At 58.0% G+C, this 113,381-nt stretch carries 118 protein-coding genes (1 of these 118 running past the window's edge); 31 read left to right on the top strand and 87 right to left on the bottom strand.

Translation table 11 applies throughout. The annotated features are described in order from the left end of the window. Positions 1-24 carry the final stretch of an inorganic diphosphatase gene (locus VGM18_17565; protein ID HEY3974818.1) on the top strand. The gene continues 528 nt to the left of window position 1, outside the view, so 24 of the gene's 552 nt are visible here — the last part of the coding sequence; the start codon falls outside the window, past its left edge; it ends in the stop codon at positions 22-24. A gap of 6 nt (positions 25-30) precedes the next feature. On the opposite strand, the gene VGM18_17560 is transcribed toward VGM18_17565, so the two are convergent. Together VGM18_17560 and VGM18_17555 are read right to left on the bottom strand one after the other, a co-directional pair. Next, positions 31-768, bottom strand: a complete 738-nt coding sequence (locus VGM18_17560; protein HEY3974817.1) for a carboxypeptidase regulatory-like domain-containing protein — start codon at positions 766-768, stop codon at positions 31-33. 17 nt (positions 769-785) lie between these two features. Then, on the bottom strand, positions 786-1,064 hold the full coding sequence (locus VGM18_17555; protein HEY3974816.1) for a hypothetical protein: 279 nt from the start codon (positions 1,062-1,064) through the stop codon (positions 786-788). Positions 1,065-1,419: 355 nt separating this feature from the next. Between VGM18_17555 and VGM18_17550 the strand changes: the two genes are divergently transcribed. Genes VGM18_17550 through VGM18_17540 form a run of 3 tightly spaced genes read left to right on the top strand, consistent with a single transcriptional unit; the run spans position 1,420 to position 3,187 of the window. Beyond that, positions 1,420-1,827 (top strand): GntR family transcriptional regulator, encoded by a 408-nt coding sequence (locus VGM18_17550; protein HEY3974815.1) that lies wholly within the window; start codon positions 1,420-1,422, stop codon positions 1,825-1,827. 4 nt (positions 1,828-1,831) lie between these two features. Further along, positions 1,832-2,701, top strand: coding sequence for a slipin family protein (locus VGM18_17545; protein ID HEY3974814.1), 870 nt, complete (start codon positions 1,832-1,834; stop codon positions 2,699-2,701). A gap of 36 nt (positions 2,702-2,737) precedes the next feature. Beyond that, positions 2,738-3,187 (top strand): biopolymer transporter ExbD, encoded by a 450-nt coding sequence (locus VGM18_17540; GenBank protein HEY3974813.1) that lies wholly within the window; start codon positions 2,738-2,740, stop codon positions 3,185-3,187. A 64-nt stretch (positions 3,188-3,251) separates the two neighbouring features. Here the strand turns inward: VGM18_17540 and VGM18_17535 are convergent, their stop codons facing one another. Beyond that, positions 3,252-5,291 (bottom strand): M13 family metallopeptidase, encoded by a 2,040-nt coding sequence (locus VGM18_17535; GenBank protein HEY3974812.1) that lies wholly within the window; start codon positions 5,289-5,291, stop codon positions 3,252-3,254. A 227-nt stretch (positions 5,292-5,518) separates the two neighbouring features. On the opposite strand from VGM18_17535, the gene VGM18_17530 reads away from it, so the two are divergent. Together VGM18_17530 and VGM18_17525 are read left to right on the top strand one after the other, a co-directional pair. Beyond that, positions 5,519-7,177 (top strand): peptidase S10, encoded by a 1,659-nt coding sequence (locus tag VGM18_17530; GenBank protein HEY3974811.1) that lies wholly within the window; start codon positions 5,519-5,521, stop codon positions 7,175-7,177. A 96-nt stretch (positions 7,178-7,273) separates the two neighbouring features. Beyond that, a complete protein-coding gene (locus VGM18_17525) occupies positions 7,274-8,884 on the top strand; it encodes a tannase/feruloyl esterase family alpha/beta hydrolase (GenBank protein HEY3974810.1) in 1,611 nt (536 codons plus the stop codon). A gap of 81 nt (positions 8,885-8,965) precedes the next feature. Here VGM18_17525 and VGM18_17520 read toward each other — a convergent pair whose 3' ends face one another. The 9 genes from VGM18_17520 to VGM18_17480 form a co-directional block, all read right to left on the bottom strand. Then, positions 8,966-10,150, bottom strand: coding sequence for a D-alanine--D-alanine ligase family protein (locus tag VGM18_17520; protein HEY3974809.1), 1,185 nt, complete (start codon positions 10,148-10,150; stop codon positions 8,966-8,968). A gap of 4 nt (positions 10,151-10,154) precedes the next feature. After that, positions 10,155-10,751: a hypothetical protein gene (locus VGM18_17515; GenBank protein ID HEY3974808.1), complete on the bottom strand. Its 597-nt coding sequence runs from the start codon at positions 10,749-10,751 to the stop codon at positions 10,155-10,157. 9 nt (positions 10,752-10,760) lie between these two features. Continuing rightward, positions 10,761-11,699: an arginase gene (rocF, locus tag VGM18_17510; GenBank protein HEY3974807.1), complete on the bottom strand. Its 939-nt coding sequence runs from the start codon at positions 11,697-11,699 to the stop codon at positions 10,761-10,763. Positions 11,700-11,825: 126 nt separating this feature from the next. After that, positions 11,826-13,154 (bottom strand): asparagine--tRNA ligase, encoded by a 1,329-nt coding sequence (gene asnS / locus VGM18_17505; GenBank protein ID HEY3974806.1) that lies wholly within the window; start codon positions 13,152-13,154, stop codon positions 11,826-11,828. Positions 13,155-13,263: 109 nt separating this feature from the next. Beyond that, the gene (locus VGM18_17500; GenBank protein HEY3974805.1) at positions 13,264-14,088 is read right to left on the bottom strand and encodes a sugar phosphate isomerase/epimerase family protein; all 825 of its coding nucleotides are present in this window, start codon (positions 14,086-14,088) and stop codon (positions 13,264-13,266) included. A 107-nt stretch (positions 14,089-14,195) separates the two neighbouring features. Then, the gene (ggt, locus tag VGM18_17495; GenBank protein ID HEY3974804.1) at positions 14,196-15,947 is read right to left on the bottom strand and encodes a gamma-glutamyltransferase; all 1,752 of its coding nucleotides are present in this window, start codon (positions 15,945-15,947) and stop codon (positions 14,196-14,198) included. Positions 15,948-16,130: 183 nt separating this feature from the next. Further along, complete coding sequence (locus tag VGM18_17490) at positions 16,131-17,282, bottom strand: trypsin-like peptidase domain-containing protein (protein HEY3974803.1); 1,152 nt, start codon at positions 17,280-17,282, stop codon at positions 16,131-16,133. A gap of 176 nt (positions 17,283-17,458) precedes the next feature. Continuing rightward, positions 17,459-18,112 carry a dephospho-CoA kinase gene (gene coaE / locus VGM18_17485; GenBank protein HEY3974802.1) on the bottom strand — a complete coding sequence of 218 codons (654 nt, stop codon included), beginning with the start codon at positions 18,110-18,112 and terminating at the stop codon, positions 17,459-17,461. 153 nt (positions 18,113-18,265) lie between these two features. Beyond that, on the bottom strand, positions 18,266-19,207 hold the full coding sequence (locus VGM18_17480; GenBank protein ID HEY3974801.1) for a bifunctional 5,10-methylenetetrahydrofolate dehydrogenase/5,10-methenyltetrahydrofolate cyclohydrolase: 942 nt from the start codon (positions 19,205-19,207) through the stop codon (positions 18,266-18,268). Between the two features lie 191 nt (positions 19,208-19,398). Between VGM18_17480 and VGM18_17475 the strand changes: the two genes are divergently transcribed. The 3 genes from VGM18_17475 to VGM18_17465 all read left to right on the top strand — a co-directional run bounded on the left by VGM18_17475 (position 19,399) and on the right by VGM18_17465 (position 20,709). After that, complete coding sequence (locus VGM18_17475) at positions 19,399-19,587, top strand: Trm112 family protein (GenBank protein ID HEY3974800.1); 189 nt, start codon at positions 19,399-19,401, stop codon at positions 19,585-19,587. Between the two features lie 138 nt (positions 19,588-19,725). Continuing rightward, positions 19,726-20,079 (top strand): STAS domain-containing protein, encoded by a 354-nt coding sequence (locus VGM18_17470; protein ID HEY3974799.1) that lies wholly within the window; start codon positions 19,726-19,728, stop codon positions 20,077-20,079. A gap of 393 nt (positions 20,080-20,472) precedes the next feature. Then, on the top strand, positions 20,473-20,709 hold the full coding sequence (locus VGM18_17465; GenBank protein HEY3974798.1) for a hypothetical protein: 237 nt from the start codon (positions 20,473-20,475) through the stop codon (positions 20,707-20,709). Between the two features lie 316 nt (positions 20,710-21,025). Here VGM18_17465 and VGM18_17460 read toward each other — a convergent pair whose 3' ends face one another. Then, entirely contained in the window at positions 21,026-22,696 is a 1,671-nt protein-coding gene (locus VGM18_17460; protein HEY3974797.1) for a choice-of-anchor tandem repeat GloVer-containing protein, read from the bottom strand. Between the two features lie 189 nt (positions 22,697-22,885). On the opposite strand from VGM18_17460, the gene VGM18_17455 reads away from it, so the two are divergent. After that, complete coding sequence (locus VGM18_17455; GenBank protein HEY3974796.1) at positions 22,886-24,322, top strand: tetratricopeptide repeat protein; 1,437 nt, start codon at positions 22,886-22,888, stop codon at positions 24,320-24,322. Positions 24,323-24,379: 57 nt separating this feature from the next. Here the strand turns inward: VGM18_17455 and VGM18_17450 are convergent, their stop codons facing one another. The 7 genes from VGM18_17450 to VGM18_17420 form a co-directional block, all read right to left on the bottom strand. After that, entirely contained in the window at positions 24,380-24,502 is a 123-nt protein-coding gene (locus tag VGM18_17450) for a hypothetical protein (GenBank protein ID HEY3974795.1), read from the bottom strand. A 116-nt stretch (positions 24,503-24,618) separates the two neighbouring features. Next, positions 24,619-25,869 carry an ABC transporter permease gene (locus VGM18_17445; protein HEY3974794.1) on the bottom strand — a complete coding sequence of 417 codons (1,251 nt, stop codon included), beginning with the start codon at positions 25,867-25,869 and terminating at the stop codon, positions 24,619-24,621. A gap of 242 nt (positions 25,870-26,111) precedes the next feature. Continuing rightward, complete coding sequence (locus tag VGM18_17440; protein ID HEY3974793.1) at positions 26,112-27,362, bottom strand: glycosyltransferase family 39 protein; 1,251 nt, start codon at positions 27,360-27,362, stop codon at positions 26,112-26,114. Between the two features lie 43 nt (positions 27,363-27,405). Continuing rightward, the gene (locus VGM18_17435; protein HEY3974792.1) at positions 27,406-28,926 is read right to left on the bottom strand and encodes a hypothetical protein; all 1,521 of its coding nucleotides are present in this window, start codon (positions 28,924-28,926) and stop codon (positions 27,406-27,408) included. 6 nt (positions 28,927-28,932) lie between these two features. After that, complete coding sequence (locus VGM18_17430) at positions 28,933-29,739, bottom strand: glycosyltransferase family 2 protein (GenBank protein HEY3974791.1); 807 nt, start codon at positions 29,737-29,739, stop codon at positions 28,933-28,935. 263 nt (positions 29,740-30,002) lie between these two features. Continuing rightward, positions 30,003-31,424: a hypothetical protein gene (locus VGM18_17425; protein ID HEY3974790.1), complete on the bottom strand. Its 1,422-nt coding sequence runs from the start codon at positions 31,422-31,424 to the stop codon at positions 30,003-30,005. Between the two features lie 185 nt (positions 31,425-31,609). Then, entirely contained in the window at positions 31,610-32,368 is a 759-nt protein-coding gene (locus VGM18_17420; protein HEY3974789.1) for a TIGR00266 family protein, read from the bottom strand. Positions 32,369-32,501: 133 nt separating this feature from the next. Between VGM18_17420 and VGM18_17415 the strand changes: the two genes are divergently transcribed. After that, positions 32,502-32,852, top strand: coding sequence for a hypothetical protein (locus VGM18_17415; protein HEY3974788.1), 351 nt, complete (start codon positions 32,502-32,504; stop codon positions 32,850-32,852). A gap of 87 nt (positions 32,853-32,939) precedes the next feature. Further along, positions 32,940-33,788 carry an SAM-dependent chlorinase/fluorinase gene (locus VGM18_17410; protein HEY3974787.1) on the top strand — a complete coding sequence of 283 codons (849 nt, stop codon included), beginning with the start codon at positions 32,940-32,942 and terminating at the stop codon, positions 33,786-33,788. 92 nt (positions 33,789-33,880) lie between these two features. On the opposite strand, the gene VGM18_17405 is transcribed toward VGM18_17410, so the two are convergent. After that, positions 33,881-34,111, bottom strand: a complete 231-nt coding sequence (locus VGM18_17405; GenBank protein ID HEY3974786.1) for a hypothetical protein — start codon at positions 34,109-34,111, stop codon at positions 33,881-33,883. A gap of 118 nt (positions 34,112-34,229) precedes the next feature. Here VGM18_17405 and VGM18_17400 point away from each other — a divergent pair, with 118 nt between their 5' ends. Next, complete coding sequence (locus VGM18_17400) at positions 34,230-34,610, top strand: tetratricopeptide repeat protein (protein ID HEY3974785.1); 381 nt, start codon at positions 34,230-34,232, stop codon at positions 34,608-34,610. A gap of 73 nt (positions 34,611-34,683) precedes the next feature. Here the strand turns inward: VGM18_17400 and VGM18_17395 are convergent, their stop codons facing one another. From VGM18_17395 to pilB, 5 genes are all read right to left on the bottom strand, one after another. Next, complete coding sequence (locus VGM18_17395; protein ID HEY3974784.1) at positions 34,684-36,078, bottom strand: sigma-54 dependent transcriptional regulator; 1,395 nt, start codon at positions 36,076-36,078, stop codon at positions 34,684-34,686. Further along, complete coding sequence (locus VGM18_17390; GenBank protein HEY3974783.1) at positions 36,071-37,798, bottom strand: ATP-binding protein; 1,728 nt, start codon at positions 37,796-37,798, stop codon at positions 36,071-36,073. The genes VGM18_17395 and VGM18_17390 overlap by 8 nt, the downstream gene beginning before the upstream one ends. 124 nt (positions 37,799-37,922) lie before the next feature. Continuing rightward, positions 37,923-39,131 carry a type II secretion system F family protein gene (locus VGM18_17385; GenBank protein HEY3974782.1) on the bottom strand — a complete coding sequence of 403 codons (1,209 nt, stop codon included), beginning with the start codon at positions 39,129-39,131 and terminating at the stop codon, positions 37,923-37,925. Between the two features lie 72 nt (positions 39,132-39,203). After that, the gene (locus VGM18_17380; GenBank protein ID HEY3974781.1) at positions 39,204-40,334 is read right to left on the bottom strand and encodes a type IV pilus twitching motility protein PilT; all 1,131 of its coding nucleotides are present in this window, start codon (positions 40,332-40,334) and stop codon (positions 39,204-39,206) included. A 207-nt stretch (positions 40,335-40,541) separates the two neighbouring features. Further along, positions 40,542-42,257 carry a type IV-A pilus assembly ATPase PilB gene (gene pilB / locus VGM18_17375; protein HEY3974780.1) on the bottom strand — a complete coding sequence of 572 codons (1,716 nt, stop codon included), beginning with the start codon at positions 42,255-42,257 and terminating at the stop codon, positions 40,542-40,544. Positions 42,258-42,493: 236 nt separating this feature from the next. Between pilB and VGM18_17370 the strand changes: the two genes are divergently transcribed. From VGM18_17370 to VGM18_17350, 5 genes are all read left to right on the top strand, one after another. Beyond that, on the top strand, positions 42,494-43,396 hold the full coding sequence (locus VGM18_17370) for a base excision DNA repair protein (GenBank protein HEY3974779.1): 903 nt from the start codon (positions 42,494-42,496) through the stop codon (positions 43,394-43,396). Positions 43,397-43,433: 37 nt separating this feature from the next. Next, positions 43,434-44,489 carry an endo-1,4-beta-xylanase gene (locus VGM18_17365; GenBank protein ID HEY3974778.1) on the top strand — a complete coding sequence of 352 codons (1,056 nt, stop codon included), beginning with the start codon at positions 43,434-43,436 and terminating at the stop codon, positions 44,487-44,489. 145 nt (positions 44,490-44,634) lie between these two features. Beyond that, positions 44,635-46,884 carry an ATP-binding protein gene (locus tag VGM18_17360; GenBank protein ID HEY3974777.1) on the top strand — a complete coding sequence of 750 codons (2,250 nt, stop codon included), beginning with the start codon at positions 44,635-44,637 and terminating at the stop codon, positions 46,882-46,884. Positions 46,885-46,928: 44 nt separating this feature from the next. Continuing rightward, the gene (locus tag VGM18_17355; protein ID HEY3974776.1) at positions 46,929-48,284 is read left to right on the top strand and encodes a sigma-54 dependent transcriptional regulator; all 1,356 of its coding nucleotides are present in this window, start codon (positions 46,929-46,931) and stop codon (positions 48,282-48,284) included. 405 nt (positions 48,285-48,689) lie between these two features. Further along, positions 48,690-49,562, top strand: a complete 873-nt coding sequence (locus tag VGM18_17350) for a hypothetical protein (GenBank protein HEY3974775.1) — start codon at positions 48,690-48,692, stop codon at positions 49,560-49,562. Positions 49,563-49,599: 37 nt separating this feature from the next. Here VGM18_17350 and VGM18_17345 read toward each other — a convergent pair whose 3' ends face one another. From VGM18_17345 to VGM18_17320, 6 genes are all read right to left on the bottom strand, one after another. Next, entirely contained in the window at positions 49,600-50,244 is a 645-nt protein-coding gene (locus VGM18_17345) for a DUF4230 domain-containing protein (protein HEY3974774.1), read from the bottom strand. An 89-nt stretch (positions 50,245-50,333) separates the two neighbouring features. Next, on the bottom strand, positions 50,334-50,795 hold the full coding sequence (locus VGM18_17340; GenBank protein HEY3974773.1) for an ATP-binding protein: 462 nt from the start codon (positions 50,793-50,795) through the stop codon (positions 50,334-50,336). A gap of 128 nt (positions 50,796-50,923) precedes the next feature. Beyond that, positions 50,924-51,961, bottom strand: coding sequence for a GTPase Era (gene era / locus VGM18_17335; GenBank protein ID HEY3974772.1), 1,038 nt, complete (start codon positions 51,959-51,961; stop codon positions 50,924-50,926). A gap of 150 nt (positions 51,962-52,111) precedes the next feature. Then, complete coding sequence (locus VGM18_17330; protein HEY3974771.1) at positions 52,112-53,377, bottom strand: hemolysin family protein; 1,266 nt, start codon at positions 53,375-53,377, stop codon at positions 52,112-52,114. Further along, the gene (gene ybeY, locus VGM18_17325) at positions 53,374-53,913 is read right to left on the bottom strand and encodes an rRNA maturation RNase YbeY (protein ID HEY3974770.1); all 540 of its coding nucleotides are present in this window, start codon (positions 53,911-53,913) and stop codon (positions 53,374-53,376) included. Before ybeY ends, VGM18_17330 begins: the two co-directional genes overlap by 4 nt. Positions 53,914-54,008: 95 nt before the next feature. Next, positions 54,009-55,091 carry a PhoH family protein gene (locus tag VGM18_17320; protein ID HEY3974769.1) on the bottom strand — a complete coding sequence of 361 codons (1,083 nt, stop codon included), beginning with the start codon at positions 55,089-55,091 and terminating at the stop codon, positions 54,009-54,011. A 476-nt stretch (positions 55,092-55,567) separates the two neighbouring features. On the opposite strand from VGM18_17320, the gene VGM18_17315 reads away from it, so the two are divergent. Next, positions 55,568-56,404 carry a hypothetical protein gene (locus VGM18_17315; protein HEY3974768.1) on the top strand — a complete coding sequence of 279 codons (837 nt, stop codon included), beginning with the start codon at positions 55,568-55,570 and terminating at the stop codon, positions 56,402-56,404. A 102-nt stretch (positions 56,405-56,506) separates the two neighbouring features. Continuing rightward, complete coding sequence (locus tag VGM18_17310) at positions 56,507-56,719, top strand: hypothetical protein (protein ID HEY3974767.1); 213 nt, start codon at positions 56,507-56,509, stop codon at positions 56,717-56,719. Positions 56,720-56,785: 66 nt separating this feature from the next. On the opposite strand, the gene VGM18_17305 is transcribed toward VGM18_17310, so the two are convergent. Further along, a complete protein-coding gene (locus VGM18_17305) occupies positions 56,786-57,205 on the bottom strand; it encodes a nuclear transport factor 2 family protein (protein ID HEY3974766.1) in 420 nt (139 codons plus the stop codon). Between the two features lie 110 nt (positions 57,206-57,315). After that, complete coding sequence (locus VGM18_17300) at positions 57,316-59,028, bottom strand: AAA family ATPase (protein ID HEY3974765.1); 1,713 nt, start codon at positions 59,026-59,028, stop codon at positions 57,316-57,318. A 263-nt stretch (positions 59,029-59,291) separates the two neighbouring features. Between VGM18_17300 and rpsT the strand changes: the two genes are divergently transcribed. Further along, positions 59,292-59,555, top strand: coding sequence for a 30S ribosomal protein S20 (gene rpsT, locus VGM18_17295; protein HEY3974764.1), 264 nt, complete (start codon positions 59,292-59,294; stop codon positions 59,553-59,555). Between the two features lie 79 nt (positions 59,556-59,634). Here rpsT and VGM18_17290 read toward each other — a convergent pair whose 3' ends face one another. From VGM18_17290 to meaB, 12 genes are all read right to left on the bottom strand, one after another. After that, on the bottom strand, positions 59,635-59,862 hold the full coding sequence (locus tag VGM18_17290; GenBank protein HEY3974763.1) for a type II toxin-antitoxin system HicA family toxin: 228 nt from the start codon (positions 59,860-59,862) through the stop codon (positions 59,635-59,637). Continuing rightward, positions 59,855-60,064, bottom strand: a complete 210-nt coding sequence (locus VGM18_17285) for a type II toxin-antitoxin system HicB family antitoxin (GenBank protein HEY3974762.1) — start codon at positions 60,062-60,064, stop codon at positions 59,855-59,857. Before VGM18_17285 ends, VGM18_17290 begins: the two co-directional genes overlap by 8 nt. 130 nt (positions 60,065-60,194) lie before the next feature. Then, on the bottom strand, positions 60,195-61,319 hold the full coding sequence (holA, locus tag VGM18_17280; protein HEY3974761.1) for a DNA polymerase III subunit delta: 1,125 nt from the start codon (positions 61,317-61,319) through the stop codon (positions 60,195-60,197). Between the two features lie 134 nt (positions 61,320-61,453). Further along, positions 61,454-61,984: an LptE family protein gene (locus tag VGM18_17275; protein HEY3974760.1), complete on the bottom strand. Its 531-nt coding sequence runs from the start codon at positions 61,982-61,984 to the stop codon at positions 61,454-61,456. Beyond that, a complete protein-coding gene (locus VGM18_17270) occupies positions 61,981-63,057 on the bottom strand; it encodes an Asd/ArgC dimerization domain-containing protein (protein HEY3974759.1) in 1,077 nt (358 codons plus the stop codon). Before VGM18_17270 ends, VGM18_17275 begins: the two co-directional genes overlap by 4 nt. Continuing rightward, positions 63,054-63,914: a CDP-diacylglycerol--serine O-phosphatidyltransferase gene (pssA, locus tag VGM18_17265; protein ID HEY3974758.1), complete on the bottom strand. Its 861-nt coding sequence runs from the start codon at positions 63,912-63,914 to the stop codon at positions 63,054-63,056. The genes VGM18_17270 and pssA overlap by 4 nt, the downstream gene beginning before the upstream one ends. Before the next feature lie 14 nt (positions 63,915-63,928). Continuing rightward, a complete protein-coding gene (locus VGM18_17260) occupies positions 63,929-64,594 on the bottom strand; it encodes a phosphatidylserine decarboxylase family protein (GenBank protein ID HEY3974757.1) in 666 nt (221 codons plus the stop codon). Between the two features lie 242 nt (positions 64,595-64,836). Then, on the bottom strand, positions 64,837-65,067 hold the full coding sequence (locus VGM18_17255) for a DUF465 domain-containing protein (protein ID HEY3974756.1): 231 nt from the start codon (positions 65,065-65,067) through the stop codon (positions 64,837-64,839). A gap of 136 nt (positions 65,068-65,203) precedes the next feature. After that, the gene (gene rimI, locus VGM18_17250; protein ID HEY3974755.1) at positions 65,204-65,710 is read right to left on the bottom strand and encodes a ribosomal protein S18-alanine N-acetyltransferase; all 507 of its coding nucleotides are present in this window, start codon (positions 65,708-65,710) and stop codon (positions 65,204-65,206) included. A gap of 53 nt (positions 65,711-65,763) precedes the next feature. Then, positions 65,764-66,432 (bottom strand): tRNA (adenosine(37)-N6)-threonylcarbamoyltransferase complex dimerization subunit type 1 TsaB, encoded by a 669-nt coding sequence (tsaB, locus tag VGM18_17245; GenBank protein ID HEY3974754.1) that lies wholly within the window; start codon positions 66,430-66,432, stop codon positions 65,764-65,766. 62 nt (positions 66,433-66,494) lie between these two features. Beyond that, positions 66,495-66,890 (bottom strand): methylmalonyl-CoA epimerase, encoded by a 396-nt coding sequence (mce, locus tag VGM18_17240; GenBank protein HEY3974753.1) that lies wholly within the window; start codon positions 66,888-66,890, stop codon positions 66,495-66,497. A 129-nt stretch (positions 66,891-67,019) separates the two neighbouring features. Continuing rightward, positions 67,020-67,985 (bottom strand): methylmalonyl Co-A mutase-associated GTPase MeaB, encoded by a 966-nt coding sequence (meaB, locus tag VGM18_17235; protein HEY3974752.1) that lies wholly within the window; start codon positions 67,983-67,985, stop codon positions 67,020-67,022. A gap of 225 nt (positions 67,986-68,210) precedes the next feature. Between meaB and VGM18_17230 the strand changes: the two genes are divergently transcribed. After that, on the top strand, positions 68,211-68,507 hold the full coding sequence (locus VGM18_17230; protein ID HEY3974751.1) for a hypothetical protein: 297 nt from the start codon (positions 68,211-68,213) through the stop codon (positions 68,505-68,507). Positions 68,508-68,702: 195 nt separating this feature from the next. On the opposite strand, the gene VGM18_17225 is transcribed toward VGM18_17230, so the two are convergent. Together VGM18_17225 and hemW are read right to left on the bottom strand one after the other, a co-directional pair. Continuing rightward, positions 68,703-69,845, bottom strand: a complete 1,143-nt coding sequence (locus VGM18_17225) for an acyl-CoA dehydrogenase family protein (GenBank protein ID HEY3974750.1) — start codon at positions 69,843-69,845, stop codon at positions 68,703-68,705. 178 nt (positions 69,846-70,023) lie between these two features. After that, a complete protein-coding gene (gene hemW / locus VGM18_17220) occupies positions 70,024-71,214 on the bottom strand; it encodes a radical SAM family heme chaperone HemW (GenBank protein HEY3974749.1) in 1,191 nt (396 codons plus the stop codon). A 152-nt stretch (positions 71,215-71,366) separates the two neighbouring features. On the opposite strand from hemW, the gene VGM18_17215 reads away from it, so the two are divergent. The 4 genes from VGM18_17215 to VGM18_17200 all read left to right on the top strand — a co-directional run bounded on the left by VGM18_17215 (position 71,367) and on the right by VGM18_17200 (position 78,308). Next, positions 71,367-73,421: an ABC transporter ATP-binding protein gene (locus VGM18_17215; protein HEY3974748.1), complete on the top strand. Its 2,055-nt coding sequence runs from the start codon at positions 71,367-71,369 to the stop codon at positions 73,419-73,421. A gap of 179 nt (positions 73,422-73,600) precedes the next feature. Next, complete coding sequence (locus VGM18_17210) at positions 73,601-74,716, top strand: choice-of-anchor tandem repeat GloVer-containing protein (GenBank protein HEY3974747.1); 1,116 nt, start codon at positions 73,601-73,603, stop codon at positions 74,714-74,716. Between the two features lie 25 nt (positions 74,717-74,741). Then, positions 74,742-76,019: a lipid-A-disaccharide synthase gene (gene lpxB / locus VGM18_17205; GenBank protein HEY3974746.1), complete on the top strand. Its 1,278-nt coding sequence runs from the start codon at positions 74,742-74,744 to the stop codon at positions 76,017-76,019. Positions 76,020-76,253: 234 nt separating this feature from the next. Next, complete coding sequence (locus tag VGM18_17200) at positions 76,254-78,308, top strand: M1 family aminopeptidase (GenBank protein HEY3974745.1); 2,055 nt, start codon at positions 76,254-76,256, stop codon at positions 78,306-78,308. Positions 78,309-78,569: 261 nt separating this feature from the next. Here VGM18_17200 and VGM18_17195 read toward each other — a convergent pair whose 3' ends face one another. Continuing rightward, positions 78,570-79,937, bottom strand: a complete 1,368-nt coding sequence (locus tag VGM18_17195; GenBank protein HEY3974744.1) for a choice-of-anchor tandem repeat GloVer-containing protein — start codon at positions 79,935-79,937, stop codon at positions 78,570-78,572. A gap of 829 nt (positions 79,938-80,766) precedes the next feature. Between VGM18_17195 and VGM18_17190 the strand changes: the two genes are divergently transcribed. The 3 genes from VGM18_17190 (at position 80,767) to VGM18_17180 (ending at position 83,851) form a co-directional block, all read left to right on the top strand. Continuing rightward, complete coding sequence (locus VGM18_17190) at positions 80,767-82,014, top strand: ABC transporter permease (protein ID HEY3974743.1); 1,248 nt, start codon at positions 80,767-80,769, stop codon at positions 82,012-82,014. A 138-nt stretch (positions 82,015-82,152) separates the two neighbouring features. Beyond that, entirely contained in the window at positions 82,153-83,391 is a 1,239-nt protein-coding gene (locus tag VGM18_17185; protein ID HEY3974742.1) for an ABC transporter permease, read from the top strand. Positions 83,392-83,548: 157 nt separating this feature from the next. Beyond that, complete coding sequence (locus VGM18_17180; GenBank protein HEY3974741.1) at positions 83,549-83,851, top strand: hypothetical protein; 303 nt, start codon at positions 83,549-83,551, stop codon at positions 83,849-83,851. 62 nt (positions 83,852-83,913) lie between these two features. Here VGM18_17180 and VGM18_17175 read toward each other — a convergent pair whose 3' ends face one another. The 4 genes from VGM18_17175 to rimP form a co-directional block, all read right to left on the bottom strand. Next, on the bottom strand, positions 83,914-84,204 hold the full coding sequence (locus tag VGM18_17175; protein HEY3974740.1) for a DUF503 domain-containing protein: 291 nt from the start codon (positions 84,202-84,204) through the stop codon (positions 83,914-83,916). 85 nt (positions 84,205-84,289) lie between these two features. Further along, positions 84,290-87,220: a translation initiation factor IF-2 gene (gene infB / locus VGM18_17170; GenBank protein ID HEY3974739.1), complete on the bottom strand. Its 2,931-nt coding sequence runs from the start codon at positions 87,218-87,220 to the stop codon at positions 84,290-84,292. A gap of 105 nt (positions 87,221-87,325) precedes the next feature. Beyond that, entirely contained in the window at positions 87,326-88,834 is a 1,509-nt protein-coding gene (gene nusA, locus VGM18_17165; GenBank protein ID HEY3974738.1) for a transcription termination factor NusA, read from the bottom strand. Between the two features lie 121 nt (positions 88,835-88,955). Beyond that, the gene (gene rimP / locus VGM18_17160; GenBank protein ID HEY3974737.1) at positions 88,956-89,474 is read right to left on the bottom strand and encodes a ribosome maturation factor RimP; all 519 of its coding nucleotides are present in this window, start codon (positions 89,472-89,474) and stop codon (positions 88,956-88,958) included. A gap of 703 nt (positions 89,475-90,177) precedes the next feature. Here rimP and guaB point away from each other — a divergent pair. Both guaB and VGM18_17150 read left to right on the top strand, forming a co-directional pair. Beyond that, positions 90,178-91,683 (top strand): IMP dehydrogenase, encoded by a 1,506-nt coding sequence (gene guaB / locus VGM18_17155; protein ID HEY3974736.1) that lies wholly within the window; start codon positions 90,178-90,180, stop codon positions 91,681-91,683. 111 nt (positions 91,684-91,794) lie between these two features. After that, positions 91,795-92,247 (top strand): VanZ family protein, encoded by a 453-nt coding sequence (locus tag VGM18_17150; protein ID HEY3974735.1) that lies wholly within the window; start codon positions 91,795-91,797, stop codon positions 92,245-92,247. Positions 92,248-92,252: 5 nt separating this feature from the next. Here the strand turns inward: VGM18_17150 and VGM18_17145 are convergent, their stop codons facing one another. The 34 genes from VGM18_17145 to VGM18_16980 all read right to left on the bottom strand — a co-directional run. Beyond that, positions 92,253-93,479: an MFS transporter gene (locus VGM18_17145; GenBank protein HEY3974734.1), complete on the bottom strand. Its 1,227-nt coding sequence runs from the start codon at positions 93,477-93,479 to the stop codon at positions 92,253-92,255. 100 nt (positions 93,480-93,579) lie between these two features. Further along, complete coding sequence (locus tag VGM18_17140) at positions 93,580-94,077, bottom strand: hypothetical protein (GenBank protein ID HEY3974733.1); 498 nt, start codon at positions 94,075-94,077, stop codon at positions 93,580-93,582. A gap of 181 nt (positions 94,078-94,258) precedes the next feature. Beyond that, entirely contained in the window at positions 94,259-94,762 is a 504-nt protein-coding gene (gene rplQ, locus VGM18_17135) for a 50S ribosomal protein L17 (protein ID HEY3974732.1), read from the bottom strand. Positions 94,763-94,943: 181 nt separating this feature from the next. Beyond that, entirely contained in the window at positions 94,944-95,981 is a 1,038-nt protein-coding gene (locus VGM18_17130; GenBank protein HEY3974731.1) for a DNA-directed RNA polymerase subunit alpha, read from the bottom strand. A gap of 186 nt (positions 95,982-96,167) precedes the next feature. Continuing rightward, positions 96,168-96,797, bottom strand: a complete 630-nt coding sequence (gene rpsD, locus VGM18_17125) for a 30S ribosomal protein S4 (protein HEY3974730.1) — start codon at positions 96,795-96,797, stop codon at positions 96,168-96,170. A gap of 156 nt (positions 96,798-96,953) precedes the next feature. Next, positions 96,954-97,388, bottom strand: a complete 435-nt coding sequence (rpsK, locus tag VGM18_17120) for a 30S ribosomal protein S11 (protein ID HEY3974729.1) — start codon at positions 97,386-97,388, stop codon at positions 96,954-96,956. Between the two features lie 60 nt (positions 97,389-97,448). Continuing rightward, entirely contained in the window at positions 97,449-97,835 is a 387-nt protein-coding gene (rpsM, locus tag VGM18_17115) for a 30S ribosomal protein S13 (GenBank protein ID HEY3974728.1), read from the bottom strand. A gap of 76 nt (positions 97,836-97,911) precedes the next feature. Continuing rightward, complete coding sequence (rpmJ, locus tag VGM18_17110; protein ID HEY3974727.1) at positions 97,912-98,025, bottom strand: 50S ribosomal protein L36; 114 nt, start codon at positions 98,023-98,025, stop codon at positions 97,912-97,914. A gap of 48 nt (positions 98,026-98,073) precedes the next feature. Further along, complete coding sequence (gene infA / locus VGM18_17105) at positions 98,074-98,292, bottom strand: translation initiation factor IF-1 (protein ID HEY3974726.1); 219 nt, start codon at positions 98,290-98,292, stop codon at positions 98,074-98,076. A gap of 73 nt (positions 98,293-98,365) precedes the next feature. Further along, positions 98,366-99,118 carry a type I methionyl aminopeptidase gene (gene map / locus VGM18_17100; GenBank protein ID HEY3974725.1) on the bottom strand — a complete coding sequence of 251 codons (753 nt, stop codon included), beginning with the start codon at positions 99,116-99,118 and terminating at the stop codon, positions 98,366-98,368. Between the two features lie 36 nt (positions 99,119-99,154). Beyond that, positions 99,155-99,856 carry an adenylate kinase gene (locus VGM18_17095; protein HEY3974724.1) on the bottom strand — a complete coding sequence of 234 codons (702 nt, stop codon included), beginning with the start codon at positions 99,854-99,856 and terminating at the stop codon, positions 99,155-99,157. Positions 99,857-99,967: 111 nt separating this feature from the next. Further along, on the bottom strand, positions 99,968-101,356 hold the full coding sequence (secY, locus tag VGM18_17090; GenBank protein HEY3974723.1) for a preprotein translocase subunit SecY: 1,389 nt from the start codon (positions 101,354-101,356) through the stop codon (positions 99,968-99,970). Then, positions 101,356-101,820, bottom strand: a complete 465-nt coding sequence (gene rplO / locus VGM18_17085) for a 50S ribosomal protein L15 (GenBank protein HEY3974722.1) — start codon at positions 101,818-101,820, stop codon at positions 101,356-101,358. Before rplO ends, secY begins: the two co-directional genes overlap by 1 nt. Positions 101,821-101,892: 72 nt before the next feature. Beyond that, positions 101,893-102,096 carry a 50S ribosomal protein L30 gene (gene rpmD / locus VGM18_17080; protein HEY3974721.1) on the bottom strand — a complete coding sequence of 68 codons (204 nt, stop codon included), beginning with the start codon at positions 102,094-102,096 and terminating at the stop codon, positions 101,893-101,895. A gap of 84 nt (positions 102,097-102,180) precedes the next feature. Beyond that, the gene (gene rpsE / locus VGM18_17075) at positions 102,181-102,678 is read right to left on the bottom strand and encodes a 30S ribosomal protein S5 (GenBank protein HEY3974720.1); all 498 of its coding nucleotides are present in this window, start codon (positions 102,676-102,678) and stop codon (positions 102,181-102,183) included. Positions 102,679-102,784: 106 nt separating this feature from the next. Further along, the gene (gene rplR, locus VGM18_17070; GenBank protein HEY3974719.1) at positions 102,785-103,150 is read right to left on the bottom strand and encodes a 50S ribosomal protein L18; all 366 of its coding nucleotides are present in this window, start codon (positions 103,148-103,150) and stop codon (positions 102,785-102,787) included. Positions 103,151-103,282: 132 nt separating this feature from the next. Then, on the bottom strand, positions 103,283-103,822 hold the full coding sequence (gene rplF, locus VGM18_17065) for a 50S ribosomal protein L6 (protein HEY3974718.1): 540 nt from the start codon (positions 103,820-103,822) through the stop codon (positions 103,283-103,285). A gap of 125 nt (positions 103,823-103,947) precedes the next feature. Then, positions 103,948-104,346, bottom strand: coding sequence for a 30S ribosomal protein S8 (rpsH, locus tag VGM18_17060; GenBank protein HEY3974717.1), 399 nt, complete (start codon positions 104,344-104,346; stop codon positions 103,948-103,950). A gap of 173 nt (positions 104,347-104,519) precedes the next feature. Then, the gene (locus VGM18_17055; GenBank protein ID HEY3974716.1) at positions 104,520-104,702 is read right to left on the bottom strand and encodes a type Z 30S ribosomal protein S14; all 183 of its coding nucleotides are present in this window, start codon (positions 104,700-104,702) and stop codon (positions 104,520-104,522) included. Between the two features lie 124 nt (positions 104,703-104,826). Beyond that, complete coding sequence (rplE, locus tag VGM18_17050) at positions 104,827-105,462, bottom strand: 50S ribosomal protein L5 (GenBank protein HEY3974715.1); 636 nt, start codon at positions 105,460-105,462, stop codon at positions 104,827-104,829. Positions 105,463-105,625: 163 nt separating this feature from the next. Beyond that, on the bottom strand, positions 105,626-105,967 hold the full coding sequence (rplX, locus tag VGM18_17045; protein HEY3974714.1) for a 50S ribosomal protein L24: 342 nt from the start codon (positions 105,965-105,967) through the stop codon (positions 105,626-105,628). A gap of 43 nt (positions 105,968-106,010) precedes the next feature. Then, positions 106,011-106,382: a 50S ribosomal protein L14 gene (gene rplN, locus VGM18_17040; GenBank protein HEY3974713.1), complete on the bottom strand. Its 372-nt coding sequence runs from the start codon at positions 106,380-106,382 to the stop codon at positions 106,011-106,013. Between the two features lie 33 nt (positions 106,383-106,415). Then, positions 106,416-106,754 carry a 30S ribosomal protein S17 gene (gene rpsQ, locus VGM18_17035; GenBank protein ID HEY3974712.1) on the bottom strand — a complete coding sequence of 113 codons (339 nt, stop codon included), beginning with the start codon at positions 106,752-106,754 and terminating at the stop codon, positions 106,416-106,418. After that, on the bottom strand, positions 106,754-106,963 hold the full coding sequence (gene rpmC, locus VGM18_17030) for a 50S ribosomal protein L29 (protein ID HEY3974711.1): 210 nt from the start codon (positions 106,961-106,963) through the stop codon (positions 106,754-106,756). Before rpmC ends, rpsQ begins: the two co-directional genes overlap by 1 nt. A 77-nt stretch (positions 106,964-107,040) precedes the next feature. Next, positions 107,041-107,460 (bottom strand): 50S ribosomal protein L16, encoded by a 420-nt coding sequence (gene rplP, locus VGM18_17025; protein ID HEY3974710.1) that lies wholly within the window; start codon positions 107,458-107,460, stop codon positions 107,041-107,043. Between the two features lie 47 nt (positions 107,461-107,507). Continuing rightward, positions 107,508-108,176, bottom strand: coding sequence for a 30S ribosomal protein S3 (rpsC, locus tag VGM18_17020; protein HEY3974709.1), 669 nt, complete (start codon positions 108,174-108,176; stop codon positions 107,508-107,510). Between the two features lie 92 nt (positions 108,177-108,268). Further along, positions 108,269-108,730, bottom strand: coding sequence for a 50S ribosomal protein L22 (gene rplV, locus VGM18_17015; GenBank protein HEY3974708.1), 462 nt, complete (start codon positions 108,728-108,730; stop codon positions 108,269-108,271). A gap of 121 nt (positions 108,731-108,851) precedes the next feature. Beyond that, on the bottom strand, positions 108,852-109,199 hold the full coding sequence (rpsS, locus tag VGM18_17010; GenBank protein ID HEY3974707.1) for a 30S ribosomal protein S19: 348 nt from the start codon (positions 109,197-109,199) through the stop codon (positions 108,852-108,854). 133 nt (positions 109,200-109,332) lie between these two features. After that, complete coding sequence (rplB, locus tag VGM18_17005) at positions 109,333-110,157, bottom strand: 50S ribosomal protein L2 (protein HEY3974706.1); 825 nt, start codon at positions 110,155-110,157, stop codon at positions 109,333-109,335. Between the two features lie 90 nt (positions 110,158-110,247). Beyond that, positions 110,248-110,541, bottom strand: coding sequence for a 50S ribosomal protein L23 (locus VGM18_17000; GenBank protein ID HEY3974705.1), 294 nt, complete (start codon positions 110,539-110,541; stop codon positions 110,248-110,250). A 17-nt stretch (positions 110,542-110,558) separates the two neighbouring features. Further along, a complete protein-coding gene (gene rplD, locus VGM18_16995; GenBank protein ID HEY3974704.1) occupies positions 110,559-111,293 on the bottom strand; it encodes a 50S ribosomal protein L4 in 735 nt (244 codons plus the stop codon). A gap of 43 nt (positions 111,294-111,336) precedes the next feature. Continuing rightward, positions 111,337-112,071: a 50S ribosomal protein L3 gene (gene rplC, locus VGM18_16990; protein ID HEY3974703.1), complete on the bottom strand. Its 735-nt coding sequence runs from the start codon at positions 112,069-112,071 to the stop codon at positions 111,337-111,339. Between the two features lie 93 nt (positions 112,072-112,164). Further along, positions 112,165-112,491, bottom strand: coding sequence for a 30S ribosomal protein S10 (gene rpsJ / locus VGM18_16985; protein ID HEY3974702.1), 327 nt, complete (start codon positions 112,489-112,491; stop codon positions 112,165-112,167). A 232-nt stretch (positions 112,492-112,723) separates the two neighbouring features. Next, on the bottom strand, positions 112,724-113,381 hold a 658-nt coding region (locus tag VGM18_16980), incomplete at its 5' end, for an EF-Tu/IF-2/RF-3 family GTPase (protein ID HEY3974701.1).

The raw sequence follows: 113,381 nt of genomic DNA, 5'->3' as shown, positions 1-113,381 counted from the left end.
AAAGGCTTCAAGGTCGCGAAGTAACCGCCTTCACATTCCCTTGAAGACAAAATTTATTTCCCTCGTCTCGTTCGCACCGATCGTCACCGTCTGCGTCGACGTGCCGAGCTTCTCGTGCCATGCTTTAATCGTGTACGTGCCCGGCGGCAGATTGCTCAGGTCGAAGCCTCCGTCCTTGCCTGTCACCGCGAAGAACGGATGCTTGAACACTGCAATGTAGCCGCGCATCCAGGGATGCACATTGCACTTCACCGGAATCGCAATCTCCTCCCGCGCGAAGGCCTCTTCCAGTTTCGATCCGGGCGGCTCGGCCTTGTTCCACTCGCGATTGTTCGCCGGCTGCGGATGAATGTTGTGCGACGTGGCATCGTCATTCACCAGCTCCAGCGGCTGATTCGCCCGCACTGCCAGGACGTGCGGCTGATACAAACATCCTTTCTGCTCGACCACCACCGGCTGGCTGGGCGCGTCAAACGTGCGGTCGCCTAACCCTTCGGAGACGAAGACGATCACATTCTGTAAATCGCCCTTCGCATCCGTGATTACTTCCTGCGCCATGACGGGGGAGGGATGTTGTTTGGCGCAGACCGGATCCGCCGACATGCTAATAGCTTTGGCCACGGGAACTTTGCCTTCGAAGCGTATAACGCCTCGAACCGAAGTTCCCGTGGCCGACGGGGGAGGGCCGCCCGCTCTCGCCGCATGGGGCGCCGAAATGCAAGCCACGGCAATGAGAACAAAGATTGACGCCAACTTCTTCGAATCCATTAGTTTCGAACCCATCATCATTTCACCTCGTTATAGCCACGCTGATATCCGGCGATGAAGGAGGCGCGATCTCCTTCACTCGACCAGCGTGCAACCGTGGGACGGAGCTGCCGTCCAGCGGCGAGATCGAGTTTGCCCACGTAAAGGCCGTCGCGGAATGCTCCGTCCGTTGCCAAACGCGGATCGCTGTTTTTTATTTGTCTTGCGGCGCCACTATTTGTGGCATTCGTTGCCAGGAGTGCCGTTGTCCCCAGGCAGACTGCGGCTGCTAATGCGATACTGAAAATTTTGTCCATGTCATGCTCCTTGTTTATCGTTAACCTTCCCGAGCGCACTTCTGCCCCGGCTCGACCGCAAGTTCTTGCGGCCGGTAATCCGTTCAGTTGCAGGGATCTCGGCTCGATTCTTCCGTGCTCGATTGAGTAGAGACTAGGACAGGCGCATGCAAGGATTGTCACTGCTCGGTCATTCATCGGTCATTTCATGGTCATCTTCTTGTCAGGCCGATGTCTGTGACGTCTTGCCAATGTCAGTTACAGGTAGCCGCGAAATAATCTGCAATTTTTCTTTGAGAATATTGCCCACCGAAATCTCGCCGAGCGCCCAAAAACGCTTGACATATTGAACTATTTCTATAGTACACTAATACACATGGGGAAAAACACCCAGAGCGCCGTTAGCTTCCAGTTCGCTCTCGACCTGCACAGCGGTGTCCCGGTCTACCGGCAGCTCATCGATCGGGTTCGCGGCGGCATCGCCTCTGGTTCGCTCGCTGCCGGGGACCAGTTGCCGACAGTCCGGCAGCTCGCGGTCGATCTGGCGATCAATCCCAACACAGTCATGCGGGCTTATCGGGAACTGGAACTGGGCGGGCTGCTCGAAACTCATCAGGGCACGGGAACATTCATCGCGAATAAGAAAGTGGAAAAGAACTCGGCTGAACGCGAGCGCCAATTAAGCCAGATGGCTGGAGAATTCGCGGCCCGCGCCGGCGCCGCCGGATTTGACCTGGAAGATTTGATCGAGCGTTTGCGCGACTTGCTACCTAAAAGGAGATAACGTCATGGCGAGAATCCAACTCAACGAGACCAACGGTGTAGCCCGCATGCTGTTTGCCGTCAGCCTGGTTACGGGCCTCCTGGTGGCCAGGGCGGTAAACCATCCCGCTCCGGCGATTGTCGGAGCGGTAGTGGGACTTTATTTTTTGTTCGCGATTAAAGTCGTGCGCCAGTGGGAAAAAGTCGCCGTGCTGCGCCTGGGACGCTACGTCGGGCTGCGCGGTCCCGGCTGGTTCCACATTATTCCGGTCATCGAGACGCTCAGCCCCTATGTCGACCAACGCGTGCGCGTGGCCAGCGTGTCGGCTGAATCCACACTGACCCGCGACACCGTCCCGGTGAACGTTGATGCCATTGTTTTCTGGATGGTGTGGAATGCCGAGAAATCCATTCTCGAAGTCGAGAATTTTATTGACGCCATTAACATGAGCGCGCAAACTGCGCTCCGCGAATCCATTGGCCGCCATGAACTGGCGCAGATGATTACCGAACGCGAAACCATGGGACGCGAATTGCAACGCATCCTCGACGAGAAGACGAACCCGTGGGGCATCACCGTGCAGTCGGTGGAAATCCGGGATGTGAAAATTCCGCAAGGCCTCGAAGACGCCATGTCGCGCCAGGCGCAAGCCGAGCGCGAGCGCCAGGCACGAATCATTCTGGGCCAGGCCGAAAAAGAAATTTCCAACAGCTTCGTCGATGCCGCGTCCTCGTACGCGGAAAACCCGGTCGCTCTTCATTTGCGCGCCATGAACATGCTGTATGAAGCCATTAAAGAAAAAGGCTCGATGGTCATCGTGCCATCGTCGGCCGTCGAGACCATGGGCCTCGGCGGAACGCTGGCAACCGCATCGCTCGGCGGAGCCAAACCATAACAATTCCACTTGAATAGGTCGAAAGGAGCAAAACGTATGAAGCAGTTACTATCAGTGTCTTTGGTTGTCTTAACCTTAGCAGCCTACGCTGTACCGAATGCTGCAGCGCAATCTCCGGGCCTGCAAAAAGGGGTCAGCGTGCGGTTGGCGGCCTCTACCAATGCAGCACCCATGCCTGAGGCAGACAATGAAAACGCCTTCATCGTCACCGTTACCGATGAAGGAACCGTCTATCTTGGAGTCAATCGAATCATGCTGCCCGATCTGAAAGAAAAGGTCCGAAGCACTCCGCTACAACGCGGACAGAAGCTCTACATCAAAGCCGACGCTCGGGCGCCTTATGCCAAAGTACTGGAGGTTCTGGACGCTACGCGAACGGGAGGAGTGGCACCGCAAGTCCTGCTCACCGCGCACACCGGCCCATCCGCGCCGGGAACGATCGTACGGCCAGAAGGGGTGGAAGTACGGCTGGGACCTCCACTCTAGATTTTTCGATAACGCGAGGGGAAGGGCCGGGAGAGCCTCTAGATTCCCGGCCCTTTTTTCAACTTCACCAAACGTGGCAGGCGTTCTCGGCGACCATCGGCTGACCCGCTTTGCAGTTCCACGCTTTCTGGAACTCCGGCATATTCTGCACCACCCCGTCCACGCGATACTTGCCCGGCGAATGCGGGTTGGTGCTGACTTGCATCCGCAGGAACTCGGGTCGCTGCTTTTCGCACCACACGCGCCCGAATCCCAGGAAGAAGCGCTGCTCGGGGGTGTAGCCATTGATGCTCTGCCCTTCCTTGCCCGTCTTGTCTTCGGCAATCATGCGTTCGAGCGCCGCTAGAGCAATGCGCGCACCGCCATTATCGGCAGTGTTCTCGCCGAGCGTGAGACGTCCGTTCAGCTTCAGGTTATCGACTGCGACGAAGTTTGAATATTCATCGGCCACGCAACTCACACGCTTTTCGAATTCTTTGCCATCCTGCTCGGTCCACCAGTCGCGGAGATTGCCCTGCGGATCGAACTTACGGCCCTGATCGTCGAAGCCGTGCGTCAGTTCGTGGCCAATCACCAGGCCGATGCCGCCGAAATTAACGGCGTCATCCATGGTCTTATCGAAAAACGGAGGTTGCAGAATGCCCGCTGGAAACACAATCTCGTTCTCCGAGCCGCTGTAATAGGCATTAACCTCGGGCGGAGTCATGCCCCACTCCTTGCGATCGAGCGGCTTGTCGATCTTGGCAATCTGGCGCTTGGATTCGAATTCATTGGCGCGCTGCACATTTCCCAGCAGGTCGTTGGCCTTGATCGTCACTGAACTGTAATCGCGATATTGGTCGGGATATCCAATCTTGTTGCGGATCGCCTGCAACTTCACTTTGGCCTGCTTCTTGGTGTCGTCGCTCATCCACGAAAGGCTTTGAATGTCCTCGTCGAGCGACTCCTCGAGCGCGGCCACCATCTTCAGCATGCGCTGCTTGCCCTCGGCGCCGAAGGTAGCCTCGACGTAGCGTTGTCCTAAAGCCTCGCCTAACGAATTGTCCACCAGGCCAACGCAGCGCTTCCAGCGATCCTGATTCTGCTTCTGCCCGGTCAGGGCCTGGCGCATCTTGAAATTCGCTTCGACGAACGGCTGCGAGAGCCACGGAGCAGATCCGCGCAGCACGTGCCACGTCACATAAGTCTTCAGCGATTCAAGAGGCAGCGCGGCGATCACTCCATTCACTTGCCGGAAGAAATCGGGATTGGTGACGTTCATTGCGGTGAAGTTGGGCGCGCCCACGGACATGAAATAACGATTCAGGTAAAAATCCGGGGCCATCGCAACCGCTTCGTCTCGAGTCATCTTGTGGTCGCGATTCTTGGGATCGCGGCGCTTGGTGCGGTCCATGGAGTTCGCCGCCAGCAAGGTCTCTACCATCACAACCGTTTGCGCTGAACTAGCCGCCTGTTGCGGCGTCTGGCCCGCCAGCGTGAACAATTGTGTAATGTACCCGGCCAGGTGCTTCCGCATCTCGACCTTGTCGGCATCGTCTTTGATGTAATAATCGCGGTCCGGCAGCGAGAGTCCCCCTTGGTCGATGTAGGCGATTACCTGGTCGGCGTTGTGCAAGTCGGAATTCGAATAAAAATTGAACAGCGGGTTCGGTCCGATCAAGTGAATATGGGCAATCTCTTCGATCAGCGCGCTCTTGTCCTTAACCGCCGCAATGCGATCCAGTTCCGGCTTGAGCGGAGCGACACCCTTCGCGTCGACAGCTTTTTCATCCATGCACGAGCCGTAGAGGTCGCCGATCTTTTGATCGATGGCATTGCGCGCCGGGCCGCCGCTCGCGGCTTTCTCAAGAATGGTTCGCTCGACCACGAGATTGCTTTCGTCCAGTTCAGAAAAACTCTGCCACGCCGGACGATCCGAAGGGATCTCAGAATTTTTGATCCAGTTGCCGCACGCGTATTGGTAGAAATCCACGCAGGGATCGACGCTCTTGTCGATGTTGTCGACGCTGAATCCAGCGGCAGGCTTCGTGGACGCCGAAGATTGCGAAAAAACAGCAGCGGTCACCAATAATAAGAAAGCCGGCAAGAAACGGAACAGGCGCATGAGAAACATCTCCTTCAGTGCAAATCTTTAGGCGGTGCGATTCTAAGCCCGCGAGGCGAGGATGATCAAACGAAGAAACACAAATATAACCGGAATCGCACTTCCAAATCACCTTCGACAAGTTCCGGGCTGGCTTACGTAGCCGCCCCTGTGTCGGTGTACAATTCCTCGCACTCGCAAAATTGATGACGTTTGATGGCGACAACTTCTACGTTGGAACTTCAATTATGAAACGATCCTTCTCGATGCAGGCCGCGGTCTCGATTATCTTTGCCACTGCATTCTGTGGCCTATCTTTTGCCCAGCAGACTGAATCTCCCAAGCCTGCGGCTACGAAAAAGCCAGCGGCCGCTGCGCCGGCCGAGAAGCCCGCCGAAAGTGCGAGGAAGCCAGAGATCGCTCCCGAGCCGAAGCCCGCGATCCATGAAATTTCGGCAGACAACAAGGACAAAGACAAAGAAGAACACTACGACATGACGGAGATGCCCGCGGTGGTAACGCACCACCAGATCACTATCGAAGGAAAGCTTCTGAAGTACACGGCAACGACAGGGCATTTGCCGATCAAGCGCGGGGATGGTCGCATCGAAGCGGAGATGTTCTACGTCGCATACACGCTCGACGGGCAGGATGCAGGCAGACGGCCGCTAACGTTCGCCTTTAACGGCGGCCCAGGCTCGGCGTCGATTTGGCTGCACATGGGCGCCTTGGGCCCGCGCCGAGTTGTCCTGCAACCGGACGGCTTCATGCCTCCCGCGCCCTACCGCATGGAAGACAATCCTTATACGCTGCTCGACAAGAGCGACCTGGTGCTGATTGACGCAATCGGCACGGGGTTCAGCCGCGCCGCCGACGCCGAGCTGTTCAAGAAATTCTGGGGAGTCAAGGGAGACATCGAAGCCTTCAGCGAATTCATTCGGCTCTACATCACGCGCAATGAGCGCTGGACGTCGCCGTTGTTTCTGTTCGGCGAAAGCTACGGCACCACGCGCTCGGCAGGCATCGCCGGATATCTCGCCGACCGAGGCATCTCATTCAACGGCATCACGCTGCTCTCGACTGTGCTGAACTTCGAGACGCTGGAAGACAATTTTACAAATGACCAACCATACATTTTTCTGATTCCGTCGTTCACCATGATTGCGGGTTATCACCACAAGCTCGCGCCCGATCTGGCACAGGACATGAACCGCGCCCGGCGGGAATCTGAACAGTGGGCCTCGACCGAGTACGGGCGCGCGCTTGACAAGGGAGACTCCCTCACCCCGCAGGAGCGCCAGAAAGTCATCGACCAAATGGCCCGCTACACCGGCCTGACCAAAGAAGTGATCGATGAAGCCAACCTGCGCGTCAACGTACAGAAGTTCACCCACTACTTGCTCATCGATCAGAAACTTCGCGTGGGCCGCCTGGACGCACGCTACACTGGGCCCGATCCGAATGGGTTACTCGACACGCCGTTTTACGATCCAACCGGCGCAGCCACCGGGCCTCCGTTCACCTCGGTGTTCAACAACTACCTGCGCACGGAATTGGGATACAAAGTCGACATGCCTTACAACGTTCGCGCCCCGCGTGGCCCCAACGATACCTGGGATTGGGGATCGGCGAGCCAGGGATTTCCGGATACGGCGTCGGCCCTGCGCCAGGCGATCGTGAAGAATCCTTACTTGAAAATATTGGTAATGGAAGGCTATTACGATCTGGCGACGCCGTATTATGCCGCCAATTACACCGTCGACCATCTCAACCTGCCGCAGAAGTATCGCGAGAACGTTTCCTTTGCGACGTATGACGCCGGACACATGGTGTATCTGCCGATGGATGGCTTGAAGAAGATGAAAGCGGATGAGGCGGGGTTCATCGTGAAAGCCGGAGCCCCTTAACCACAGGGGACACAGAGCTTCGGGTGCCTCAGTGTAACTCTGCGACCTCTGTGGTTGAGAATTGTTCGTTGGGCTATAAGAACTGTGATGGGACAGATGAATTTCACATCCTCGCTGTTCCTCGCTAGTTTCCTGCTGGCTTCGATGGCCATTGCAGCCGCGCAGGATTCCTGCGAAAAATTGTCTGAGACGAATATTCCGGGCGCGAAGATCATCTTCGCCAAGACAATCTCTGCCGGAACCTTCGCCGGACCGCCCACGCCTTCCAGTGGACGCGATCTGACCGCGCCTTACAGAAATGTTCCCGCATTCTGCCGAGTTGTGGCGGTGGCGAAACCGACAGCGGATTCCGAAATTCGAATCGAAGTCTGGATGCCATCTTCCGGTTGGAATGGCAAGTTGCAAGGCCTTGGCAATGGCGGTTTCGCCGGACTCATTGACTTCGAGCAACTCGGCGCCGTCGTCAGCAAGGGATACGCGGCAACCGGCACCGACACCGGCCACACGGGATCTCCCATCGACGCGTCGTGGGCGCTGGGCCATCCCGAAAAAGTCATTGACTTTGGCCATCGCGGAATTCACGAGATGACGCGCGTCGCCAAAGAAGCGATCCATGCGTTTTACGGAAAGGCGGCGCAGCGCTCGTACTTTGCAGGATGCTCCGATGGCGGGCGTGAAGCCCTGATGGAAGCACAGCGCTATCCCACAGACTATGACGGCATTTTGGCCGGTGCTCCGGCAAACTACTGGACCGCCCTGTTCTCGAACGGCGTATATGATACCCAAGCGCTCACCCTCGATTCCGCGAGTTTCATTCCGCCGGCGAAAATCCCAGCGATCTCGGCGGCGGTGCTCGCCGCCTGCGACGAGCTCGACGGAGTGCGCGACGGAATCCTGAACGATCCCCGGCAGTGCCACTTCGATCCGGCAACGATCCTGTGCAAGGCCGGTGAAGACACGGAGAAATGCCTGACCGCGCCGCAAGCCGCCGCGCTCAAGAAAATCTATGCGGGTTCGATCGATTCGCATGGCCACGTAGTTTATCCCGGTTTTCTTCCGGGCGGGGAAGAGGGACAAGGCGGATGGGGGCTTTGGATCACCGGTTCATCTCCGAATCAGAGTCTGATCGCTTTCTTCGGATCAGGTTATTTTTCCAACATGGTCTATGAGAAAACCGAGTGGGACTACAAAACGTTCACGCTCGACGCCGGACTGAAGGCAGCCCAAGAAAAAACCGCCGCCGCACTCGACGCCGTTGACGCCGATATGCGGCCTTTCAAGGCGCGGGGTGGAAAGCTGATTCTCTACCACGGCTGGGATGACCCGGCAATTTCGGCGCTCAACTCGATCAACTATTATCAAAGCGTGATCGCGAAAATGGGCCGGCCCGATGCAGATTCATTCATGCGTCTCTACATGGTCCCTGGCATGCAGCACTGCGACAGCGGCCCGGGCCCAGATTCTTTCGGTCAAGTGGGGCGGATGACATTCGAAGATTCGCAGCACAGCGTGGCCGCCAGTCTGGAACGGTGGGTGGAGAAGGACACGGCACCCGGGACGATCGTGGCGTCGAAATATTCGGCCGATGCCGAGCACAAGACCACGATGACTCGGCCGCTGTGTCCATATCCCCAAGCCGCGAAATACAAGGGTAGCGGTGATACGAATAATGCGGCGAACTTTGTCTGTGCACCGGCGAAGAAATAGAAGCGCGTCTGCCGGCGTTAACTGTCGGTTTCAATCGTCGATTTCAATGAACAATCAAGAATCAACAATCATCAATTTTCCTCATCGGCTGTATTGATTCTTCTTCTTATCCTCGTGCCGCTCGATGCCAAGTTGAATCAGGCGGTCGATCAGATCGGCATAGTCCAGGCCGGAAGCCGCCCACAGCTTGGGATACATGCTGATCGCGGTGAACCCCGGCATAGTGTTGATCTCGTTCAGGAAAATCTTCCTCGTCTTTGGGTCCATCAGAAAATCGACGCGAGCCAATCCCGAGCAATCCACCGCTTGAAATGCGGCCACGGCCAGCTCCTGAACGTTGTTCGTCTCCCCCTTGTTGAGCTTGGCGGGAATAATCAGCTGCGAACCTTCGTCGACGTATTTCGCGGCGTAGTCATAGAACTCTTTGCCGGGAACGATTTCGCCGGGCACCGACGCGACGGGATCATCGTTGCCCAGCACTGAGCATTCGATCTCGCGGGCTTTGTCTTTCTTGCCGCCCACGCCCTGCTCGATCACAATTTTGCGGTCGAACTTCGCGGCTTCTTCGATGGCGGGGCCGAGTTCCTTCCGATTGTGCGCCTTGCTGATGCCGACTGACGATCCCAGATTCGCCGGCTTTACAAATACGGGATAGACCAGCTTGCTATCGACCAACCTCTGCACTCTCTTCGGATCGTTTCGCCAGGCGCCGCGCAGGGTTGTGACGTGTTTCACGACGGGAAGTCCGGCGGCGATGAACAGCGACTTCATAATGTCTTTGTCCATGCCAGCAGCTGAACCGAGCACGCCCGCGCCCACGTAGGGAATGTCGGCGAGTTCGAGTAGACCCTGGATAGTGCCGTCCTCGCCGAAAGTGCCGTGCAGCACGGGGAAGATGACGTCGACATTGATGGCGCGGTCGCTGGCGCGGCGCATCAGTCCGGCGTCGGTTTGAAAAGGTACCAATCCGCGATGCACCGGCTCGGGCGGGACTACCACTGCTTCACCGCGCGCCAGCACTGCCGCAGGCGAAGTAATGTCAGGATCGCCGGCGCGCAGGTGGCGCGGCTCGAGGACGAGTTTGCCACTCAGCAGATTTTCGGCATGCTCGGCCGTCAGCCAGCGACCGTCTTTGGTGATGCCAATAGGGACGACTTCATACTTCTCTTTATCGATCGCGTTGAGAACCGACGCGGCCGAGAGCAGCGAAACCTCATGCTCACCACTGCGTCCGCCGAATAAGATGCCCACTCGAATTTTTTCCATGGAGTTATTTCTCGAGGACAAAATAACAAACATCGGAGTGCGGATAATCTCTTATGAGTTCGTTTGGCAGTCCAGTAGCGCCAGCTAGAATTTGCTTCTTGTCTGAAATCCAACGTAGTTTTTCCACGTGGGCGTTATGTTGGTAGACTAACAGCACATCGCCATGCCGCATTGCCTTCCACACTATTTCCAGGTCCTGAAGGCAGACATGCTTCGCGCTCGGCTTGGAGCCGACGATACCGGTATCCGGGTCAACCAAGACTAGGTACCTCTCATGCCGGGGGCGCGTCCCGAGGGCTTCAGCAACGCTTTGGAAGTACTCTTTCCTACATCCGTTGTCGAAGGGTTCGGAGATCATCTTAATCTCACCGCTGAGCCCTTCTATGCGCGAACAGCGAGACAGTTCCGCATCGAGATTCTTCCACTCCTGCGTGAAGAATCTCCAGACTCCGTCGTTGATATCTTGAGGCTTCTCGCGAGGCCGTTTGGGCCGCGGGCGCAACATTGCGACGTGGAGTATTTTTCTATCTGGGCCTGACTCCCTCAGAGCTATTGTCCATTTCCACAGGTCTCTTCGGTCGCCATAGAAATCATCTCGCATGCGAACTCTCTACAGAATCTTTTTCCCAAACGCCGACAGCGCCAACTCCACTGCCAGGTCGGCAGTCTTGTTGTGCTCATCGATCACGGGATTTACTTCGACGATCTCGAAGCTCAACATGCGGCCGTGGTCGGCGATGATTTCCATAGCAAGGTGCGCCTCGCGGTAGGTCGCGCCGCCGCGGACGGGAGTACCCACCCCCGGCGCGTCCTCGGGATCGACCCAGTCCATGTCCAGCGAAATGTGGTAGCCGGCGGTGCCGCGACCGGCCATGCGCAGAGCCTCTTCCATCACCGTGCGCATGCCGCGTTCGTCAATGTCGCGCATAGTAAAAACGCCGATCCCGGCGCGGCGGACGTTTTCTTTTTCTACGGCGTCGATGTCACGCACGCCGACCAGCACGCAATTTTCCGGTTTCACTTTCGGGGAAAAATCGAAAATGTTTCCGAGTTCCGAAGGCCACAGGCCCATCAGTGCAGCGAGGGGCATGCCATGGACGTTGCCGCTGGGAGAAGAGTCGGGCGTATTGATATCGGTGTGGGCGTCGATCCAGATCAGACCCACGTGCTGATTCTGCCGGCGATAAAATTCCGCGACACCGGAGACCGTGCCGGCAGCCATGGAATGATCTCCGCCGAGCGCGAGTGGAACTTTGCCGGCTTCGAGCGTCTTCATCACGAGTTCCGCATGTTTAGTGCAGGTCGCGGTGATTTCTTTCAAATACTTGGCGTGGGTGTCGCCCTCTTTTTTCTGTTCCGGAATCGCCACAGGCACGTTGCCGCCATCTTCGACTTCATGGCCGAGCGCTTCGAGGCGTGCTTCCAGTCCGGCGACTCGAACAGCCGACGGTCCCATATCGACGCCGCGCCGAGACTGGCCAAGATCGAGGGGAACGCCGATGACGCGAATTTTTCTGGCAGAGCTGTTGGTGCTGGCAGATGTCGTCATAGGTTCAAGCGATTGAGTAATTTTGCAATTTGGTAATTGGGAAATTGAGAACCGAAATGCGCAGTTGGTTTTCAATTACGCAATTACTCAATTTCCCAATTACTCAATTCCAGTTCCAGGAGATTCTTACGGATAAAGCCTGTACAGCATTCTCGGAAACGGAATGGTCTCGCGCACGTGCTCCAGCCCACAGATCCAGGCAACGGCCCGTTCAATGCCCATGCCGAAGCCGCCGTGCGGCACGCTGCCAAACTTACGCAGATCGAGATACCACTTGAAAGCTTCTTCCGGCAAATTGTGTTCGTGGATGCGTTGCAGCAGCAATTCGTATGACGCCATGCGCTGCGATCCGCCAATGATTTCTCCGTAGCCCTCGGGTGCGAGCACATCGACGCACAGGGCCAGGTCCGGTCGTTGAGGATCGGGCTCCATGTAAAACGCCTTCACCTTCGCAGGATAGCGATGCACCATGACCGGCTTATCGAACTGCGCCGACAAGTATGTTTCGTCGGGCGATCCGAGGTCGCCGCCCCACTCGAATTTCGACTCCAGCGCGCCTTTGGCGTGGCCTTCCTGCAAATTCTTTACTGCATCGTCGTAGCTGATGCGCGGAAAGGGGGCCTCGATTTTCTCGAGTTTCGCAAGATCGCGGCCAATGGTTTGCAAATCCATGCGACGCTTTTCTAGACAACGTTTCACAATGAAAGTGATGAGACCTTCCGCGAGTTCCATCACATCATCGAGTTGAGCGTAGGCCACTTCAGGCTCGACCATCCAAAACTCAGTGAGATGCCGCCGCGTCTTCGACTTCTCCGCGCGAAACGTGGGGCCGAACGAATATACCTTGCCGAGCGCCATCGCTGTGGCTTCGACATACAGTTGGCCCGACTGTGTGAGGAATGCCTCTTCGTCGAAATAATCGACGGGAAACAGAGTGCTCGTGCCCTCGCATGCCGCCGGAGTAATAATGGGAGGATCGGTCAATGTAAATCCGCGTTCATCGAAGAAGTCGCGCGCCGCTTTAATGATTTCGGCGCGCACGCGGAGAATCGCCGCCTGCCGCTGCGACCGCACCCACAGATGCCGATGCTCCATCAGGAAGTCGGTGCCATGTTCTTTGGGAGTGATCGGATACGGCGTGGACTCCGGCACGCGCTGCACCACCTGCACGTTCGCCACATCGAGTTCGTAGCCGCCGTGGGCGCGTTTGTCGGCGCGAACTTTCCCTTCGACGATCACGCTCGATTCCTGCGTCAGCGTCTTAATGGCGTCAAACACTTCCAGCGGGACGGCATTTTTCGGGACGACCCCTTGAATAATTCCCGAGCCGTCGCGAAACTGCGGGAACAACAACTTCCCGCTCTCGCGCAGATTGTAGAGCCAGCCGCGAATGGTAACCGACTCGCCCTCGTGTTTGCCGATTTCTGCGATGGTGGTGACAGGTGAAGAAGACATAGTTGAATGGACGATCGGGTAATTGTGTAATTTGGTAATTGAGTAATTGAAACCACTGGCGGAGCGCGCAGCTTGAGATTTTCAATTACTCAATTGCTCAATTTCTCAATTACGCAATCTTCTCGAGTTTCTCAAACGTTTCTTCCAGTTTCTCCAGCGGATTCACTTTCTCATCTTCTTCGAGCTCTAGCAGCAGGGGCGGAGTTAGAGGCGCGGAACGCAGGAGCTCCATGGCTTCTTTCCAGTCAATGGTTCCCTGCCCCGGCCACAGATGCGAGTCTCTATTCCTGTCGTTGTCGTGCACGTGCGTGGAGCAGATGTGACTTCGCAGAATCTCGAATCCCTGCCGCACCGAGTTCTCCATATGAGCATGACCGAAGTCGAAGCATACGCCGACATCGTCGAAGTGCGCGCTGCGGATCAATTCCACCAGGCGATCGGGCGTGGAAAGTTCGTTAGGAATATTCTCCAGCAGAATGCGGACGCCCAGCGGCTTCGCAAACGCCCGCAGGTGTTCGATGGAGGTCATCGCAGCTTCGAATTTCTTATCGCTGAAACTTTCATTCGGAGCGCCCAGGTGCTGCACCAGGAAGCGGAAGGGAATCTGTTCGGCGATTTCGAGAGCCCGTTTGATCTCGTCCATGGCGTCGATGCGGGCGGCCCGGTCGATCGCCGCGATATTCACCGGCGGAGCCCCGGCTCGTCCCCACTCATAGTCGGCGTACAGGGGTGAGTGGACGGAATTGAGCGGAATGCCGCTGCCGCGAAACCAGTCCGCGATTTCTTTAACGTGCGCCTTGCGATTGGCGTAGTCGAGGTGCTGACGCGCCGCAAAAATCTCGACCGCCTGCACACCGCTGCGCGCGAGCCCATCCAGAATGCCGGGATGCAGACGCTCCTTCACGAAAAGATAGGTTGAAACTGCTCTCACCATGCAGGTCCCTTAGCAATTGTTGATTTTTGATTGTTGATTGAAAAATCCAACACCCCGCTGCCCTTGATTTTCAATCAACAATCAAAAATCAACAATCAGAAATCGTTTCAGTATCCTAACGCCTTGCCGCTGCCCCGGCCGTCGGTGGCCCCAAGGCGCTCGCCGGTTTTGCCATCCACGGCAATGCACTCCGCGTCGCTCCAATAGGGCTGCACATGTTCTCCATAGTGCAGGCCGACCTCAATCTTGTATCCCATAAGGCGCAGCAGGCTGACGGTATCTGGCGAAAACCATTGTTCCACATTGACCACGTCGGGCATCCATTGGTTGTGAAAGCGCGGCGCGTTCACCGCTTCCTGAATGTTCATGCCGTAGTCGATCACGCCCATTAGAACATTAGCCACGGTAGTGATGATCTTGGAGCTGCCCGGCGAACCCAGCACCATCATGATCTTGCCGTCGCGCACTACAATCGTCGGAGTCATCGACGACAGCGGACGCTTCCCTGGCCCAATGGCGTTGTTTTCGCTCTGCAACAAGCCATCGGCATTGGGGACTCCAGGTTTCGAGGAGAAATCGTCCATCTCATCATTCAGCAGAAAGCCCAGCCCGTCCGCCGTGACCCGCGATCCAAACCAGTCGTTGATGGTAGTGGTCACGGCGACCGCATTCCCGTCCGCATCCATCACCGAGTAGTGCGTCGTGTGATTGGACTCGTGCGGCGGCATTGCCGGAGGATGCGCAGCCGCATATTGTTCCAACTCGCTGAACACAGCCGGCCGCTTCAAGTCTTGGCTGGGCGTGGCGTGTGCGGGATCAATCGTCTGCTGCCAGGCGGCTCCGTATCTCTTGTCAATGAGCTGCGCCACCGGAATCTTGGCAAAGTCCGGATCGCCCATGAATTCGGCGCGATCGAAAAATGCACGCCGGAAGGCTTCGATAGTGTAGTGGATGGACTCAGCCGAGCGGTCGCCCATCTTGCCCAGATCGAAGCCTTCGAGAATATTGAGAGATTCCAGCAGCACGGTTCCACCGGAAGACGGAGGCGGCGCACTGATGACTTCATATCCCCGATAAGTTCCCCGCACCGGTTCGCGCTCTTTAACTTCGTAGTGCGCCAGATCGTCGGCGGTAATCAGGGCGCCCCCTTTCTTCATCGCCGCAGCCAGTTCTTGTGCCAGAGCACCGTGATAAAAATCTTCCGGTTTCGCGGCAATGCGTTCGAGCGTCCGTGCCAGATCGGGCTGGCGGAAAGTTTCTCCCGGCTTGTAGTAGTCGCCGTTGCGCTGGAACACGCGATGCGATTCCAGGAACTCGGCCAGGTGACTGTCATGAAAATCGGCGGCTTCACCCCAAGTCAGGACATATCCGTCGCGGGCCAACCGAATCGCCGGAGCCATTACTCGACGAAGCGTCAGCCTGCCGTATTTCTGCTCGGCGTACACCATGCCCGCCACCGATCCCGGCACGCCAATCGCCTTGTAGCCATACTCGCTCGCGCCCGCGATGACGTTGCCCTGCGCGTCGAGATACATATCGCGGGTCGCGGCCGCGGGAGCCTTCTCGCGGTAGTCGACGAAGTGTGTAGTGCCATCGGCCATGCGAATCAGCATGAAGCCGCCGCCCCCGATATTGCCTGCCGGAGGATGCACCACGGCCAGCGCGAAACCGGTGGCGACGGCGGCGTCAATGGCGTTGCCGCCAGCCTGCATGATTTCCACGCCGGACTGAGACGCCAGATCGCGCACACTCACCACCATCCCGTGCGCAGTGTGCTCGGGCGCTGTGGAAGCGTTGGCCGAGCAGGTAGTGGCCAGCGCCACGAGCAGCAAAATCAATAATTTGTGCCAAGATCGCATTCCGATTCGAAAGGCCCGCCCACGAAGAACGAACTCTGAGGCTAGCCGACGGCAGTGAGCAGAGTCAAATCGCTACCGTACATGCTTCCCACTATGTAGTGCGCGCTCCTGCGACTGCAATCAGGGTTCGGACAATTCCCCAAAGCTGAAAGCTGACGGCTGAAAACCGATAGCTGCTTTTTCTCACACCTGCTGCCGCGCCTCGCCCAGTGACACATTCACATCTATCTTTTTCTTGTTGCGATAGATGGTCATCTTCACCGTATCGCCAGCGCGGCGGTTGTTCATCATCTGGGCCAGATCGTCTTCGTCCTGCACTTTTTGGTCGTCGATGGCTACGATCAAATCGCCGCCCAGCATGATCGGAGTGTTCCCCAGGTAAGCGCGCTCGGTACCGGCACGCAGACCCGCCAGATCCGCCGATCCGCCCGGAGTAACCTGGATGATCAGCAGTCCGTAATCGACCGGCAACCCCATTTCGTCGGCCAGTTCCGGGCTGATGGCAATCGTCCGCACGCCCAGTGCCGGACGCCGCACGCGACCCAGTGTCATGAGATCGTTTAATACCGCCTTCGCGGTATTGATGGGAATGGCGAATCCAATGCCGGCACTCTGATTCGCATTCGACAGAATCATGGTGTTGATGCCAATCACTTCGCCGTGCCAGTTCATCATCGGCCCGCCGGAATTTCCCGGATTGATGGCCGCATCGGTTTGAATGGCTTCGTCAATCCATGCGCCGTTCGGCTCGCGCACCGGACGAATCGAACTCACGATTCCGCGGGTCATCGTCCCCGCCAACCCAAACGGATTGCCGATCGCGTAAACTTTCTGTCCAACCTGCAAATTGCGTGAATCGCCCAGCACCGCCGGAACCAGTTCGGGCGCCTTGATCTGGATCACCGCCAGGTCGTGCGGCGGATCGGTGCCCACCACTGTCGCCTTATATTTCTTGCGGTTGTGCAGCGTGACCTCCACCTGGCGCGCGTCGGCAATCACATGATAGTTCGTCAGAATATGGCCTTCTTTGTCGATCACGAATCCCGAGCCCTGCCCTTCCTGCGGCACCATGCCATAGAAAAAGTCGAACGCCATAGCCCGCGAGGTGACGTTCACCACCGACGGAATATTCTTCTTGTAAACGGAAATATTGTTCTGCTCTTCGCCATCGAGCGATTCCCCTGGTGCGGCCTCAGTGATCTCCACCTGGTCGGGATGGCTCAGCCAACTGGAGGGATGCAATCCGCCCGCCTTTGAGTTGGAACGCCAGGTCGTGAAGTAGAAGAATCCGCCGGCAATGGCCAGCGCGAGGATGAGAGGCCGTATGAGTTTCATAAATTCAAAGCCGTCCAATTCAAGACTATCCGATTCCAGCCTTGAAGATCAGTACGATGTCGGGAAGCGAAAAGGTCCCTGAATGTCATTTTAGAGCAATGGCAGGCGACGGGTCTGGATCCCAGGTGTTAGGTTTTCGGGCGTTACTAAGTAGGCCAGAGAGCGAAGCCCAAGACCTAAGAGCTAAGACCCACCGCCTCCGCCCGCAGCCGCTTCCAGACTTGGACCACTTGCTCGCGGGTCCTATCCAGCGAGCCTGAGTTGTTGATCACGTAGTCGGCGGCTTTGATCTTTTCTTCATCCGGCAGTTGCGCGGCCATGCGCCGAACAACTTCCTTCCTCCCCTCCTCCAGGTCGATTTTCTGGCGGGCGGCGAAGCGGGGGACGCGCTGCTCGGCGCCGCAAGTCACAACGATCAGGCGGTCGAAACGGTCGCCGGCGCCCGCTTCCAGAATCAAGGCTGCTTCAACCATCGCGACTCCCTGCGGATCCTGCCGGCCTATCTCATCCATCCACTCATCCTGACTGCGGAGCACCGCAGGGTGCACGATGCGGTTGAGTTCTTCGATGCGCGACGCGCGCTTGCCTTCAGCATCGCCGGCGGAACCGAAAGCAACTTCAGCCAGCTTGGCGCGATTCACGCTCAAGTCAGGATTCAGAATCTCGCCGCCGAAATGGCGCACCACTTCGTTGTAGACCGCTTCCCCCGGCCGCATAAGCGCGTGCGCAATCCGGTCCGCCTGCACCAGATGCGCGCCCAGCGCAACGAACATCTCTCCCACCACCGACTTGCCGGCGGCGATGCCTCCGGTAAGGCCAACTTTCAGCATTGGAAGTGGTCAGTGGCTCGTGGCCAGCGGTCTGGGATGATTGCGTTGCACATATTGCGAAGCAAATCTCGAACGGCACAGTCAAATCGTCTCAGATTCCGATGGACATTTCTCACGCGCACAGCCCAGGTGCTGACAACTAGCCACTGACAACTAGCCACTAACCACTGCCCACTGCCCACTGGTTCTCCGCATTTTCGCCGCCTTGACCGTGTTGAACATCAGCATCGCGATCGTGAGCGGCCCCACGCCGCCAGGAACCGGCGTCAGCGCGCCGGCAACTTCAGCGACTTCAGGATGCACGTCACCCATTAAGGTCGAACCCTTCTTGAGAAAATTTTCTTCCCGCTTGAGGTTGCCGGCGAAAAAGCGCTGGAACTCCGCCACATCAGTGAGAGTATTCATGCCCACATCGATCACAGTCGCGCCCGGCTTGACGAAGTCGCGCGTAATCATCCCCGCGCGTCCAATCGCCGCGACAAGAATGTCGGCGCGCCGGCAGACTCCCGGCAGATCGTGCGTCTTCGAGTGGCACACCGTCACCGTGGCATTCGCATTCAGCAGCAGCATGGCCGCGGGCTTGCCCACGATGTCGCTGCGTCCAACCACCACCGCCTCACGCCCCGCGATCGGAATGTTGCTGCGCGTCAGAATCTCCATGACACCGGCGGGAGTGCAGGGCACCAGTCCAGGACGCTGCGTGGAAAGAAAGCCGACGTTCACCGGATGGAATCCATCGACGTCTTTGGCCGGATCGACGGCCATCAGCACTCTTTTCGCATCGACCTGGGTCGGCAGAGGCAACTGAACCAGAATTCCGTCAATATCGTCGCGGCGGTTAAGTTCTTCGATCACCGCCAGCAACTCCGCAGTGGTCGCGGATTCGGACGGCATCAACTTCTCGCTGTACAGCCCAACTTCTTCACACGCCTTCACCTTGCCCCGCACGTAAATCTCCGACGCCGGATTGTGTCCTACGAGCACGACCGCCAACCCGGGACGCGGCCCCGCGGCAGACATTGTCTTGATCTCCGCGGCAACTTCGCTGCGAATCTCTTGCGCGATTTTCGTTCCGTCGAGAATGGTGGCTGGCATGGGTTCGGCTTCCGGCGCCCGGCTCTAAAATCTTACACTGCCCGGGCGCATGAGGACGGAACCATTCACCACCCAGGCACGCAGACACAGAGGAAAACAAAGGATGTAGGTAAAATCCGGCAACCGCGTTGAATCAGTGCTTCTGCTCTCTGTATCTCCGTGCCCTCCGTGGTGACGAGCGCGATCAATCCATGTCGTACAATGCTCACGTCATGATTGCCAAAGATCTGCTGGAAATCCTGGTTTGTCCGGCCTGCAAGCAGGCGCTTGAGTATCGCGAGAAACCCGAAAGCTTGAAATGCACTCAGTGCCGCCGGGTCTACCCGATCAAAGATGACATCCCCATCATGCTGGTTGATGAGGCTACCGTCGAACCTTAACCGCGCCGGAACCGCGCCGGCAACGGGCAGATTTTCGCTGTCAGGCAGGACCGCGCGGTGCCGCCACCCGATTCTAGCTTTCCCCAGAATGTCAGATCCTTTAACACAACATTCACATTCGCGTAATAGGATCTTCGGATGCCACAGGACCCCTTGTCGATCGAGGATGTCAGCGGAATGCCCGAAGGCCAGCGACTTCTGCGCCTGAGCGGACCCGTCCTCCTCTCCAATTTCTTTGAGTTCCAGGCCCTGGTACGCGCCAGTTCCGCGCCCACGCTCATACTCGATCTTACGCAGGTGCCCTACATTGATTCTGCGGGAATCGGTGCTTTAGTCGGAGCCTATGTGACTCACCAAAAGCACGGCCGGCGATTGGCGCTGGTGGGCGTGACCAAACGTGTGCGAGACACCATGCAAGTGACCCACGTTGAGCAGTTCTTCCCGTTTTACGACACCGTCGAAGCCGCCCAGGCCGAGACAGCCAAGGCGTAACCGCGGGTCGCTGACTGCACGAATTCAACCGGCACCACCACCGCGCCCGATCACCCAGCTCGTTCCTTGTTTCGGAATCGTGTTCCAGAACTGTTCGAGACTGACACATTGTGTCAGTTTTGAGATTACTAGCGCGGTACCAAGGAAACATCCCAGAGCCGCTTTCCCTTCTTGGCGTCACCTGCAACTTTCGAAATCCACAGGGGTTAATGAATCCAACGGGACTAGAGGACCGTAATAGGAAAAGTAGAGGATTTTCGGCAGCAGAATTGCATGCAACTATCACAGCTGCCGATGAGTCTAATACGGCAAAGGTAGTTTAGGTCGGAGTCGGAGGTGATGACGGCCATGTTGAGCGATAAAACGAGTGACCGAATGAATTCGCAGAAACAAATGAATGATAAAGACAGATTCACCATGACAGAGCTGGCTGCGCTTCGCAGCGATCTGCTTCAGGGCGGCATGATCGATTCCTACGAAGCCGCCGAGCTGCTCCAGGTGTTTCTGATGGGCCGTGGCTATGGGGTTTCGCCCAAAGCGGCGTTGGACGCGGCAGGCCGCGTCGAAATGGCAGGGTGTGCCCTGCCCGTGTTGCAGCATGAGTTGGAAAACCTGGCAATGGTGATGTAAGCGTTCGATGCGCGGCGGGCCGGTGACCCCGCGCGTAGGTTTTCGGTTTTAGCTGGAATCTGCTTTACCGACATTCTGGGTCGCTTATCGAAGCATGATCGCCGATCCAGTTCCACAATAGGAAACAGCCGGGCCAACCAGCCCGGCTTTGTGGTCTTTTGGCGGTCCGCCGTGGCAACTCTCCTCCCATATTGCCGCTGTGCGGGGTAAAGTGGTTGCGAGAGATAATTCATTTCTCGAATCTTTATTCCTGCTCAATCGCAAATCGGCCTGCTCCCGCCGATCCTGACAGCGGGAGCAGGCCCTTGCTCACAACCTAGTTCACCGTAAAGCTGGTGCTGCTAATGGCCTGCCCGCCCTTGGTAATAACCTCGATCTTTCCTGTCGTCGCCGATGCCGGCACCGTCGCCGTCACCTGCGTGTCGGAATTCACGGTGAAGCTCGCCGCTTTCCCGTTGAAAGTCACTTTGGTCGTCTGCATCAGACCTGTCCCGGTAATCGTCACTGGCGTTCCGGCAGGCCCGTTTGTCGGACTGAAGCTTAGGATCGTCGGCGTCACGCGAAAGGACATGGAACTGGTCAGCTTGGTCGATCCGGTCGTGACTGTTACCGTTCCGGTCAGCGCTCCGGCAGGCACCGTCACCGTCAGATATTTGCTGGTAGCCGTGACAGCAGTCGCCCGCGTCCCGGCAAAACTCACCGTTGTAGCCGAAGTAAAGCCCTGACCCAGAATGCCGATCTTTGCGCCTTCTTTGCCGGAGGTTGTCTCCAGCGCCGCAAACGGCGCCAAGCCAACGTTCAGAGAGAAAACGGTGCCGCAGCCCGTATCGTTTCCGCAGCTGTAATCGCCGCCGGAGTAGGTGCTTCCATAGAAGACGCCGCTCGTATTCTGCTTGAGCGGGGAACTCGGACCGTACCCATCGGTGCAATTTCCGCCACTTTGACAGAAGGTATACAGCGTAGTGAATGCGCCGGCGGTCGAAATCTTGTACAGGGTTCCACTGTAACCGGAATTTCCCGATCCCGTAACGCCGTAAAGATTGCCGTCCGAACCAATGGTCAGCACCGATCCTGGACCCTCGCCATCGCCAGTGCCCGGATTAATGTTGTGCAGCACCGTATAGGTTCCGGTCGACGTGATCTTATAAATCACGCCATAGCCGTCTGCGCCGCCCGCTTGGGCCACTCCGTAGAAGTTGCCGTCGCTGGCCTGCACCAGCGAAAAGTAGCTTTTGGCTCCGTCGGTGCTGTCAAAGTTGTGCAGTACGGTCACCACGCCGGCCGGAGTCATCTTAAAGATGGTTCCGTCACCATTGGCGCCCCCATACACGGTCGTTCCATAAAAATTGCCGTCCGTTCCTTGCACCAGCCCCGCCTGAATGGTATAGCCCTCGGTCGTGGCGTCGAATTTATGGAGCAATTTGAATGCGCCGGTAGACGTGATCGAATAGGCCGTTCCCTCGTTGTCGCCGCCGTCGGCACTGGCAGTGCCGTAGAAAACGCCATTCGCCGCCTGGATGGGAGCGTTTTGCGGATCGCTGCCGTCGCCTTGGCCGGTGAAGTTATAGAGAACGGTCGCTACCCCCGCAGGGGTGACTTTGATGATCTGACCGCAACCGGAAAAGCCGCATCCTCCACCCGGCCCGCCATCCTGGTTCGTGACGTAGTAGTTGCCATCCGATCCTAGTGTCGCCCCGCTCATGACGAAGTAACCAATGTCGTTTACGATCGCCGTCGCTCCCGTGGGTGAAATCTTAAACAGCGTCCCGTAAAAGCTGCCCCCATTCACCGAAGTGAAGTACATGTTTCCATCGCGTCCCTGAGCCACAGCTTCGCTCAACGGGTTGATCACATTATTGGAGCTGTTTCCCTCAAAAATAGTTTTGAGGGTTTGCGACTGGGCTGGAGCGGCCAGGATCACGACAGATGCAAGCGCCGCACAGAACATCGATGCGACAACGAGGCGGCTAAAGTAGCTTCGAGACATCAGAAAACCTCCCTAAACTGTTTGATTTCAAATATTTTGAATTGACCGGCAGTGGCCCGTATTTCCGATGCAATTGCACTTCGGTGGGGAACGAACGTCGCGCCAATCGAGCTATACTATGGCGACCTTGCCCACCCCCAGCAAGAGACAAGTCAGGCCAGTTCAGGCCATGACAGGTCATTTCCCTTTATGGCATCCAATCGTGAAGCGCTCGCAGGAAAGCGTCTGGACTCGTGGAAGGAAATCGCTGCCTTCCTCGGACGCGCCGAGCGCACCGTCAAGCGCTGGGAGACCGAACGCGGACTCCCCGTACACCGCGTACCGGGAGTAGGGCGGAGTGCCGTCTTCGCTTACAGCGACGAGTTAGCCGATTGGCTGAAAGGACGCAGCCAGGAACTGGAAGCCGATGAATCGATTTCCAGCGAAACCGTTTCTGGCGAAATCGGTTCCGGCGAAATCGGTTCCAGCGGAATTAACGAACCAGCCAGTCGAAACACCGTACCCGAAGCCATTCAGATCGCGCCCATCAGACCTGCGAAGCCGACTCTGGGCCCTACCAGGCTTGCTGCGTGGCTGGTGCCCTTGGCGCTCTCTGCCGGACTGGTGTTCTTCTTTACTGTTGGCCATCGCGACTCCCACTTTAAGGCCATGGCCAGCCGCCATACCCCCAACGCGGAATCCCAGGAACTCTACCTCAAAGGACGCTATTACTGGGATCGCCGTACGCCCGAGGACTTGAACCAAGCCGTCGACTATTTCACCCAGGCCATCGTAAAAGATCCCAGCGATGCCCAGGCCTATGTCGGCCTCGCCGACTGCTACAACCTTCTCCGCGAATTTGGAGCCATGCCGCCCAGCGAAGCTTACCCCCGCGCGCTGGCCGCGGCCCAGCGCGCCGTCGAACTCGACGATTCCTCCGCCGAGGCTCACATCTCCCTGGCCTTCCCTACCTTCTGGTGGTCCTGGCAAGGCGCAACTGCGGAGCGCGAGTTCAAGCGCGCCCTCGAACTCAATCCCAACCTGGTGCGCGCCCATCATTGGTACGCAACCTATTTGATGGCCGTAGAGCGCTATCCGGAATCCCTCGATCAAATCGAGCAAGCGCAACGGCTGGACCCATCCTCCGGAGCAATTCTCGCCGACAAGGGACTTGTGCTGTGGCATGCCGGACACCGTGCCGAGGGGTTAGCTCTGCTCAAACAACTCGAGACCACTCAGCCCTCGCTGTCATCCACGCACACTTATCTGGGCGATATTTTCTGGCGCCAGACCGACTACGCGAAGGCGCTCGCAGAGTACCGGCGCGCCGCCGAGTTGCGACACGATGCCGCCAGTTTAGCCCTCGCCGATGCCCGCGAAAAAGGATTTGCCCTCAACGGCCTCCATGGCTTGTATGAAGCCGTCTTGCCCTTGCAGAAAGATCTGGTCGACCGCGGCGCTGGCTCCGCCTATGCGCTAGCCACCACCTACGCAGCACTCGGCAGAAAACAGGAAGCGCTCGCCAGTTTACAGATTTCCTTCGACCGGCGCGAGGCAGACATGCTTACCGGCGCCCCGATTACCCTCAGCGACGACCCGCAATACCAGAAGTTGAGAGGTCAGGTCAGCGAGAGCCTGAACAAGTAAGCCGTGGGAGTGGAGAATGACACAATTCTCGTGTCTCTTCGTCATCGTATCTCCTTGTCATTCCGAACCGGCGTTCTTCGCCGGTGAGGAATCCGCTTTCTTTTCCACCGGCATAATCTCCTCGGCAGGATCGCCCCCCACGCCCCAGTGCGCATCGCCTTCCCTGATCTGCACGTACATAACTCTCTACGATTCTGAGGCTTCAAGCGTCAGCAATATAAAATTGTAGGTACATTCCCGTGAGAAAAGTGTTCCCGCAGGAACACTTTTTCCACAGGCTGTGACTTTCGCCCAACTTACTCGTAGCGGAGGCTTTCCACTGGATCGAGTTGGGAGGCGCGGGTGGCGGGCACCGTTCCGAAAATAATCCCCACAATCGACGACACCACGATGGCAATAATCGCCGACAGGCCCGAAATAGGAAGGTGGTAATCGGTGAACACACGCACCGAGACTGGAATGGCAAGGCCGGCGAGCGTGCCAACGAAACCTCCGGCCAGCGAGATCAGAATGGCCTCTGCCAGAAACTGAAAGCGGATCGCGCGATTGGTGGCGCCGATGGCCTTGCGAATTCCAATTTCGCGGATGCGCGACGTCACCGTCGCCAGCATAATGTTCATGATGCCGATGCCGCTGACCAGCAGCGTGACGAATGCTACCAGCATAAGAACGAGCGTCAGAATGTCGGCAATGCGTCCCGCGACCGTAAGAAGCTGGGTCAGGTTCTGCACGCTGTAAACCGATTCCGCACGATGGCGCGATTGCAGCACACGTTTGATCGCCGCCGTTGCAGGCAGCACGTCCTGCGGCGTGGCCACTGAAAAAAATGTCTCATTGACCGCCGCCGTCGGCGTGAAGAATCGGCTGACCGTGTAGGGGATCAGCATGGTATCTTCCTGAATTTCCGACTCGCCGAAAGTATCCACGCTTTCCTTGAACACTCCCACGATGGTGAAGGGCAGACCGCCGCTGAGCTTGATCACCTGGCCGATCGCCGCAGGCGTGCTGCCGAACAGAGTCTGCGCCAGCTTCTCGGTAATCACTCCGACTTTGTTACGGCCGCTGGAATCCACGCTATCGAAGAAGCGGCCCGCGAGAACTTTCAGGTTGCGCACGCGGAGATACTCGGGGGCGACGCCGAGCACGAGAATGTCGCGCTGCTTGCCTCCGCCTACACTGATGCGATCCCCCAACGCCACCGTCGGAGAAGCGGCCACCACGCTCGAGACCTGCTCGCGAACGGCCTGCACATCCTCGATCGTCATAGGATCAGGCATCGACTCGATGCGCTGCGCTCCGCCCTGATAATCGGCATAAATCATGTTGGTGCCGATCGACTGCAACTGGCGCAGGATGTATTGCTTTCCCGTGAGTCCGATCGTCGCCACCAGAATGACCGAAGCGGTACCCACCGCCATCGCCAGGGACGTGAGCGTGAATTGCAGCTTGTTGCTACAGAAAGCGTCGTAGGCGAAGTGCAGGATTTCGTGAACGCCGATAGCAAAGTGACGCCGGGTTGTGACGGGGAGAGCGATGGCTGGCGGCATTGTTTTTAGATGATGTTGATTCGATAACGCTGATTAGATGTTAAACCCCGCGCCCAAGGCTCACAATGCGGTCGAGAACCACGGATTCTTTTCTAAATTGTCTTTCTTGAACCTTCGCGTCGTTTGCGGCATTTCCTTGGCGTCCTTTGCGATTCAGAGGGGGTGGATTCTCACTCTAGCCAAAAAGCAAAAAACCTTGAAACGCAAAGGACGCGAAGCTGGGCAAGCCCACCCGCGGCGGCTTACTTCACCGCCTCGGGTCTGCCGCCGGCAATGGTTGCTGCCGCCAGCACGACGATCAGCGGATCGACCGGACGGAAATAATATGTCTCGGGATGAGAGAAGTAATAGACCAGCGGAAAGAAAAACAGGACGATGGCAAAGCGAACGCCCAGCGCGCGATCGCGCTTAAAAACGCGGCGCAGGCCGAAAAGGCCCAGAATGGTCATCGTCGTTTCCACAAAAATATTCGGCGGATCGAGTGGTTCATCTTTCAGATAATCGCGGCTGAAGCTCCAGTAGCCGGTCCACATGTAGACGATGCGGCGTGCGGTCATCCAGGCATACCAGCCGGGATGGGCGCGGATGTAATCCATCGCTTGCTGACGCTTGTGCTCCATGTAGTTGATCTCGCCTGACTGCACGTACTCTTTGAGCTCGGCATCATTGTGATTCGGGTGAAGAGCGCTGTTGACCCAGCGCGTGGAGTATCCGTTGTTGCCGATATAGAGTTCGAGTCCGAAGCCGCTGCGCACTGGGATGAAGTGGTGGAAGACTTCGTAGTTGCGCCCGAACCAGGGCGCAAGCACGGCGAGCGCAGCCAGAGCTGCTGCGGCCATGGGAGCCTTCCATGATCGATGATGGAGATAGCGCCGGTAGAGCGTCCACAGCCCGAGCAGAGGCACGACCGACAAAACAACCGGTTCGGTGAGCGCTGCGAATCCGCCGACTACGCCGAACCACAGCCAGTCGCGCGGGCGCGCGGAGTTCTCCAGTCGCATCGCCATCAGGAACAAAACCGCAAGGAACAGTGTGACCAGGCACGTTGACCACGCCCAGTCGGCTCCGTAGTAAACGCCATAGGGAGAAAAGGCCCATCCCCAGCCTGCCCACTTTGCGACGCGGTCGCCGAAGCCCTGCCTCGCGATCAAAAAAACGGGAATGCAGGTGAGGGCGGAGAACAGGCTGTTGAGGGCCAGCGCTGTCATGATCGAGGTGGGCGTGTAGATCCCAAACAGCCGAAAAATTCCCGCCAGCACATATGCGTAGACAGGAGACAGCACCGCCGTCGGCCCCGTCTGCGCAAACACATTGCCGAAGCCGTGACCACTAACGATGGACCGCGCCACGCGGCCAAAGGCCCAGGCTCCATTGGGATCAAGCCATTCGCGATAAAGAAATAGCATGACGGCAAGGCGAACCACCAGCGCGGCGGCCACCATTGGCCAGTAGGCTGCTAGTGCGCCTTTATTGTTTTGTGGTTTATCGAGCATGTTCAATTGCCCACGCGCATCGTTCCTGTCTGCGACTCTCACATCAGTCTGCCCAGCAAACTGAAACCCGGTCATTCTGATAGGGACACGTCAAACCCGGTACCGGCGGATTGGTTAGGACGACCCAGTTGACTCCGAACTGCGCATGCAGTCGCTCGAAGTCTGGCTTTTGAAAGTTGCGCCATCCGGCTTGCGCGTTTAATTCGCGAAGCCAGCGCGGGCCAAGACGAGGTACGCGAACGACCATGCCGGGATCTTTCACCGCATCGGCCAGGACGCTGCGCTCGGCCAGCGCGCGAAAGCCGTGGTAGTCTTCGCCGGGCATTTCCATGTAGTGCGGATCGAGCGCGAACTGGCTGTCGACGGGCGTGTTGCGGCTGATCCAGCGGAAGGCCTCGACCCAATCGTTCCCAGATGCTCTGCCGGATGCTCTGCCCGGCAATTCCAGATGAACCGTATCAGGGTACAGTTGCCGCTGCGCGTAAAACATTCCCGCGCCGAGGGGAATGAAGAGCAACAACCAGCGCAGGACACTTTGCTTCAGCAGGTAACGCGCCAGCAATCCTCCCGAGAGCAATACAAACAAGAGATAGACGAGATGCAGAAAGCGCATAGGCTCGAGCGAGCGCAAACGTTCCAGGCGCGGCGGCAGCATAAAGATAAGAGCGATGGCCAACTGAAAGATTCCGAAATAGACCATGCGCTCGGCCATCTTCGCCATAACCGTGTTCGTGGTGATCGTGTTCGCCGCGACATTGGAATTTCGGCTGAGCGCCAGCTTGCGAAACCACCACAGCAGCGCCAGTGGTCCGACAACCCCCAGCCATTCGTACCAGTGCCAGTGCGACAACCAATAAAACGATCGCATCGCCTCTGCCTGCCGCCATGAATCCGATGCTGGCTCGAATAACCACCCCAAGGGCATGAGTAGAAGCATGCCGACAGCTTGCGCACTGGGACGCTCCGACTTTTGCCGCGTAAATGTTTTCGGCGTCCACATCAGAAAGAAACAATAGGAAACGCCGAATGGCGTCATGTTGAGGTGCACCGGAAAAGCCAGCAGCAGAAGCACGCCAGCGAGCAGACGGCGACCCTCGAGCACGGCAACGATGGCGGCCAGAATCAGAGCCGTGGCCAAGGCGCGAGGATGCAGGTACTGGTCGGTCAGGTTCAGACCTGAGCCGGAGACTGGAAGAGTCAGCAGCGCGGCCACCATCGCGACCGCCGCCCACTGCTCATACTCGCGGTCGAAACATCGCTGGGCGATTCGCAGGCATCCCCACAGAACCAGAAAAGTTGCGGCGCACTGCCATAGAAAGAGCGCCCAGGGGAGCGGGATGTGAGTCCAGCGGATGGATAAAGCGATCAGCTTGTCAAACGCAGTGGCCTGAAATTGGACGCGGAAAAAATCGGCGTCGTGGGGAAACAGGGCCGGGTTGAGATTTTTCTTGATCGCGGCCAGGTAATAGGCGTCGTCCTCGAGGCCGGGATGGTATCCCTGGATCAGGATCGCAAGCGCAGTCAACCCGAGCAAACGCAGAAAATTCTTAAGGTTGGTATACATGTCGCGCTACGCGGGCCGCGCGGTCTCGGAGCGGGCAGTATAGTAAGTTTCGCCAGCCGCTTCGAGTCTGCGGCCTTTTTCGCTGAAGCGCGGGATATGAACCAGGCCGATGCGTTGCAGGGCAAACTGCAAGGTCGTGGCCAGCACGCCGAATCCGTACTGCACGCTGCGGCGGAAATTGATTGACGAGGCTTCTTCGAAATATTTCGTGGGGCAGGATACTTCTCCAATGCGGAAGCCGAAGTGCACGCACTGCGCCAGCATCTGGTTGTCGAAGACAAAGTCGTCGGAATTTTCGAGCAGCGGCAGTTGGGTGAGCACTTTGCGGCTGAAGGCGCGGTATCCGGTGTGATACTCGGAGAGCTTCACGCGCAGGAAAAGATTTTCGAAACCGGTGAGCAGGCGATTGGCGACGTATTTGTACAAGGGCATGCCGCCGAGCAGCGCGCGGCCCCCGATGATGCGCGATCCGAGGACAACATCATAAACATCGTAGGCGACCATGCTCGCCATGGCTGTGATGAGCAGCGGCGTGTACTGATAATCCGGATGCAGCATGATGACGACGTCGGCGCCAGCGGCCAGAGCTTCGCGGTAGCAGGTTTGCTGGTTGCGTCCGTAACCGTAGTTGCGGTCGTGCTGAAACACGAGCAGGCCTAGTTTGTGGGCGAGATCGACGGTCTCATCGTGGCTGTGGTCGTCAACCAGGATGCGGACGTCGACTAGGTCGGGGAGTTCTCCTACCGTGACCTCGAGGGTCTTCTCCGCGTTGTAGGCGGGCATGACGACGGCAATATGTTTCCCGTTAATCATGGGTGCGATGCAATTAGTTTACCCGAGATGGGGGGCTTTCGGTCGTCGAGTCGTCGGTCGTCGGTCGTCGGTGATGACGTCCTTTGCACTTCTTCGCGTGCTTTGCGGCACCTCTTCGTGCGCGTTTCAAGATTCTTGCTTGAAGCGCCCGTGAGAGCCAACAGCTTGACCGCAAAGAACGCTAAGAAATGCCGCAAAGCACGCGAAGACCGGCGGGACAGCGGAAGATTCGCTGTCCCGTTGTTTTCAGTATTTTGAATCTCTCATTGCGGCTCTCCGAGAGAACAGTTCGGGTTCACGTTCTGGATGTAGATGCCGTTGTTGCCGATTTTGTCATCTTCAAAGGCGAGCGCGGTGACACCATTGGGCGCGACAGCCGCGGCTAAGCGCGATTTATCGGACGGAGTCGATGAAACCGGAAACTGCGCGCAGACCGTGTTCCCACCGCCATCGAGCTTGATGCCCTGAATGGTGGCGGATCCGTAACTCGGCTGGTCGACCCAGAAGGTCAGCGCTCCGGTTCCGCTCTGCACTGTCGTGACGAAAATTTGCGAATCGTTGCCGAGGGGAATGATCGTGAGTCCATCGGCGCCCCACTGCGGCGCACCTGTCGAGTCAAGCTTCTGCCCCGAGACTCCGTTGTAAAACTGATTGGAATCTTCTTCCGTCCAAAAGACAAAGACTTCTTGCGTGGCGGCGCGATAGGCGGCAGAAGGAGAAACTCTGATGTTGATGCTGTTGGAGGAAACGGCCGCCCCGTTATGCGGGAACGCCTCGCTGCCATCGGCGAGAATGTGCTGGGCGAAGCATTGCAATGTGGGAGTGCTGGTATACCAAGCGAATACAGCGCCGCCATTGCCATCGTAGGTGAAGTAAGGGAAGTTGCCGAACTGGAGCGAGCCGACGTCGAAAATATCCACGTTGCCTGAGCCCCACAGGATGCTGCCGCTCGATGAAACTTTATTGGCGCGGAGTTGCTCATTGCTGCCAAAGCCAGCGCCGCGTACCCACGAGACGATCACCGATCCGTTATCGGCGGCGTGCAGATCGGAGAGAACGTAATCGTATCCGGTCTCGCTGAAGACCACACCGCTGCCCCACTGCGGCTGGCCGGCGGCGTTCAGCTTTTGTAGAACAACGTCGCTGTTGCTCGTCCAGCCGACGACGATGCCGCCGTCACTGGTTCCCGCGACCTTCGGGGCGGCATTGAAATCGGTGCTGCCGCTGGTGAGTTGCACTCCGAGAGTTCCCCAGAGAGGCGCGCCGTGCTGGCCCATTCTTGCGGCGGTAACTTGCTGGTTCGAGCCTTCGCGGGTATCGAGGAAGGCGATCAGCGCATGGCCGCTCGTGTCCATGTCGAGGCCGTAGTCCTCGGTGGAACTGTTGCTTAAACTGGCGACGAGTTGGCCGTCGTGCTGAAATTGTTCCACGCCGCGGTTGCTCAGGCGCTGGTAGAAAACGTCATAGCCGATGGGCCGCTTCGCGGCGGGATTCGAATCGAACCAGCTCACATACCATCCCTTACTTTGCATGGGCACAAGTTTGGGCTGCACCTGATCGCTGCCGTTGTTTCTGTCCGCAAGCGCGAGGTTGAGGGAAGCATCGGAGGACCACTGCGCAAGAGCGGTGGCGGACAAAGAAAAGGCAAGCAGCGCGATGGCTGCCGAGCGAAGTGCAATTTTCATGAGTGAGTTCCCGGACACGTGAATTGGTTTCGATCTGAAGTGCGGGAGAACTCTACTACCGATCAAACAGGCCGTCAATCAAGGAATCTGGCGGCCTTCGGTTCCTTGCAAAAGGCTTGAACCACACAGAGGGCACAGAGGCGCACAGAGTAAACCTGAGACCTAACACCTGCGAAGCAGCACCCTCACTTCATGTTGTCCAATATGGAGCCGACGATGCCGCCGACTACTCCGCTTTGCACATTTTCGCGGCGCGTTTCCTGGGGCATGTATTCGGCCAGAGCGTGCGCCAGGCGGGCGATGGGCAGGGTCTGGAGCCAGATTCTGCCGGGGCCGGTGAGGGCGGCGAGAAAAATTCCGTCGCCGCCGAAGATCATGTTCTTGATGCCCGGAATGGTCGTGATCTGGAACGAGACGCTGGACTGAAATGCGCCCACATGGCCGGGGTGCACGCGCAGAGTTTGCCCCGGTTGAAGATCGCGGACAACGAGTTCGCCGGAGAGTTCGAGCCAGGCAGTGCCTTGTCCCGTGACTCGTTGCAAGAGGAAGCCGTCACCGCCGAAAATTCCGGCGCCCAGCGATTGCTGGAAGCCCAGGCCGAGTTGAATCTGCGGCGTGCCGCAAAGAAAGCCGTGACGGTGAATCATGTATTCGTGCCCGGGAGCGACTTCCACGGGGACGATATGTCCCGGCAACTTGGTCGCGAAGGCGAGTTCACCCGCGGCGCCGAGAGAGCGGTATTCCGTCATAAAAATGGAGCCGCCACCGGCCACGCGCTTGAGCACGCCGAACAGACCTCCGCCGCCGCCAAACTGAGTGTGAGTCGTCATCTGGATCGATGCGCTCATCCAAGAAAGTTCTCCGGCTTCGGAAATGATGCTCTCGTTAGGCCCAAGGACAAATTCGAGGACGGGCATGGTGGTGCCGGTGATGCGCGCTTCCATAGCGGATCTCCTTAAAAACTATGAGGCTGGCTCGGCGCGAGTTGATTTCGAGTCGACCGAGGCTACCGAGTATACATCGGGCGGCTTGCAGATGATGGGAGTGCGCCAACTCGGGTAGCGCGCGCTTTGGCTTATGCAGTGTTTCGCGAGGGCGTTTCCCAAGGCCGCGCCGGACTCGGCCGATGCCGGAATCGCAGCGGGACTCATCGCCGGCTACGAAATCGTAGAATTCGCCTGGAACGATGACTGGGAATATATCTCCGATCCCATTCCGCAGGGCACTCCCGGCAATATCCAGAATGCCGCGTGCCGCCCGGCGACCTTCCTCAAGAAGTATGGGACACAAAAGGACAGCAAACAAAGGCCGGCGGCGACAACCGAGAGGACGCGAGGAAAGCGGAATGAGCCGACTGGGGGAGCCGAGGACTCCGCGAAGCTTATCACGAGATTTGGGAATATTGCCGTTGCTCTCCAGGTCGTCTAGAAGCCGGGATACATGCAATATCCGCTTATTACCTCCGTGCCTTGACTGCGACCTTCCCGGCGAATTAAGTTCGCTGTACGGAGTATTTTGTCTTCCAGCGAGGGAACGTTGCCGCATCGTCCGATCATTACTCTTACCACCGATTTTGGAACCAACGATCATTTTGTAGGCGCAATGAAGGGCGTCATCGTCGACATTGCTCCCGACGTCCAGATCGTGGATATTACTCACGCCGTGCAGGCCTTCGATGTGCTCGACGGCGCGCTGGCGATTTCGCAGGCCTATTCGTACTTCCCGACCGGGACGATTCACATGGTCGTGGTCGATCCCGGCGTGGGTACTGCGCGGCGGCCGATTCTGGCTTCGAGCGACGGCCATCACTTCGTCGCGCCCGACAATGGCGTGCTCTCCATGGTTTATGCGCGGGAAGAGCGCATCCGCGTGCGCCACATCACCTCCGACCATTATTTCCGCGTGCCGGTGAGCAACACCTTTCATGCTCGCGATATTTTCGCGCCGGTGGCGGGTTGGCTGGCGAAGCAGGTCGATTCCGACAAGTTCGGAGATGAGATCGAAGACTACGTGCGCTTCGCCGCGCCGAAGCCCAAAGCTACCGGCGAAAACCGGATGCGCGCCGTGGTGCTGAAGGTGGACCGCTTCGGGAATTTGATTACGAACGTGAAACCCGAAGATGTTCCCACGCTGTTTGCGGCTGAGGCCAAATTTAAGATCGTCGTTGGAAGCAAAGAGATTACGGACATACGCCAAACTTTCGCCGAAGGCGCGCCCGGACAGGTCTTTGGGATCATCGGGAGCATGGGCTATCTCGAGATCGTCGCCAACCGCGGAGCCGCAGCGCAACTGACCGGCGCAGGCAAGGGCAGTGAAGTTAGCATCTTTTTAGGTGAGGCGGCAGCGGCGGGCAAGGGGGCTTAGAGTCGTCGGCTGTCAGTCGTCAGTCGTCGGCAAATCAACCCCGCAGCTCTGGCGTTCTCGACGGCCAACGACTAACGACCGACGACGGTTCACTAACTCTTCGGCTTGGGATGGACATAGCGCTCCATCTCGCCGGTCCAACTCAAAAAGCGCCACAACTCCCGGCGCTCCCGCCACATGAATTCCCAGAACTCCAGAAACCCGATCTGGGTCATTTTCACGCCGGTATAGGTTTCGATGCGCCACAATAGATAGGGACTGCGCCACGGGGCGAGCCGGTGGCCCCTGGTAGCATTCCACAGAAAGCGGAGTCGGTAGCGCATGCAGTCATGATAACTGCAAAAGCGGGTCGTTGGTCGTTGGTCGTTGGTCCTACGTCTTCGGACCTAAGACCTCAAGACCTCATGCTAGAATCCAGTTTCCGCTTGGGAATTCCGACGCATGTCTGACACCGACGCCTCCCAAAAAGCCCGCCAGCAAGCCCGCGAACAAGCGGAAGACCGCTACTATGCGGCGCTCGATCTGATGGCGGAGGGGCATCTGGAGAAGGCCGTCGCCGCGTATCAGGAATCGCTCGTCGCCGATCCGACGTTTACCGAAGCCATGCACGGGCTGGCGCGCGCGCTCCAGGACTTGCAGCGCTATGACGAGGCCATCGCCATCGCGCAGCGACTGGCGGAACTCGATCCCGACGACGTACTGGCACACACCAGCCTGTCGGTGTTGTACATGAAGAAGGGGATGATTCCAGAGGCGGAAGCCGAAGGCGCCAAGGCGCGGGTGCTGGGATGGAAGCAGCAGTTGCGGAAGAGCAGCTCTTAGCTTTTGGCTGTTAGCTGTTAGCTTTTGCGTGTTGGTTTAGCTAAGAGCTAAAAGCTAATAGCTAATAGCTGCCTCACAACCCGTACTTCTTCATCAAATGCCGGAATGAGCGATAGGAGATGCCGAGCACATCGGCGGCTTTGGTCTGCACGCCGCCGCTTTGGGTGAGAGCGTTCTGCAAGAGCGAGCGCTCGATGCCGGCGATGTAGTGTTCCATGCCGATGCCGGCGGGAAGAGTCATATCGGAACCGATCTCGGGCAGCGATCCGCCACCGGCAGCCGCCGCGGCGGCGCGCGCTTTCGGACGTTCGGCGGGGAGTTCGACGTGCAGTTCGTCGGTGGTTTCCAGGGCGACCGCGCGCTCGACCGTATTTTCCAACTGGCGCACATTGCCGGGCCATTCGTAGCCGCATAGCGAATCGAGCGAGGGCGCATTGACGCGCAGAATGCTGCGGCCGGCCGCGCTCGCATATTTTTTCAGAAAGTGATTGGCCAACAGGGGAATGTCCTCGCGGCGCTCGCTCAGGCACGGCACGCGGATCGGAATCACGTTCAGCCGGTAATATAAGTCTTCGCGGAAAATCCCCTCGGCGACCGATTTGTCGAGATCGCGATTGGTCGCGGCAATGACTCGCACGTCGATGGAAATCTCTCCGGTGCTGCCCACGGGGCGCACGGTGCGTTCTTGCAAGACACGAAGCAGCTTGACCTGCATGGCCAGGGTCATTTCGCTGATTTCATCGAGGAAGATGGTGCCGCCGTCGGCCACCTCGAAGAGTCCACGCTTGTTCTGGTTCGCGCCCGTGAAAGCGCCTTTCAGATAACCAAAGAGTTCGGATTCGAGCAGGGTCTCAGGAAACGCTCCGCAGTTGACGGATACAAAGGCTTCCGTAGCGCGCGGCGAACAGACGTGCACGGCGCGTGCGACGAGTTCTTTGCCGGTCCCGCTTTCGCCGTGAATCAGAACTGTGGAGGCCGTGGAAGCGACAGTTCGGACTGTCTGCTTGAGTTTTTCCATGGCCGCGCTCGATCCGACGATGTTATCGAGCGAATTGCGCGTGGCGGCGTCGCGGCGCAGGGCGAAATTCTGCTTGCTGAGATTGAGTTTCTCGAGCGCGCGGTTCATGGCCAGCTTGATTTCATCGACCAGGCCGGGGCTTTTGCGGATGTAGTCGGTGGCGCCTCCGGCTTTTACGGCCTGTACAGCGGCTTCGTAGTCATCGACGGCGGTGATCAGAATGACGGCGGAGTCGGGCGACACGCGATGGGCGTGGCGCAGCACTTCGATGCCGTCGATGTTGGGCATTTTGATGTCGGTGATGATGACGTCGTAGAGCGCGCCATCAATTTTGTTCTTCGCTATTTGTCCCGCTTGTACGGTCTCAATCCGGTGACCATCGCGGCGCAGAGCGATATCGAGCATTTCGCAAATGGAGCGTTCGTCGTCGCAGACCAGGATGTTAGCCACGCGAGCTTCCTCCCGATCGTGCGCCAGTTCCGGCTCCGAGGGCATCTGCGTCACAACCGGCCGCGACCAGCTCCCGAGCTTGATCCTGCGTTTTGCGCGAGGCGGACGATGCCCGCTCTGCATCGAGCCGACGCAATCTCAGCACGAGCGTAGTTCCCTGCCCTGGCTTGGAGCGCGCCCAAACCTTCCCTTCATGCGCCTGGACGATTTGGTAGACGATCGCCAGCCCCAGGCCGGTGCCGCCCTCGAACTCAGACTGGAAGGGCTCGAAGATTTTTTCGATTTGCTGCGGCGTCATGCCTTTGCCGGTGTCGATGAATGAAACCTGCCAATCGTCGCCCAGAGACTCGACCGCAGCGGTCAACGTTCCGCCGTCTTTCATGGCGCGAACCGCATTCTCGCAAAGATTCCAGAACACCTGCTTGAGCTTGTCCCCATCGGCAATGACCAAAGCCTGGCGGACCGCAAAGCGGCGCTGAATCGCGATGCCCGTCTTCTCCGCGGTCATGCGGTGATCCATGAGCGTCAGCGTGTCTTCGACCGACTGAATCAGATCGACGCGGTCGAAGTGATATTGCTTCGTACGCGAGTACGCCAGAAAGTCGGTAATGATGCTATTCAGCCGCTGCGACTCGCGAGTCACAATGTCGAGCAGCCGGCGGTGATCCTCGTTCATCTCCGGCACGCCGGAAAGCATGCTGACCGAACCGGCGATCGAGGTCAGAGGATTGCGGATTTCATGGGCGATCGCAGCCGCCAGCCGGCCCACCGCCGCCAGCTTGTCCTGCATCCGCACTTCGCGCTCCAGGCGGCGAATCTCGGTGAGATCGTCGAGAACATAAACGTATCCCAGATCGCCGCGCTCGGGCACGGTCAATGCCGTCACGCGAATTCTGACGGTCTGGCGAAATCGAGTGGGGGCGTCGAAGCGCACTTCCGCGTGGGCCTGTTGGGATTCCACGGTGGGCAAGCGATCGATAAAAAGTTGAGCGACGGGCACGCCCATCAACTCCGACGACGGCTGCTCCAACAACCGTTGGGCCGCAGCGTTGACCAGCGTGATCCGCCCGTCGAGCCCGGTGGTGATTAGCCCGCTGCTAATGGAGTGGATGATGTTTTCGTGCAGCGCTTGCAAACCCTCGAGCGCTCCGCTGGTTTCTTTCAGTTGTACGCCCACCTGCCGCAGCTTTGCCGTCAGCAAACCTGCGAGGTATGCCACTGCCAGAAAGGCAAAAAGATTGACGAAGATGATGGCTTGCAGCGCCTTCGGGTCGGGATGCGTGGTGCTGTAGGAAGGAACCACGCCGTAGTAGTTCAGCTCCAGCACCGCCCCGTAAAGAATGAATGCCAGAGCCGACACCATCTGGGCCCACACTCGCGGCAACAGTACGCTACCGATGATAATCACGAGCGGATAGAGGAAGTTGAGCGAACTGTCCCATCCTCCGGTTTCGTGGATCACCAGGCTGACCAGAAGCAGATCGGAAAGAATCTGGAGCGAGGCTTGCAGCCGATGCTCCTGCCAGAAAGAAAGCAGAAGGACGTAGAACAGAGAAAGGCTGAACCAGAACAGAATGGTGGTGACGAAGAGCCGCATGGGTAGCGGCGTGGGACTGAACCGCGTCACCGTCAGCTCAATGGCCAGCAGGAGAGTCAGAATAAAAATGCGGACTCGGACCAGCCACACCAGCCAATTGCGCTCATCAAAGGTCGATTGCATTAAGAATGCCAAGTTTCAAGGTTTCAAGATTTCAAGGTTTCGAAGTTTTAGGTTTCAAGGTTTCAAAGTCGAAGGATCATTCCTTCAAACTTCGAAACCTTGTCCCTTTGAAACCTGCATTTGCCTAGCCCGCCAGTTTCGCGATCATGGCGAACAGCGGCATGTAGAGAGAGATTACGATGCCTCCGACGCTGACGCCCAATACGGCGATGATGAGCGGTTCCAACATGGCCAGCATGTCTTTGGTGGCGGCGTCGACTTCTTCTTCGTAGAAATCGGCGATCTTTTGCAGCATCGAGTCCATAGCGCCGGTGGCTTCGCCTACGCCGATCATCTGGGTCACCATGTTGGGAAACACGCCGCATTCGCGCAGCGGATCGACGATGGTGCGCCCTTCTTCGATGGCTTTGCGCACCTTCATCAGCGCCTCTTCCAGCACCGCATTGCCCGACGTCCGGGCGGTGATGGACAGGCCTTCAAGAATGGGGACGCCCGAAGTGATCAGGGTGCCAAGGGTGCGGGTGAAGCGGCCGACCGCGATCTTGCGGAGCAGCGAGCCTATGACCGGAATGAACAGAAGCATCTTATCGAAGTAGTATTTGCCGCGAGGATGTTTGCGGATCTGCTTCACGCCATAAAACAGAGCGAAGCCACCTACGCCGACCATCCACCAGAAAGTCTGCACGAACGAGCTCAGTCCCATGACGATGCGCGTGGGCAGAGGCAGAGCAACGCCCAGTCCGGCAAACAGGTTCGCGAAAATAGGCACGACCCACTTGAGCAGCGCGCCCACAATCAACCCCGCCATGCCGACGACGGCGACCGGGTAAATCAACGCTGACTTTACCGCCGATCGCAGGCGCACCGCCTTCTCGACGTAAGTGGCAAGGCGCTGCAGAATAATGTCGAGAATACCGCCGGTTTCGCCGGCCTCAATCATGTTGGTGGTGAGATCGTCGAATACGACGGGATACTGGCGCATGGCATTGGCCAGAGTCGCGCCGCCTTCAACCGTGGTCCGCACCCCGGTCAGCACTTTCTGGAACGCCTGGTTTTCCTGGTTCGCCGCCAAAATCTCCAGACACTGCACCAGCGGCAGGCCGGCGTCGATCATGACCGAGAACTGGCGGAAGAAGATTGCAATATCTTTGGTTCCTACCTTGCCGGAACCGAATGTGGGCATGGAGAATTCCTTGCCCTTTTCGCGGATGGCTCCGGGCGTGATACGCTCGCGCCGGAGCGCCTGCGCCAACGACTGCTTGTTGGCCGCCACCCGCTCGCCGGAAATCTTCTGTCCCGATGCGTCCTTGCCGGAAAATGTGAAGACTGGCATGTTTTAGCTTCTCCTCGTCGAGGTACCCGACTTGTTTCAGTGCTGCTAGTTCAAAACTTTCTGCGTCGTGCCTTACTTGCCGGCCGCTCCGCGAGTGAGCGTCGATCCGGCGTTGGTCGGACGGTTCGTCAGACTGGCGCCGCGGTTGATCATCTCCTGCAATTCGTCCACGTTGCTGGAACGGGCCATGGCGGTCTCAATCGTGATCTGTTTCTGGAAATAGGCTGTGGCCAGAGACTGGTTAAACGTCTGCATCCCGAATTTTTCCTGCCCGGACTGCATCGACGAGTAAATCTGGTGAATCTTGTCTTCGCGGATCAGGTTGCGCACGGCTGGGTTGGGCACCAGAATCTCCATGATCATGGCTCGGCCTTTACCGTCGATTCGCGGCAGCAGGCTTTGGCACATGATGCCTTCCAGCACCAGCGACAATTGCGCCCGAATTTGCGGCTGCTGGTGGGCCGGGAAAACGTCGATGATACGGTTGATGGTGGAAGTAGCCGAGTTGGTATGCAAGGTGCCAAAAGTCAAGTGGCCGGTTTCCGCAATGCGCAGCGCCGATTCGATGGTTTCCAGGTCGCGCATTTCTCCGATCAGCACCACGTCGGGATCTTCACGAAGCGCGGCGCGGAGGGCGTCGGTGAAACTCTTGGTATCGGCGTGCAGTTCGCGCTGGTTGACCAGACAGTTCTTGTTCATGTGCACGAACTCGATCGGATCTTCGATGGTCAGAATGTGGTCGTGGCGCTCGCTGTTGATCTTGTCGATCATGGCCGCGAGCGTGGTCGATTTGCCCGACCCGGTCGGCCCCGTCACCAGCACCAATCCGCGGGGCTTGTCGCACATCTTGCTGACTACCGGCGCCAGCCCGAGCTGATTGAACGATTTGATTTCGAAAGGAATCAGACGGAAAACGGCCGCCGTGGCTCCGCGCTGATTGAAGACGTTGGCGCGGAAACGCGCGAGTCCCTTTAGACCGAAGGAGAAGTCCAGCTCCAGGCTTTCTTCAAAGCGATGCTTCTGGGAATCGGTCATCACGCTGTAGGCGAGCTGCTTGGTCTCAGCCGGCGTCATCTGCGGCAGATCGAGCGGAACCAGGTGGCCGTGGACACGAATCTGCGGCGGCGAGTTCGTAGTAATGTGCAAGTCGCTGCCGTTCATTTCCAGCATTCTCTTGAGCAGATCGCTTAAGGACAAACCCATGGCAATTTCCCTTTCGTGAAAGCTCCGAATCTCGTCTCCGGTCGTTGGTCGTTGGTCGTTACTCGTTAGTCGTTGGTCGTTGGTCGTTAGCCGACCAGTCGACCAGCACTCGATACCTCAATACCCCTTGAATTCCGGCAAAGCCGTTTGCCAGCGCCGATTCATAGCTAACGACTAACGACTAACGACCAACGGCCAACGACTGTCTTAATGAATCGTTTCGCGCGCGACTTCCTCGAGCGTCGTCATTCCAGCTGAAACTTTGATCAACCCGCTGCGGCGCAATGTGATCATGCCGCGCTCGATGGCTTTCTTTTTCAATTCCACCGCCGAGGCCCCGACCAGAACCAGTTCGCGAATCTCGTCGTCAACTTCCATGACCTCGTACAAACCGCAGCGGCCCTTGTAACCGGTGTTGTTGCAAACTCCGCAGCCCTTGCCCTTTTGAATCTTTACCGTCTTTGCCTCTTCCGGCGTGAATCCAGCCTCGACCAGGGTTTGCGGCGGAACGTCCATCGGCTCAATGCAGTCTTTGCAGATGCGGCGAACCAGGCGCTGCGCGCAGATCAGGTGAACCGAGGTCGCGACCAGGAATGGTTCAATGCCCATATTCATCAAGCGCGTAATGGTTTCCGGCGCGCCGTTGGTGTGCAATGTGGAGAGCACAAGGTGGCCGGTAAGCGCGGCTTTGATGGCAATTTCGGCGGTTTCAAAGTCTCGAATTTCGCCGACCAGAATGATGTTGGGATCCTGTCGCAAGAAGGAGCGCAGAGCGGCGGCAAAGTTCAAGCCGATCTGCTCTTTCATCTGCACCTGGTTCACGCCGCCCAACTGAAACTCGACCGGATCTTCTGCGGTCATGATGTTGGTGTCCGGCTGATTCAATCGCGAAATCGCGGAATAGAGCGTGTTGGTTTTGCCCGATCCGGTCGGGCCGGTAACCAACACCATGCCGTACGGCTTTAGGATGGCTTTTTCGAACTTCACCAGAGACTCAGCTTCAAAACCGAGCTTGGTCATGTCGAGTCGGAGGTTCTCTTTGTCGAGCAACCGCAGCACGATCTTTTCGCCCCACAGAGTCGGCAGCGTGCTGACGCGGAAGTCGAGTTGCTTCTTGCGGCCGCCGACATTCATCTTCAGCATGATGCGGCCGTCCTGTGGCAGACGCTTTTCGCTGATGTCGAGCTTCGACATGATCTTCAAGCGGGATGTGATGGCGTCCTTCAACTTCAAGGGCGGAGACATGATGGACTGGAGCACGCCGTCAATACGGAAGCGCACTCGGAACTCTTTTTCGTACGGCTCAATGTGGATGTCGCTGGCTCCCCGCTTCACCGCGTCGCCCAGGACCACGTTCACCAGCTTGACGACAGGAGCTTCGTCGGCCGCCTTCTCTAACTCGGCCAGCTCCATCTGCTGCTCTTCCGATTGCAGTTCAACGTCGCTGTCGCCCATTTCCGACATCGACTGCATTACGGTGGCGAGATCTTCTTCTTTGGTCGAGCCGTAAGCCTTTTCAATCCCCGCCAGAATGGAGCTTTCCGAAGCCACGACGGGTTCAATATTGAAACCCGTCATGAACTTGATGTCGTCCATGGCGAAGACGTTCGTGGGATCGACCATCGCTATGGTCAACGACGCGCCTACGCGGCTAAGCGGAAGAATCTGGTAACGCTTGGCGGTCTCGAAGGGAATCAGCTTGACGACGGCAGGGTCAATTTCAAAATAAGAAAGATTAATTGCAGGAACGCCATATTGCCGGGAAAGGAAGTTGGTAACATCCTCGTCCGTGAGGAATCCGAGCTTCACCAGGGCCGAGCCCAGGCGGCAGCTCTGTTCCTTCTGAGTCTTATTCGCTTGTTCCAACTGCTCTGGGGTAATGATCTTCTCTTTGACGAGAAGGTCACCCAGCCGTTGAGACATAAGCCGATCTCCTATCCACGTGGGTGGAACGCAACAGCCGCGCACTCGTGCCGGCATAGCGCAAACGGCCGCCCCATCGTGGAGGGCATGCAGCTCATTCGCGTTGACACAAATTGTCAACGCTAACCGATTACTTCACCACTTACTTTGGTACTTGGACCTGAGGATGATTTGGGCCGCAAATTGGCGTCGGCGCCCAACTCCGCGCCAAATGCCTGTTTTCCACTCTTGAATGCATGGCTCTCCCGCTCAAGTACATGAACTTCAGTAAGTCTGCGACCAACTTCCTTGCGCATCCCGTAGCATGGGGTGCGGGTGGGATTAAACTGAAAGTCGAGGATTTCTTTCACGTGTCCCGACATCGCCAAGGCAAAGAGAAAGAGAGTCAAATCCGCAAGTACTATCACGCGCTTTACCAAGCGTGGGGAGCGCAGCACTGGTGGCCGGCCGAGACGCGCTTCGAAGTGATCGTCGGCGCCTATCTTACGCAGAATACGGCGTGGACTAACGTGGAGCGGGCTTTGGCGAATCTCCGCGGAGCGCAGATTCTAAATGTTGGAGGAATTAGGAATACGACGACAGCCGAACTCGAAGGCCTGATTCGTCCCTCCGGCTATTTTCGGCAAAAGGCGGCGCGGCTGAAAACTTTTGTCGCTTTTCTTGACCGCAAGTACGGCGGCTCGCTTGATCGACTCTTTGTTGAACCGACCGCCAAATTGCGGGAGGAATTGCTCAATCTGAACGGTGTTGGCCCGGAGACTGCGGACTCGATTTTGCTCTACGCGGGAAACCATCCTGTATTTGTGGTTGACGCCTATACCCGCCGCATCCTCGATCGCCACGGGATTCTGCCGGAGAAGACGGATTATGAGGAGATTAGGGAATTGTTCCAGCAAGCCTTAGCACCCATAGCTGATCGACAGAAACAAATGCCCGCGAGTATGGCGCCGCCACTGGAGGCGGGTTTCCACGGCGGCGCTCATTCGCCCTCAGCGATGAGCACGTCGAAGCGAACGGCGCTGGCGCAGGTCTACAACGAGATGCACGGCCTGATTGTCGGAGTGGGCAAGCATTATTGCGGAAAATCACAGCCCCAATGTGACGGATGTCCTTTACAGGCCTTGCTGCCTTCAGGTTAAGTGAAGCTGAAGCTTTCCCGTAGCCTCAGGTGATCCGATGCCGAGCCCGCGCCTATTTTTTCGCATCCTCCTCATGTTTCTTCTGGAGTTCCAGGTTGCCCCTTCTGTGTTCCTCCGGCAGGCGGCAAGCCAGAGCCATCTGCTTATCGGCGCGGCGGTTCGGCCGTACCTGTTTTCTGAGGCAGCGTACTCGGCAACTCTGGCCCGCGAATTCAACATGGTTGAACCCGAAGACGCGATGAAATGGTGGACCGTCCGCAAGAATCCTGGCAGGTTCGATTTTCGCGAGGGCGATGCAGTCGTGAGCTTTGCGGAAGCCCATGACATGAAAGTTCGCGGTCACTGCCTGGTTTGGGATCACAACAATCCTGACTGGCTAGAGCCGAGCCGCTTCACTGCGGTGCAGATGTCAAGCATGCTACATGAGCACATCGCGGCGACGATGAAACACTATGCCGGCAGGGTCTTCGCCTGGGATGTGGTGAACGAGGCGCTTGATGAGAATGGCCGAATCAAAAATTCTCCGTGGTACAACCAGCCCGGCATTGGATTCGCCCAAAAGGGCGCGGCTTATATTGAGCAAGCGTTTCGCTGGGCTCGTGAGTCCGATCCGCAAGCTCTGCTTTTCTATAACGACAACGGGGGCGAAGGGCTGAACCGCAAGTCCGACGCGATCTACGCGATGGTGAAGGATTTCAAAAGTCGCGGCATCCCCATCGACGGTGTGGGCCTCCAGATGCACATAGAGACGCTCAATCTCGACACCGCGGCGATCGCCGCCAACATCGCGCGCCTCACCGCGCTGGGACTTCAGGTTCATATTACCGAACTCGACGTCTCGCTCCCGCTAGATACGAACGGCCTGGTGACTGGCGACGACCTGCGGCGGGAGGCTGACATCTACCGTAGCGTGGTTCGAGCCTGCCTTCAAAATCGAGGCTGCACGGCAATTCAGACCTGGGGATTCACCGACAAATATTCGTGGATCGGATCGCACTCCCACGGCGCGCGCGGCGCCGCGTTGCCCTTCGACCGCGTCTACCAGCCCAAGCCCGCCTACGACGCCATCCTGAGAGAACTTCGGCCGCAATAGGAGTTGGCGTGAGCACAGACTTTGAGCTCAGGCGGGGTCTTCGACCCGGCCCCACACCGCACATTCCCCTGGCTCGCCACCCCATGCAGCTTGGCCGTGGCAACAGTGCATCTATAATGACTTTCAAGTAACCAAAGCAACGCCCATGGCACAACCCGCGACACTTCCGCCCTCGAAAACATCCCACCGCAAGCAGGCCATCATTCTTCTGGCCATCTCTGTTTTCCTCCTGCTCGCCATTCTGGTTTCGCAAACTGCGTTTGACCTGACCTTCCTGCGGCCCGGCAACAATGAGGAAATCGTAGTCTTCGCAGCACTGTCGGCGCTGATCTTCCTGCTGTTCGTCGCGCTCACATTCGTCCTGATGCGTAACCTTCTGAAGCTCTTCGCCGAACGGCGCCTGGGCGTGCTGGGCTCGAAGTTTCGTACGCGCATGGTTGCCGGAGCTCTCCTGCTCTCATCCTTGCCGGTCATGGTGATGTACTGGTTCGCCTACGGACTCATGAATCGCTCGATCGACAAGTGGTTCTCGACCCCGGTCGAGGAAGTCCGTGCCGATACTCACGCGATGGCCACGCTGCTCGCGAACTATGCCATGCAAAACGCGCGCGCCGAAGCCTATTCGATTGCGGCCTCTCCCGAAATTGCGCACGGATTTTCCGGGCAAGGCTTCGCCGGCGTGGTGACCGAGTTTCAACATCATGAGCAGACGCTGCAAGGCGGATTCGCCCTTGCGGTGCGCGACGACAACGAAGAGGCCAGTTTCAATGCGCCAGCTCCGTGGGCAGTGGTGAAGGGAAAATTGCCGCTGTCCGCGGCGGCCGCCGGTCATCCAGCGCAATTCAGTTGGCAGGACACCGATTACACGCTGGGCAGCGCTCCAGTCGACGGCGGAGGCCTGATTCTGGTGGCCATTCCTCTACCTCGAGAATTTTCCCAGACAGTGCATGAGGTCGAGGCCAGCCAGCAACGGTACTACGATCTCGCTCGCGAGCGGAAGCTGGTGCGCCGTACTTACATGGGTCTGCTTTTGCTGCTCACCATGATCGTGCTCTTCGTGACCACATGGCTCGCATTATTTCTGTCGAAGATTGTGACCCGCCCGCTTTCCGCCCTGGCTGAAGCTACGCAGGAAATTTCCCGCGGACGCCTGGACTACCGTGTTCCCGTGAGTGCCGCCGATGAAATCGGCGACCTGGTGCGTTCGTTCAACCGCATGGCGGAAGATCTCGAGGGAAGCCGGCGGCAGATTGAAGCTTCGAGCCGCGATCTGAGCGCGGCCAATGCCGAACTCGACCAGCGCCGTCGCCAAATGGAAACGATCCTTGAAAGCATTCCCACCGGAGTGCTTTCGCTCGACGCTGGGCGGCGGGTGAGCCACGCCAATCAGGCGCTGCTGCGCATGTTTCATCCCGATGGCGGACACCAGAGCACGAATCAGATTCTTCTCGGAGCAGCTTTAACCGATGTTTTCCCCGCCGATGTGCTGGAAGATTTCGAACCTCTGCTGCGTCGCGCCGATCGCATGGGCATGACCGCCAGCCAGATGGAAATGCAGTTACCTCGCGCCTCGTTGAACGTCGCCGTGACGGTAGCGACTCTGAAGCACCAGGGCGAGGGCTCCGGATATGTTGTCGTCTTCGAAGATCTCTCGGATTTGTTAAAGGCGCAGAAACAGGCCGCATGGCGGGAAGTTGCGCGCCGCGTAGCGCATGAAATTAAGAATCCGCTTACCCCTATCGCATTGTCGGCCGAGCGCATTCAGCGGCATCTCGACCGTGCCACGCCGAGCGATCCCGCCTCTGTAGGCGTGGTCCGTGCCTGCGCCGAAACCATCGCAGGCGCTGCCGAGACTGTCAGGAGACTCGTGGATGAGTTTTCGACTCTGGCTCGCTTCCCTGTTGCAAAACCCCAGCCCGCGGATATTAATGAAGTGATTGAGAACGCGCTCTCCATGTTCAACGGCCGCCTCGATGGAATTGCCGTTCACACCACTCTCGCTTCCGATCTGCCCAAGGTGATGGCCGACGGCGAAGGCATCAAACGCGCCGTCGCCAACCTGGTGGACAATGCTGCCGAGGCTACGCAGGACTCGCTGGTACGCGAAATTGAGATTTCAACCGCGCTGGTGGCCAGCCGCGACGCAATCGAGATCACGGTCGCCGACACCGGCCACGGGGTGACCCGCGAACTCAAGGAAAAACTTTTCTTGCCATATTTTTCCACCAAGAAGCGCGGCACCGGACTGGGCCTGGCGATCGTCAACCGGATTGTCGAAGATCATCACGGCTCGATCCGCGTGGAGGAGAATCATCCCATCGGCACGCGGTTCATCGTTGAGTTGCCATTGGCGTTCGAACCGGCGTCGGCCGCGGCCTCCGTGCAGCACGTGTAGAAAACGTACTTAGAAAATGTACATAGAAAACATCGCCAGGAAACATGCCTAACATCCTCATCATTGACGACGAAGCCGGAATCCGGGATTCGCTGGCGGGAGTTCTGGCCGACGAGGGTTACGCGGCATCCTGCGCAGAGAGTGGCGAGGCCTGTCTTGCGTTGCTGCGCAAGACTGGGTTTGATGTCGTCCTGCTCGATATCTGGTTGCCGGGCGTGGATGGCCTCGAGACTCTGGAGAGAATTCGGGAACTCGAGAATCCTCCCGAGGTGATAATGATCTCCGGCCACGGCACGATCGAGACGGCGGTGCGCGCCACAAAACTTGGCGCCTATGACTTCCTCGAAAAACCGCTCTCGATCGAGAAAACTCTCATCCTGGTGAAGAACGCAATCGAATCCAGAAAGTTACACCAGGAAAATATTGACCTGAAGAAGCAGCTTCAGGTGAAGAGCATCATCGTCGGCGATAGCATCCCGATGAAGGCGCTGCGCCAGCAGATTGGCCTGATGGCTCCGACCAACGGCCGGGTTTTGATCTACGGCGAGTCGGGCACAGGCAAAGAGCTTGTCGCCCACGCCATTCACTTGCAGAGCCTACGCAAGGACGAAACGTTCGTAGAGGTCAATTGCGCTGCGATTCCGGAAGACTTAATCGAGAGCGAATTGTTCGGCCACTGCAAAGGTTCGTTTCCCGGCGCGGCCTCGACCAAAGAGGGTAAGTTCCAACGCGCGCACGGTGGAACGCTTTTTCTCGACGAAGTCGGCGACATGAGCCTGAAGACACAGTCGAAGGTGTTGCGCACGCTCGAAGAGCAGCGCTTCACGCCCGTGGGCGGCGATGAAACCACCACCGTGGATGTGCGCGTGATCGCCTCGACCAACAAGGATCTGGATGAAGAAATATCGCGGGGGAATTTTCGCGAAGATCTTTTCTACCGGCTCAACGTGATCCCGTTTTTCGTTCCGCCGCTCCGCGAACGCAAAGAAGACATTCCGTTATTTACGCGCCATTTCCTGAAGGAATTAGCCTCGACGTATGGCCGCCGTCCGCGGGAAATCAGCGACGATGCCATTGGCGTGCTCATGCGGTACTCGTGGCCGGGCAATGTACGCGAATTGCGCAATGTGATCGAGCGCATCGTGATCATGAATCCGACGACCACGCGTTTCGATGCGAAACATCTGCCGCCGCTGGTCTACCGCGAAGGCAGCCGGCGCGCGCCCAAGAGCGAGTTCTCCACTCTGCATCAGGCGCGCGACGCCTACGAGCGCGACTACATCCTGAAGACGCTCGACCAGAATCACGGCAATGTCAGCCGCACCGCCGAGGTGCTGGGCCTGGAACGCAGCCATCTTTATCGCAAAATGAAAGCCCTGGGAATCACGGCGAAGGAATAAGCCCGCGAGGACCGTTCTCACCCTCCTGCGTACGACAGTTTTGAATCGCGCGATGATAATGTAGTGCTCCCAAGGGGGAGGACAGTCGATGTTCGTATCCACCCATCTCTTGCGGCGGGCACTTTGATTTCCTACGATTTCGCGCTCGCCGTCTTCGCCGAGGGCGCCTGCGCCAGTGCCCAGGCGCACATCCCGATCGCCGGACCAAACACCAGCGCCGCTCACGACCAACACCAAGCCGCTCGTCTGATTTTTCATGACACATCCCACAATTTGATTTCCCGGATTTCTGCGCGAGTCAGGCATTTGTCACGCTGGCGTTGTCCGCAAGTTGCTGTCACTCTGCCGATAAGCTCGTGGGTATCCCTGTGGTAAAATTCGGCTCGCTTGGCTTCGGAGGCGACTATGCGAAAGCCTATTTTATTGTCCTTGGCCCTTGTTTTCGTCGCGGCTGTGTTTGCACCACTGACTCTGGCGCAAGGGACATACACTCAGATTGACGAGCCGGACGCCCTGTTCGGCACGCTGTGCAGCGGCATTAATACAGGGGGAGACATTATTGGCTATTATCTAGTCCCCGGCAACTACGCTAACGGGTTCCTTCTTAGCGGCGGTATCTATACTGAGATTAATTATCCAAAAGCGGCAGGCACACTCCTCACAGGCATCAATGACAAGGGAATGATTGTCGGCTACACGACGTCCGGAACTTTCGGTTTCGCCTATAACAGGGAGGCTCAAACATTCATCCGGATCTCCCGCTATGGTTTGTTTTCTTATACCTATCCTTATGCAATCAACAATATGGGAATTATCGCTGGTTATCTCAGTGAGGTAACTGCTGGTTTTGAGTTAGTCGCTTCTGGGCGAGGCAAGACGATTGCGGTTCCGGGAGCAATCGAAACCGATCCATTCGGAATCAGCGCCTCGGGCGAGGTCGTCGGAATTTACAACAATGGCAGTGGTGGCATCCTCAACTTCTCCTTCCGTCGAGGCAAATATCGGCAGCTACTAATACCGGGCGCACCCCTTGCCAAAGTTTACGGAATTAACCCTTCGGGGACCGCGCTTGTCGGTTCCTACGCGCCTTCCTCGGGAGTCACTGCGGGATTCCTTTACCAGAACGATACCCTGACAACGCTGCAATTTCCGGGATCGAAGAATACAAGTGCCGCCGGTATTAATGCGAGCGGCGACGTAGTAGGAACATTCTACGACTCAACCGGCACAAGTCACGGCTTCCTCTGGAACCCGTTCCTTGATACGGCAAAGAAATAGTCCTACGCAGTAAACCCGCATCGACAAGCCGCAGCCGTTAGTCGAATTCGATTTTCTCGAATCCTAAGCCCTGCAACAAACCAGTGATCGTCGCCGCGGCGTTCTGCTGAGCGTTTCGCAAAATGCCATCCGCCATAGCGGCCTCTTGCAGTTGACGTTCTGCCTCCTGACGCACTTGCGTTTCCAGATTGGGATCGGTCGGCACCAGCAACCCGGTTTGCCGCGAATATACTCGAGTCTTCGCGCTGTCAATTCGAGTGCTGAATAATTGAGGCGCGGGAAGATGCAAACGAACTGCTTTGCCATCCACTGTCACGTCGCCCGGTTTTAAGACGGAAAAATCGATGCCCGCCACGACCTCTCCGTGCACCAGCATTAGCAGCCGATCTCCCGCCAGAAAATTTGGCAGGAATGGATTTTCTTTTGCGCCAGTCACAATTTTATCCATCGTATAAATCACAGTTTCAAGGCGCTGAAGCCGCTGAATGCGATCGACAACGGTCGGTTGGCTCACATCAATCGTCAGCGTTCTGCCGGTCACCGCCGACCATGCGCGACTTAACGCGGATCGTCCCGAAGCGCGCGAGAGCATCACCGCTCCAAGCGAGCCGACGAAGATTACCCCGAGGAACAATCCAACGACGAGGGCAGACGCAACGGCCGCGCGGGATCTGACCGGCACCGAGCGTGGAGGAACACCAGGATCGCTAGCCATGCCGAAAGGTTAACACTGATCGGAAAGGATGAGCAGCAGCGAGATGCCACGAAAACCTACCGCTTCACCATGTGAATCTCAGTCCCGTTCTTGTGGAACTCCACCTCATCCATCAGTTGATTGATGAGAAAAATTCCGCGGCCGTGATTGGAGTAGAGATTCTCGCCCATCGTGCAACTGGGAATTGCCTGCGGATCGAAGCCCGGCCCAGGATCGCGCACAATGATGAGAATGCCGCGCTGCTCGTCGCACGCCACCAGGCACTCAACAATCTTCGTGGGATCTTCCTTGGCGCCGTGAACGACTGCATTGGCCAGCGCTTCCTGCAAAGCGAGTTCGATGGCGTCTTCCTTGCCATCGACATTTTTCATCTGGCGAACGGATTCCATAACCTGCGCCACAACCGGGTCCACAGCCTTGCGGTCGGCGGCGAGCGTGACCCGCACCCGAAGATCAAGTTTATTGGGATCGAAATCGTGCTCGGGGAGTTGTTCCTCGGAAGAAGCCCCAGGTTCCATGGTTGGATCGCCTCAGTCCGCCCTTGCAGCGCGGCTATTGCGATTCTAGTCGCAAGGCTGAAATCCGGCAACGGCCGCCTCACTCGAGGCGCTCGCCGAACGTAGCATAACTTCAGTCTGGTGTGGGGTTACGAGTCGCCCTTCGTTGTTGTACGCGCGGGAGCGACCGGCTCTGCCGCCTCGTCTAACATCCTATGTTCAAACCCCCTCTTTTCAAACATCCGTTGCTCCAACTGACGCCGCCAATCGAGTTCTTCAACAAAGCGGCGTGAATCGCGCCATCCCGGCTCGGCTTTGACGTAGAGCTCAAGAAATACTTTCGTCCCCAGCATGCGCTCAATCTGCAACCGGGCCGAAGTGCCGATTTTTTTCAGCATCGATCCGCCCTTACCCACGAGAATTCCCTTCTGCCCTTCGCGCTCGCAATAGATGGTCGCCGCGATCCGGGTCAGCCTCGCGCCCTCCTCGAAGCTGTCGACGATCACCGTGGTCGCGTAGGGGATTTCTTCGCTGGTGTTCAGCAGTACTTGCTCACGAATAATTTCCGCGGCCATGAATCGCGCCGGCTGATCGGTGATCTGGTCCTCGGGAAAATATGCCGGTCCGGCGGGTAGCGCCGAAATCGCCAGCTCGAGAAGATCGTCAAGGCCCTTGCGCTTGAGCGCGGAAATGGGAATGACTTCGCTGAAGTCGTAAAGCTTACGGTATTCCTCGATCAGCGGCAGCAGCTTCGACTTCTCGCGAATCAGGTCGACCTTATTCAATATAAGAAATGCTTTCGTCTTGCTCGCACCCTTCGGCCGCCGCAGCAATTCCAATGCGAACTGGTCGCGCGGATCAAGCTTGCGCGTGACATCCATGATCACCAGTACCAGGTCGCAACCCTCCAGCGCCTCGCGCACTTCGACCATCATCTTGCGGCCGAGGGAACTGTCAGGTTTGTGCACGCCGGGCGTGTCGACCAGCACAATCTGGCCGCCGCCTTCACTCTTTCCGTTCTTGCCTTTGCGCTGGGGCACATGCACCACACCCTGAATGCGGTTGCGAGTAGTCTGGGGTTTAGGAGAAATGATCGCCAGCTTCTCGCCCACCAGCGCATTGAGCAAAGTAGACTTCCCCGCGTTAGGGCGGCCAAGAATGCAAACGAATCCGGAGCGGAAGGGCATAGGAAATCAGCTTCTTGCTGCTAGCTGCTAGCTTCTAGCTACTGCATGGTCGTGATTCACTTTTTCATCTTAGGCCAATTTGCAATGATGTGCCGACGGCGAGAATTGATGAATTGGCTAGAAGCTAGGAGCTAGCAGCAAGAAGCTGTCTCATATCAGCTTCATCTGCCGGGGTTGCACGGCAGTCACTCGCACGCGCTCCACTTTGCGGTCGGTGGATTCCAGCACTTCGAAGCGCAGGCCGTCTTCCTCCACCACTTCGCCCTTGCGCGGAATTCTTCCCGCGAGTTCGCTGACGAGGCCCGCGATGGTGGAAGACTCTTTGCCCTCAGGCTTGGCGCCGAAAAGCTCGTCGAGCCGGTCGACATCCGTGCCGCCTGCGACGATGAAGGAACGATCGCCCTCGCGCACAATTTCCGGTTTCTCGTGGTCGTCGCGGATCTCCCCGACAATCTCCTCGACCAGATCTTCAATCGTCACCAGCCCGGCAACACCGCCGTATTCATCGACGACAATCGCCATGCGGATATTCTGCTTTTGCATCTCGCGCAGCAGATCGCTTCCCAACTTGCTCTCGGGAACGAAGTAGACATCGCGCCGCATGATGGAATCGACCGTGCGCACGCGGGCTTCGCTGTCGGGCACCTGCAACACGTCCTGCGTGTAGACGATCCCTTTGATGTTATGGATGCTGCCTTCATATACGGGCACGCGCGAATAGTGTTTGGCGCGGAGCATCTCGATGAAGCGCTCGACCGTGGTATCGGAAGGCACGGCAAACATCTGCGGGCGCGGCTTCATTGCCTCGCGGACGGTTTTGCCGCTGAACTCCACCACCGACTGAATCAGGTCGCGGTCGCCTTCCTGAATAATGCCTTCTTCCTGCCCTGCTTCAATCAACGCGTCGACCGCCTCCGCCGAAGTCTCGGGCTGCTCGCCAGTGTTCTGTTTGGTCAGCGAAGCCACCGACTGCAGGAAACCCAGAACCAGCGTGACCGGCATGACCAGATAGATCAGAACTTTGAGAATAAGCGTCCAGTGCGCCAGCCACTCGCCCTTGGTTCGCGAGAAAAATACGAACGGCAGAAAGCGGTTGCAGACGATGATGATCAGGATCAGGCTGATCGCCGCCTGTAGAATCTCGTAAATGCCCCAGGATTGATCGCTGAAGACCAGGTAACCGACCAGCAGCGCAATGGTCGCGGTGGTCAGTTGTTTGAGCACGGCCATGGACAGCGCGGCGCGTGGGCGCGCAACTCCCAGTTCCGGTTCGATTTTCAGTTCGAAGACATCAATGTTGTCCTGGAATTCGCGGGAAAGAAATTTTCCGATCTCCTGATATACAAGATCTACGTATGAAACCAGGGTAAGCAATCCGAGCAGGAAAAGAAGCGAGATGGAAACGGCCAGGTTCATGCCGTCCCCCGCGCTGCTGTCCGCTGCGCCGGGCGACCGCGGGCGCCACGCTGGAACCTTGAGGATTTTCTCTCCGGAGCGTGCACGTGCACTCGTTCGATCAGGGCAACCGGTAGCCCGAGCGCCCTACGCAATGTAGACTCCTTGCGCGCCATTTGACCATTATCGCGCTCATGGTCAAAGCCTGCCAGATGCAGAATGCCGTGCAACGCCAGAATTTTCACTTCCTCGGCGACGGAATGCCCAAGCTGGGCAGAATTTTCCCGCGCCATGTCGGCAGAAATGGCGATTTCGCCCGCCAGTTGGGGCCGCTTGCGACGTTCCAGCGGCGCAAATGGAGATGCGAACGACAGCACATCTGTGGCTTTGTTTTGGTCCCGAAACTGACGATTCAGGGCGCGTACGGCCGCACCGCTGGTGACTAATACATTCACCTGTCCGTGCAGGCCGGCGGCCTTCCGTGCCCGGCGCACAAAGCGATCAAGCGCCGCTCCGTTCAAACCTGCGACTTTCCTCTGCAAAATAACCAAATCCATCTCTCGCACTCGCGCTCTGACCTGACACAAAAACCGTCAGGGCCAAGCGAACGCGAGAGCCAGGTCGCAGCCCTCCGGCCCCAACGTTTCACGGCTTATCCCTTAGCTTCGGCGGAGGTCCGCTTGTCGTCCTTTGTCGCTGTCTGGTCAGCCGTTGCCGCGTCACCTTGGCGCTGCTCAGCTCTTTGCTCCGACCGGGGCTCGGCCAGCAGGAACATCTGCTGCTGTCCTGCAATCCTGGTCTTGTGTTCGTCGTAGGCCCGAACGATGCGTTGCACTAAGTGATGCCGCACCACGTCGCTCTCATCGAACTGGACAAAGGCCAGTCCCTCAACATTTTTCAGTACGTCCATGGCTTCGAGCAACCCGCTGCGGCGCGCGTTAGGCAGATCGATCTGCGTAACATCGCCGGTGATGACCGCCTTCGAATTAAATCCCAGGCGCGTGACGAACATCTTCATCTGCTCCGATGTCGTGTTCTGCGCCTCGTCGAGAATGACGAACGAATCGTTGAGTGTGCGCCCGCGCATAAACGCAATGGGCGCAATCTCGATGACGTTCTTCTCGAGGTAGCGATCCACTTTCTCCGGATCGATCATGTCATACAAGGCGTCGTACAGCGGCCGCAAGTATGGATCAATCTTGTCCTGCAAAGTGCCCGGCAGAAAACCGAGGCGCTCGCCCGCCTCGACCGCCGGACGCGCCAGAATGATGCGGTTCACACGCTTGGCCAGCAACGCGGAAATCGCCATTGCCACGGCTAGATAAGTCTTGCCCGTACCAGCCGGGCCGATGCCAAAAACCATGTCGTGCTTCTCGATGGTCTCGAGATAGCGGCGCTGATTGCTGCTCTTAGGCTGTACGGTACGGCGTCCCAGCGACCGCTGCCTCCCGGCGTCGGCTAATCCGCGCAGCGTCGTATTGGGATCGGAGATCAGCACCCGCATCATGCTATGCAGGTCGCCATTATTGAAAGTGTGGCCAGAGCGTTGCAGGCTATCGTAGTCGGCAAATACCTGCTCGGCCCGCGCCACGTCCCGCGCCGCGCCCTCCAGTTCAATGGCGTTCGATTTTAGATTGATGGTGACGTTGAGGCCGTCTTCGAGCAGGCGCACATTTTCATCCCGCGTACCGAACAACGTCTCGATGTTAGGGCCAACTCCGATATTCTTCTTCATTCCGTATTCAGTTTCCTGAACAGATTATGTAGGGACGGGCGCGCTCGCCCATCCGCCGAGCGCAGCTCGGCTGCTCAGATTGAAATACACGTGTGGACTGTTGCAATATCACAAACAAAGCAGGGTTTCGCTTGAAGACGGGACCAGCCGGACGACGCATGCCCAGAAGGCAAGTCACTACCATTAGTTTAAAGCCTAACCCGCAGCGAAGCGGGAGTCAATGGGAGACCGGCCGTTTGCCTTCTGACGCCATATCAGTCAATAAGGAGGATGCTGGCGATGTTACTCCAGCTAGAAGCCATGTCCCAGCTTTGGGATGGCCGATCGTCTGGAAATACCATGCAGATTATTGCACTGCTGCCTTTCTGGGGCCTGTTGGAGGCTTCCGGAGATTTTCACGAACCAGTCACATGGAATGGATGTAGAATCGACTTCGTTTTTTCTCAAAACGAAGACTCGATCTCAGGAAGATTGATATGAACTCTCGCGCTGTGATCGGCTGCCTGTTCCTCACCCTCGCCCTCTCTTCAGCCAAAGCTGTGACCTTCACCACCCTCGATTTTCCCGGAGCGGAACTGACAGCGGCGAACGGAATCAATTCTTCCGGCCAAATCGTGGGCATTTACAACAGCTCGGGGACACACGGATTCCTTCTGAGCGGAGGGGTCTACGCCACGATCGATTTTCCAGGGAGTGGAACCTCGACCTGGTGCGAAGGCATCAACGATGCTGGCGAAATCGTTGGCTGGTACATTGCTCCCGGCAACTCACAGCCTCAGGGTTTCCTCATGCAGGGCACTACCTTTACCACGCTGAACTTCCCCGGCTCGACCTATACGGAGGCGTGGGGCATCAACAATGCCGGGCAGGTCGTCGGAGAATATTCGACCGGAGTCGGCGTCCACGGATTTTTATACCAGTCCGGAACATACACCGACATCACCGTTACCAGCGCGACCTACACCCAATTGAGAGGCATCAACAACTTTGGGGATATGGTCGGGAGATTCGGCAACGGCAACGACCAGGGACTTCTGATCCGCAACGGCGCCTACGTTGTTCTGAGCGCTCCCGGAGCCCTCTCAACCAATGCCAATGGAATCAACGATCTCGATCGCGTTGTCGGTTATGAGCAGATTGTTGGCAGCACCAGCAACACCATCGGATTCGAATACTACCGAGGTAGCTACCTGAGGATCGCCATTCCGGGAAGCACTAATTTCCAGGCTCTCGACATCAACAATAATCTGGAGATAGTGGGGCAATACACCGATAGCCAAGCCGTTACTCACGGTTTCTTGAGGACGCCCTAGCTCGGCATAATAAGTTGGGCACAATAAGTTCGGCCAAAATAATTTCGCCCGGCAATCGGCGGGAAAGTTGGCGTGCCTGTCAGCTTGTGGGAAGCTATTAGTATGAAGAAGCCGTTTCTGCGCGTCACCAAGTGGCTGGGAGATATTCCCGTCGAAGCGGAATGCATCGCGTGCCCGGGGAAAGAAACTTTCCGCGTAAACTCGGCCAGCCATCGTCCAACCCGCGAAGAATACGTAAGGCAGTTGGAACGCGCCTTTGATCGTCACTGCAAAACCGTTCACGCGGCCGAGAATTCAAGTCACGCCGACTACTGAGTGGAGAGCGGCGTCTTCTCAAAGTACGCCGCGTAGAGGCCGCCCGGGACATTTGCCAACCTGCAGCTATGGCTGGCCCAGGGTCAATTGTTCTGCGACACACTGCCAGCGGCCATCGCGCAAGATCCAGGTATCGGTAAAACGCTCGTAGCGATGGCTGATGCGTCCGTCCTTGGCCTTCAGAGTAATGTCGTCCAGTCCGATGGCTATTACCGCGTAGGCAGCTACGGCGTGGACCACAAGAAACGTCATCTTGATGTTCGAGGTTAAGGACGATTCCGTCTTATACCCTTCCAACATCGTTTCTCGAGTGCCAAGCTTGCCGTCTGACTCCGTAAGCACAAAGTCTTCGGAAATCATGCTCTTGAGCTTGGGCCAGGACAGGGCCAGTTGGTCGGCAAACCATTCCTGCTCGAGTTTGGTGACCGCTTGTTCTGCGGCGGCGGAATATCCGTGGTGTTGCTGTGTCTCCTGTGCGTAAAGCATGCTGCAGCAGAGAAACACCGTTGCGGATAAAACTGCCGCGATCCTTGAGGTTGGAGCCAACATTTTCGTCTCTGCCTCCTGGCAAAACCTGCTACTGTCGTTCTCCGCCTCTAGCCCCCGGCGATTGCATCCCGAGCCGTCGCAGGCACAGCCCGCGTCCGCGCCCAATCGCGCAGCGTCTCAATTTCTTCCGCGCGGGTGATCGAGAGTGGGACGGTCTGGGCCAGTGCATCGAGCAGCGACTGCGTGGAGAGCGGCTTCTTCTCCGAGTAAGCCGCGTACAGTCCGCCCTGCACGGCGGCATCGATTTCGGCGCCGGAGTATCCCTTGGCCGCCGTCGCGATTTTTTCCAGATCAAAATCTGCCGGATTCCTCTTACGCTTCGTAAGTTGTATCGTGAGGATCTGCTTGCGCTCAGCCTGATTGGGCAGATCGACGAAGAACAATTCATCAAAGCGGCCCTTGCGAATCAATTCCGGCGGCAGCACGGTCACGTTGTTGCATGTAGCGGCGACGAAAACCGGCGCCTTCTTGTCTTGCATCCACGACAGAAACGACGCCAGCAGCCGCGAAGAAACGCCCGCATCGGCCGAAGCCGAATCCGGCCCGCTTCCGGCAAAAACTTTTTCCAACTCGTCAATCCAAAGCACGCACGGAGCAAGTCCTTCGGCGACCTGAAACACTTTGCGAATACGCTTTTCCGTCTCGCCGATGAACTTGTCGTAAACCGCCGACGTATCGAACTTGACCAGCGGCAGTTTCCACTCGCCGGCCACGGCGCGCGCGCATAGTGATTTGCCGCATCCCTGTACGCCCAGGATAATCATTCCCCGCGGCGGCTCCAGTCCGAATTCTCTCGCGGAATCTTCCCAAGCCCCGCGCCGCTGGCCGAGCCAGTGTTTCAGATTCTCCAATCCTCCGATTGCAGACAAAGTGTCGGAAGCTTCCACAAACTCCAGCAAGCCCGACCGCCGCAGCAGTTGCTTCTTGGCCTCGAGCACATCGGTCACGCTCTCCGGGCACAGCGCGTAGCGCGTCACCAGCGCCTGCGAAATGGCACGTTCGGCCTCCTCTTCGGTCAGGCCGCGCAGGTTCGCCGCCATGGCATCGGCACCGGCGGCGTCCAACTGCATCTTCAATGTGTAAGTCTTCGAGAGCCGCGCGAACATCTCGTGGATAATCTCGCGCAGGCGATCGCGGTCGGGCAGCGGCAGATCGAAATATTCCACCAGCTTGGCCAGCTCTGCGGGCACGGAGATTTCGGGCGCCGTGATGACCACGGTTCGCCGGTTGGCGGCAAATTTCTGTCCCACGTCGCGCAGCCGCCGCACTACAACTGGATCATCCATGTGGCGATGAAAATCTTTCAGGATAAATACGGCTTCGATCGTCATCGACTCCATATTCGCCAGCGCCTGCACCGGTTCGCGCGTGTTATAGATCGCCGTGCCGCTGGCCGCGGCGGCGACGCCAGTTCCACCCGGTGATGATGACCCCAACGTCGAAGCCATCGCCCGAGCCAACCGATCCCCTTCGGCGGCGCCGGGGCTCAGCGAGGTTCGCACGTGCGGCTGACTGCGCTGGTTCCAGGCCATCGCCTGATCGATGCGGGCTTGCAACGATATCTTCTGTCCCTCAGGCGGTTCGTTCGTGCCCGAGCGCAGCAAGCCATCGGCGATGCTCCACTCGAACGTCGCCATATTGAGTTCGACGCAGGCGTCGCGCACCATCTTGACAGCGTGCACCTCCTCCGCCGTCTCCATCACTACGATGGGCGTCGAGGAGTTGATAAGCACTTTCAGGCGATCAAGTCCGTCTGTCATATATGAAACTCGGAAGCCGTGAACTGGTTATGAAACTCGTAATCTCTGAACTGCCACGCTCCAAAAATGCGATGTCATCCTGAGCGAAGCCGTTCTTCAGGCGGAGCGAAGGATCTCTAGCTGAACCGGCCTGGCGCGGAAGCCACGCGGCGCAAGCACCCCAAGCCACGATCCGTTTGACCGCCCGCGAAACGCTCCCCTATAATAAGTAATTCGGACCTACCCCGAATATCTCTCTGCAAAACGAAGGTAACGAACCAGTTATGGCAAATCATCTATCGGCGCTGAAGCGTGCGCGCCAGACCACTAAGCGTACGGCCATCAATCGCGCGAATACTTCTACCCTACGCACGCAGTTGCGCGACTTGCGCGAGACCATCGAAAAGGGCGACAAGGCCGCCGCCGAGCAGTCGTATCGCAAGACCGTCTCCGCCCTCGACAAGGCGATCCAGAAAGGGACGCTGCACGAGAACACCGCCTCGCGTTACAAGTCCCGCTTGGGTAAACGAGTCAGCGCGATCAAGTAGGCTTTCAGCTCTTAGCCGTCAGCTTTCAGAAAATCAAAGGCAGACTTGGGATGGTTCTGCCCTTTTTTCTTTTGAGGATTCAGATTTCCTTTACGAAATCTTCCGCTCTTATTCCTGCCTGTTTCAGGATCCCGCGAAGCGTACCGACGGCTAGTTCGGAATGCAGAGGGACAACACAACCCGTTGTGCCGTCCGGCCCAACTTTCTTGAGCACGACATGACTTCCGCGCTGACGCACTTGCACGAAACCCAGCCGCTCCAGCGCTCGAATGGCTTCGGCGCCGGAGACACGAGGGAGCCTAGGCAAAACGCGCCTCAAAGATGGTAACAAGAGGACGTCCCGTTTCGCGCGGTGGGAACTCCTCCAGGTAAAGCTCCGTCGCCTCGCGAAGATTAGCGACTGCCTCTTCGACAGTCTTGCCCTGGCTGACCGTGCCCACCTCCGGGCATTCAGCTACGTATAAATCGCTTTCCTTGTGCAAAACCGCCGTGAACGTTCCGACGCGCATGGTCGTGACCTCGCTGACTCAATTGTGCCCTTGAAGGGATCTGGTTGCAAACTGCGCGGGTTCTAGGTGAATAAATCACGTCCCCACGACGCTTGATTTGGCTAAGAGCTGAAAGCTGACAGCTGCTTCTTCACACCGGCAACTGATCCTGCATCCACCCCGGCGTCTCAACCTTCGGCTCAGTAGTCAGGTCCATCACTAACCGCTCCAGCACCATGCGTTTGCTTACGGGATTGGAGCGCAACGCCAGGTCGGCCTTGGCCACCAGGCGAATCGCCCGCGTGAGTTCCCGGCGGGATTTGTAGCGGCGGGCCTGTTTGATGATGTCGTCGGCAGCGAACGGGGGCACGCGAAAGCCCTGCCACAGCGCGGCCCACAACATGCGCTGGTCGCGGACGTTGCGCTCCAGAATTACCAGCATCTGGCGGAAAGTTTTCGCCAGCATGTAGATGTGTCCGATGGCGGCCTCTTCCCCTTCGCCAGAGAGCAGAATAGCATCCAGAATTTCCAGCGCGCGCACGCGATCTTTGGCGGAGATCGCATCCGTCAGCTCATATAACGAGCGCTGCTTGGCTGCAAGAACCATGGTTTCGACATCACCCAACGTGATGCGTTTCTTTTCGCCGACATAGAGAATCAGCTTCTCCAGTTCGTTGGAGATCATCATCATGTCGCCGCCGAGAGCGTCGACAAGTTCGCGTGCGCCGTCAGCGTCGATTTTCACGCCGCCGTTGCCGCAGTACTCGGAAATCCAGCGCACCGCTTCGCCCTCTTCCACACGCGCCAGTTCCACGATGCCGCAATACTGTCCCATGGTTTCGCGGATGCGCTGGTAACGCTCTTTGTCCTGCATTTCCATGCGGCGGACGTCGGCGGGAATGCTGATGTGGTCGGCGACGAATACGACCAGAGCGTCGGGATTGGGATTCTGGCAGTAGCCCTCGATCGCAGCAAGCTTTTCTTCGTTCGATCCGCGTCCAAAAAGATTCTTCACCCCGCGCACGAAGAAGACTTGAAACGGGGCCATCAACGAAGGCGTGCGCGCGCGGTCAAGGACCTCCGCAAGATCGGTATCGGTTAGATCGAACTCGAAGAAACTGAAATCCCGCAGATCGGCCGGTACAAGGTGTTCGAGGATCGCATCACGAAAGCGCTTGCGAAAAAAAGCTTCATCACCCACAAACACGTAGGCCGCCCGCAGCTTGCGCGATTCCAGTTCACTGACAAAGCGTTCGGCTTGGGCGAAGGCCCGCATCAGAAACTTTCCTTGAGCACGCGAGATCTGGTTGCGTCGTCGGTCGTCGGTCGTTGGTCGTTGACGAACTGCAGCGGCTGCGGGGCCGACGACCGACGACCGATGACCAACGACGGTCTCGAAGACTGTAACACTTAGAAGCCCTCCAGGATGTTAGACACCAAGGTCCGCGCGAAATCCCGCGACAGACGGCGGAAGGCCGGAGAGTCTTCCTCAAAAAAACTGGCCAGATCCTGCGAAACTTCGTATTGCTCGCGAAACAGGTAAGCCGGATTCTGATACAGCACTTTGCCACTGCGATCGGTCAGCGTCACCTTCATGCTGACCACCACCAGAATGCTGGCGGCGCGACCCGTCGCCGTGTCATACGCCAGCGGAGTTGCGCTTGTCGAGAGCACCGTCCCGCGCAATGTAGCGTCAGCATCCTCGCTGGTATCGTTCACAATGCGATAGCGCGTGCGCGTCGTGAACTCGCGCACTACCGACGCCGTTAGCATCTGTTCGATGCGATAGGTGAGCGTCTCATTCTTAAAGGCCGGAACCGCGATGGTCTTCACGTTCTCGGGAAGGTTCACCGCGTGACCGGCGGTGTGGTAGCCGCAACCCAAAGTCAGGGAGAGCGCAAACAGCGGCAGCCCCAGGCTTCGCGCCGCGCCGTTCTTCACTGAATCTTTCCCGTCGGGCGCGTCGCTGTCATGCTCTCGGCGCAGTCCACCGCGGTCAGGGCTGCGATGCGAAGATTGTCCGCCGCCGTCCACAGCCAGACGCCATTGGGTTGCACGGGATCCGTCTTCAGAGCCAGTTGAATGTCCGCCTGCCCCGCCGAACTCACGTTGCTGGGCGGATCCTCTTCAGCTCCGGGGATCGCAACGTGATCGCCGGCCAACGCCTGCGATAACTCCTGCACATCCACCGGCAGCTCCATCTCAAGAAAAACAGCCAACGCGTGCCCATGGAACACCGGCGCCTGCAACAGCAGGATCGAAGGCGTAGGGGCATTGCCACCCTCAATCTTCTGGTAGTGCCGGGCAATGCGAGCTTCCACCGAGTCGAGCGCCGGCTGCGATTTCTGCCCGTATCGCGCCACCATGTTGAAGGCCACCTGGGCGTCATACACGTCTTTGGGTAATGACTGAAATGACAGCAGGTTCACCGTCTGCTGATGCAACTCGTCCATGCCGCGCTGACCATGCTCAGACGCAGGTTCTAGAATTGTAGCCACCGCGCGCCGGATCGCAGCCGCTTTATTGGCCCGCAACAGAAGCAATGCCAGCGTCACCGCCGCCGGATGGGCCGTTATGCAGGGGCCCGGCTGGAGTTCCGGAGCAGGAATTTTTCCCAACTCGCGCTCTACCCACAGAGAACGGACGCTGGCACCGGCCTCATTCTCCAAAGCGCCGGAAAGATCGATGATGGCGCTGCCGGCGTCGCGGGCATCCTTCCAATTCTTGCGCGTGCACTCTTCATCCGAAGCGAAAAAAGTAAAATCCACATTTTCAAACTGCTCGGCCCGCACCCTTTGAATAAAACTGATCTCGTCGCCCATGGCCTCGAGCTGACCCATGGATTCATCGTCATCCAGCAGGCGAATATCGGCAGCCGGAAAATTGCGCTCGTTCAGCATCTCGGCAACCTCTTTGCCCTTGAGCGAAGCAGCGCCCACGATCGCCGCACGATAAAGATTCCCGCGCGGAGCAACGGGATGCGACGGAGCTGGAGGCTTGAGCGAATCGTTCATGAAGTCTGCGAAGCCTCCGTGTAAGGCGGGGGTGGCGGCGACGACTTGCGACGAAAGATCCATTGCAGCCGCCAGAAAACTCCCGAAACCATGTACAGCAGGGCCACCGCAAAGAGCACCGGCTGCGAATAAAACCAGATTGCGGCAAAGAGAGCGCCTAGAAACAGAATCAGCCGGAAGGGATGGCTCGATTTGAAATCGATATCCTTGAAGCTATAGAAGCGCCACGTACTCACCATCAGATAGCCTACCGTCGTCACCATCGCCAGCCAGGTCAGCGCTGTGTACCACGACATGATCGGATCTCCCGCTTCGAAGTGAACCACCGCGGCGATTACGCCTGCGCCCGCGGGAATGGGCATGCCGACAAAATATTTTTTTCCCGGACGCCCGGGATTCGAAGGCTGCGGATTATTCGTGATATTGAAACGCGCCAGGCGACTCGCGCCCGCCATCAAAAACAAAAAACTGGCGGCCGCTCCCAGTTGCGTCAACTTGATGTGCCACTCGGTCAGTAGAACCGGCGGAACCCCATAAAATCCCCAGGTCCAGGCGAGCAGCGCCGGAGCGACTCCGAAGGTAATCGCATCGGCCAGGGAATCCAGTTCCTTTCCGAAATCGCTGCTGGTCCCGGTCATGCGGGCGATGCGCCCGTCAAGACCATCAAAGAGCACCGCAAAGCCAATCGCAATAGCGCTGTGATCGAGATGCCAGAAATCGGTGCGGTTCGTGGCAAAATCCAGCACCTGCAGAATGGCGTAGAAGCCCATCGCCATGTTTGCGGTGGTGAACAGCGAGGGCAGAATGTACATCCCCTTGCTTCGCCGGCGGTGCGGTTTAGGAGGACCTTGGCTCATTCCGGGTTGATCCACTAATGCGCCCTTTCGCTGGAAGGCGCGCTGCCCGCGGCCGTCAATGCGCCCAGCGGTTGCAGATAGGCCAGGACACTTGCCCCGCCCTTCACATGGTCGCCGATTTTCACATTTACTTGCGCCGTCGCCTCGAGCAACACATCCACGCGCGACCCAAACTTGATCAATCCCACGCGCTGGCCGCGCTCCAGCCGGTCTCCAACTTTCGGATAAAACACAATGCGCCGCGCTAACAGACCCGCGATCTGCTTGAATACCACCCGCTTTCCGTCTCCCTCAACGGCGACGACATTTTGCTCGTTCAACTCCGCCGAGGCCGTATTCATGGCATTCAGATACTGGCCGCGCTGATATCGCACCTCGCGAACCACTCCCGCAATTGGCGACCGATTCACATGCACATTAAACACGTTGAGGAAAATGCTGACCCGCACTTGCTTCTCGCCGGCCACCATCACCGTCGCAATGTCGGTGACCTTTCCATCTCCCGGAGAAACCACCGCACCTGGATCCTTCGGAATGGCTCGCTCCGGATCGCGAAAGAACCACAAAAAGAAAAATGCCAGCAGACACGGAACAATAGCCCACGCCGGGCGTGTCAGCCAGCCCAGCAGAACAGCGGCCGCGATCAAAGCCAAAGCGTAAAAGTAGCCGTCACGAACCATGTGTTCTCAACCAGATAGCCCTAATTATAGAGCACGTAACAGAACAGGTTGCGGTTTCACGGAGTTTTGGGTCTTAGGTCTTAATGAATTGGGTTCCGCATCAAGGCGAATGAGGCTTTAGGGCGATGTCTGACGTCCGACCGCCTAAGACTCAACACTCTAAGCGCAAGAGGCGCTCTGAGGGTACTCTCAAGAGATAGGTCTATCCCTCAGCGGCGAGGCCGCTCAGGATTGGCCAGAAATTACGCTACGTTGACGCCGTACTGAAGCCGGTACTCGCGCTCAATGGACTCCATCTGGTCCTTAAGGCGGAGTTTCAGCTTTTTCAGCCGGACTTCTTCCAGCTTCTCATCTTCGCTGAGATAGCGTTTTTGAGTGAGTGTGTCGAGGCGTCTCGAATATTCGGTGTGTTCTTGGGCTAGTTTGCGGAATTCCTCATGGTTAGTGAGGAGTTGGTCTCTCGAAGTCAGCATCCAGCAGACCTCCAACCGGGATTATTTACCGTACATTAACATAGCCCAAAAACAGGGGCAATGCCCAAGAGTGGTGCAAATCTCATTGTGAGAATCATATTACCTTAATCCGAGCGCCATTCACTGAAATCGAGAGCTAACCGATCTTCCGGCGGTATAACATCGCATCCTCTGCCGGATTGGCATAGTACAACTTTCGGCGTCCCGTCTGCTCGAACCCGGCCGTTTCGTAAAAACTTCGCGCCGCCAAGTTCGATTCCCGCACTTCAAGAAACACGGCGTTGCTGTTTGTTTGCTGTGCGGCTGCCAACAGAGCATCCAGGAGTCGGTTCCCAATTCCTTTTCGCCGGGCCAATGGATTCACAACAATGTTCTCCAACTCCCACTCCGGCGCAACATGCCGCGCAACTAGAAAACCTACGAGAAGGACGTCCGAACCCTGACTCGTATGCGGAGCCGCGTGAGCAACGGACCGGGCCGGGGTCGAAAGCGCCTCTTCGGCCGCCAGCACAAGCCTTTTCGGTCGATCCGGCGTGAACGCTTGCTCATACTGCTCTTGCGTCCAGTGGCCCGCAGTCGCGGATTCCCGCTCCAGCCTGATGACGGAAGAAATGTCAGCGAGATTGGCAGACCGGATGCGCAAGGTTTTCCAGGGGTCGTCGCGATTTGTTTTAGCTAAAAGCTAAGAGCTGGAAGCTAGGAACTGACCTTCACATACATATCCGCATCCGAGCGCCGCATGTAGTTCGCTTCCAGGCGCTCCGGCGAAACCGTCTTGCCAGCCTGTATCTGCTCCCACCCGAGGCGAGCGATCGTCGCCGCACTCGGCTGCTCGACGGCGGCCACGGTCAAAGCCGTGTCCCGCGCCATTTCGGCTAACGTCAAATCTGGAGTTGCAACGGTTGAGTCTCGCGCCTGCGATAGGAACTCCGCCTTCGACAGAAGCTCCTCGCGCAGAACCTGCATCGATTCGCCCGCAATCGAGTAAGCCCCGAAGAAAACTTCGCCGCGTCCTCCATCCAGAACGGCTACAACTTTGCCCTGGAGACGACTAGCCTTAGCCACCAACTCTAACAGCGATACCGCCGCGATCGGCTTCCGCAGAATCTCCGCCAACGCCTTGATCGCCGCCAGACCGACGCGCAGCCCGGTAAACGATCCCGGCCCGGACACTACAACAAAGCCGTCAATATCGCTCTTGCTGAATTGATGCTTCTGAAGCAGAGCCGCAATCTGCGGCACCAGTTGTGCCGAAAACATCCCGCCCGCCAGTGCCGCAACCTCGATCACTTTGACATCCTGACGATCGCTCTCGCCCGCTCGCGCCAGGGCCACGGTCCCACCCCGTCCGGAAGTATCAGTCACAAGAAGCAGCATTTTTTATTTCAGATTTATCCGTGAGAATCCGTGAAAACCCGTGGCCAGTTTTACCCCTGCACAAGTTCCAGCAACACCCCACCGGTGCTCGCAGGATGCACAAACACGTACCGATGCCCGCCCGCTCCGGTCTTGATTTCTTCCGAGACTAAACGAATTCCATCTTTTTTCAGCCGCCCTACCGCCGCCGCTAAATCCGGCACCTTGAGACACACATGATGCAAACCTTCGCCCCGCTTGGCGATGAACTTCGCGATCGTAGAATCTTGCGACGTCGCCTCCAGCAACTCCAGTCGGCTCTCGCCCACCGGAACCATCACCAGTCGCACCTGCTCCTGCTCCACCGTTTCTTCCGGCGAAACGGCGAGGCCGAGCTTTTCATAAATCGCCTTGGCTGCCGCCAACGACTTCACCGCAATACCTAGATGATCGATACTAAAATCCACTTGGCCCCTCAGATCAGTTTCACATCAGATCAGTTCACAATCGATAACAAACCATTGTCATCCCGGAGCGCAGCATTGCGATTGGCGTCATCAATCGCAATGCGTAGTCGAGGGACCTGCTTGCTCTCGCTACTTCCCCGCCCTCGCCGCAATCTGCTCTACCAGCGTATAGGGGTCCCGTTTATGTTCAGCAACTTCCGACGCCAGTGTGGCCAGGTTCCCCTCGCCCAACTGCGCCCGCGCCTTTTCCAGCATCACGTCGCGCAGCATCTCGACTAAACGCTCCTGCCAATTCTCCACACGCTTTTTCAGATCGAGATTTTCTTTTCGGAGATAAGCCTCATATCCGGCGATTGCCGCCGCCAGGTCTTCAACTCCAGTGCCGTCGCTGGCCACCGTCTTCACGATCGGCGGCGTCCAGCCATCGTGGCGGAGCGCCAGGGACTGCAAAGCGCGGATCTCGCGTTCCACGCGCTCGGCGCCTTCGCGATCGCTCTTATTGATCACGAAAATATCGGCGATCTCCATAATTCCGGCCTTGATCGTCTGCACATCGTCGCCCATGCCGGGAACCAGTATGACGACCGTAATGTCGGCCAGCCGCACAATGTCAATCTCATCCTGCCCTACGCCTACAGTCTCCACCAGAATCACATCGCGCCCGGCGGCATCGAGCACAGCCGTAACGTCGGCCGTTGTGCGCGCTAACCCGCCGAGCGATCCCCGGGTCGCCATGCTGCGAATGTAGATTCCCTCGTCGGCAAAATGCTCCTGCATGCGGATGCGGTCGCCGAGAATCGCTCCCCCGGTATACGGACTCGTCGGATCCACGGCGACAATTCCCACCGTACGATTCTGTTTGCGATAGAGCCGTGCCAAATGATCGACCAGCGTGCTCTTCCCCGCCCCCGGGGCCCCCGTCAGCCCGATCACGCGCCCCCGCCCCGTATGCGGAAACAACGACTTCAGTAGCTCGGACCACCCTGGCACGCGATTCTCAACCGTGGAGATAGCCCGCGCCAGTGCGCGAACATTGCCGGAGCGCAGTGCGTTGATCTGTGACCGAATGTCCTGGTTCAGTGCCTTCGTATCCAAGCAAACAGTGTAAAGCAGGAGCACAGCGTGCGGAACCACAGGCCTTCGACGTAGGGCCGCCTTGCCATCTAGTACCTGACCACACTGCAAGCCGGGCATGACCAGCGTGCGCTCGTCCCACAGACCAGTGGTGTCGCACAAAATGGGCAAGTACTATCGGCTGCCGACGGAATTGTCGCAAGGCGTTCCCTTAGGGATGGCTCCCCGTGACTGCGAAGAAGATGAATGAAAACGAGAATCGCACCGACAGGCGCGGCGATTCGAATGATCCAGCAGCCCGCCTCAAAATCCAAGTCAATCGGCGATAGCCAAAAGGCTACCGACAACAGCATCAGCAAGAACAAGCCGATCCACTTAAACGAACGCCGCGTCTTCCGGTTGACGTGCGGATCGCGGCCGCATCCGCTGCATCGCCAATGCTTCCAAAAGCCGACGGGCAAAATCGGAATTCCAAAAATGTGCCCCACATCGAAAGTTCGGATCGCGACCGATTGGCACGGCGCGTGGCAGGAAAGGCAATAGTCGTTGCGGTACGCAACCCGCCTCGGCCAGAAATGGTAAGCGCCGTGAACGATCAGCATGGCGATTCGCCAGGAACGCGCTGGCGTATCTTAGCTCACTTCATCGACGGGCGGTTAGGATTTTAGGAACGATTCGCGCACCAGGTTTGGCAAGAGCTAAGAGCCAACAGCCAAGAGCTAACAGCTATGAGCCGGTTTACTCCTTCAACAACTGCCGCGCGATCACCAGTCGCTGAATTTCGCTCGTGCCCTCGCCAATCGTGCATAGCTTCACATCGCGATAAAACTTCTCCGCGGGATAATCCTTAATGAACCCATACCCGCCGTGAATCTGCACCCCTTCGTTCGCGCATTTCACGGCGACTTCACTCGCGTAAAGCTTCGCCATGGACGACTCCTGCGTGGACTTCATCCCCGCATCTTTCATAGAGGCCGCGCGCATGGTGAGCAGCATAGCTGCATCGATCTCGGTGGCCATGTCGGCCAGTTTCCACTGGATCGCCTGAAAATCGCTGATCGCTTTGCCGAACTGTTTGCGCTGCTTCGAATACTTCAGCGCCGCTTCATAGGCGCCTTCCGCCATGCCCAGCGACAACGCGGCAATCGAGATGCGCCCGCCGTCGAGCACGCGCATGGCGTCGGGAAATCCCTGCCCTTCGCCTCCCAGCAAATTCTCCGCTGGAATCACGCAGTCTTCAAAGATCAACTCCGCCGTATCGCTGGCCCGCAGTCCCAGCTTGTTTTCTTTCTTCCCGGGACGAAATCCTTTCGTGTCCTTGTCGACAACGAATGCGGAAATTCCATGCGTGTGCGCGGCGCGATCGGTCACCGCTAGCACCACGACGGCGTCGGCATAATGTCCGTTCGTGCAGAATGTCTTGGTGCCGTTCAGTACCCAGTTATTTCCCTTGCGAACTGCGGTCATGCGCGCGCTGCCCGCGTCCGACCCTGAAGAGGGCTCGGTCAATCCCCAGGCGCCGATAAATTCTCCCGTCGCCAGCTTGCTCACATACTTCTTTTTCTGCGCCTCGTTCCCAGCAAGAAAAATATGGTTCGAGCACAGCGACGTATGCGCCGCCACGATGATGCCTACAGAACCGTCGACCCGGGAAAGTTCCTCGATCGCGGTGACGTATTCCACATAACCCATCCCCGCCCCGCCGTAGTCGGACGGAAAAATCATTCCAAGATAGCCAAGCTTACCCAGTTCCTTGATCGTAGCGAGCGGGAACTCGCCGGCTTCGTCCCACTCCATGACGTGCGGCTTGATCTCGCGCTCGGCAAACTCACGAACACTCTTTTTCAGTTGCAATTGTTCATCGTTCAGTTGGAAATCCAAAGTCCCTCCCGCGCACAAACGCCCAAATTGTGATTAGAACATAGCGCTCCCCCGCGAAAGAAGTTACCCTCGGATGAGAATGAGGAAATACGGCGAAGCCGCGTGAATACTAACGATTCCACTGGTTTTGCTTTGCCAGCCAACCGACCGGATGGTTTCTCTGAAAACCGGCCTTACCTCAAATAATTGAACCGGCCGAGGTCGCCAGGAAAACCTGAAAGACCTCATTCGAAAGTAAGCGACCTCGTGCAGTGAGCCGAATGCAATCGCCGTGTCGTTCCATGAGTCCGTCGTCAACCAGTCCTGCGACAACGGGACGCAAGTTGTCGAGGGCACGCTGGCCGAAATTCGCAGCCACTCCTCGCAGGTCGACCCCTCGGTTCAGGCGCAATCCAAGAAAGAAGCGCTCTTCCAGCGCGTTTGCGGGAGACACCACGCTTCTCTGCGAGGAAGCTCCAGCAACATATTTTTCAAGGACATCCGTGGTGGAGAACCGTACCGCGTCTTCTTCCGTCCTCGCGGATAGCAACATGGAATGCGCGTCCACGCCAAAGCCCAGATAAGGCCGACGCGTCCAATATTTTAGGTTGTGTTGCGATTGAAAACCGTCGCGCGCAAAATTTGAAATTTCATACTGCGCAATGCCTGCCGATTCGAGCCCATCGCACGCTGCGAGATAGAAATCCGCCGTTGCTTCTTCATCCGGCACGAGATGCGCGTGATAGTGCGTGCCGCCCGCCATCACTTCGCGGCCCAGGCGCGAGTCTTCGTCCACTTCGAGCATGTAGACGCTTACATGCGGCGCGCCGGTCGCGATCGTCTGCGCCAGCGATTCCCGCCAGCTTTCCGCCGTCTGATGCGGAAGCCCGGCGATTAGATCGACATTGATGTTCGCGATATGCGCGGCGCGCAGGCGGGCAACATCGTCCAGGACAATGGCGCGCTTGTGAAGTCGCCCCACCGCTGCGGCTTCCACGTCAATAAAGGATTGCACGCCCAGGCTGACGCGGTTTACACCGCAACGCAGCAGTCCCTCGATCATATCGGGCACGAGCGTCCCCGGGGCACACTCGACCGTAATTTCAGCATCCGACCGCACTGAGAATTGCTCCCGCAACGCAACGAAGATTCGCTGCAACTGTGCAGCCGCGAGGAGCGTCGGCGTTCCACCACCGAGATAGATCGAGTCCACTTCGCGCTCGAACCGTCCGCCCATCTCCTCTGCATTCCGCGCAGCATTCACGATGTCAGAGCACACGCGGTCTACGTAGCCCTCAAATAGCACCCGCGAAAACACGTCGGAGGCAAAGTTGCAATAACTGCATTTCGTCTTGCAAAACGGCACCGAAATATAGATTCCCAGGCCCAATCCGGATTATCCTCGAAATGATTATCCCACCAGCGAACGTTTTCCATCCTCACGCCTACCTCGACCATCTATGTTGGGGTACCCTATTTAGGAGAGAGAGTTAAGAAAACGCGGCCGGCAGAGTCCATCCTCTGCGAGCTTCGTCCGAACTCATGGCCCAGGAAGAAGAAGTATTAGGCAAAGCGTATGACAGTCGCCTGATGCGGCGACTGCTCACCTATCTGCGTCCCTACCGCTGGCAGGTCGTGATTGCCCTTGTCTCCATCATCGTCAAATCGTTCTGCGACGTTTTGGGGCCATACCTCGTGAAGGTCGCTGTCGATCGGTATCTAGCCCCGGTCAAGGGCAGCGCCTCCGGCCTGTGGAGTTGGCTGAGCCCGCGTCCGCTGACCGGCGTCGCGCAAATCTCCTCCATTTATTTTGGAATCCTCGGCCTGACCTTCGTCTTCGAGTTCCTGCAAACTTACTTCATGCAGTGGACCGGACAGAAAGTCATGTTCGACCTGCGCAGCCAGATTTTCCGCCACTTGCAGCGCATGCACGTCGCTTTTTACGACAAGAATCCCGTCGGCCGCCTGGTCACCCGCGTCACCACCGACGTGGACGCATTGAATGAAATGTTCACCTCAGGTGTGGTTTCAATCTTCGAAGACATCTTCGTGCTTCTGGGAATTCTGGCCGTTATGCTGTGCATGAACTGGAAGCTGGCGCTGATCACCTTCGCCGTACTTCCATTCATTGTGATCGCGACCAAACTTTTCCGCGACAAGGTGCGCGATTCCTACCGCCGCATTCGCACCGCTATTGCCCGCATCAATTCCTATTTGCAGGAACACGTCAGCGGCATGGTCGTGCTCCAACTGTTTAACCGCGAACGCAAAGCCTACGACCGCTTCTCGGAGATCAACCGCGTCCACATGGATGCCTACAAAGACGCCATTCTGGCCTATTCTCTCTACTACCCCGCCGTCGATTTCTTTTCCGCGATCGCGATCGCCTGCGTCATCTGGTTCGGCGGCCAGGATGTAATGCGCGGATTGGTTTCCAGCAGTGTCTCTATCGAGTTCAACCCGCACTCGCTGCTCGCGTTTCACCTGGTCGCGACCGTCGCCTCCCTCGGCGTGGTCATCGCGTTCACTCAGTACGCGCAGCGCTTCTTCCGCCCCATCATGGACTTCAGCGAGAAATACAACATTCTCCAGTCCGCGATGGCCGCCAGCGAACGGATCTTCAAGCTGCTCGATACACCGGCAGATATCGTCTCCCCCACTGCAACTAAAAAGCCGCAAGGCCCCGGCCGCATCGAATTCGACCATGTCTGGTTCGCCTACCGCGACGTGCCGGAAGAAACCACGCCATCTAGGCCCGGCAAGCCCCACGTGGGGACGGACGCATTCGTCCGTCCGGCCGAGCAAGGCTCGGCGGCGCATTCAGCCGGCAACGGCCCCACCCCCGACTGGGTGCTCCGCGACGTCTCCTTTACCATCGAGCCCGGAGAAACCATCGCCGTAGTCGGCCACACCGGCGCAGGAAAAACCACACTCATCTCCCTGCTCCTCCGTTTCTACGACGTGCAGCAAGGCGCCATCCGGATCGACGGCGTCGATGTAAAAGAAATGGACCTCGCCGACCTGCGCTCCCGTTTCGGCGTCGTGCTGCAAGATCCATTTCTGTTCAGCGGAACGATCGGCGGCAACATCCGCCTCGGCACCGGGCGCATTCAGGACTCGCATGTCGCCAAGGCAGCCGAAGATGTGAATCTGGGCGACTTCGTTCGCGCCCTGCCCAAAGGTTTCGACGAGGAAGTCCGCGAACGCGGCTCAACTCTTTCGACCGGACAGAAACAACTCATCTCCTTCGCCCGCGCCCTGGCCCACGAGCCGAAAATTCTCATCCTCGACGAAGCCACCTCGAGCGTGGATACCGAAACCGAATTCAAAGTCCGCGACGCCCTCAGCCGCATGGTCGAAGGCCGAACTTCGCTGATCATCGCCCACCGCCTCTCGACCGTGCAGCGCGCCGACAAAATCATCGTCATGCACAAAGGCCAGGTGCGCGAAATGGGCACCCACCAGGAACTACTAGCCCACCGCGGCATCTACTTCAAGCTCTATCAGCTCCAGTACAAGGATCAGGAGTTGAATGTGGCGCGTGCGTCCGCTAACGAGTTCCGCGAGCCCGAAGTCACCGCCACAGGGGACGACTGAAGCCGCGTGCACTGTCCTCAGTGTTCCTCTGTGTCCTCTATGGTTAAGATGTTAATCGACTCTGCTTGACAGCACGTCCGGCAAATGCCAAACTTTCCTCGTTCAGTTCACACGCCTCCCCTCCGAACTGAACACTCCGCTGGGCCCGCGCATTCAAAACTCCGTCTACAAGGATTGCTATGTCGCATCGAATTTCAGCCGTCGCCCACTCTTCACTTCTGTTGTGCCTTGCGATTGCGATTGCCTTGCCCATGCAAGCTCAGAACTACAAATTCAGCACCCTTTACACCTTCCCAGGAACAACGCTGAATCACCCGACATCTCTCATCATCGACGACGCTGGCAATCTCTACGGCAGCTCCTATTACGGTGGCGCAAACAATCAGGGGATGGTTTTCAAAGTGACGCCCGCCGGCAAAGGTACCGTGCTCTACAATTTTCCGTCGGACTCGTCATTCGGCCCCATCAATCCCAACGACGTTGTCCGCGATGGCAAGGGAAACATCTTCGGCGGCACGCCCTATGTGCGCGGAGAATATGACAATCCCGGAGCCGTCTTTGAACTCACCGCCGGAACTTATGCCTTCTCCACGGTCTACACGAACTACAACGGTGGGCCGCAGGATCTGGCGCTCGACTCCGCGGGGAACCTCTACGGCATCATGTGCTACTACGGCAACTACAACTGTTCCTATCCCAGTCTGTTCGCCATTCCCGCCGGGGGCCAGTGGACCGATCTGTGGGATTTTTCTGGAGACTTCGCATTCAATCCCAGCAATTTGATCGTGGACAATGGCCGCATTTACGGCGCGAACGGCGGCGATACCCAACAGGGCGACGCCGGATACGTTTTCGATTTTTCGCCCCAGGCTGGCCTCAAGATCCTCCACCAATTCGATGTGAACGACGGCTCTTATCCCAATGGTCTTGCTCAAGATGCCGCCGGCAATCTCTACGGAACCACGTACCAGGGCGGCGCCAAGGGCGCTGGAACGATTTTCAAGATCAGCCCCAGCACCGGGTTTTCCACTCTCTACACCTTCTGTGCCGCCACCAAATGCACCGGTGGAAGCAATCCCACCGGCTCGTTGCTTGTGGACTCGAAGGGAAATATTTTCGGCACGACTGCATCCGGCGTATTTGAACTCCCCGCGGGCGGCGTTGAGGGCCTGATCTACAACGCCGGTCAACCCCTTCTTAGCCCAGTCCTTGCGATGGATACAGCGGGCAATCTCTACGGCATCACCGCCAATGGTTCGCGGGAATCGATGTTCAAGCTGACGCCGGTGAAGTAAGAGAAGTGTCCGATACAATGCTCCCTTGCTCATTCTGATTTCAGCGGGCGAAGCCTCGGGAGAAATGTACGGCGCGAAGCTGATCGAGGCGCTGCGCCGCGCCCATCGCACGAATCATGTGGGGACAGCCGACCCCGGCTGTCCGGCAGAGCGAAGCTCTGCGGGCTCTCAGCCGGCAGAGGCTGCGGACCTTCGGTCCGCTGGACAGCCGAGGGCGGCTGTCCCCACAGAAGCATCTAGCCTGGCAGAAACAAATCAGCTGGAATTCTTCGGCGTAGGCGGAGATCGCATGCGCGCTGCCGGGTGCGATACCGTCGTCGACGCCAAAGACCTCGCCGTCGTCGGCATCACCGAAATCCTCAGCCATCTGCCGAAAATATTGACCCGCTACAAACGCCTGATCGCCGAGGCCGACCGCCGCAAGCCTAGCCTCGCCATCGTCATCGACTCGCCGGCCTTCAACTGGCGCGTCGCCCGCCAGATGAAGCGGCGGGGCATTCGCACAGTCTACTACGTCGCGCCGCAGTTCTGGGCGTGGCGGCAGGGCCGCGTACGCCTGCTGCGCGACTACATCGATAAGGCGCTCGTTATCTTCCCCTTCGAAGAAAAGTTTTACCGCGACCGCGGTGTCGACGCGACCTTCGTCGGCCATCCTTTGGCAGAACTTCCGCACCCGGCCATTGAGCGCATCGACTATGCAGCCCAATTTCATCTCGATCCCGCGAAGCCCTGGATCACGCTCATGCCCGGCAGCCGTGTCAAAGAGGTCCGCATGAACCTGCCGACCATTCTGGAATCGGCGTCTCAACTCGGCGCAGCCTACGAATTTCTCCTCCCAGTCGCCCCCACGCTCGACCGCAGCTTCCTCGCCAGTCGAATCGGCACACAAACAATCACTCTCGTCCCCGAATCCCTGCCCGCGCTGTGGCATTCCCGCGCTGGAATCGTGGCCAGCGGCACCGCCACAGTCGAAGCCGCCATGATGAACACTCCGTTCGTCATGGTTTACCGCGTCTCGCCGCTCACCTATCTGCTGGGCAAGCCCCGGGTAAAAGTCCCCAGATTCGCCATGGTCAATCTGATCGCCGGCGAGGAAGTCGTCCCAGAATTGGTGCAGCATGATTTCACAGCAGAAAATGTAGTCGCGAAGCTCAACGAAATCCTCCCGGACGGTCCCCCTCGAGACCGCATGCTCGAAGGTCTAGCCAGAGTAAAAGCGCTCCTGCGCCCTCCGGGCGCTCCCGGCGGCGCGCAGCACCCAGCCGATAAGGCTGCCGAGATCATTCTCGGCATGGCCTCTTGAGCCGCGTTCCCCCATGGGCTAAAGCTCACATCACTTGCCGTTTGACGGCCCGGCCGAAAGCCGGGCCCTTCCCGACCGGATTCATGGGAAGCTCGAGCATCGCATTCATGGGAAGCCTTAAGCTAAGAGCTAAGAGCCAAGAGCCAAAAGCTGCTTCCCTTGCCCTCCCAGCATCTTTTGCGTGAGAATCTTCATCATAGGAAATGGGTTATCATTTCCCGGAGACTCTCCTGAATGTGGATCCACCCGCGGCGCGCCATAGGCGCCCTCACCAGTTCCCTGACCCTTTCGCTGCTGGTCCTGCTTGCGCTCCCATCGCGAGCCGCTGAAAAAGCCCGCCTGCGCGTCGACGACTATCAGATCGATGCCGAACTCGACCCGCACCTCCATCAGATCAAGGCCACCGCCAAAGTCAAGTTCACGGCCATGCAGGATCTGAGCGTCGCCATTTTCGAACTGCATAACGACCTGCGCGTCACCAAAGTAGTCGACGAAAAAAACCAGCCCCTATCCGCCGAGCGCGTCACTCAGGACTCCACCGTGCGCGTTCCGCTGCCCGCAGGCCTCTCCAAAGACGCGTCTACCACCCTTACCTTCGAATACGAGGGCCAACTCGAATCCCCCGACAACAGCCCCGTACCCGGCCTGAAGCTGGCCTACATCGGCGACGACACCAGCTACCTGTTCTATGCCGGACGCTGGTTCCCGGTCAGCGGCTACGGCCTGAACCGCTTCACCTCGACGATTAGTGTGACTCTGCCCGCGCACATGCTCGTCATCGGCAGCGGCAAAGTGACGACCGAGGAACATCCGGCCTCGAACAAGCCCGGCGCCAGCGTCCTGCCCACCAAGACTTACACCTTCGTCTCCGACAAGCCCAGCTTCCCCGGCACCATCGTCGCCGGAGTTTTTCAGGAGTACAAGAGCGACGAAGCCGGTCTCGACCTGCACGTCTACTTCAAACCCACGCATCAGAGCCTGGCTCCGGCGTATACAACCACTGCGGTTCAGGAGTTCACCTACTTCATCACCCTCTACGGCTTGCCTCAGTCGCAGAGGCTGAGCGTAGTTGAGTTACCCGGAGATACAGTTCCCTACGCCTGGGCGCCGGAGATCGCCGGCCTGGCTGGACCCTCGATCACCGAGAAAACCAACTATCGCCTGCTCGCCGATGCCATCGCTCATCAGTGGTGGGGCGTTTCGGTGACTCCCGCATCCAAGGACGACTGGTGGCTGACCGACGGCTTCTCCCGCTATTCCGAAGCCATGTATGTGGAGAATGCCGCCGGCTCCGCGGGTCTCGAAGAAGCCGTTAAGGATATGTCGGTCGGAGCTCTGGCCTATGACACCGTTCCGCTTTCGAGCGCCAGCAAGCTCGATATTTTCTCGACCGAATTTCAGTCGCTCGCCACCGACAAGGGCGCAATGATTCTGCACATGCTGCGCTGGGTGCTGGGCGAGGACAAATACAACAAGACCATGCGCGAATTCGCCGCCGAGTTCGCCGGGAAATCCGCCAGCATGGACGACTTCAAAACCATCGCCGAGAAAAATTACGGCGACCAGCTCACCTGGTTCTTCTCGCAGTGGCTCGATTCGACCGGCGCGCCCGAGTTCAAAGTGAAGTACACCACATATCGCCTCGGCGGCGCAGCCGCCCAAAACCCCAAGGATGAAAAGGCTCCCGGATTCCGCGTGACCGGCGAAATTTCACAGGATCTCGATCTGTTCCGCATGCCCGTTGACCTGCGCATCGACACCGACGGCAAAACCGAAAACAAGCGCATCGAAGTCGTCGGCACGACGTCACCATTTTCCATCGAGACCTTCGGCCGTCCGCGCCGCATCTCGGTCGATCCCGACCATCACGTCCTGACGAACTCGACCGATGTGAAGCTGCGCGCCTCCATCCTGCGCGGCCAAGCCATGCAGCAGCAGGGAGACCTATCGGGCGCACTCGTCGAATTCAACAAAGCTCTCGACCTCAACAAAAACAGCTCGCTCGCGCATTACCGCATCGCCGAAGTCTTCTTCTTCCAGCGCAACTATCAATCCTCCGCCAACGCCTATCGCGCCGCCATTGATGGCGACGGCGAGCCGCGCTGGACCGAAGTCTGGAGCCACATTCAACTCGGCAAGATTTTCGATATCACCGGCCAGCGCGAACGCGCCGTCGGCCAATATCGCCAGGCCACACAAACCAACGACAATACTTTCGGCGCTCTCGAAGAAGCCCGCAAATACCTACAGAAGGCTTATGAGCGACCCAAAGAAAGACCCTCGCAGTAAGGGGAGACTAGTGACTGATGGGTTGAAAATGCTGGAGGTTGCAACACAGAAGACACTCAGCAATTAACGACCCTGCCCACAGCGTCACTGTGAACAGGCTCTAACCAAACGAACCCAAGGCGGTGTTCAAATGGCTTCACAAACTCTAACCGAAGTCCGCAGCGGTTTTCCAACCGGACATTCCAGCAAGAATGCGCACCTTACAGAGCTGTCCCTCCACATTGCGGAACGCCAACGCAGGGGCGCCGCGGCGTTGACACGCTACGGTGTGATTTCGAACACGACGCCACAGCGACTGGGGCAAGCCGTGCTGCTGCCTCCATACAGAGTTGTGCCAAAGATGTTGCCAGCCGAGTCAAAGATCACGCCGGAATTCGGCAACTCCCCGCCGGTTCCACCCGAAAACGCATGGACGCCGCTTTCCGTCCAGCCCCCGCTGGAGTTGGGTGAAAGCTTGAACACAACTCCGTTCCCACGGCCACCAAAAGGAGCAGTGCCGTACAGGTTGCCTGCCGTATCGAAAGTAAGATTGGAAGCAGGCGATCCTCCGCCTTCGCCTGCGGCGCCGCTGGAAGTGGGCTGGAAGGTGTGGATCACAGTTTGTTTCCATCCGCCGGACGAGTTCGATAGCTTGAACACAACTCCACACCCTGGCACATTCCAAGTACATCCGATAGACGTGCCTCCTGCTCTTGTAACGCCATAGAGGTTGCCGCTGTTATCAAGGACTAAGCTGCCAGTGGGCAGGTTGCCGTCGCTACCGCCGCTGAAGCTGTACAGCACGGTCTCGGTAAATGCGCCCGACGAATTGGGCGAGAGTTGAATCACCGAGCCGCAACCATAGCCTCCGCTGCAGATCTGGTTTGAGGAAGTGCCACCGCTAGTCGTCGTGGTGTAGAGGTTACCGGTGGCGTCGAAGACGATCCCGTTAGGACCGCACCCGTCCGGATGGCCGATGAACGTGTAGAGGACAGTCTCGGTCCATCCTCTGGCGCCGTGAGACAACTCGTATACGACACCGCATCCACTACCACCGTTCTCGAAATTTCCGCCTAGGAGGGTCGTGCCGTAGAGGTTACCCGCGGAATCCATGATCAGGTTGCCAGTGGGTAAGGTTCCGTTCGCATTGGAATCCGAAAACTGAAGTATCACCGAATAGGTCCAGCCTCCGGATGTGGTTGGTGACAGTTTGAACACGACCCCGCATCCAGATTCAGATTGGCAGCCCACTCCGCCTATAAAAGTGGTGCCATACAAATTGCCAGCGCTGTCGAAGACCAGACCAGATTGCGGAGACGCACCATCAGGGCCGGCGAAAGCGTGTAGAACTTTCCGCGTCCATCCGCCCGTCGAGGTCTTCGACAACTGAAACACGGTGCCCCCACAAGTTGTCTCTGCACTGCTGCAGTTCCGGGGGCCGCCAGTGGAGGTTGTGCCGTACAAGTTTCCGGCGGCGTCTGCTACGAGGTCACCGTACGGGTTCGAACCGTCCGTCGTGCCATCGAAGCTGTGAATGACGCGGTAGGTAACGGCCTGAGCGCCGGTGGCCAGTCCGGCCGCAATCACGGCAAGGGTGAGCATCGCAAAGAGACTGCGATAGAGATTCGCGCCAAGTTTCTCAATTCTCATTTGAATATTCTCTCAGGACAAAGTGTTTCGTAGAAATGGCTATGAGCCCGCGAGTGACGGCGAAGATACCTCCGACTCGTGCGAGCCAAACCCGGAAGCACAGAGTCTGCCGCGCTGGGAACAAGCTGTCAAGATGAAGGGATTTGCATGTCTTAGCACTATGATTTTGTCACCCCTTAACAGCAAAGTTTAAAATGTCACCCCATGAGGGAAAAGACATTCGCGTTGAGACAGAAGGAACTGCAACGAGTAAGCGTAATTTCAGCGTGCCTTAAAAGCGACATGACGTGGACGACCCAGCCCGCGCCGCCTGCCCGACCGGCGCGTCCTCAGGCGTCAATTCGGAGTATCCGAGACCCAAAGTGCTTTGGTGGCCTTCTGCGCTCAAAGGAAATCTTGACGCGAAGGGAATTCGCCACCAGCGTTTCGATCTCTACACGATTGAACGGCCCGGTAACTCAGTTCAGAACTTTATCTTGCTCTTCGCCGTTGATTGGTCGAAGAGCCGAGCGTTCTTTTACAGCAGATACAAGTAGTTCGACCAGCGCAGGTCAACTGGCGATAAATCGCCATTACGCTCATCGACGATGAGAGCGCTCATTCAATGCCACAGCATCAGCTAACCTTTTTCTCTTTCCCCATGTCTAACTCCTCAGATGCCAGCCGGGAACTTTCCCGAGCCCGGCTGCGTATTTACTGATCAGATGGTTGGGCGGGATTGAGACCCCTCGCCTGAACGTTACCCGGGTGTCCCCACGCCCCTCCCCGGAGGCGTGGGGGCATGATTCAATTCACGTGGCGACGGACCGCCGGTCCTCGGAACTTGATTATGCGCCTGCTCTTCGACATCATTCGCCAGTCTCTGTCCACGCTCTGGGCGCACAAGCTGCGTTCGTTTCTGACGATGTTCGGCATCGCCTGGGGCGTGGGGTCGTTGCTGCTGCTGGTCGGACTGGGAGAAGGTTTCCGCAGTGGCCAGGAAAAGCAACTCGCCACCCTCGGGCAGAACATTATGTTCATGTTTCCCGGACGCATTCCCGCCGTCGAGGGCAGCACGCAGTCCGGCAAGACCTATTACTTCACTTACAAAGATTATCTGGCCGTCCGCAGTGAAGCTCAGTTCGTCGGCGCATTGTCTCCAGTTCTGAATCGCGAGGACATTCGCGCCGTCAGCGATTACGGATCCACCAATGGCCAGGTCTTCGGCGTCGCCTCCGATTACAACCAGATTCGCAACGTCCCAGTCGAACCCGGCCGCTGGTTCAATAACCAGGACAACGCCGACCGCCGCCGCGTCGCCGTCGTCGGCTGGGAACTGCTGAAAAATATGTTTCCCGGGCGTCCCGCCGTCGGTTCGACGATTCTGCTCAACGGCATTAACTTCGACGTCGTCGGCGTAGTCGCGAAAGTCGGACGCGACGGCAATAACGGAACCAACTCGCGTATCTTCATCCCCATAGAAACCATGCGCGATCTTTTTCCGCTCACCAAAGCAAACTCCGAAGATGCGATTTCATTCCTGAATTATCAGCCGATCAGCAAAGATCTGCACGCCGAAGCGAAAGAAGAAATTCACCGCATCCTCGCCCGCCGCCACGGCTTCAGTCCCAAACTGCAAGACGCCTTCGAAGACTGGGACACGATCGAAAATATGAAGCGCGTGGGAAAAATTTTCGATGCCATGGACTGGTTCCTCGGCGTAGTCGGGGTCGTCACCCTGGGCCTGGGAGCGATCGGCATCATCAACATCATGCTGGTCTCGGTAACCGAGCGCACCAAAGAGATTGGCCTGCGAAAAGCCCTCGGCGCAACCTACCGCGCGATCCTGACGCAGTTCTTCATCGAGGGAGCTTTTCTCACCGCCTTCAGCGGCGCCATCGGCCTGGCCATCGCTACGGGTTTCGTAACGTTGCTGGCCATGCTCCCGTCGCCGGAAGGCTTCGACACGCCAAGAATTATTCCGGCGTCGGCCCTGGCCGCGATCGGATCGCTGGCGGTAGCAGGAATCGCCGCAGGCCTGTATCCCGCAAGAAAAGCAGCCCTGCTGCCACCAGTAGAAGCATTAAGACAAGAATAATCGCGTAGCGACGGACGCATTCGTCCGTCCCGCAAAAGCCTGCCCTGTGCGAAGTCGAAGGGGCGAAGCCGAGCGGAACCGAGACGAGTAAGTAAAGGGTAGAGAAGCTAGAAGCTAGTAGCTAGGAGCTGTTTTCCCATGATCCTCGATCTCGCCACCCAGGCCTACAACGCGCTCCGCTACAACCGCCGCCGCAGCGTCCTGACCATGCTAGGCATGGCGTGGGGCATAGCCACCGTTGTGCTTCTCCTGGCCTACGGAACAGGCTTCGAGCGCGGACTCTGGTCCGCCTTCCGCTCCTTCGGCACCAATCTCGTCTTCATTTTTCCCGGCCGCACCGAACTCCAGGCCGGCGGCACCAAAGCCGGCACGCAAGTCCGTCTCACCATCAACGACCTCGACTCCATCCGCGCCGAAGTCCCCTTGTTGAAGCGCGTCTCTCCCGAAGCCTTCAAGAATTGCGCGGTCGCCTACGGTACTCGCAGCGCGAACTACGGCGTTAGCGGCGTTTACGCCGCCTACGGCCGCATGCGCAAAATGGATGTCGCCGAAGGCACTTTCTTCAGCGAGGCCGACGACTTCACTCACACCCGCGTCGCCGTCATCGGCTCCGATGCCAAGAAGAAATTATTTTCCGGCCAGAACGCGCTCGGCGAAAACATCCGGCTCGACGGCATCTCCTATCAGATCGTCGGAATTCTCAAGCATCAAGTTCAGAACGGGGACGACAACATCAACGAACACGTCTACGTCCCCTACAGCGCCATGAGCGATCTGACCAACACCTATTACTTAAGCTCGGTCGTCATGGAGTACGAAGGCGATCACGCCAAAATCGTCAAAGCCGTGCGCGAATCGATGGCCTTCCATCACAGCTTCGATCCCAAGGATCAACGGGCGATCTTCGTCTTCGACGTCTTCGCCGACCTGATGGATTTGCAGGTGATCTCGACGGGCATAAAAATTCTTCTCGGCTTCATCGGCCTGCTCACGCTGGGTATTGGCGGCGTCGGCCTGATGAATATCATGCTGGTCTCAGTCACGCAGCGCACCCGCGAAATCGGCGTCGAGAAAGCCCTGGGCGCGCACCGCTGGCACATCCTGTTTCAGTTTCTCGCCGAAGCCCTCGTAATCACCGCGCTGGGCGGCCTGTTAGGCGTGATCTTCGCCTACCTGGTCTCATGGTCCGTAGGATCGCTTACCCTCTGGAGCGCCTTCGAAGAAAACGCCAGCGAAGGCGACATTCATCTCTACATCGACTTCGCCACGCTGCTCTGGTCGACGGCAATTCTAAGCTTCGTCGGAATCATCAGCGGCATGCTCCCCGCGATTAAAGCGGCAACGCTGAATCCAATCGAAGCGTTACGCTACGAATAATTTCTGAGTGTGTCATCCTGAGCGAAGTTGCCGATGCGCGAAGCGAAATCGGCAACGCAGTCGAAGGACCCTTTCACCTCAACGCCGACCGCGGCTCGAAGAGGAGTTCCTGAGGCAGACCCGACGCGACACCTTACGCCCGCGCTACAATCCCCATGTGCCCGAACTCTCGTCGACTCGCCTCGACCGCGTCCTCGCCCAACTCCGCCTCTACGAACATCCCCTGCTGAATTTTTCCGCCCGCGCGAAGGGTGAAGGCGTCGAAGTCATCATCAGCTTCAAAGACGAATCCATTCCCGTTCACATTTACTACTTCGACCTCCATCCCCGCGATCTCGACGACCCGCAATTCGAATGGAGCTTCCAGCGCCAGCTTTTCGACGCCCTGCACGACTACTTCGTCGAAATGTTCATCCGCACGCCGCAAGACCGCGCCGACCGCCAACAGAAAGGCCTGTAAGATTGTCGCGGGTGCAGCCACCCCGGCTTTCTAAAGCCGACGCCGCCTCAACCTAAGCATTTCTAGAAATATTCGACGAATGAATCGGCGATCTCGGCACCGTGGTTGTTGGCGATGCGGGCGGCGGCGCGCTCCACGTTTTTCATCAGGCCGTCGAGATAGTCGCGAGAATTCGAAATCGCCACCAAGCCGATGGTGGCGCGGTTCCAGAGTTCGGCGGCGTCGAGTTCGGCGACGGAGACGTTGAAGCTGGTGCGCAGCCGGTCTTTCAAGCTGCGCACCACTTGGCGTCGGTCTTTGACCGACTGCGCAGCTTCGATGTGGAGTTCGAGGGTGAGCAAAGCGATAGGCATGGAGTCGTCAGTCGTCGGTCGTTGGCAAAACCACCGATTGGCGACTCGAGGCAAACGACCAACGACTATCGACCAACGACGCTTTCTACGCCATTGCTTCTGCCGCGATCCGTTCCGTGGAGAATGCTTCAAGCACGTCGCGGGCTTTGATGTCGCCGTAGTTCGCGATCGAGATGCCGCATTCCATGCCGTTGGTGACTTCTTTGGCGTCGTCCTTGAAGCGGCGCAGCGAACCGATTTTTCCCTTGAAGACGACGACGTTGTCGCGCAGCAGGCGGACCTCGGAGTCACGCTTGATCTGGCCATCGGTTACGCGACAGCCCGCGACGGTTCCGACTTTCGGGATGCGGAAGACTTCCAGCACTTCGGCACGGCCCTGATAAGTCTCTTTGATCGTCGGCTCGAGCAGGCCGGTCATGGCGCGCTTGATCTCGTCCTGCAATTCGTAAATGATCGAGTGCAGGCGGATGTCGACTTCTTCCTGCTCGGCGAGTTCCTGCGCCTTGCGCTCGGGGCGCACGTTGAAGCCGATGATGATGGCGTTCGACGCCGAGGCCAGCAGCACGTCGGTTTCGGTGATTGCTCCCACGCCCGAACGCAGCAGGCGCAGGCGAACTTTTTCGTTCGAGAGCCGCGAAAGCAGGTCGCTGAGCACTTCGACCGAACCCTGTACATCGCCCTTTAGGATGATGTTGAGTTCCTTGGTACCGGCGGTCTTGATCTGTTCGGCCAGGCCCTCGAGCGATACGCGAGAACTCTTGGCCAGCGCGGCTTCACGGGCTTTCTGTTCGCGGTATTCCGAAATGCCGCGAGCTTTATCGCGATCCGCGACGACGACAAATTGATCGCCGGCTTGCGGCAAACCTTCCATGCCGAGAATCTCTACCGGCGTGGAGGGCGGGGCCGAAGCTAATGAGTTTCCGCGATCGTCGAACATGGCACGGATTTTTCCGTAAACATTGCCCACGACAAAATTGTCGCCGGCAACGAGCGTGCCGTTCTGCACCAGCAATGTCGCGACGGGTCCCCGGCCGCGATCGAGTTTCGCTTCGAGGACGACGCCTGTTGCGGCGCGTTCCGGAGTTGCCTTCAGCTCCGCCAGATCTGCAACCAGGCAGATCATTTCCATCAGCAGGTTGAGGTTAGTTTTCTTCTTGGCCGAAACGTCGACGAACACCGTCTTGCCGCCCCACTCTTCCGGCACCAGTCCACGATCGGCGAGTTGCTTCTTCACGCGGTCGGGCAAGGCATCGGGCTTATCGATTTTATTAACCGCGACGATGATGGGAACTTCAGCGGCATGAGCGTGGTCGATGGCTTCCACCGTCTGCGGCATCACGCCGTCATCGGCGGCAACGACAAGCACAACAATGTCGGTAGCTTTCGCGCCGCGCGAACGCATCCGGGTAAATGCTTCGTGACCCGGCGTATCGAGGAACACAATCTCGCGGCCATACGCCGGAGATTCTTTGTCGGTGATCCGAACTTTGTAGGCGCCGATGTGCTGGGTGATGCCTCCCGCTTCGCCTTCGGCAACGGCAGTCTCGCGAATCGAGTCGAGCAGCGTCGTTTTGCCGTGGTCCACGTGGCCCATGATGGTAACCACTGGCGGGCGCGGCGTGATTTCAACGGCGGACTCTTCCCCGCTGCCAGCAGCTGCATCGATATCTTTCGAAGCCTGCTCTTCGAACGTGATCACGTTAGTCTCGGCTCCGAAAAAGCGAGCCATCTCGCTGGCCAGTTCGGCATCGAGCGTCTGGTTGATGGTCGCGAAAACTCCGCGGCCGAGCAGACGCGAGATCAAATCTTTCGCGCGCACGTCGAGCTTCTCCGCGAGATCCTTCACGCTGATGCCTTCGGTGATGGTGATGTTGCGCGTGATCGGCATCGGCTCATTCGACACCACCATCCGCGGCGGTGGCGTGTAGCCCTTCATCGGGCCTTCTTTTACGCCACGCGGAACATAACGCTGGCCGGGCCGACGCGCCGGAGCACCGGGGCGCGCGCCGGGACGAGCTGGCCCTGGCGGTGGAAGTCCCGGACCGACACCGAGAGGACGTGGGCCTGCCGGCGTCGAGCGCGTGGGGTGCATCGGGCGGCGCTCACCGGGACGCAAGGGACGCGGCGGACCTCCGCCCGGCACCTGTGGACGCGGACGCTGAAAAATCGGCTGACCGGGCACCGGACGTCCCGGCGCGGGACGCATGGTCCCTGCGGCCGCGCTTCCCTGCATGCTCGGCGAGTTGTTCTGGGCACTACTTGGAACGACGGGCACGGGCCGGGGTGGCGGAGCCTTGTACACCGGACGCGGTCCAGTCTGCGGAACAATCATGCGCGGCGCCGGAGGCTGCGGCGGGCCCGCGGGCGCGACCTGAGCCGGCGGCGTTGCCATCGGAGCGGCTGCCACTGGAGCTGGTGGCACGACGGATGCTGCAACCGTGGGCGCGATTGGTGGCGCCACTACCCGAGGCTGAGGAGGCGTCACCAGGCGCGGTGCAACGACTGGAGGGGCGATTGCCGGCGCGGCTGGAGTCGCAACAGGAACTGGTTTTTCCGCCGCGGGTGCAACCGCCTCAGGCCGCGCAGCGGGCACCGGCACGGGAGCCTTTGCGGCCAGAGTTGAGGGCGCCGCGGGAGGCGGAGCCGGCGCGGCGAATGGCGGCACAGCCACCGGTCGAGCCGCCACCGGTGGAACCGACGGTCGGGGGGGCGGCGTCACAGCTTCGCGTTGCTGCGTAATGGCTTTCAGCACATCGCCCGGTCGGGAGATGTTCGACAGGTCGATCTTGGTCTTGATTTCTTCTTCGCCGCGCAGCGGGCGCGCGGATTTGGCAGACGACGTCTGCGCCTCGGACGAGCCGCGGAGATGGATCCGCACTTTTTCCGCCTCATGCTCCTCGAGTGAACTGGAATGGGTCTTCTTCTCCGTCACCCCGACGATCGGCAGCGTGTCGAGAATGGCTTTGCTTTTAACTTCCAGCTCCCTGGCGAGATCGTTGATTCGAACCTTACTCATCCGGCCTTTCTTGAACTCCGCGTTGTGTTAGGTCTTCATTGCAGCCCTCACGGAGTCAACATTCTGCACTCGCACGCGATTGAAGATTTGCACGCGAGTCATCGCCTATTCAGTTGTTTCCGAGCCCGCGTTCGGCTCGTGCTCTTCGTTGTTCTTCCTTGACGCAGTGGTTCCTTCTGCTGTGCCTTCGGTCTCTGCTGTGCCTTCGGTTTTCGCTGTCGTTTCAGGAACCGCGGTCTGCTCGCCTTCTACCGGAACTTCAGAGGGCTCCGCCGCGACAACATCCTCGGCGGCTGCTTCACCCTCCGCGGCAACTCCTGCTTCGGCCACGCCGGCCTCGAGACTTGCAAAATAATTATTCACCGCGAGACTGATTCTTTCCACCGTCTTCGGTCCGATGCCCTCAATGGCTTCGAGTTGCTCCGGCGTCATATCGGCGAGCGCTTCGACCGTAGTCACGCCTGCGGCGCTCAGCTTCTCGACCAACCCTTCGCCCAATCCGGTCACGTTCTCGAGCGGGGTAGTCGCTTGCGGCGCCATCGCGGCCATCTGGAGCTCGACCTCCTGGCGCTTCTCTTCTTCGCTCTTGATGTCGATCTTCCATCCGAGCAACTTTGCCGCGAGGCGGACATTCTGTCCTTTTTTGCCAATCGCCAGAGACAGCTGGCTATCGTCGACCACTACTTCAAGATGCTTGTCGCCGCTGTCGACGATCGTCACCCGGCTCACCTTCGCGGGTTGCAGCGCCTTCTCAGCGAAAGTGACAGCATCTTCGTGATACTCGATGATGTCAATCTTCTCCCCGCGCAGTTCGCGGATGATCGACTGCACGCGCATGCCCTTCATTCCAACGCACGCGCCCACGGCATCCACATCCTTGTCCTTAGACATGACCGCGATCTTGGTGCGCTCGCCGGCTTCGCGCGCGATGGCCCGGATCACAACGGTGCCGTCGTAAATTTCCGGAACTTCGGTCTGAAACAGGTGCTGCACCAACTCCGGCGCGGCGCGCGAAACCACAACCCCTGGTCCTTTCGAAGCCCTCTCGACGCGGGCGATTACCACCCGTACGCGCTCGCTGATGGCAAACGATTCCAGCCGCGATTGTTCTTTGCGCGGCATGCGGGCTTCGGCCTTGCCGATGTCGAAAATTACATCCGGCCCTTCGACGCGCTTCACAGTCGCGTTCACGATTTCGCCGACGCGCCCGATGTATTCGTTATAAACGGTGTCGCGCTCGGCTTCGCGCACCTTCTGGAAAATCACTTGCTTCGCGAGTTGCGCCGCGATGCGTCCTAAAATTCCTTCCGTAACCTTGGGAATCAGCAGTTCGCCACCGATCTCTAACGCCGGATCGACCTTGCGCGCGTCTTCCACCGTGATCTGGAGATTCGGATCTTCGACCTGTTCCGGAGTTTCCACCACAGCCTTGACCGCGAAAGCATTGATCTTACCGGTGTCCTTGTCGAGCTTGGCCCGCAGGTTTTCCTGCGACTTGTAGTACTTGCGCGTGGCCATAACAATGGCGTCTTCCACCGCGCTGACTACAATTTGCGGATCAATTCCTTTTTCCCGGCTGAGTGCGTCGATCGTGTTGTAGAGCTCGCTTGCCATAAAGAAAAAACCGAATTTGGTAATTTCGTAATTTTGTAATCGAAAACCAAAAGCATACGCACTGGCCCGTGGCCCGATTCTCAATTGCCAAATTACTCAAATACCAAATTACTCAATCCTTCTAGATCTCCGGAACCAGATTCGCCTTCTCCACATTGGCGAAATCGATTTCAATTTTCTCGCCCGCCGCCGCACCCATCTTCTTGCGCGACTTGTGACTGGCCACGCTCAAATCCAGCGTCAAGCGTCCGTCCGAAAAACTTTCCAGCCGTCCTTCAAAGTGCCGGTTATTGTCGACCGGTTGCCGCGTGGTCAACTTTACGCGGCTGCCAGTGAAGCGCGTAAAATCGGCGGCCTTGATCAACTTCCGATCCAACCCCGGCGACGAAACTTCCAGGGTGTACGAGCCCGGCATCACATCTTCGACATCGAGAATCGTGCCAAACTCGCGGCTGAAATTCGCGCAGTCTTCATGCGTGACCCCGGCCAGTGGATCGGTGCCAGCCGAGGCCTTATCCAAAAACACCCGCAACATGCGCGCCTTGCCTCCTCCCAGGATCTCGATTTCCACCACTTCGAGCCCGCTGGAGAGAGCTACGCGGTCCGCGATTTCCCGCACACGATCAACGTCAAGCGCCATGTAGCCAATAACTTACTGACATATCTTACTGACAATGACGGCACCAACCCGAAGGGCTCCAACTAAAAAGTGGGCTTGCGCCCACTGGTGTGCTTCGCCAAATGCCGGTAGTACACAACAGTTCTCAGTTACCTAATATACGCGGGTGCGGGGGAAAAGGCAAAAGCGGACGGGGGCGGGCGGCCCATTTCTAAAGTTCGCGGGTGGCCCACTCAAGCCCTCCTTTGGCTTGAGTGGGGGGAGTCGATCCCCTATCTTTCCGTGCGCCCCTTACCCTCCATCATCACTCTTCTCAATATCCGGTTAATTCGCGTCTGGTAGCCCGGGCCTTTGGATTTGAACCAGTCCACCACTTCGGCGTCCACGCGCAACGAGATCCTCCGCTTCCGTGGACGGTTCCAGCGCGACTCTGCGTCCGTCTCCTCATCCGCCAAGGAAACCAGGTCATCCTCAACCGATGCATGCAGCCAGGGGATTATCGTTGGCTTGGGCCGCGCCCTCCGTCGCTTTGCTTTCTTAGGTTTAGCTGTCATGACGTTATTGTATGCCCCCTGTCGTCGTGACGATATGTTCCCGCGGGAACATAGTACACACTCCGCTCCGAGGAAAAGCCGGCTCCTGTTGCTGCGTCGATTTGCCTCAATTCCTCGCCGTCTCTAGAATGAATGCTTACCGCACGGCTGGGGAGCTCCCCGAGAAATTTATGATTCATTTTCCCGTTCCTGAGGCTCTTACTTTCGATGACGTCCTTCTGTTGCCCGCGCGCTCCGATGTCATTCCTGCGCAGGCCAGCACGCAGACGCAACTCACGCGCAACATCAGCCTGAACATTCCTGTCGTAAGTGCCGCCATGGATACCGTCACCGAATCGCACATGGCGATCGCGCTGGCGCAGCAGGGCGGCCTCGGGATTATTCACCGCAACTTGACCATCGAGCAGCAGGCCAACGAAGTCGACAAAGTAAAGCGCTCGGAAAGCGGAATGATCGTCGATCCGGTTACTATGTCGCCGACCGACCGGGTCAGCGACGCGCTTGAAGTCATGCGCAAGTACAAAATTTCCGGCGTGCCCATCACCGAGCACGGCAAACTGGTCGGCATTCTTACCAACCGCGATCTGCGCTTTGAAACCCGTTTCGATATTCCCATCGACAATGTCATGACCAAGAAAAACCTGATCACCGTCCCGGTGGGAACGACGCTCGAAGATGCGGAGAAAATTCTGCATCAGCACCGCGTGGAAAAACTTCTCGTCGTGGATGACCGCTATAACCTGAAGGGGTTGATCACGGTCAAGGACATTCAGAAAAAACTGAAGTATCCCAACGCGGCAAAAGATTCCCAGGGCCGCCTGCGCGTGGGCGCGGCGATTGGCGCTACTGGAGATTTTCTCGAACGCGCGCAGGAACTGGCTGAAGCTAAAGTTGACGTGCTGGCCATCGACAGCGCGCACGGGCACTCCACAAAAGTTCTCGATGCGGTGAAGCTCATCAAATCGAAATTGCCTCAACTGGAATTGCTGGCGGGCAATGTGGCCACGTTCGACGGAGCCTGTGAACTGACTCGCGCCGGCGCCGACGGCATCAAGGTTGGCATTGGGCCGGGATCGATTTGCACCACCCGTGTCGTGACGGGCGCAGGCGTGCCGCAGATTACGGCTATCGCCGAAGCCTATCGCGCGACCAAGGATTCCGGCGTTCCCATCATCGCCGACGGCGGCATTAAATATTCCGGCGACGTGACCAAGGCCTTGGCCGCGGGCGCGAGCGCTGTGATGATCGGATCGCTGTTCGCCGGCACTGACGAGAGTCCCGGCGAGTTGATACTTTATCAAGGCCGCTCGTTCAAGTCGTATCGCGGCATGGGTTCAATCGGAGCTATGGCGCAAGGATCGAGTGAGCGCTATTTCCAGAGCACGGAGGGCGATTCTTCGGCATCGATCTCGGCTTCTGACGGCGATTCCAATCGCCTCGCGAAACTTGTCCCCGAAGGCATTGAAGGGCGCGTTCCCTACCGCGGTTCCGTCGCGATGATCGTCCATCAAATGGTCGGCGGCTTGAAATCGGGCATGGGCTATTGCGGCTGTGCCACGATTCCTGAACTTCTACAGAAGACACGCTTCGTGCGCATCAGCGGCGCCGGCCTGCGCGAAAGCCATGTGCACGATGTGATGATCACTCGCGAGGCGCCCAACTATGCCATCGAATAGAAAAACGTCGAAGCTGCATGGTCGTGTAGCGCCGGCAGCTTGCCGGCTGTCGCGAGGGCGTCCCGCCCTCGCACCCGCGGATCTACGAATTTCGCTGAGTTCCCCACCCGCTTGAGCACTGACCGCCACCATCCTCTGAAAGCATGGATCGCCCTGATTCTCTGGCTGATCGTCATCGCCATTGAATCGACTTCGTATCTCTCCGCGCAAAATACGAGCCGCATCCTTTACCCGCTGCTGCACTTTTTGTTTGGCGTCACTCGCGCCCGTTTCGAGCCCTGGCATTTCCTGCTTCGCAAGGCAGGACACGTCTTCGGCTACGGCCTGTTGAGCATTCTGCTCTTCCGCGCCTGGCGCGAAACCTTGCCCGTCGTGGAAAATGCAAAGTGGACCTTCCGCTGGGCGAACATCGCTGTCCTGGGGACCGCGCTGGTCGCCAGCCTCGACGAGTGGCATCAGAGTTATATCCCGACTCGCACCGGGACGGTGCGGGACGTTATCCTCGATACCTGCGCTGGAATCGGCGCGCAGATCGTTCTGCTTCTTTGGATGAGGTGGTTCTGAAAAGCTTATGTCGCCGCGCGTTTCGCCGCTCCGCTGGGCGCGATCAAGAGCAGAATCGCCGATACAGCCGCGAGTCCCGCGGAGAAATAGAAGGGGATGCTCGCGCCGTAATGGTTCCACAATTGCCCAGTAATTAAACTCGCGGCCAAAGTCGCCACGCTGGTCACGAAAAAATAAACGCCAAGCGCGCGGCCGCGCACATTTTGGCCGACGGTCTCTACGACCAAAGCTTTCAGCACTGGCTGCGTTAAGGCGTAGTACAAGCCGTAGACCGCCATCGTGATCCAGATGGCCAGCGTCGACGGCGCGCGCCCAAAGGCGTAATAAACTCCGGCGAAAATAAAGTATCCGGCCGCGGCAATCCAGCGCCGAGAAAAATGGTCGCTGAACCAGCCGGCCGGCCACGAGCCCAGAGTGTACGTGAGATTAAAGACCAGCCCCAGCAGCGGCGCCAGCGCCACCGGAATCCCGACGTTCTGCGCCCGCATCACCAAGAACATATCACTCGAGTTTCCCAGCGAGAACAGAGTCACTGCGATCAACACCATGTAGAAGGAATTAGGCAGCGTGCCCGGAGTTAAAGCGGGAGTATCGGACTTCTTAGCGGGCGCAAGGCCGGATTTCTCCGCGGTGGGTCTTTCTTTGCGACCTTGAGTTTCGCGGATGCCGAACAGCGCCACCATTACGCATAGCGCGCCCGGAACCGCAGCCGCCCAAAAAACGCTTCGGATTCCAAAGCGCGCAAGCAGCACTAGGGCCGCCAGCGGCCCGGCGATCGCACCAGCGGAGTCCATCGACTGGATGAGGCCGTAGGCCGATCCGAGTCGCTCCTTCGGCACGGACTCGGCTACCATCACATCGCGGGGCGCTCCACGCACTCCCTTGGCGAGGCGATCGGTGAAGCGAATCAATAAAATGTGCCACCACGCGCCGGCCACGGCCAGCAGCGGCTTCACTGCATTGGCCACGAAATATCCCGCGACCACCAGCGGCTTGCGGCGCTCGATGCGGTCGGTCAAATATCCCGAGAACAGCTTGGCGAACGACGCGACGCTTTCCGCTAGTCCCTCGATCAATCCCAACTGCGCCGGCCCCGCGCCCAGGGAGATCAGAAATGCCGGCAGCACCCAGTACGCCATCTCGGTGGCCGTGTCGTTCAGGAACGAGGTGATTCCGAAGGCGTAGATATTGCGCGCAGCGGATGGTTGAGGTTCAGGCAAGCTAGCAGGCATAGGAAAGTTTTACCACGGAGTCACCGAGGCACGGAGAAAAGTGAGGGAATGAAATAGCCGGGAGAGAAACAGAGACCAACGACTGACGACTGACGACGCTCTAATACATCGCGTCGTACTTCGTCACGTTCCAATCGCCACCCTTGTTCGCGAGAGTAAGCGTGAACAGATCCTGATCGATCCCAGATTGCTCCGGCCCAGCGTTGCTGGGGCGTTTGCCGCGATAGTGGAGAATCACCAGCGGCGGCGCATCTTCCCAATCGACCAGTTCCCACGAGAGCAGCGGGTGCTGCGCTTCGGAGTTGCAGATGTAGTGCGCGTATTTCTTGTGGTAGTCGTGTTCCCACTTCGAAAGCAGATCGTCGCAGTGGCCGTCACGAATCTCGCGCAGAAATTTGTTCGCAGCCTTCTCGGTGGAGCGGTCGCGCAGCGGATTCATCTTGATGCTGACCGGCAGTCCGGTCAGCGGATCGTGATCGTCCGACCGCGCCAGCACCGGTCCCTGATTGCTCAGCCACCACAGGTAGCCGACGAACACGCCCACGAGAAGAACTCCGGCGCCGACGGCGATGCCGATTTGCGTGCGAGTGAAAGCCATTGCAGGAAGTCTAGGGAAATGTCGAAGGCGAGGGAAGATTACCAGTGGGAAGCGCAGACGTACATGTACGAGTGGGGCCGAGGAATCCGCTCTTCACCTGAACAATCAGAAAGTTTGCGCCGGAAGTACAAAGAAAAAGGCACGGCGCAGTGCCGTGCCTTGGTTCGCACTTGAGGGAAACTTATTCTTTCTTGTCGCCGCTCTCGGCGACGGCGGATTCTTGTTCGGCCTGGGCTTGCGCTTCCGCTTCTTCCATGGCTTTCTTGGTTTCGGCGGCTTTCTTGGCGCGGGCTTCGGCGCGCTTCTCTTTTTTCTCGTCGAGGATTTTCTCGCTCCCGAGCAGTTCGAGGAAGGCTTTGTCGGCGCCGTCGCCTTTGTTCCAGGCGGTGCGGATGATGCGGGTGTAGCCGCCCTGGCGATCGCCGAAGCGAGGCCCGACGGTGTCGAATAACTTCACGACGGCCTCATCGGTCATCAGATAGGAAGCGGCCAGGCGGCGGGCGGCGAGATCGCCGCGTTTGCCCAACGTGATCATCTTCTCGACGATCGGCTTCGCCGCTTTCGCTTTGGGAACGGTGGTCTCGATGCGCTCTTCCACGATCACGGATGTGACCAGGTTGCGCAGCAGCGAGCGCCGGTGCGATGTGTTCCGTCCGAGTTTGTATCCTGCTTTTCCGTGACGCATGGGGAAACCTCAGCTTCTAGCTCTTAGCTTCTAGCTTTTAGCTCAAAAACAAACCGCAGCGGCTAAAGCCGCGAATCGTTTGTTGCTCCGGGCGGCACGGCTAAAGCCGTGCCCTTCCCAGAACCTTTAGCCCACGAATTCCTTGAAACCTTGCAACTCTGAAACCTTGCAACTTTGCTTCTTACAGCTGATCGTCCGGCCCGTAGGCGGATGCCGGAAGGACCAGGTTCGACGTGGGCCCGGGTACGGCGTTGCCGTGCTCGTCGATCTTCATGCCCAGGCTCAAACCCATAGAGGAAAGAATCTCTTTGATCTCGTTCAGTGACTTGCGGCCGAAATTCTTGGTCTTCAGCATTTCGGATTCGGTCTTCTGCACGAGTTCGCCGATGGTCTGGATGTTCGCATTCTTCAGGCAGTTGTAGCTTCGCACCGAAAGCTCGAGCTCTTCCACGGAGCGGTTCAGGTTCTCGTTGTGAATCTCGGGCTTGCGATCGTCGGACGACGACGTGCCGGTTTCGATTTCTTCTTCGAAGTTGATGAAGATGTTCATGTGGTCCTTCAGCAGCTTCGCGGCGAGGCCGAGCGAGTCGGCGGGCGTGATGGAGCCGTTGGTCCACACTTCGAGAGTCAGCTTGTCGTAGTCGGTAATCTGGCCGAGACGCGCGGCTTCGACGGTGTAATTGCACTTGCGCACTGGCGAGTGAACGGAGTCGATCGGGATGAAGCCGATGCCCAGATCCTCGTCGAAATTCTTATCGGCGGAGGTGTAGCCGCGTCCGCGCTTCAGGCGCATCTCCATGTCGAGCTTGCCGCCTTCGCTGACAGTGGCGATGTAGACGTCTTTGTCGAGAACCTCGACGTCACCGTCGGCTTCGATCATGCCGCTGGTCACGACTCCGGGCTGATCCGCGCGCAGATAGATCGCCTTGGGCGCGTCGCCCGAAAGCTTGAACGGAATCTGCTTCAGGTTGAGGATGATGTCGGTCGCGTCCTCGACTACACCGGGGATCGACTGAAATTCGTGCAGCACGCCTTCCATCTTCACGGCGGTGACGGCCGCGCCTTCAATCGAGCTCAGCAGCACGCGCCGCAGGGCGTTGCCCACGGTGGTGCCAAAGCCGCGCTCGAAGGGCTGCGCCCAGAACATGCCGTACTTGTCGGTGAGGCTGGAGGTGTCGGTGGCGAGGCGTTTCGGTTTTTGAAAACCCTTCCAAAGCATGTGTTTCTCCTTCGGCCGTTTGGCTCGGTGCCGGCTCCCTGAATCGGTCCGGACTCAGGTCAGGCGCTGGCAGAGGCTGTAATGGCTCGAATGTGTTGGACCTAAAACCGTCGTCGGTCGTCGGTCGTCGGTCGTCGGCCGTCGGATTCTAGCCGACGACTGACGACCGACGAACTGAACAACGACTTACTTACTATACAGTTCCACAATCAACTGCTCGTTTACCGGCAGCTGAATATCTTCGCGCTTGGGCAGGCTCAGTACTCTTGCCTTGTAATTGTCGCGGTCGACTTCCAGCCAGTTTGGCATCGTGCCGTGGCTGGCGAATTCCTTGGCCAGTTCGAGCACGGCGAGCTTCTTGCTGTTCTCGCGAATCGCGATCTCTTCGCCGGCGCTTACTTCATACGACGGAATGTTCACCTTGCGATTATCCACGGCAACGTGGCCGTGACGCACCAACTGGCGCGCCTGACGCCGGGACTGGGCGAATCCCAGGCGGAAGACAACGTTGTCGAGACGGCGCTCGAGCTGTTGCAGCAGCTTCTCGCCGGTTACGCCCTGCGAGGCCGCGGCCTTCTCGAAGTAGTTGCGGAACTGGCCTTCCTGCGTAAAGTAAATACGTTTGGCCTTCTGCTTCTCGCGCAACTGCAAGCCGTAGCCAACAATCTTGGCTTTGCGGTCCTTGCCATGTTGTCCGGGAGCGAAGTTGCGCTTCTCGATAGGACATTTATCGCTGAAGCACTTTGCGCCTTTGAGGAACAGCTTCATGCCCTCGCGGCGACATAGACGGCAGACTGCATCGGTATAACGGGCCAAGTTTCTTCTCCTTTAGATGACCGGTTTACGGGTTTGGCTTCACCCTTCGTCCCGGACGGTAAAACAGCTTCTAGCTTCTAGCCGCTAGCTTCTAGCTAATCCAGGTCCGCTTTGCCAGGAGCTAGAAGCTAGCAGCTTATTCACTACTGCGGCTGCTTAAACGCGCCTTCTCTTTGGCGGACGGCATCCGTTGTGCGGAATCGGGGTGACGTCGCGTATGGAGCGCACTTCGATTCCCGAGGACGCCAACGCGCGCACGGCCGACTCGCGGCCGGAGCCCGGGCCGCTGACGCGCACATCCACGCTGCGCACGCCGTGATCGCGCGCCATGTTGGCGGCGTTCGACGCGGCCTGCTGGGCGGCGAAGGGCGTGCCTTTACGCGATCCGCGGAAGCCGAGCGAGCCTGAACTCTTCCACGACAGAACGTTGCCGTTCATGTCAGTAATGGTCACGATCGTATTGTTGAAAGAAGCCTGCACATAGCACAGTCCGTGCGGGACGTGCTTGCGCTCCTTCTTTTTGAAGGTTTTTTTCTTGCCTTTTTTATCCGGTGCGGCGGCTGCGCCGCCCGCTGCTGCTGGTTTAGCCATGGTAGCTCTTAGCTCCTAGCTTTTAGCTTCTAGCCAGAGGCTAGAAGCTAGAAGCTGCTCTTAAGTCTTTGCCGTCGCCTTCTTCTTCTGTGCGACCGTTCCTTTGCGCGGACCTTTACGGGTACGGGCATTGGTGTGAGTTCGTTGGCCGCGGACCGGCAGGTTGCGGCGATGGCGGAATCCGCGATAGGAGCCGATTTCGATGAGACGCTTGATGTTCATCGAAACTTCCTTGCGCAGATCGCCCTCGACCAGGCCTTCCTGCTCAATGACCGTGCGGATGCGGTTGACCTCTTCTTCGCTGAGGTCCTGCACCTTTTTCATCGGGTCGACCTTCGCCTCATCGCACAGGCGGCTGGCGCGCGGATGACCGATGCCATAGATATAAGTCAACGCGATGTTAATGTGCTTCTGGCGCGGTAGATCGACGCCTGCAATACGTGCCATTCTCAACTCCTGCTTTTGGCTTTTGGCTTTTGGCTCTTAGCTAAAAGCCAAGAGCTAAGAGCCAAAAAGCTATTTTTTAGCCCTGGCGCTGTTTATGTTTCGAGTTGACGCAAATCACCCGCACCACACCTTTGCGGTGGATGACTTTGCACTTGTCGCAAATTTTCTTTACCGATGCTCGTACTTTCATATAAGACCAGCTTTCAGCCGTCAGCTATCAGCTGTCAGCAAACAAAAATCATTTGTACCGATATACTATTCGTCCGCGATTCAGATCGTAGGGCGAAAGTTCGACCGCGACTTTGTCCCCTGGCAGAATGCGAATAAAGTTCTTGCGCATTTTGCCGGATACGTGCGCCAGCACCTGGTGTTTATTTTCCAGCTCCACCCGGAACATGGCATTGGGCAGCGGCTCCAGCACCACCGCCATCACTTCAATCGCGTCTTCTTTGCTCATTGACTCCTTAAAAGCTCTTGGCTCTTGGCCTTTGGCTCTTAGCTAAAAGCCAAGAGCTAAAAGCTAATAGCTTTTACTGCGTCAAAATCACCGGACCATCTTTGGTTACCGCCACGCAATGCTCGAAGTGCGCACTGAAACTGCCGTCGGCGGTGACTGCGGTCCATTTATCGTCGAGCACTCGGGTCTCGGGCTTGCCGTAATTCACCATCGGCTCAATCGCGATCACCATACCCTCGCGCAACTTGGCGCCATGCCCGCGCGCGCCGAAGTTCGGAACCTGTGGCTCTTCGTGTAGCTTCGTCCCAATGCCGTGTCCTACGAACTCGCGTACCACGCTGAATCCGGCAGCTTCCACGTGCTCTTGCACCGCCGCGCCAACGTCGCCGACTGAGTTTCCGACCCGCGCCTGCTCAATGCCGCGGTACAACGACGCTTCCGTTACTTCCAGCAACTTCTGCAACTCCGGCTTGATTCCGTTGCCCACCGGAACGGTAATGGCCGCATCGCCGTAGTAGCCGTCGAGTACCACTCCGCAATCGACTGAAACAATATCGCCTGCCTGCAACACCCGCTTCTCGGACGGAATGCCGTGCACAATCTCTTCATTCACCGAAGTGCACAGCACGCAGGGATAATCGTAATACCCTTTGAAGGCGGGCTTAGCCCCGAGATCCTTAATTTTTTTCTCGGCAGCGCGTTCCAAATCCATGGTCGAAGCGCCGGCCACAACCATCGTCCTGACGTGATCGAGAACCTGGCGAACGATATGGCCGCTCGCTCGCATCTTCTCTATTTCCGCCGTCGATTTACACACAATCGCCATTCTTGGTTGACTCTGCGGTGTTTTGAAGCCTGACGCCTAATCGCGATGATCTTCCAATATCCTGAAAATCTGCTCGGTGACATCGTCCATGGGCAGATCGCCATTCACCGAGATCAGCCGCCCGGTACGCTGATAGTAATCCGCGACCGGACGCGTCTGCTCCTGGTAGGCCGTGAGTCTGGGCTGAATTACTTCCAACCGGTCGTCATTGCGGGTCACCAGCTTTTCCCCGGTTTCGTCGCAAAGCTCATCGACGCGGGGCGGCTGGAAGTGGACGTTATAAATCCGCCCACAGGAGGGACAAGAACGGCGTCCAGTAATCCGGAGTAAAAGTTGATTATAGTCCACGTCCAGGCAGATCACAATTGGCCAAGCCCGGGTAGGACGCGATTTGTCAAAGAGCTCATGGTCGAGCAGTGCATCGAGCCACCCGGCCTGGGCCGCAGTCCGGGGAAATCCGTCTAACACATATCCGCGCTTGCAGTCTGGCTGTACCAGCCGTTCGCGGACCATAACGCAAACCAAATCGTCGGAAACTAATTCTCCCCGCGCCATCACGGCCTTGGCGGCCTGTCCCAGTTCCGTGCCGCGGACTACGTTCTCCCGCAGCAAGTCCCCGGTCGATATTTGGGGAATTCCATAACGTTCCATGATGCGCTTGGCTTGAGTGCCTTTTCCGGCACCCGGTGGTCCGAGCAGCACAACGGGACCCACATTACGCGAGGTTTCCTGCGCCATCGGCCTGACTAAAGCCTCCCGAGCTCAGTCTCCCCGGCGCCCAATTCGAGCCGAGGTGCAGCCACCCCACAAAAACAGTTACCAGGTTCAAACCGTTGCCGGTTCAAACCATTACCAGGTGCGGCGTCCGCGAATGCGGCCGCTGCGCGGCGTAAATCCGTCGTAGTGGCGCATAATCAATTGCGCCTCGATCTGCTGCACCGTGTCCATGGCCACACCCACCACGATCAGCAACGACGTCCCGCCAAAATAAAAGGTCACACCCAACCCATTCGTCACCCAATTCGGCAGCCCTTCGAAGAATCTCCCGATGGGGCCGTAAAGATGGTTGAGGTGCACGCCGGCAATCATCCACTCCGGAATGAACGAAATGATGATCAGGTACAGCGCTCCCACCAGCGTGATGCGCGTAAGCACCTCATTGATAAAGTCTGCCGTACGCTTCCCGGGACGAATTCCAGGAATAAATCCGCCGTACTTGCGCATGTTGTCGGCAACTTCGCTGGGATTGAAAACGATGGAAACGTAGAAATACGCGAAGAAAATGATGCCCACCGCATACAGAAGCGTGTACAGCGGCTCGCCCCATTTGAGCGCGTCAAACAGCGGCCCGAAGTAGCGGTTGTTGCGCATACCGTACCCAACGGTCTGCGGCAGGGTCAGAATCGAGGACGCGAAGATTACAGGCATCACGCCGCCGGCGTTCACGCGCAACGGCAGGTGCGTCGACTGCCCGCCCATCACCTTGCGTCCGACCACACGCTTGGCGTACTGCACGGGAATTCGCCGTTCGCTTCGTTCCACCCACACAATGAACCCGACCACCGCGACCATGAAGACGATCAAAAAGACCATGAGCGGGAAGGTCATTGCGCCCCAGGCGGCGTTCTTGGCCTTGTCGATCAGATCCACGACGCCGCGGGGCAGGCCTACGACAATGCCGGCAAAAATCAGCAGCGACATGCCGTTGCCCACGCCGCGTTCGGTAATCTGTTCGCCCAGCCACATGATGAACGCGCTGCCTGTGGTGAGAGTGAGCATGGTCATCAGGCGGAAGCCCCAGCCGGGGTTGAGCGCGAAGCCGCCCTTTTCCAAACCGATGGCGATGCCGAACGATTGCACCGCGCTGAGGATGACCGTGATGTAGCGCGTCCACTGCGTGATCTTCTTGCGCCCCAGTTCGCCTTCTTTCTGCAATTTGGCCAGCGGCTCATAGACCACGGTCAATAATTGCAGAATGATGGATGCCGTGATGTACGGCATGATGCCCAGGGCGAAAATTGTCATGCGGCGCAACTGGCCGCCGGAGAACAGGTCGACAAAGCCCAGCAGCGATCCGCTGGTCCCGCTCTGCGTGAAGAAACTTTCCAGCTTGGCCGTATCGATTCCCGGCGTTGGAAGGTGCCCGCCCAACCGGTACACGAACAGCATTCCCAGGGTGAACAGGATGCGTTTGCGCAGGTCGGGAATCCGGAAGATATTCGCCAGTTTTTCAAACATTACTGCCCCGCCTTCACTGATAAGACCTCAACCTTGCCGCCCGCCCTGGTGATTTTGTCTTGCGCCGCCTTGGAGAACTTGTGCGCGTGCACGGTGATCGCGACGGTGACTTCGCCGTCGCTCAAAATCTTGACTGGAAGTTTGGTCTTGATGACTCCAGCCTTGCGCAGCACTTCGGGAGTGATGGGCTCTCCGTGAAATTCTTCACCCATCTCCATCAGCCGCTCAAGGCTTACGATATTGAATTCCTTGCGGAAAATATTGGTGAAGCCGCGCTTGGGCATGCGGCGGTGCAGCGGCATCTGGCCGCCCTCAAAGCCGCGGATCATGCGCGAACCGGTGCGCGAACGCTGGCCTTTGTGTCCACGGGTGGATGTCTTGCCCATGCCCGACCCCATACCGCGACCCACGCGTTTGCGTTTTTCCGTCGCCTTCTTCGGTGCTCGTATGTTGGATAAATTCATAAGTAAGCTCTCAGCTGTCAGCTGTCAGCTTTCAGCCAGCAGCGGGTTACGCTGGGCTGAACGCTGAACGCTTCAGTTCACAACTTCCACCATGTGCGGAACTTTGGCCACCATGCCGCGGATGGCCGAATTGTTCGGCCGCTCGATGACCTGGTTCAGCCGGGTAAAGCCGAGCCCCTTGATCACGCGCTTCTGCTTTACCGGGGCACAAATGGCGGAGCGCACCCACTTCAACTGAATGGTCGCGCCGCTCGAACTTGTTTTCTTCGCCGTCATTTCAACCTCAGGGGCCAAGGGTCAGGGACCAATGGCCAGCTTCAATCTTTCATCTTTTCTCGGTACTCACAACTCGGTCCTGTTTTACAGCTCCTGCGCGGTCTTTCCGCGCATGGTCGCGACGCCTTCGCGCGTCTTCAGTTGCTTGAGCGCGTCGAAGGTCGCCTTGATCACGTTATGCGGATTGGTGGTGCCAATCGATTTCGTCAGCACGTTCTGGACGCCGGCGGAAGTCATGACCGCGCGTACCGCGCCACCCGCAATTACGCCCGTGCCTTCCGGCGCCGGCTTCAGCAGCACCGTTCCCGACCCATAGCGTCCCAGCACGAGGTGGGCAATGCTGGTCTGCGTCAGGTTCACCTTAATCAGATTCTTTTTGGCCGACTCGATCGCCTTCCGGATGGCTTGCGGAACTTCCTTGGCCTTCCCGGCGCCGTGCCCGACCACTCCGGCCGAAGGATCGCCGACCACCACCAGCGCGGCAAAGGAAAGATTCTTGCCGCCCTTGACGACCTTGGTCACGCGGTTGATGGCCACGACCTGATCCTTCAACTGGAACGAATTCGCATCAAGCTTCTTGATTACTGTTGGCATTCTTGAACCTAGCTTCTAGCTTCTAGCCGCTAGCTTCTAGCCACCCCGCACTTGCTTCTGGGTTAGCTAGGAGCTAGAAGCTAGCAGCTGATTTCTAGAACTGCAATCCCGCTTCGCGCGCCGCATCGGCTAAAGCCTTGACGCGCCCGTGATAAATGTAACCGCCGCGGTCGAACACGACTTTAGTGACGCCTTTGGCCTTGGCACGCTCGGCAATGGTCTTTCCTACGGCCTTCGCCGCGGCCACGTTGCCGCCGGTGGTCCGGTTTTCTTTCTTGCCTTCGGCAGTGCTGGCGGAAACCAGCGTCTGGCCGTGCAAGTCGTCGATCACCTGGACGTAAATGTGATTCAGTGAACGGTACACGTTCAGCCGCGGCCGATCCGCAGTCCCTTGCATCTTCTTGCGAATGCGGTCGTGTACGTGGCCGCGTTTCTCGTTTTTAGTAACTCGTGTCAGCATAAATCTGTCCTCGGTCGTCGGCCATCGGTCATCGGTCGTTGGCCTGAACCATTCGCTCACAACACCTACTTCTCGGACGCTGGCGCCACGCCAGATGGGCCGGAGACCAACGACCGACGACCGACGCCGCGGTTATTTCGCTCCGGTCTTTCCAACCTTCTTCTTCAGCCGCTCGCCCGCATAGCGGACGCCCTTGTTCTTGTACGGATCGGGCGGACGCAGCGAGCGCATTTCCGCGGCCACCTGTCCTACCTTTTGGCGGTCGATTCCGGTCAGCGCAATCTTGGTCTGCTTGGGATCCACCGTCGCGTCGACGCCCGTCGGCAGCGGGTACTCGATGGGATGCGAATAGCCCAGGTTGAACACCACCATCGACTTGCCCTTCATTTCGGCGCGGTAGCCGATGCCGACGATTTCCAGTTCACGCGTCCATCCCTTGGTCACGCCTTCAACGGCGTTGTTGACCAGGGCGCGGGCCAGTCCGTGCACCGCGGCCTGGGAATCGTTCTCGCGAACGGCGACGATGATGCCGTCCTTCTGCTCGACCTTGATGCCGGTTGGCAGCGCAGTATCCAGCCTACCCTTCGGCCCCTGCACCAGCACGGTGTTGCCTTCGAGTTTGACCGTCACCCCTTTGGGGATCGGGATCGGTTTTTTTCCAATTCGTGACATAGTTCGCTCTTGGCTCTTGGCCTTTAGCTTTTGGCTAAATCTCTCTGTTTCGGCAATTCAACCCGACTCCCGCAAACTCTCACGCGGTCTTAGCTAAAAGCCAAAGGCCAATAGCCAACAGCCGCCTAATAAATCTGGCACAGCAACTCGCCGCCTACGCCCTCTTTGCGGGCCTGGCGTCCGGTCATGACGCCGCGCGGGGTGGTGAGGATGTTGATCCCCATGCCGCCCAGCACGCGGGGAATCTCGCTGCGCCGCACGTACACGCGGCAGCCGGGGCGCGATACGCGCTCGACTTTGGAGATGGCCGCCTCGTTGTTGGCGCCATACTTCAGATAAATCCGGATGACCTTGTGGCCTTCCTCTTCGGTCGGCTTGAAATTGGAAATGTAGCCCTCTTCTTTCAGAATGCGGGCGATCTCCAGCTTCAGGCGCGAAGCCGGGATGTCCACTTTCTGGTGCCGGGCCTGGAGTGCGTTGCGCACTCGCGTCAGCATGTCTGCCACCGGATCGGTCAACCTCATCGTTTGCTTCTCCTCGTGCCACCCGTTCGCTCCGCGTGAAGCGGAGAACCTGCGGCAGCGGTACTTCGGTCGTTAAGTCGAGTCGTTGGTCGTCGGTCGTTAGTCGTTAGCCTTGCTGCCATTGTCCATTCGATTTGGCGAACGACCAACGACTGACGACCGACGACGCTTTTCTACCAGGACGACTTCGAAACCCCGGGAATCTCCCCGCGCAGCGCGAGCTGGCGGAAGCACAAGCGGCATACGCCAAACTTGCGCAGAAACGCGCGCGGACGTCCGCAGATATTGCAGCGGTTATGTTTGCGCGTGGAGAACTTCGGCTTCTTCACGTCCTCGGGCTTCTGGTGCAGCCCCACTCCGTCTTTAACCCGTTTTGCTGTAGTTGCCAAACTTAGCTCCTAGCTTCTAGCTCTCAGCTCTCAGCCAACTCCACCTTCAACTCACTTATCTTGAAACTTTGAAACCCTGCAACTTTGAAACCTATGCTCTAAACGGCATGCCCATGTGCTTCAACAGCGTGCGCGCCTGGTTGTCGTTCGCGGCGGTGGTCACGATGGTTACGTTCATGCCTTTCTGCTTGTCGACCTTCTCGTAGGAAATTTCCGGGAAGATCAACTGGTCGTGCAAGCCGATCGTGTAATTCCCGCGCCCGTCGAACGACTTGGTCGAAACTCCCTTGAAGTCGCGCACGCGCGGCAGAACGATATTCACCAGGCGGTCAAAAAATTCGTACATGCGGTCGCCGCGCAGCGTGACCATCGCGCCAATCGACTGCCCTTCGCGCACCTTGAAGGCGGCAATCGACTTGCGCGCCTTGGTGGTGACCGGCTTTTGTCCGGTGATCTGTCCCAGTTCGTTCACGGCCGGGTCGAGCACTTTCGAATTCTGCGTCGCTTCGCCCACGCCCATGTTGACGACAATCTTGTGCAGCCGCGGAACCGCCATCACGTTCTTCAATTCCAGTTCTTTCAGCAGCGCCGGAGCGACTTCCTTGTCGAACCGGGCGCGCAGACGCGGACGTTCCTTCGCGCTATGCCGCGCCTGATCGGGCGCCTTCTGCTCCTGCGATTCCTTCTGTCCCTTTTTCTCTTTATTATCTTTATTATCTTTTGCCATTTCGTCTCTTCTTCAACTTCCTCTCACGGTTTCGGATTGTCGGCGATCAGCTTTTAGCTGTTAGCTCTTAGCCTTTAGCTCAACGTTTACCGGTTCGTGAGACTCAAGTTCTGTTTCTGCTGTTTTAGCTGCCGCCATAAGCTAAAAGCTAAGAGCTAACAGCTTACTTATCCAGTGTCGTTCCGCACTTCTTACAGACGCGCACTTTTCGATCGCCGCGCACCTCGTGTCCGATGCGCACCGGCCCGCAAGTCGAGCAGACGAGTTGCACGTTGGAGATGGCGATCCGGCTCTCCTGCTCGGCAATGCCACCCTTGATGTTGCGCTGAGGGTTGGGCCGAACATGCTTCTTCACCATCATCACATGCTCGACCAGCAGTTTGGCGTCGTTGGGAAACACGCGCAAGACGCGCCCTTCCTTGCCTTTGTCGCGCCCGGTGATCACCTTCACGGTATCGTTCCGCCGCAGATCCACTCGCTTATTTTCGGTGCTTGCAGTTCGCATGTTTTCAATTACCCAATTACAAAATTACTCAATTACCCAATCCTTAGATCACTTCCGGCGCCAGCGACACAATCTTCAAGAATTTCTTCTCGCGCAACTCGCGCGCCACCGGACCGAACACGCGCGTGCCCACCGGCTCGCCGGCGTCGTTGATCAGCACCGCCGCGTTCTGGTCGAAGCGGATATAAGTGCCGTCGCGCCGGCGATGCTCTTTGCGCGTGCGTACGATGACCGCCTTCACCACTTTGCCCTTCTGCACCTGGCCCTCGGGCACCGACTCTTTCACCGCCGCCGTGATTATGTCGCCGAGGCCGGCATTCAATCCGGTCGAGCCGCCGAGCGGCAGAATCATCTGCAGCTTGCGGGCCCCGGAGTTGTCGGCGACTTCCAGCATCGATCTCATCATCACAGCCATGGCGTCAATCTCCCTGTTTCCGTCTGCCCTCTCTTACGCTTTAACGTCCGTCACAGCTTCCGGCACCAGCGTGGTCTTGCGCACAATATCTTTCAGCTTCCAGCGCTTCAGCTTCGACAGCGGACGCGTCTCTTCGATCCGGACCACGTCGCCCACATGCGCTTCGTTGTTCTCGTCGTGGGCGTAGAACTTCTTGTTGCGCGCCACCACGCGGCCGTAGAACGGATGCGCCCGCTTGCGCGTCACCTTCACCACAATCGTCTTCTGCATGCGGTTGGCGACCACTTCGCCCACCACTTCCTTGCGGCGGCCCTGCACTTTTTCTGTGGCCGGGGTTGCTGCTTTGGTTTGAACTGAATTGTTTTCCGCCATTATTTCTTCTCCGCAGCGGCCGCGCGCGAGCGCTCGCCCTGGATCGTCTTAACCCGGGCAATATCCTTGCGCAGGCCGCGAACCTTCTTCAGACTCTCCGTCTGGCCCATGTTCATCTGAAATTTCAGCTTGAAGAGCTGGTCGGCGAGTTCGCCTTCCTGGTTCTTCAACTCCACATCCGTTAAATTGCGAATCTTGTCCGATTTCATAGTTAAGCTCTCAGCTTTCAGCTCTCAGCTTTTCTGAACCGTCGCTTTTGCTGATAGCTGACGGCTGAAAGCTGCTTTTAATGCTTCGCGCCTTCGCGCTTCACCAGCGTCGTGCGCAGCGCCAGCTTGTGTGACGCCAGACGCATTGCCTCGGTCGCATCCGCCAGGGCTACGCCTTCCATCTCAAACAGAATCTTTCCCGGCTTCACCACTGCGACCCAATGATCGGGAGCGCCTTTGCCTTTGCCCATACGGGTTTCGGCCGGCTTCTTGGTGACCGGCTTATCGGGAAACACGCGGATCCAGATCTTTCCTCCGCGCTTCACGAAACGCGTCATGGCCACGCGGCTGGCTTCAATCTGCCGGTCGGTGATCCAGCCAGGCTCGAGCACCTTCAACCCGAAGTCGCCGAACGCCAGCGTCGACCCGCGCCACGCCTTGCCGGTCATGCGCCCGCGCTGCTGCTTGCGATACTTCACCTTCTTTGGCATCAACATAGAATCAGCTCTTAGCTTCTAGCTTATAGCTCTTAGCAAATCTTCCTTTAGAATCCGCCGGCAACTGCCGTCGCTTCCCGCTTTTTCTGCGGAAGAATCTCGCCTTTGTACACCCAACACTTCACGCCGATCACGCCGTACGTCGTGCGGGCTTCGGTGAAGCCGTAGTCGATATCGGCGCGCAGCGTGTGCAGCGGCAATCGCCCTTGCAAATACCATTCCGAGCGCGCGATTTCGTTGCCGTTGAGGCGTCCGCTCACGCGGACTTTAATTCCCTTGCAGCCGAAGCGCAGGGCTGAGTCGACGGCTTTGCGCATCGCGCGGCGGAAGCCCACGCGCTTTTCCAGTTGCAGCGCGATCGCCTCGGAAACGAGTTGAGCGTCAAGTTCCGGCTTGTGCACTTCCTGGATGTCGACAAAAATATCTTTGCCCGCGGTCTTTTTCTGCAGCTCGCCCTTGAGCTTGTCGATTTCCGCGCCCTTGCGTCCGATGATGATTCCTGGCCTCGCGGTCTTGATGATGATGCGCAGCTTGTTGCCCGGCCGCTCGATCTCAATTGCGCTGATGCCCGCCGACTTCAGCTTGTCTTTCAACTCGGCCTTCAGCAGGACGTCTTCGTGCAGCTGTTTGTCGTAATCCCGCTCGGCAAACCAGCGCGACTTCCACGGCTTGGTGAAGCCGAGGCGGAAACCATAAGGATGGACTTTTTGTCCCATTGCTTCTCCTAAATCAACCCGCTCAATCGAACTCAAATAAACTTTGTCATTCCGAACTCGCGCAAAGCGCGGGTGAGGAACCTGCTGTTGCCTTACTTCGCCGTTGCTCTTTTCTTACTCTTCCCTGCGGCCGCCTTCGCCGCCGGAACTCGCCGCCGCGGCGCAGCCGCCGCACTCGTGCCGCCAGAGACCGCTTCGCCGCTCTTCCCGCGCTCCGCCAAAATCACAATGATGTGCGCGATCCGCCGCTGATAGCGGTACGCCCGTCCCTGCGGCGCCGGGCGGATACGCTTCATGCGCGGCCCCTCGTTGGCGATCGCGCTCTTCACGTAGAGGTTGTCGATCTCCACGTCGAGATTCTTTTCTGCGCTGAGAAAGTTCGCGTTGTCCAGCGCCGATTGCAGCAGCTTGCCCACGTTCGCCGCCACCCGCTTCTTGGTAAACGCCAGCGTGTTGCGCGCCTCTTCCACGCGCTTGCCCTTGATCAAATCAAGTACCAGCCGCGCCTTCTGCGGCGACACCCGCAAATACCGCATTTCCGCTCGAAATTCCATGGTAGCTGCCAGCTCCTAGCCACTAGCTTCTAGCTGACCTAGAAGCCAGGAAAACAATTCTGCAATCCGCCCAACTCGCTTTTCGCCAGTAGCTGGAAGCTAATAGCTAGAAGCTGATTTGCTACGCCTTCGGCGCCGGCGCCGCCGCCGGAGCCGCCGCTCCGGGACCGCCCGGAATACCGGCCGGCTTGGCTGCCACTTCCGTCGCCGCCCGCATGGAGTGGCCCTTGAATGTGCGAGTGAAACTGAATTCACCCAGCTTGTGGCCGACCATGTTTTCGGTGACGTACACCGGAATAAACTTTTTGCCGTTATGCACCGCGATCGTGTGTCCCACCATCTCCGGGATCACCGTCGAACGCCGCGACCAGGTGCGCAGCACTTTCTTCTCATTGCGCGCATTCATGCCCTCTACCCGCGATTGCAGGTAGGCATCGACGAACGCGCCTTTCTTCGTGGAACGTGCCATAAATTCAGCCTCTAGCTCTTAGCTTCTAGCTCTTAGCTAACCCAAACCAAAATCTCTGTCATTCCGAACTGGCTTGCTTCGCCGGTGAGGAATCTTTTGTTTTGGCCAACGACTAACGACCGACGACTAACGACTATTTGCTCCGCCGGCTCACAATAAACTTATCGGTGCGCTTGTTGTTCCGCGTCTTGTACCCGCGCGTCGGCTGTCCCCACGGCGTGACCGGATGCCGTCCGCCGGAGGTTTTGCCTTCACCGCCGCCGTGCGGATGGTCGACCGGGTTCATCGAAACGCCGCGGTTATGCGGACGCTTGCCCAGCCAGCGCGACCGACCCGCCTTGCCGATGGTGACGTTCTCGTGATCGAGATTGCCGACCTGCCCAATCGTCGCCATGCAGTCCTGCGAAATCTTGCGAGTCTCGCCCGAGGGCAGCTTGACCAGGGCGTACTCTTCTTCTTTCGCGATCAGCTGCGCGGAACCGCCCGCCGAGCGCACCATCTGCGCCCCTTTGCCGGGTTTCAGTTCCAGATTGTGAATCTGCGTGCCGGGTGGAATATTGCGCAGCGGCAGCGCGTTGCCCACAAGAATGTCCGCATCAGGACCGCTCAAAACTTTCTGCCCCACCTTCAGCCCTTCCGGCTGCAGGATGTAACGCTTCTCGCCATCGGCATAAGCCAGCAGCGCGATGCGCGCCGAGCGGTTGGGATCGTACTCGATCGTCGCGACGGTTGCGGGAATGCCGGTCTTGTCGCGCTTGAAGTCGATGATGCGCAACTTGCGCTTGTGACCGCCCCCGATGAACCGCATCGTGGTGTCGCCCGAATTTCGCCGTCCGCCGGTGCGAGGTTTCGGTTCGAGCAGCGGCTTGTGCGGATGCTTGGTCGTAATGTCGTCGTTGACCAGCGTCGTGCGATAGCGCACCGTCTGCGTCGTCGGTCGGTATGTTTTAATCGGCATAAAATCAGCTCTTAATTCTGTCGTCGGTCTTCAGTCGTCGGTCTTCAGCAAACTCGGCCGACGACTAACGACCGATGACCGACGACGGTTTTACAGATTCTGCGCGTACTCCGGCATCTTTTCCCCGGAGCGCAACCGCACGTACGCCTTCTTCCAGTCCGGACGGTAGCCGGCAAACTTGCCGCGCCGCCGCTCTTTTCCAACATAGGTGGCGGTGCGCACCGAATGCACTTTCACTTTGAAAATCGTCTGCACTGCCTGCTTAATTTCGGTCTTGGTTGCCTTCGGCTCCACCTGGAAGACCAGCGTGTTCTGGTTTTCCTTGATGGCCAGGCCCTTTTCCGTAATCACCGGACGGCGAATAATCTGGTATGCGCTTTTCATATTTGCTTAGCCAAATGCTAGGCTACCTCCGCCGCTTTTTCATGCCGCGTACGACGCCGCCGTTCGCGCACCGGTTTCTTTGCGATATCGTCCGGTTCCGGCTTGTGCTGCCGCTTCGACACCGATGACTGCAAGGAAACCTGCAACTTCTCTATCGCCGGCTGCGAGAAAATCGCGCGATCATACTTCAGCAGGTGATACGGATGCACTTCGTTGCTCCGCGCCAGTTCCAGCCCCGCAATGTTGCGCGCGCTCAAGGCCAGGTTCGCGCTCTCGTGCTTCGCTTCTTCGACGATCAGAACCGTTTTATCGACCTGCAGCAGGTCAAGCGACTTGCGGAACTCTTTGGTCTTCGGTTCCTTCATTTCAAACGTGTTCACCACGATCAGCTTGCCATCCGCCAGTTTCGCCGCCAGCGCCGAACGCAGCGCACCCATCAGCTTCTTCTTGGGAAAGGTGTAGTCGTAAGAACGCGGTTGCGGTCCATGCACGGTCGCACCATGCCGCCACAGAGGCGACCGGATCGATCCGATGCGGGCCCGGCCCGTGCCCTTCTGCTTCCAGAGCTTCTTGCCGGAGCCGGAAACTTCCCAGCGGGCTTTGGTTTTATGCGTGCCGGCGCGTTCCGAGGCGCGGTAATGTTTCACCGCTTCCCAGAGCAGGTCTTCGTTGACCGCGCCGAAAATTTCGTCGGCGAGATCCAAAGTCCCAACCTTCTCGCCCTGCAAATTGTGTATATCTATCGTTGCCATATGTTTTCTGCTTTGGCCGACGACCAACGACCGACGACCGTTCTTATGCCTTCTTCGCCGCCCGCTTCGCAGCCTTCAACGGATCCACCGTCGCCGAACCTGCGAACCCGCGGCGCTCTCGTGGCGGCTTCTTCGCCTTCGTAATAATGATGTAGCCATTCTCCGGTCCGGGCACGCTGCCTTCGACCACCAGCAAATTTTCTTCCTTGTCAACCCCAAGGACTCGAAGATTGCGCTGAGTCACGCGGGCATTGCCCATGTGCCCCGACATCCGCATGCCTTTAAATACGCGCGACGGAAACGCCGACGATCCGATCGAACCGGTAATTTGGAACATCGAACCGTGCGACTTCGGACCGCCGGCAAAATGATGCCGCTTCACCACGCCCTGAAACCCGCGTCCCTTGCTGATACCGACGATGTCCACAAAACGCTCGCCGTCGAACATCTCAACCAGCACGCGGTCGCCGACTTTTACGGAACCCTCGCCATCGGCCGCGCCGTCGATCTCGAGCGGCACTTCTCGCATGAACTTTACCGGCGGCAGATTGTGCTTCGCCAAGTGTCCTTGCGCCGGCTTGGTGAGCCGCGACTCTTTCACAAACTCAACCAGGCCGATCTGGGCCGCCTCATAGCCGTCGCGCGTGGCGGTTTTGTGCTGCGTCACCACACACGGACCAGCCTTGAGCACTGTGACCGGGCGAACATCACCCTTGGAGTCAAACAGTTGCGTCATCCCGACCTTCTTGCCCAGAATCCCAGCTACCTTCGTCGCCATTTCCTTCTCCGTGCCCAGCTTGGCTCTGTCGTTGTTACGACGGTTATTGGCTGGGAAGCTTGCCGCCCTAGCTAGAAGCCAGGAGCCAGAAGCTTATTTATGTTCTTTCCCGAACGCCTTGATCTCCACATCCACGCCCGCCGGCAGATCGAGCTTCATCAGCGCGTCCACCGTTTGCTGCGTCGGCTCCAGAATATCAAGCAGGCGCTTGTGGGTGCGGATCTCAAACTGCTCCCGCGACTTCTTGTCCACGTGCGGCGAACGCAGCACGCAGTACTTGTTCTTCATCGTGGGCAGTGGAATCGGCCCCGCAATCTGGGCTCCGGTGCGGCGTGCGGTTTCGACAATCTCGCCCGTCGACTGGTCCAGGATGCGGTAGTCGTAAGCCTTCAACCGGATGCGAATTCTTTCTTTTCCAATCACTGTTTCATCTCTCCGACTCTCCTGGCATCTCCAGGAGGAAAGAACTGGCGGCAAGTTGCAAGCCGCTTATTAGCTACTGGCTATTGGCCTTTAGCTTTTAGCTCAAGCCCTTTGTCATCCTGAGGCGACGTTCTTTGTCGCCGAAGGATCTCTGCATTTCGCATCGTCCCGCGTTTTCCAACGACCAACGACTGACGACCAACGACCAACGACCGACGAGCAACGACCGCTACTGCACAATCTCCGCAATCGTGCCGGCGCCTACCGTGTGCCCACCTTCGCGGATGGCGAAGCGCAGGCCTTTTTCCATGGCCACCGGCGTGATCAGCTCGATCACCAGGCTGACGTTGTCTCCCGGCATCACCATCTCGGTGCCCGCCGGCAATTCCGCCACGCCCGTCACGTCCGTCGTGCGCAGATAGAACTGCGGACGATAGCCTTTGAAGAACGGCGTGTGCCGTCCGCCTTCTTCTTTGGTGAGGATGTAAACCTCAGCTTTGAATTTGGTGTGCGGCGTGATCGATCCGGTCTTGGCCAGCACCATGCCGCGCTCGACATCTTCTTTCGCAATGCCGCGCAACAGCAGTCCCGCGTTGTCGCCCGCCATGCCTTCGTCCAACTGCTTCTTGAACATTTCGACGCCGGTCACCACCGTCTTGCGGGTTTCGCGGAAGCCGACGATTTCCACTTCTTCGCCGACTTTCACTTTGCCGCGCTCGATGCGCCCCGTCACCACCGTGCCGCGGCCCTGAATCGAAAAAATATCTTCAATCGGCATCAGGAACGGCTTGTCGAGTTCGCGCGCCGGCTGCGGCACACTCGTGTCCACCGCGTCCATCAGCGCGTCGATCTGCTTCTCCCACTTTTCTTCCCCATTCAACGCGCCC

The sequence above is a fragment of the Candidatus Sulfotelmatobacter sp. genome (genome assembly GCA_036500765.1).
Classification (GTDB): Bacteria; Acidobacteriota; Terriglobia; order Terriglobales; family Acidobacteriaceae; genus Sulfotelmatobacter.
Note: the sequence above shows the minus strand (reverse complement) of the source record. Positions and strands in the feature narration are given on the sequence as shown.

Bases quoted from the DNA above. Each gene is read 5' to 3' on its own strand.
- VGM18_17320 (HEY3974769.1), bottom strand. From the start codon at position 55,091: ATGAAGAAGAATATCGGAGTTGGCCCTAACATCGAGACGTTGTTCGGT.
- rocF (HEY3974807.1), bottom strand. From the start codon at position 11,699: ATGACGACATCTGCCAGCACCAACAGCTCTGCCAGAAAAATTCGCGTC.
- guaB (HEY3974736.1), top strand. From the start codon at position 90,178: ATGATTCATTTTCCCGTTCCTGAGGCTCTTACTTTCGATGACGTCCTT.
- ggt (HEY3974804.1), bottom strand. From the start codon at position 15,947: ATGCGATCTTGGCACAAATTATTGATTTTGCTGCTCGTGGCGCTGGCC.
- VGM18_17435 (HEY3974792.1), bottom strand. From the start codon at position 28,926: ATGTATACCAACCTTAAGAATTTTCTGCGTTTGCTCGGGTTGACTGCG.
- infA (HEY3974726.1), bottom strand. From the start codon at position 98,292: ATGAGCAAAGAAGACGCGATTGAAGTGATGGCGGTGGTGCTGGAGCCG.
- rplF (HEY3974718.1), bottom strand. From the start codon at position 103,822: ATGTCACGAATTGGAAAAAAACCGATCCCGATCCCCAAAGGGGTGACG.
- VGM18_17195 (HEY3974744.1), bottom strand. From the start codon at position 79,937: ATGAGAATTGAGAAACTTGGCGCGAATCTCTATCGCAGTCTCTTTGCG.
- rplQ (HEY3974732.1), bottom strand. From the start codon at position 94,762: ATGCGTCACGGAAAAGCAGGATACAAACTCGGACGGAACACATCGCAC.
- rpsS (HEY3974707.1), bottom strand. From the start codon at position 109,199: ATGGCACGTTCCACGAAGAAAGGCGCGTTCGTCGATGCCTACCTGCAA.
- rplB (HEY3974706.1), bottom strand. From the start codon at position 110,157: ATGCCGATTAAAACATACCGACCGACGACGCAGACGGTGCGCTATCGC.
- VGM18_17210 (HEY3974747.1), top strand. From the start codon at position 73,601: ATGTCGCATCGAATTTCAGCCGTCGCCCACTCTTCACTTCTGTTGTGC.
- coaE (HEY3974802.1), bottom strand. From the start codon at position 18,112: ATGCTGAAAGTTGGCCTTACCGGAGGCATCGCCGCCGGCAAGTCGGTG.
- map (HEY3974725.1), bottom strand. From the start codon at position 99,118: ATGGCGATTGTGTGTAAATCGACGGCGGAAATAGAGAAGATGCGAGCG.
- rpmJ (HEY3974727.1), bottom strand. From the start codon at position 98,025: ATGAAAGTACGAGCATCGGTAAAGAAAATTTGCGACAAGTGCAAAGTC.
- rpmC (HEY3974711.1), bottom strand. From the start codon at position 106,963: ATGAAATCGGACAAGATTCGCAATTTAACGGATGTGGAGTTGAAGAAC.
- VGM18_17095 (HEY3974724.1), bottom strand. From the start codon at position 99,856: ATGGCGCAGGAAACCTCGCGTAATGTGGGTCCCGTTGTGCTGCTCGGA.
- VGM18_17255 (HEY3974756.1), bottom strand. From the start codon at position 65,067: ATGCTGACTTCGAGAGACCAACTCCTCACTAACCATGAGGAATTCCGC.
- rplV (HEY3974708.1), bottom strand. From the start codon at position 108,730: ATGGAATTTCGAGCGGAAATGCGGTATTTGCGGGTGTCGCCGCAGAAG.
- era (HEY3974772.1), bottom strand. From the start codon at position 51,961: ATGCCCTTCCGCTCCGGATTCGTTTGCATTCTTGGCCGCCCTAACGCG.
- pilB (HEY3974780.1), bottom strand. From the start codon at position 42,257: ATGTCTCAACGGCTGGGTGACCTTCTCGTCAAAGAGAAGATCATTACC.
- rplR (HEY3974719.1), bottom strand. From the start codon at position 103,150: ATGCTGACACGAGTTACTAAAAACGAGAAACGCGGCCACGTACACGAC.
- VGM18_17440 (HEY3974793.1), bottom strand. From the start codon at position 27,362: ATGCTCGATAAACCACAAAACAATAAAGGCGCACTAGCAGCCTACTGG.
- rplO (HEY3974722.1), bottom strand. From the start codon at position 101,820: ATGAATTTATCCAACATACGAGCACCGAAGAAGGCGACGGAAAAACGC.
- VGM18_17455 (HEY3974796.1), top strand. From the start codon at position 22,886: ATGGCATCCAATCGTGAAGCGCTCGCAGGAAAGCGTCTGGACTCGTGG.
- rplE (HEY3974715.1), bottom strand. From the start codon at position 105,462: ATGGCAAAAGATAATAAAGATAATAAAGAGAAAAAGGGACAGAAGGAA.
- VGM18_17480 (HEY3974801.1), bottom strand. From the start codon at position 19,207: ATGCCAGCCACCATTCTCGACGGAACGAAAATCGCGCAAGAGATTCGC.
- VGM18_17340 (HEY3974773.1), bottom strand. From the start codon at position 50,795: ATGGAACCTGGGGCTTCTTCCGAGGAACAACTCCCCGAGCACGATTTC.
- rimP (HEY3974737.1), bottom strand. From the start codon at position 89,474: ATGGCGCTTGACGTTGATCGTGTGCGGGAAATCGCGGACCGCGTAGCT.
- VGM18_17415 (HEY3974788.1), top strand. From the start codon at position 32,502: ATGCAGTGTTTCGCGAGGGCGTTTCCCAAGGCCGCGCCGGACTCGGCC.
- VGM18_17270 (HEY3974759.1), bottom strand. From the start codon at position 63,057: ATGAACGATTCGCTCAAGCCTCCAGCTCCGTCGCATCCCGTTGCTCCG.
- rpsH (HEY3974717.1), bottom strand. From the start codon at position 104,346: ATGAGGTTGACCGATCCGGTGGCAGACATGCTGACGCGAGTGCGCAAC.
- VGM18_17450 (HEY3974795.1), bottom strand. From the start codon at position 24,502: ATGTACGTGCAGATCAGGGAAGGCGATGCGCACTGGGGCGTGGGGGGC.
- VGM18_17360 (HEY3974777.1), top strand. From the start codon at position 44,635: ATGGCACAACCCGCGACACTTCCGCCCTCGAAAACATCCCACCGCAAG.
- infB (HEY3974739.1), bottom strand. From the start codon at position 87,220: ATGAGTAAGGTTCGAATCAACGATCTCGCCAGGGAGCTGGAAGTTAAA.
- VGM18_17425 (HEY3974790.1), bottom strand. From the start codon at position 31,424: ATGAAAATTGCACTTCGCTCGGCAGCCATCGCGCTGCTTGCCTTTTCT.
- VGM18_17380 (HEY3974781.1), bottom strand. From the start codon at position 40,334: ATGGGTTTGTCCTTAAGCGATCTGCTCAAGAGAATGCTGGAAATGAAC.
- VGM18_17390 (HEY3974783.1), bottom strand. From the start codon at position 37,798: ATGCAATCGACCTTTGATGAGCGCAATTGGCTGGTGTGGCTGGTCCGA.
- asnS (HEY3974806.1), bottom strand. From the start codon at position 13,154: ATGTCTTCTTCACCTGTCACCACCATCGCAGAAATCGGCAAACACGAG.
- VGM18_17550 (HEY3974815.1), top strand. From the start codon at position 1,420: ATGGGGAAAAACACCCAGAGCGCCGTTAGCTTCCAGTTCGCTCTCGAC.
- VGM18_17555 (HEY3974816.1), bottom strand. From the start codon at position 1,064: ATGGACAAAATTTTCAGTATCGCATTAGCAGCCGCAGTCTGCCTGGGG.
- VGM18_17560 (HEY3974817.1), bottom strand. From the start codon at position 768: ATGGATTCGAAGAAGTTGGCGTCAATCTTTGTTCTCATTGCCGTGGCT.
- VGM18_17475 (HEY3974800.1), top strand. From the start codon at position 19,399: ATGTCGTACAATGCTCACGTCATGATTGCCAAAGATCTGCTGGAAATC.
- VGM18_17310 (HEY3974767.1), top strand. From the start codon at position 56,507: ATGAAGAAGCCGTTTCTGCGCGTCACCAAGTGGCTGGGAGATATTCCC.
- VGM18_17405 (HEY3974786.1), bottom strand. From the start codon at position 34,111: ATGCGCTACCGACTCCGCTTTCTGTGGAATGCTACCAGGGGCCACCGG.
- VGM18_17525 (HEY3974810.1), top strand. From the start codon at position 7,274: ATGAATTTCACATCCTCGCTGTTCCTCGCTAGTTTCCTGCTGGCTTCG.
- VGM18_17445 (HEY3974794.1), bottom strand. From the start codon at position 25,869: ATGCCGCCAGCCATCGCTCTCCCCGTCACAACCCGGCGTCACTTTGCT.
- VGM18_17230 (HEY3974751.1), top strand. From the start codon at position 68,211: ATGAAAACGAGAATCGCACCGACAGGCGCGGCGATTCGAATGATCCAG.
- VGM18_17420 (HEY3974789.1), bottom strand. From the start codon at position 32,368: ATGGAAGCGCGCATCACCGGCACCACCATGCCCGTCCTCGAATTTGTC.
- VGM18_17500 (HEY3974805.1), bottom strand. From the start codon at position 14,088: ATGGTGAGAGCAGTTTCAACCTATCTTTTCGTGAAGGAGCGTCTGCAT.
- VGM18_17400 (HEY3974785.1), top strand. From the start codon at position 34,230: ATGTCTGACACCGACGCCTCCCAAAAAGCCCGCCAGCAAGCCCGCGAA.
- VGM18_17140 (HEY3974733.1), bottom strand. From the start codon at position 94,077: ATGGCTTTCACTCGCACGCAAATCGGCATCGCCGTCGGCGCCGGAGTT.
- holA (HEY3974761.1), bottom strand. From the start codon at position 61,319: ATGCGGGCCTTCGCCCAAGCCGAACGCTTTGTCAGTGAACTGGAATCG.
- rpsT (HEY3974764.1), top strand. From the start codon at position 59,292: ATGGCAAATCATCTATCGGCGCTGAAGCGTGCGCGCCAGACCACTAAG.
- VGM18_17200 (HEY3974745.1), top strand. From the start codon at position 76,254: ATGTGGATCCACCCGCGGCGCGCCATAGGCGCCCTCACCAGTTCCCTG.
- VGM18_17175 (HEY3974740.1), bottom strand. From the start codon at position 84,204: ATGCCTATCGCTTTGCTCACCCTCGAACTCCACATCGAAGCTGCGCAG.
- VGM18_17305 (HEY3974766.1), bottom strand. From the start codon at position 57,205: ATGCTTTACGCACAGGAGACACAGCAACACCACGGATATTCCGCCGCC.
- rpmD (HEY3974721.1), bottom strand. From the start codon at position 102,096: ATGACGGCGAAGAAAACAAGTTCGAGCGGCGCGACCATTCAGTTGAAG.
- nusA (HEY3974738.1), bottom strand. From the start codon at position 88,834: ATGGCAAGCGAGCTCTACAACACGATCGACGCACTCAGCCGGGAAAAA.
- VGM18_17540 (HEY3974813.1), top strand. From the start codon at position 2,738: ATGAAGCAGTTACTATCAGTGTCTTTGGTTGTCTTAACCTTAGCAGCC.
- VGM18_17370 (HEY3974779.1), top strand. From the start codon at position 42,494: ATGGCTCTCCCGCTCAAGTACATGAACTTCAGTAAGTCTGCGACCAAC.
- VGM18_17530 (HEY3974811.1), top strand. From the start codon at position 5,519: ATGAAACGATCCTTCTCGATGCAGGCCGCGGTCTCGATTATCTTTGCC.
- VGM18_17515 (HEY3974808.1), bottom strand. From the start codon at position 10,751: ATGCGAGATGATTTCTATGGCGACCGAAGAGACCTGTGGAAATGGACA.
- VGM18_17260 (HEY3974757.1), bottom strand. From the start codon at position 64,594: ATGGTTCGTGACGGCTACTTTTACGCTTTGGCTTTGATCGCGGCCGCT.
- VGM18_17000 (HEY3974705.1), bottom strand. From the start codon at position 110,541: ATGAAAAGCGCATACCAGATTATTCGCCGTCCGGTGATTACGGAAAAG.
- VGM18_17285 (HEY3974762.1), bottom strand. From the start codon at position 60,064: ATGCGCGTCGGAACGTTCACGGCGGTTTTGCACAAGGAAAGCGATTTA.
- rplC (HEY3974703.1), bottom strand. From the start codon at position 112,071: ATGGCGACGAAGGTAGCTGGGATTCTGGGCAAGAAGGTCGGGATGACG.
- VGM18_17490 (HEY3974803.1), bottom strand. From the start codon at position 17,282: ATGAAACTCATACGGCCTCTCATCCTCGCGCTGGCCATTGCCGGCGGA.
- rpsK (HEY3974729.1), bottom strand. From the start codon at position 97,388: ATGGCTAAACCAGCAGCAGCGGGCGGCGCAGCCGCCGCACCGGATAAA.
- pssA (HEY3974758.1), bottom strand. From the start codon at position 63,914: ATGAGCCAAGGTCCTCCTAAACCGCACCGCCGGCGAAGCAAGGGGATG.
- VGM18_17470 (HEY3974799.1), top strand. From the start codon at position 19,726: ATGCCACAGGACCCCTTGTCGATCGAGGATGTCAGCGGAATGCCCGAA.
- VGM18_17300 (HEY3974765.1), bottom strand. From the start codon at position 59,028: ATGACAGACGGACTTGATCGCCTGAAAGTGCTTATCAACTCCTCGACG.
- rplD (HEY3974704.1), bottom strand. From the start codon at position 111,293: ATGGCAACGATAGATATACACAATTTGCAGGGCGAGAAGGTTGGGACT.
- VGM18_17545 (HEY3974814.1), top strand. From the start codon at position 1,832: ATGGCGAGAATCCAACTCAACGAGACCAACGGTGTAGCCCGCATGCTG.
- VGM18_17330 (HEY3974771.1), bottom strand. From the start codon at position 53,377: ATGAACCTGGCCGTTTCCATCTCGCTTCTTTTCCTGCTCGGATTGCTT.
- rplP (HEY3974710.1), bottom strand. From the start codon at position 107,460: ATGTTGATGCCAAAGAAGGTGAAGTATCGCAAGCAGCAGCGCGGGCGC.
- VGM18_17130 (HEY3974731.1), bottom strand. From the start codon at position 95,981: ATGCTTTGGAAGGGTTTTCAAAAACCGAAACGCCTCGCCACCGACACC.
- VGM18_17145 (HEY3974734.1), bottom strand. From the start codon at position 93,479: ATGCCTGCTAGCTTGCCTGAACCTCAACCATCCGCTGCGCGCAATATC.
- rplN (HEY3974713.1), bottom strand. From the start codon at position 106,382: ATGGCTGTGATGATGAGATCGATGCTGGAAGTCGCCGACAACTCCGGG.
- VGM18_17430 (HEY3974791.1), bottom strand. From the start codon at position 29,739: ATGATTAACGGGAAACATATTGCCGTCGTCATGCCCGCCTACAACGCG.
- VGM18_17315 (HEY3974768.1), top strand. From the start codon at position 55,568: ATGAACTCTCGCGCTGTGATCGGCTGCCTGTTCCTCACCCTCGCCCTC.
- VGM18_17535 (HEY3974812.1), bottom strand. From the start codon at position 5,291: ATGCGCCTGTTCCGTTTCTTGCCGGCTTTCTTATTATTGGTGACCGCT.
- VGM18_17190 (HEY3974743.1), top strand. From the start codon at position 80,767: ATGCGCCTGCTCTTCGACATCATTCGCCAGTCTCTGTCCACGCTCTGG.
- VGM18_17460 (HEY3974797.1), bottom strand. From the start codon at position 22,696: ATGTCTCGAAGCTACTTTAGCCGCCTCGTTGTCGCATCGATGTTCTGT.
- secY (HEY3974723.1), bottom strand. From the start codon at position 101,356: ATGTTTGAAAAACTGGCGAATATCTTCCGGATTCCCGACCTGCGCAAA.
- VGM18_17385 (HEY3974782.1), bottom strand. From the start codon at position 39,131: ATGCCAGTCTTCACATTTTCCGGCAAGGACGCATCGGGACAGAAGATT.
- rplX (HEY3974714.1), bottom strand. From the start codon at position 105,967: ATGCGAACTGCAAGCACCGAAAATAAGCGAGTGGATCTGCGGCGGAAC.
- ybeY (HEY3974770.1), bottom strand. From the start codon at position 53,913: ATGGATTTGGTTATTTTGCAGAGGAAAGTCGCAGGTTTGAACGGAGCG.
- VGM18_17355 (HEY3974776.1), top strand. From the start codon at position 46,929: ATGCCTAACATCCTCATCATTGACGACGAAGCCGGAATCCGGGATTCG.
- VGM18_17350 (HEY3974775.1), top strand. From the start codon at position 48,690: ATGCGAAAGCCTATTTTATTGTCCTTGGCCCTTGTTTTCGTCGCGGCT.
- VGM18_17215 (HEY3974748.1), top strand. From the start codon at position 71,367: ATGGCCCAGGAAGAAGAAGTATTAGGCAAAGCGTATGACAGTCGCCTG.
- VGM18_17520 (HEY3974809.1), bottom strand. From the start codon at position 10,150: ATGGAAAAAATTCGAGTGGGCATCTTATTCGGCGGACGCAGTGGTGAG.
- rpsQ (HEY3974712.1), bottom strand. From the start codon at position 106,754: ATGGCGGAAAACAATTCAGTTCAAACCAAAGCAGCAACCCCGGCCACA.
- rpsM (HEY3974728.1), bottom strand. From the start codon at position 97,835: ATGGCACGTATTGCAGGCGTCGATCTACCGCGCCAGAAGCACATTAAC.
- VGM18_17185 (HEY3974742.1), top strand. From the start codon at position 82,153: ATGATCCTCGATCTCGCCACCCAGGCCTACAACGCGCTCCGCTACAAC.
- VGM18_17465 (HEY3974798.1), top strand. From the start codon at position 20,473: ATGAATGATAAAGACAGATTCACCATGACAGAGCTGGCTGCGCTTCGC.
- VGM18_17365 (HEY3974778.1), top strand. From the start codon at position 43,434: ATGCCGAGCCCGCGCCTATTTTTTCGCATCCTCCTCATGTTTCTTCTG.
- rpsC (HEY3974709.1), bottom strand. From the start codon at position 108,176: ATGGGACAAAAAGTCCATCCTTATGGTTTCCGCCTCGGCTTCACCAAG.